We start from the raw sequence: 115,343 nt of genomic DNA on the forward strand, positions 1-115,343 counted from the left end.
GGGGCGCAGGGCGCCTGGGTGGCGGTGTCGCTCACGGCGCTCGCCGTGCTCGTGTGGCGGATGACCGAGCCACCCGACAACTACCTCAGGGACGTCACGGCGGGCGTCTTCGCCGCCTTCTACGTGCCGTTCCTCGCCACCTTCGTGGCGCTCATACTGGCCGCGCCCGACGGCGCGCAGCGGGTGCTGACCTTCCTGCTGCTGACCGTGGTGAGCGACACCGGCGCGTACGCGGTCGGCTGGCGCTTCGGCAAGCATCCGCTCGCGCCCCGCATCAGCCCCGGCAAGACCCGCGAGGGACTGATGGGCGCGGTGGCGTTCGCGATGGTCGCGGGGGCGCTGTGCATGCAGTACCTCATCGAGGGCGGCGTGTGGTGGCAGGGGCTGCTGCTCGGCCTCGCCGTCGCGGTCAGCGCGACCCTGGGGGACCTCGGCGAGTCCATGATCAAGCGTGACCTCGGCATCAAGGACATGGGCAAGCTGCTGCCCGGCCACGGCGGGATCATGGACCGGCTCGACTCGCTGCTGCCCACCGCGCCCGTGGTGTGGCTGCTGCTGGTGATCTTCGTGGGCGGCGGCTGAGCCGTACGTAGCGAACAAGGCTGTTCAGGGCCCCGTGCCGCCCGTGGCGCGGGGCCTTCCGCATGTCTGCGACACTGGTACGGCCATGCCTAAGCCCGGAGAACTCACTTTCGCCGTGCCGCGTGGGGCCAAGAAGCCCCCGCGGCATCTCGCCGACCTCAGCCCCGCCGAGCGCCGCGAGGCCGTCGCCGCGCTCGGGGAGAAGCCCTTCCGGGCCGGGCAGGTGTCGCGTCACTACTTCGCCCGCTACACCGACGACCCCGCACAGTGGACCGACATCCCGGCCGCCGCGCGCGAGAAGCTGGCGACCGGGCTGCTGCCGGACCTGATGAGCGTGGTGCGGCACATCAGCTGCGACGACGACACCACCCGCAAGACCCTGTGGCGGCTCTTCGACGGCACGCTCGTCGAGTCCGTGCTGATGCGCTACCCGGACCGGGTCACCATGTGCATCAGCTCCCAGGCGGGCTGCGGCATGAACTGCCCGTTCTGCGCCACCGGCCAGGCGGGTCTGGACCGCAACCTGTCGACCGCCGAGATCGTGCACCAGATCGTCGACGGCATGCGGGCGCTGCGGGACGGGGAGATCCCCGGCGGCCCGGCGCGGCTGTCCAACATCGTCTTCATGGGCATGGGCGAGCCGCTGGCCAACTACAACCGGGTCATCGGTGCCATCCGCAGGCTCACCGACCCCGAGCCGGACGGCCTCGGTCTGTCCCAGCGCGGCATCACCGTCTCGACCGTGGGACTGGTCCCGGCGATGCTGCGGTTCGCCGACGAGGGCTTCAAGTGCCGCCTCGCGGTCTCCCTCCACGCGCCCGACGACGAGCTGCGCGACACCCTCGTCCCGGTCAACACCCGCTGGAAGGTGCGCGAGGTCCTGGACGCGGCGTGGGAGTACGCGGAGAAGTCCGGCCGCCGGATCTCCATCGAGTACGCCCTGATCAAGGACATCAACGACCAGGCCTGGCGCGCCGATCTGCTCGGTCGGCTCCTCAAGGGCCACCGGGTGCACGTCAACCTCATCCCGCTCAACCCGACGCCTGGCTCCAAGTGGACGGCGTCCCGGCCGGAGGACGAGAGGGCGTTCGTGGCGGCCCTGGAGCGGCACGGGGTGCCGGTGACCGTCCGGGACACCCGGGGGCAGGAGATCGACGGGGCGTGCGGCCAGTTGGCGGCCACGGAGCGCTGACCACCGGCTGATACGGTGCCTTCGCACAACCGTCGTACAACCATCCCGTAGCGACGGACAACCGAACATTCCGACAGGGGAGCGCGAAACGCGCTGAGAGTGCGGCACGGCCGCAGACCCTCCAACCTGATCCGGGTCATACCGGCGTAGGGAGTCAGCCTCACGATGAACAGCCATCTTCGGCGTGCGATCACCGCCGCCCTCGTCGGTTCCCTCGGCACCGGCGTCCTCAGCGGCTGCGGCGGGGGCGGGGCGGAGGGCAAGGACTCCAAGACCGTCACCCTGGTCTCGCACGATTCGTTCGCGGCGTCCAAGGCGGTCCTCAAGGAGTTCACCCGCACCACCGGCTACAAGGTGCGGGTACAGGCCGGGGGCGACGCGGGGGCGGCCGTCAACCAGGCGATCCTGTCCAAGGGCCATCCGCAGGGCGATGTGTTCTTCGGCGTCGACAACACCCTCCTCTCCCGCGCGCTGGACAATGACCTGTTCACGCCGTACGAGGCGAAGGGCCTGGACAAGGTCCCGGCCGCGCATCAGCTCGACCAGGCGAAGCACCGTGTCACCCCGGTCGACTACGGCGACATCTGCGTCAACTACGACCGCGCGTACTTCGAGCGCGAGAAGCTCGCGCCGCCGAAGACGTTCGCCGATCTGACCAAGCCCGCGTACAAGAACCTCCTGGTCACCGAGAACGCCGCCACCTCGTCCCCCGGCCTCGCCTTCCTGCTCGGCACCGCCGCCCGCTACGGCGACCACGGCTGGCGGGACTACTGGAAGAAGCTGCGGGCCAACGGCGTCGAGGTGGTCGACGGCTGGGAGCAGGCCTACAACGACCGCTTCTCCGGCTCGGCGGGCGGCGCCAAGGGCGACAAGCCGCTCGTCGTCTCGTACGCCTCCAGCCCGCCCGCCGAGGTGGCCGACGCGAAGTCGAAGCCCGCGAAGGCCCCCACCGGGGTGGCGGAGGGCACCTGCTTCCGGCAGACGGAGTTCGCCGGGCTGCTGAAGGGCGCGGGCAACACCAAGGGGGGCAAGGCGCTGCTGGACTTCCTGCTGACCAAGCGCTTCCAGGAGGACGTACCGCTGAACATGTACGTCAATCCGGTGCGCGAGGACGCGAAGCTGCCGGAGATCTTCACCCGGTACGGGGCCAAGGTCGCCGACCCGGCCACGCTGCCCCCGCGGAAGATCGCCAAGAACCGTGAGCCCTGGGTCAAGGCATGGTCCTCGCTCGTTCTGTAGCGCCCCGCGAGAAGCCCGAGAAGCCCGAGAAGCGCGAGAACCGTGAGAAGGGCGGGGGGCGGAACGGTCGCGGCGCCGCCCTGCGGTTCGCCCTGATGGCCGTCCCGCTGGCCTTCTTCGGTGTCTTCTTCGCGTATCCGGTGGCCGCGATCGTCACCCGCGGGCTGCGCGCCGACGGCCGGTGGCGGCTCGGGCGGATACCCGAGGTGCTGGGCGATCCGTCCGTCCTGCACACGCTGTGGTTCACCGGCTGGCAGGCGGCCGCCTCGACCGGGCTGACCCTGGCGGTCGCGCTGCCCGGCGCGTATGTCTTCGCCCGCTTCGCCTTCCCCGGCAAGGGGCTGCTGCGCGCCGTGGTGACCGTGCCGTTCGTGCTGCCGACCGTGGTCGCCGGATCGGCGTTCCTGGGGCTGCTCGGCCGGGGCGGGCTGCTGGACGAGCTGTGGGGGATACGGCTGGACACCAGCGTCTGGGCGATTCTGCTGGCCCACGTCTTCTTCAACTACGCGGTGGTCGTCCGCACCGTCGGCGGGCTGTGGGCGCAGCTCGACCCGCGCCAGGAGGAGGCCGCCCGGGTGCTCGGCGCGAGCCGCCTCGCCGCCTGGCGCCGGGTCACCCTGCCCGCGCTGGGCCCCGCCGTGGCCGCCGCCGCGCTGATGGTCTTCCTGTTCACGTTCACCTCCTTCGGGGTGATCCAGATCCTCGGCGGCCCGCGCTACGCCACCCTGGAGGTGGCCATCTACCGGCAGACCGCGCAGCTGCTCGACCTGCCGACGGCCGCGGTGCTCACCCTCGTCCAGTTCGCGGCGGTCGCGGCCGTCCTCGCCCTGCACGCCTGGACCGTACGGCGCCGGGAGGGCGCCCTGCGGCTCGTCGACGCCGCCCGGACCGCGCGCCGCCCCCAGGGCCCGGCGCAGTGGGGGCTGCTCGCGGGGGTGCTGGCCGTCGTCGCGCTGCTGATCGTGCTGCCGCTCGCTGTGCTGGTGGAGCGCTCGCTGCACGGGCCGGACGGCTACGGATTCACGTACTACCGGGCGCTCCAGTCCGCCGCCGACAGCGGCGGCACCTTCTTCGTGGCTCCCGTGGACGCCATCGGGAACTCCCTCCAGTACGCGGCCGTCGCCACCCTCTTCGCCCTCGTCGTCGGCGGTCTCGCCGCCGCCGCGCTCACCCGGAGGGCGGGGCGTTTCGTCCGCGGTTTCGACGCGCTGCTGATGCTGCCGCTGGGCACCTCGGCGGTCACCGTAGGCTTCGGCTTCCTCATCGCGCTCGACGAACCCCCGCTGGACCTGCGCGCGTCCTGGGTCATCGTCCCGCTCGCCCAGTCCCTGGTCGGCGTGCCCTTCGTGGTCCGCACGATGCTGCCCGTCCTGCGGGCCGTGGACCACCGGCTGCGGGAGGCCGCCGCCGTGCTCGGCGCCTCCCCGCTGCGGGCCTGGCGCGAGGTGGACCTGCCGCTGGTGGGGCGGGCGCTGGCGGTCGCGGCGGGGTTCGCGTTCGCCGTATCGCTCGGCGAGTTCGGGGCCACGGTGTTCATCGCCCGCCCCGACCTGCCCACCCTCCCGGTGGCCGTGGCGCGTTTCCTGGGCCGCGCCGGACAGCTCAACTACGGGCAGGCGATGGCCCTGAGCACGATCCTGATGCTGGTGTGCGCCTGCTCCCTGCTGGCGCTGGAACGCGTCCGCACCGACCGCTCGGGGGAGTTCTGAGATGGGGGGACCCTGATGACGCCGCCGCTGCTGCGACTGGACGAGGTGACGGTCAGGTACGGCCGCCACGACGCGCTCGACGCCGTCGACCTGGCCGTCGCCGAGCAGGAGACGGTCTGTGTGCTGGGCCCCAGCGGCAGCGGCAAGTCCACCCTGCTGCGCGTGGTCGCCGGACTCCAGCGCGCCGCTTCCGGCCGGGTGTGGCTCGGGGGCCGCGACCAGAGCGGTGTGCCCACCCACCGGCGCGGTGTGGGGCTGATGTTCCAGGACCATCAGCTCTTCCCGCAGCGCGACGTGGGCGGCAACGTCGCCTTCGGGCTGCGGATGCGGGGCACCGGGCGCGCGGAGGCGGACCGCCGGGTGGCCGAACTGCTGGAGCTGGTCGGACTGCCCGGCGCGCAGCGGCGGCCGGTCGACTCGCTGTCCGGCGGTGAGCAGCAGCGCGTCGCGCTCGCCCGCGCACTGGCGCCGCGGCCGCGGCTGCTGATGCTGGACGAGCCGCTGGGCCAGCTCGACCGCGGGCTGCGGGAGCGACTGGTCGTGGAACTGCGCGAGCTGTTCGCCCGGCTGGGCACCACGGTCCTCGCCGTCACCCACGACCAGGGGGAGGCCTTCGCGCTCGCCGACCGGGTCGTGGTCATGGAGGACGGGCGGATCGCGCAGTCCGGCACCCCGCTGGAGGTGTGGCAGCACCCCGCGAACGAGTTCGTCGCCCGCTTCCTCGGCTTCGACAACGTGGTGGAGGCGACCGTGCACGGCGACGTGGCCGACACGGTGTGGGGCAAGCTGCCGGTGCCGCCCGGCACCCGGCCGGGCCCGGTGCGGCTGCTGGTCCGCCCGGCCGGGGTGCGGCTCATCGCCCCCGCGGACGGGCTGCCCTGCGTGGTCGCCGCCCGCACCTTCCGCGGCGACCATGTGGCGCTCATCCTCCAGCCGTCCGGGGGCCCCCGCCTGGAGGCCTCCTGCGCGCTGCGGGACGCCCCGGAGGCGGGGGACCGGGTCGGGGTGGCGTTCGACGCGGCGGACGTGGTGGTGCTCGATTCGCCGTAGAAACGTTCAGCCTGTCAGGGCGGCCAGCGCGTCCGGGGCCTCGTCCACCGAGTCCACCAGCGCGATACGGGCCTTCATCGACCGCCCCTCCGCGAGCGCTTCGAGCAGCGGCCAGGCCGGGAGGCGGCGCGTCCAGTGGTCGCGGTCCACGAGCACCATCGGGGTCGGCTCACCGCGCGACTCGTAGTAGTTCGGCGTGGCGTTGTCGAAGATCTCCTGAAGGGTTCCGGCGGCGCCGGGCAGGAAGACGACGCCCGCGTTCGAGCGGGCCAGCAGCCCGTCCTCGCGGATCGCGTTGGCGAAGTACTTGGCGATGTGCGAGGCGAAGGCGTTCGGTGGCTCGTGCCCGTAGAACCAGGTCGGTATCCCGACCGACGCGCCGCCGTCCGGCCACCGCTCCCGCACCGCGAACGCGGCCTTGGCCCATGCGCCGACCGACGGGCGGAACGAGGGCGTCCGGGCGAGGAGTTCGAGCGCCTCCTTGAGCGCCGCGTCCGGCAGCGGTGCCGTGTACGCGCCCAGGTTGGCGGCCTCCATCGCGCCCGGACCGCCGCCGGTCGCGACGGTCAGCCCGGACCGCGCCAGCGCCTGTCCGAGCCGGGCGGCGCCCGCGTACCCCTCGGAGCCGCGCTCCAGCGCGTGCCCGCCCATCACGCCCACCACCCGGGTGCCGGTGAGCAGTTCGTCCAGCGCGTCGGAGACCGCGTCGTCGTGGATCGAGCGGAGCATCGAGGAGAAGATGTCGCCGTCCGCCTTGGTCCGCTCGAACCACGCGTACGAGAGCGCGTCCGGCGTGCCCGCGTATCCGTCGGCCCCGTCGTCCAGGCCCTCGAACAGCTCGGCCGCGGTGTAGAGGGTGCCGCGGTACGGATTGAACGGCAGGTCCGGCACGGGCGGGAAGACCAGCGCCCCCGCCGCCCGGATCCGCGCGGCGGCCTCCGGTTCCATCGGACAGCCGAGGAAGACCGCCCGGTCGGTGTCGGTGGACAGCAGCGCGGACGTACGGGCCGTCAGATCGACGGACTGGACCCGGTATCCGGCCAGGGTGCCGCGGGCGACAACCTGGTCGAACTCCTCCAGGGACTCTATTTCGACGTCGGGTGCGGTGGGCGCGGAAGCGTCATTGGTCTGCACGGCGTCATGCTAATCACACCGGACGGCGGTGGGGTCAGGGCCGGGTCAGAAGGGTCAGGAGTGGGTGAACGGCAGCACCGTCAGCTGGGCCACGCCCCAGGCCACCGGGGCCAGCAGGAGCAGCAGCGCCCCACCGCGCAGCGCGGCCGCGCCCCGCAGCAGCCGGGCTGACGCGCCGAGGCGCAGCAGCGCGGCCGTGGTGCGCCGCCGCGCGCTCCGCGCCTCCAGAGCCGCCGTGAGCGCCGTCGCGAACGCGCACATCAGGACCAGCCCCACGCCCACGTCCATGAGCGGACCGAACACGTGGGCGCCGGGGCGGCCGTGGGCCGCTCCGTGCGGTCGCAGCGTTCCGTACAGCCCGGCGGCGACCGCGCACAGCACCCCGACCGGCCGCCCGATCAGCCCCGCCTCCTGCTGCAGCGTGCGTCCCGCCAGCAGCCGCAGCGGGCGCGGCCGCCCCAGGGCCAGCAGCCGCCCGCAGCCGTGGACGAGCCCGGGCCCGGCCAGGACCAGCCCGGCGACCGTCAGCGCCCAGCCGCCCACCAACTCGGGTGCGTTGCCGCCGAACCGCCCGGACAGGGGCATGGGGGACGGATGCGCGCCGCGCCCCGCGTACGCCCCCAGCGCGAGCCCCGCCGCGATCAGCGCGACGCCCCATGGCAGGGCGGACGCCGCGCGGTGCGGCGACGGGGCGAGCGGGCTGGTCGTCACGGTCGGCACGGACGGCCGCGGTGCCCCGGCCCCCGGCCTCCTGGGCCACCGGCCCGCCGCGCTCGCCGCGCCCGCCACCACCGGCACGACGGCCACCAGCGTGACCGCCCCGACCAGCGGCAACGGCCGGTCCCCGCCGAGCGCCCGGCCCGCCGCGCCGCTGCCCGCCCACAGCAGCCACGAGCCGCCCACATCGCCGCGCAGATGGAGGAAGAGCAGCAGCGCCAGCGCGCTCCCGGCCGCGCAAGCGGTCGCCGTCGCGGTGCCCGCCAGCAGGGCCAGCCGGGCCGGGCCGAGCCCCGCCGCGGCGAACCCCGCCCCCGGGCGGGTGCTGGGATCCGCGCGGGCGACCGCCATGGCCAGCTGCACGGTCGCGGCCAGGGGGACGACGCACCACAGCAGCCGCGCGAGCGCCCCGTCGGGGTCGGCCGGGTGGCTCGCCGCGAACCCCAGGGCGGACAGCAGCAGAAAGCTCGCGCCCGCCGCCGCGACGGCCACCAGCGACCGGCGCAGCAGGATCAGCGGATGGGAGCCGCGGGTCAGGCGGAGGCTGAGCACGCCGCGATGCCCTCCGCGTCGGGGAACGCCGCCGAGTCCACCAGGCGGCCGTCCAGCAGGGTCACGGTGCGGTCGGCGAGCGTGGCCACCTCCGGGTCCTGGGTGGCGAGGACGACGGTGATGCCGTGGGTACGCGCCGCCGAGGTGAGCGTACGCAGCACCTGGGCGCGGTCGGCGCGGTGCAGCGGAGCGGTGGGCTCGTCGGCGAACAGCACACTGGGCGTGGGGGCCAGCGCCCGCGCGATCGCGATCCGCTGACGCTGCGACTGCAACAGCGCGCCGGGGCGCACCCCCGCGCACTCCGCGACGTCGAGCCGCTCCAGCCACTCGCACGCCGCGCTCTTCGCGGCGCGCTGCCCGGTGCCGCGCAGCATCAGCGGCAGCGCGGCGTTCTCCCATCCGGTCAGCTCGGGCACCAGCTGCGGTTCGGTGTCGATCCAGCCGAAGTGGTCGCGCCACAGCCGCTCGCGGCTGAGGGGGGTGAGGGAGTGTACGGCGGTGTCGTTGAACCACACCTCGCCGTCAGCCGGGAGGAACTGGCCCGACAGACACTTGAGGAGCGTGGTCTTCCCGCAGCCCCGGGGGCCGGTCACCGCCAGGATCTCGCCCTCGCGGGCGCCGACGGTGACACTGGCGAGAGCGGGCGAGCCGTCATGGGCGTATGACAGGGCGCGTGCCCGGAGCACGTCGTTGTCCGGCGGAGCCACCATCCAGAGCACCTCGCCTTACCTGCGATCGTCCCGTTCCCCCGACGGGGTGAACGAGGCCAAAGCCAATGGGTCACTAGGGGGTGTCTTGCCGATCATGCCGGGCTCCCGACGCCTGGCACGGCATCTCGCGGCGCCGCGCTCGTCGCACGCAGCGCCGCCGCGCTCTCCTCACGCGACTTGCGAGCTACCGCACCAGACGCCGCTCGCTGATCCGGCCTGATCGGCAAGACACCCCCTAGCACGGTAAGGACTCCCGCCGGGGCCCGGCCTGAGGCTCGGCCGGGCGCGGGCCGGGTTCCTCCGATCAGCCCTGGTGCGGTTCTCCGAGGTGGGTGGGCGCGAACATGCGCAGCCGGGCGGGGAGGACGACGACTGAGGGGCCCGGGGCGGCCAGCGCCGCCGCCAGGTCGGCGCGCAGCCGGTCGGGTGCCGTCCGTACGGCCGGCACGCCGAAGGACTCGGCGAGCGCGGTGAAGTCCGGGCGGGCCAGTTCGGTGGCGGTCGCCTCGCCGAACGCGTCCGTCATGTACTCGCGCAGGATCCCGTAGCCGCCGTCGTCCACGATGAGCCAGGTCACCGGCAGGCCGTACTGGCGGGCGGTGGCGAGTTCGGCGATCGAGTACATCGCCCCGCCGTCGCCCGACACCGCCAGCACCGGCCGCGTGCGGTCCGCGGCGGCGGCCCCGAGGGCGGCGGGCAGCCCGTAGCCGAGGCCGCCCGCGCCCTGTGCGGAGTGCGTTGCGCCCGCGCGCGGGTCGAAGGCGGACCAGGCCCAGTACGCGAGGATCGTCATGTCCCAGAAGCTGGGCGCGTCATCGGGCAGGGCGTCCCGTACGGCACCCAGGACCCGCTGCTCCAGGTCCAGGCCCTGCGCCGCGATCCGTTCCCGTACGCGGGTCAGCAGGGCGGCCGCCGTCCTGGCGCCGGTGGACTCCGGGCGCGGCGGTACGGCGGTGGCCAGGGCCGTCAGGGCGGGTTTCGCGTCGGCGTGGATGCCGAGGGCCGGGTGGTTGGACTCCAGCTTGCCGAGGTCGGCCTCGATCTGGATGAGCTGACCGCGGGGGCGGAACGTGTGGTAGTTGGACGAGAGTTCGCCGAGCCCCGAGCCGACCACGAGCAGGACGTCCGCGTCCTCCAGAAGGTCCGTCGTGTGCCGGTCCTCCAGCCAGGACTGGAGGGAGAGGGGATGGTCCCAGGGGAACGCGCCCTTGCCGCCGAACGTGGTGGCCACTGGGGCGTCCAGGCGCTCGGCCAGCGCGCGCAGTTCCTCGCACGCCCCCGCGCGGACGACCCCGCCTCCGGCGAGGATCACGGGGCGTTCCGCCGCGCTCAGCAGCCGCGCGGCCTGTTCGGTCAGTTCCGGCCGGGGTGGCAGCGGGCGCGGGGTGGCGGTCAGCGCGGTGACGGGCGGTACGGAGGTGGGGGCGAGCAGGACGTCCTGCGGTATCTCCAGCCACACCGGGCCCGCCGGTGCCTCCAGGGCGGATGTCCAGGCGGCGGCGACGGCGGACGGGATCTGCGAGGCCGTGCGGACCGTGTGGACGGATTTGACGATGTCGCGGAACGACGCCTTCTGGTCGACCAGTTCATGCAGGTATCCCTTACGGCCGCCGCCGAGCCCCGGGGTGGGCACCTGGCTGCCGATCCCCAGCACCGGCGCGGACGCGGCGGCCGACTCCTGGAGCGCCGCCAGCGTCATGAGCGCGCCGGGGCCGGTGGACACCAGCAGCGGGGCGACGGAGCCGGTGACGCGGGCGAAGGCGTCGGCCGCGAACCCCGCGTTGTTCTCCACGCGCAGGCCTATGTAGTCGAGGCCGGAGCGGCGCAGGGCGTCGAAGGCGCCGAGCGCGTGCTGTCCGGGGAGCCCGAACACGGTGGTCGCGCCGAGCGCGGTGAGGGATTCGACGACGAGATCGCCGCCGTGGCGCTCGCCCTGTGCGGTGCCCATGGGGTGGCCCTTCCTGGTGGTCGTGTCGGGACTACGCGTTCGCCGGGGCCGGTTCCGGGTCCGGGCCCGGGGGCGGGTCGCCGGCCAGGCGGCGCTGCCAGGCGTCCAGGACCGCCGCGTCCGTCGGCTTGGTCGACAGGCTCACCGTCACGTACACCACGAGCGAGGCCAGCAGGCCGAGGTAGATGGGCTCGCTGGCGAGGATGCCCTTCCAGACCATGAGCCCGATCACCGTCAGACCGCCCACGGCCACCGAGGCCAGCGCTCCCGCGCCCGTGCCGCGCTTCCACAGCAGGCCGCCCAGGATCGGTACCAGCAGCCCGCCGACCAGCACGTTGTAGGCGACGGTCAGCGCCTCGACGACGTCGTTCAGCACGATGGAGATCCCGACGACCGTGACGCCCATGACGAGGATGAAGAGGCGGTTGCCCGCGACCTCGTCGTGCGAGGCGGCGGCGGGGCGGCCCCGGAGGCGGGCCCAGATGTCGTTGTTCGCGACAGTGGCGCAGGCGATGAGCGCGCCGGAGGACGTCGACATCACCGCCGAGAGGGCGGCGGCCAGGACCAGCCCCTTGACCCCGACCGGCAGGGCGTCCTTGACGATGGTCGCGAACGCGTCGTCGGGGGAGCCGAGGTGGGGGTAGAGGACCTTGGCCGCCGTTCCGATGACCGCTCCGGCGACCGCGTAGGCCAGACAGTACGTACCGGCCGCGGTGCCGCCGATGCGGGCGACCTTGTCGTCGCGGGCGGTGAAGACGCGCTGCCAGATGTCCTGGCCGATGAGCATGCCGAAGGAGTAGATGAGCACATAGGTGAAGACCGTCTGCGCGCCGATGCCCATGGGGGAGAAGTAGCTGTCCGGCAGTTCGGCCTTCATCGCGGCGAAGCCGCCCGCCTTGATGACGGCGATCGGCAGCAGCAGGAGCAGCACGCCTATGGTCTTCACGACGAACTGCACCATGTCGGTGAGCGTGATCGACCACATGCCGCCGAGCGTGGAGTAACAGACCACGATGGCCCCGCCGAGCACGATCGCCACGACGCGCTCAAGACCGAAGATCACGTCGAAGATGGTGGCGTACGCGATGGTCGAGGTGACCGCGAGCATGAGGGTGTACGCCCACATCACGATGCCCGAGATCAGCCCGGAGGAGCCGCCGTAGCGCAGGTCCAGCATCTGGCTGACCGTGTAGACCTTGAGGCGGGCGATGCGCGCGGAGAAGAAGACGGACAGCGCGAGCAGGCCGAGGCCGATGGTGAGGACCATCCAGGCGCCCGAGAGCCCGTACTGGTAGCCGAGGCCGACGCCGCCGATGGTGGAGGCGCCGCCGAGGACGATCGCGGCCATCGTCCCGGAGTACATGGCGGGGCCGAGGCGGCGGCCCGCGACCAGGAAGTCGCTGGTGGACGTGGTGCGGCGCATTCCCCACCAGCCGAGCGCGAGCATGCCCGCGAGATAGACGACGATCACCGTGTAGTCGGCAGCGCTCATGGTGGGCTCCTCAGCGGGGGGACGGTGACCGAGACCTTAGGGTGTCGCCGAGGAGGCCGGGAAGTGTACGTTTCCTCCACTCGTGGTTCCCGGGATGGAGGAAACGGCCATGCCGCCGACAGTGCCCGTGCCCCTCGCCGTCCTGCTGGACCACCCCGGCCTGGGGCTGCGACAGGTCGCCGGGCCGCGCGGGGAAGCGCCGGTGTACCTGGTGCACACGAGCGAGATGGAGGACCCCGTTCCGTATCTGCTGGGCGGTGAACTGCTGCTCAGCGCCGGGGTGCACGGTCCGCGGGCGACGGACGCGTACTGGGACCGCTATGTGGCCCGTACGGTCGAGGCGGGCGCCACCGCGCTCGGGTTCGGCATCGCGCCGGTGCACGAGGAGGTGCCGCGGGCCCTGGCCGAGGCGTGCGACCGGCATGGGCTGCCGCTGGTGGAAGTGCCACGGGAGACGACCTTCACGGCCGTCGCGAGCGCCGTATGGGACGCCATGGCCGAGCGCCGCCACCAGGAGCTGCGGCGGATCACCGAGGTGCAGCAGTCGCTCGCGGCCGCCGCCGCGCGGCCCCACCCGGTCCCGGCCGTACTGCGCCAACTGGCGCGGCACCTGGGCGGGTGGGCCGTGTTGTACGGGCCGGACGGAGCGGAGCTGGCGGCGGCGGGGGCCCGGCCGTCCGCGGAGGTGCGTACGGCGCTCGCCTCGCTGGCCGCCCGGCTGCGCGCGGGCCCGGCCTCGGCCGCGGGCACGGCGGACGGGGTGTCCTTGAGCGCGTACGGCCTGGGCGGGCCCGAACGGCCGCTCGCCCTGGGGGTGTGCGCGCCCCGGCGCGACGCGACGGAGGGCACGGTGGGGGTGGCCATGGTGCTGCTCGCGCTGCTGACGGGGCGGGCGACGGCCGACGCCGGGGCCGAACGCACGGCGCTGGTACGGCTGATGCTGGGCGCCGAACCCGCCGATGTCGCCGGGCTGTTGACCGGCGCGGACGTGTGGACCGTGGTCCGCGGGCGGCGCCGCGGGCGAGGCGGGGACGACGGGCTGCTGGCCGCGGCGGCCCTCGCCGCCGGGCTGGGTACGTCCCTGATCGACCTCGACGGGGACGACCTGTGCGCCCTGGTGCCCGGCGCCGCGGAGGTCCGGGCCCAGCCCGGCTGGACCCTGGGCGCCGGGGCGCCGGTGCCCGCCGGCGGCCTGGCCCACGGCGGCACCGACGCGGCCCGCGCCCTGCGCCGCGCGGTCGCGGAGCGGCTGCCGGTGGTACGGCACGCCCCGGAGCCGGACGGCGTCGCCTCGCTGGTCGACCCGGCCGAGGCCCGGGCCCTGGGCCGCACCCGGCTCGCCCCGCTGGCCGACGCCCCGGCCGTGCGCGAGACGCTGCGGATGTGGCTGTCGCTGCACGGCAGCTGGGACCGCACGGCGGTGGCACTGGACATCCACCGCAACACGGTCCGCCAGCGCATAGCCCGCGCCGCGGCCCTCCTGGAGGCGGACCTGAGCGACGCGGACGTGCGGATGGAACTGTGGTTCGCCCTCAAGTGGCAGTGATCCCGCGCCTGCACCCGCACCCGCGCCCGCGGTCTCGGAATGGGGGGAGGGCCGCCCCGGCGCGGGTCAGAGCTTGGTCCAGGCCTCCGTGAGGACGGCCCTGAGTACCTGCTCGATCTCGTCGAACAGCGCCTGGTCCGCGATCAGCGGCGGGGCCAGCTGGATGACCGGGTCACCGCGGTCGTCGGCGCGGCAGTAGAGGCCGTTGTCGTACAGCGCCTTGGAGAGGAAGTCGTAGAGGACGCGTTCCGTCTCGTCCGCGCTGAAGGACTCCTTCGTGGCCTTGTCCTTCACCAGCTCGATGCCGTAGAAGAAGCCGTTCCCCCGGACGTCGCCGACGATCGGCAGGTCGTGCAGCCGCTCCAGGGTGGACCGGAACGCGCCCTCGGTGTCCAGCACGTGCTGGTTCAGGCCCTCGCGCTCGAAGATGTCGAGGTTGGTGAGGGCCACGGCGGCCGAGACCGGGTGGCCGCCGAAGGTGTAGCCGTGCAGGAAGGTGTTGCCGTCCCGGTAGAAGGGCTCGGCGAGCCGGTCGGAGACGAGGCACGCGCCGATCGGGGAGTAGCCGGAGGTCATGCCCTTCGCGCAGGTGATCATGTCCGGGACGTAGCCGAACTTGTCGCACGCGAACATCGTGCCCAGCCGCCCGAACGCGCAGATGACCTCGTCCGAGACGAGCAGGACGTCGTACTCGTCGCAGATCTCGCGCACCCGCTGGAAGTACCCGGGCGGCGGCGGGAAGCAGCCACCCGCGTTCTGTACCGGCTCCAGGAAGACCGCGGCGACGGTGTCCGGGCCCTCGAAGAGGATCTGCTGCTCGATCTGGTCGGCGCACCAGCGGCCGAACGCCTCCGGGTCGTCGCCGTGGATCGGCGCCCGGTAGATGTTGGTGTTGGGCACCTTGTGGGCGCTGGGGACCAGCGGCTCGAAGGGGGCCTTGAGCCCGGGCACACCGGTGATCGACAGGGCGCCCTGGGTGGTGCCGTGATAGGCGACGGCCCGGGATATGACCTTGTGTTTGGTGGGCTTGCCGGTGAGCTTGAAGTACTGCTTGGCCAGCTTCCAGGCGGTCTCGACCGCCTCGCCGCCGCCGGTGGTGAAGAAGACCTTGTTGAGGTCGCCGGGCGCGTGCTGGGCCAGCCGCTCGGCCAGTTCGACGGCCTTGGGGTGGGCGTAGCTCCACACCGGGAAGAAGGCCAGCTCCTGCGCCTGCTTGTAGGCGGTCTCCGCGAGTTCGGCGCGCCCGTGTCCGGCCTGCACCACGAACAGCCCGGCGAGGCCGTCGATGTAGCGCTTGCCCTTGTCGTCGTAGATGTACGTGCCCTCGCCGCGCACGATCGTCGGCACGGGGGCGTTCTCGTACGACGACATGCGGGTGAAGTGCATCCACAGGTGGTCGTACGCCGTCTTGGAGAGGTCCGCGCTCATGGCTATCTCGTTCCCCAGGTGTAGGTCTGCTTACGGAGCTTGAGGTAGACGAAGCTCTCGGTGGAGCGCACGCCGGACAGCGTCCGGATCCGCTTGTTGATCGTTTCAAGGAGGTGGTCGTCGTCCTCGCAGACGATCTCGACGAGGAGGTCGAAGGAGCCCGCGGTGACGACCACGTACTCGACCTCTTCCATGGCGGTCAGCGCGTCCGCGACCGGGTCGAGATCGCCGTCGACGTGGATCCCGACCATCGCCTGGCGCCGGAACCCCACGGTGAGGGGGTCGGTGACGGCGACGATCTGCATCACGCCCTGGTCGAGCAGCTTCTGCACGCGCTGCCGCACCGCCGCCTCGGACAGGCCAACGGCCTTGCCGATGGCGGCGTAGGGGCGGCGGCCGTCCTCCTGGAGCTGCTCGATGATCGCCAGGGATACGGAGTCGATCGACGGCGTGCCGTTCTTATCAGGTGTGGCCACGACCCTCACTGTGCACGAGCCTCGACTGTCTGGCAACCCTCGATCAATGAAATTCGTTGTCATGATGGCTTTAATTCACTGATTCCGTTGTTCTGGTGTGGCGGGTATGTTGAAAGCGTCGTCCTCGCGACTAGGGTGGGTGTCTCACCCATCGGACAGCAGACAGGAGGGGTGGCACGTGACCACCGAGCTGCGTCGTTTGCGCAACTACATCGACGGGGAGTTCCGGGACGCCGCGGACGGGCGCACCACGGAGGTGGTCAACCCGGCCACGGGCGAGGTGTATGCCACGGCGCCGCTGTCGGGAGCGGCCGACGTGGACGCGGCGATGGCCGCGGCCGCGGCCGCCTTCCCGGCCTGGCGGGACCTGGTGCCCGGCGAGCGGCAGAAGGCCTTGCTGAAGATCGCCGACGCCTTCGAGGCGCGGGCGGAAGAGCTGATCGCGGTCGAGTCGGAGAACACCGGCAAGCCGATCGGGCTCACGCGGGACGAGGAGATCCCGCCGATGATCGACCAGATCCGTTTCTTCGCGGGCGCGGCACGGATGCTGGAGGGCCGCTCGGCCGGTGAGTACATGGAGGGGCTGACCTCGATCATCCGCCGCGAGCCGGTCGGGGTGTGCGCGCAGGTCGCGCCGTGGAACTACCCGATGATGATGGCCGTGTGGAAGTTCGCGCCGGCGCTGGCGGCGGGCAACACGGTCGTCATCAAGCCCTCCGACACCACCCCGGCCTCCACCGTGCTCTTCGCCGAGATCATCGGCGGGGTGCTGGCGGAACTGGGCCATCCGCAGGGCGTCTTCAACGTCATCTGCGGCGACCGGGACACCGGGCGGCTGATGGTCGAGCACGACGTGCCCGCCATGGCGTCCATCACCGGCTCGGTGCGGGCCGGTATGCAGGTCGCGGAGAGCGCGTCGAAGGACCTCAAGCGGGTCCACCTGGAGCTGGGCGGCAAGGCGCCGGTCGTGGTCTTCGAGGACAGCGACATCGCCAAGGCCGTCGAGGACATCTCGGTCGCGGGCTTCTTCAACGCGGGCCAGGACTGTACGGCGGCCACCCGCGTGCTCGTCCACGAGTCGATCCACGACGAGTTCGTGACCGCCCTGGCCAAGGCCGCCGCGGACACCAAGACCGGTGCCCCGGACGACGAGGACGTGCTGTTCGGCCCGCTCAACAACGCCAACCAGCTGGCCCAGGTCAGCGGCTTCATCGAGCGGCTGCCCGCGCACGCCAAGGTCGAGGCGGGCGGCCACCGGGTCGGCGAGAAGGGCTTCTTCTACGCGCCCACCGTGGTCTCCGGGCTCCAGCAGGACGACGAGATCGTCCAGCACGAGGTCTTCGGCCCGGTCATCACCGTCCAGTCGTTCTCCGACGAGGCCCAGGCGGTCCGGTACGCCAACGGCGTGGAGTACGCGCTCGCCTCATCGGTGTGGACCAAGGACCACGGCCGCGCGATGCGGATGTCCAAGGCGCTGGACTTCGGCTGCGTCTGGATCAACACCCATATCCCGCTCGTCGCCGAGATGCCGCACGGCGGATTCAAGAAGTCCGGTTACGGCAAGGACCTGTCGGCGTACGGCTTCGAGGACTACACCCGCATCAAGCACGTGATGACGTCGCTGGGTTAGTCCCCCTCCGGGATCAGCGGCGGCTGAGCAGGGCGCAGAGGGTGCCGATGCGGTTGGTGGTGATCGCGTCGGCACCCGCGCGCAGCAGCCGCGCCATCGAGCGGCGGGTGTCGGCGGTCCACGCGGAGACCAGCAGGCCGTCGGCGTGGGCGCGTTCGACCAGGCCGGGGGAGACCAGGCCGAAGCGGTAGTTGAGCCAGCGGGGGCGCAGATCGGCCAGCAGGGTGGGCCGGGGCGGCGCGAGGGTGGTCCAGGTCAGGGAGATCTCGGCGCCGGGCTCCGCGCGGCGCACCCGGCGCAGCGCGGACAGCTCGCCGCAGTAGTACACCCGGTCCGCGGCCCCGGCCTCGCGCACCTCGGTGACGGCCGCGAGGGCGGCCGACGCGTCGGGCAGGTCGATCAGCAGCCGGGCCGGGCCGGTCGCGGTGAGCGCGTCGCGCAGCGTGGGTATGCCCCCGCCGGACAGCTGCCGCACCTCCTCGGCGGTCAGCGCGGACAGCGGCCGGTCGTGCCCCCAGAGCCTTTTGAGGGTGGCGTCGTGCAGCAGGACCGGGACGCCGTCGCGGGTCAGCCGGACGTCGATCTCCACCGCGCCCGCCCCGGCGCGCACCGCCGAGCCGAGCGACGCCAGGGTGTTCTCGCGGTGGGTGTACGGGTCGCCGCGGTGGCCGACCGGGATGAAGGCCGTGCCCGCCACCGTCATCGGGTCATGACCGCCGTGTAGGCGTCGATCTCCGCGGCCAGCCGCGCCTTGCCCGGCGCGTCCAGGAAGGACGCCTCGACGGCGTTCTTCGCGAGCGCCGCGACCCCCGCCGCGTCCAGGCCGAGCAGCCGGGCGGCGACCGCGTACTCGGTGTTGAGGTCGGTGCCGAACATCGGCGGGTCGTCGCTGTTGATGGTGACGAACACCCCGGCCTCGACCATCTGCCGGAGGGGGTGCTCGTCGAGGGCGGCGACCGCGCGGGTGGCGATGTTGGAGGTCGGGCAGACCTCCAGCGGAATGCGGTGCTCCGCGAGATGGGCGAGCAGCTTCGGGTCCTGGACGGCGGTGGTGCCATGGCCGATCCGCTCGGCGCGCAGCTCGGTGAGGGCGTCCCAGACGGTCTGCGGTCCGGTGGTCTCGCCCGCGTGCGGAACGCTGTGCAGCCCGACGGCGATGGCGCGGTCGAAGTACGGCTTGAACTGCGGGCGCGGCACGCCGATCTCGGGCCCGCCGAGGCCGAACGAGACCAGCCCCTCGGGGCGCAGGTCGCAGGCGATGCGGGCGGTCTCCTCGGCGGCCTGCAGCCCGGCCTCGCCGGGGATGTCGAAGCACCAGCGCAGCACGGTGCCGAACTCGGCCTCGGCCGCCTTGCGGGCGTCCTCGATCGCCTCGGTGAACGCGGCGTCCGGAATGCCGCGCCGGGTCGAGCTGTAGGGGGTGACGGTCAGCTCGGCGTAGCGGATGTTCTGCCGGGCCATGTCGCGGGCGATCTCGTAGGTGAGCAGCCGCACGTCCTCGGCGTCGCGGATCAGGTCCACCACGGAGAGGTAGACGTCGATGAAGTGCGCGAAGTCACGGAAGACGAAGTAGTCGGCCAGCGCCTCCGGATCGGTGGGCACCTTGGAGTCCGGGTGGCGTGCCGCCAGCTCGGCCACGATGCGCGGGGACGCCGAGCCGACGTGGTGGACATGCAGCTCCGCCTTGGGCAGTCCGGCGATGAAGGCGGTGAGATCGGTCAACGAGAACCTCCGGGTGACGGCCGCCTGCGGCGGGCTCCGGTCATCGTAGATGCGGCCGTACGGGGCGTTGCCGCCAGGCCGTAGCATGGGCGGACATCGCTGTGGGGGAGATACATGGCTGACCAGCCCGACCAGCACGACCAGCCGCGGCAGCCGGAGCCGCGCGACCACGACCCCTGGGCCCCGCCGGCCCCGCGAACGTCCCTGGACAAGCCGCCGTCCCGGCCCTCGGTGGCCGAGCAGCAGACGCTCACCTCGCTGCCCACGGGCCCGGCCGTCCCGCCCCCGCCGCCCGTGCCGGGCCCGCCGCCTCCCGCTCCCGGGCCGCCGCCCGCCGCACCGAGTCCGCCGCCGGGCGGCGCGACCCTGCCGAGCGGCGCCCCGCCGCCGGGCGCGGTGCCCCCGCCGCCGCCCGCTCCGACCGGCCCGGGCACCCCGAGCGCGTACCAGGGTTCGCCGTACGGCACCGGCGGCTACGGTCACCCGGGCTACGGCGGCCAGGCCCCGTACGGCGGGGCGGGCTACGGTTACCCCGGCGCGGCGTATCCCGGCTACCCCGGCACCGCCCAGCCCGGCTACCCCGGCACGGCCTACCCGGCTGCGGGCTATCCGGGCGCGGGCTACAACCAGGGCTGGCAGGCGGGGGGCGGCTATCTGCCGAACAACGGCACCGGCACGGCCGCCCTGGTGCTCGGCATCATCGGCCTGGCCTTCTTCGCCAGCGTCGTCCTGGGCATCATCCTCGGCGTCCTCGCGATCATCTTCGGGGCGCTCGGCCGCGCCAAGGCGGGCCGGGGCGAGGCGACCAACGGCGGCGTGGCCCTCGCCGGGCTCATCCTCGGGGCGGCCGCCGTGGTGGCGGGCGTGGTGATGATCTTCGTCTATGTCGGGGCGGCGAACAGCGACAGCTCCGATGACAGCGGCGACTCCGGCTACGCGGAGATGTCGGTCGTGCGGCTGGTGCCGTCCGCCGGTATGAGCCGCTGACGCGCCTCCATCAGCGCGAAGCCCAGCAGATTCAGCCCGCGCCAGCGGGCCGGGTCCGCCGCCCGCTCGTCGTCCGCCGCCAGCCCGATGCCCCATATGCGGTCCACCGGGCTGGCCTCCACCAGCACCCGGGAGTTGGTCCCGAGCAGATAGTCGCGCAGCGGCGGGTGCTGCCCGAACTTGTGCACACTGCCCTCGACGACCAGCGCGAAGCGGTGCTCCCGCCACCGCGCCTCGTCGAAGCCGCGCACCGAACGGCCCGCGTCCTTGGCCTGCTTGGGGTGCGAGGCGGTCAGCGCCCGCCGCTCGGCGTCCTCATCGCCGAACAGCCGTGCCTTCCCGGCCATCATCCAGTGCTCGGCGGTCGGGTAGGTGACGCCGTCCACCTCGAACGGCGCGGGCCACCACTGGCTGAAGCACTCCGCGCCCACGGCGCCGTCGCGCCGCGGCCGATGGCCCCAGAAGTACACGTACTTGACGGTCTCGCCGCGCGCCGCCCGGTCCATTAGCTCCTCGACCGAGCGCGGGCCGTCGCCCGTCGTGGCCGATGCCGTCTCCGCGTTCATCTCCATGCTCCGGATTTTCGCACCGGCCACTGACAGTGCCCCGGACGGCGAGGCCGGTTACGGCGGGGGGTCGTCACCGAATTCGTTGCGCAACCAAAAAGCAACAACGAAATCCCTTGTTGAGGCAAGGGGCCTCTGTCAGGATCGGCCTTCGATCGTGGTCGGAGGCAGGCCGCTCTTCCTCGAAAGGCACCGCGTATGGAATCACGGCACGAGCCCGAGAGCCTGTCCGCGCCCCAACTCGCCGCGATCCGGCGCAGCATGACCGGCGGCCGCATGGCGCTGTCCCGCCGCGCCCTGCTGCGCGCGGGCGGCGCCGGAGCGTTCGCCGTGGGCGGGTTCGGGGCGCTCAGCGGCTGCGGCATCCCGCCCGCCGGGCGGACCGGCGCCGACAGCGCCGCGGACGATCACTCCGCCGAGGAGAAGAGGGTCACCTTCTCCAACTGGACGGAGTACATGGACGAGACCAAGGGCGGCCACCGCCCGACCCTGGAGGAGTTCCGGCGCCGCACCGGCATCACGGTGAAGTACACCGAGGACATCAACGACAACGTCGAGTTCTTCGGCAAGATCAAGCCACAGCTCGCCGCGGGCCAGGACACCGGCCGCGACCTCATCTGCGTCACCGACTGGCTGGCCGCCCGGATGATCCGGCTCGGCTGGGTGCAGACCCTGGACGCGGCCAACCTGCCCCACGCCTATACCCACCTGGCGGCGGAATTCCGTAATCCGGACTGGGATCCGGGCCGCGCCCACTCCTACCCCTGGACCGGCATCCCCGCCGTCATCGCGTACAACAAGAAGGCCACCGGCGGCCGCGCCGTCACCTCCGTCTCCCAGCTCCTGGACGACCCGCGGCTGAAGGGCCGGGTCGGCCTGCTCACCGAGATGCGCGACACCGTCGGGCTGACCCTTCTCGACATGGGCAAACGGCCCGAGGACGTCACCGCCGACGAGTACGCCGCGGCGATCGCCCGCCTCCAGAAGGCTTCCGACCGCGGCCAGATCCGCCGCTTCACCGGCAACGACTACACCGGCGACCTCACCCGGGGCGACCTCGCCGCCTGCCTCGCCTGGGCCGGTGACCTCATCCAGCTCCAGGCCGACAACCCGGAGATCGAGTTCGCCATCCCCGACGCCGGTTACATGACCGCCACCGACAACCTCCTGATCCCGGCCAAGGCCCGCCACAAGAAGAACGCCGAGCGGCTCATCGACTACTACTACGAGCCCAAGGTCGCCGCGAAGATCGCCGCTTACATCAACTACGTCTGCCCGGTCGACGGCGTGCGCGCCGAACTCGCGAAGATCGACAAGGAGCTGGCGGACAACCCGCTGATCCTCCCCGACGCGGAGATGGCCGCCAAGTCCCATGCCTTCCGCTCCCTGTCGAGCAAGGAAGAGACGGCGTTCGAGGACGCGTTCGCCAAGCTCACCGGCGCCTGACGGCCTGACACGCGAGGAAGCCCCCATGACCCAGCCCACCACCAGCGGCGGTGACGTCCGGCTCGACGGCATCAGCAAGACCTACGGGTCCTTCACCGCCGTCCACCCGCTCGACCTGCACATACCCGCCGGTTCCTTCTTCGCCCTGCTCGGCGCCTCCGGCTGCGGCAAGACCACCACCCTGCGCATGATCGCCGGGCTGGAGGAGCCCACCACCGGCACCATCCGGCTCGCCGGGGACGACGTCACCGCCCTGCCGCCGCACCGGCGGCCGGTCAACACCGTCTTCCAGAGCTACGCCCTCTTCCCGCACCTCGACATCTACGAGAACGTCGCCTTCGGGCTGCGCCGACGCGGCATCAAGTCGGTGAAGAAGCAGGTCGGGGAGATGCTGGACCTCGTCCAGCTCGGTGACTTCGCCCGCCGCAGACCCCAGCAGCTCTCCGGCGGCCAGCAGCAGCGCGTCGCGCTCGCCCGCGCGCTGATCAACCACCCCCGGGTGCTGCTCCTCGACGAGCCGCTGGGCGCGCTCGACCTCAAGCTGCGCCGTCAGATGCAGCTCGAACTCAAGCGCATCCAGACCGAGGTCGGCATCACCTTCGTCCATGTCACCCACGACCAGGAGGAGGCCATGACCATGGCCGACACGGTCGCGGTGATGAACGGCGGCCGCGTCGAGCAGCTGGGCGCCCCGGCCGGGCTGTACGAGAGCCCGGGCACCACCTTCGTCGCCAACTTCCTCGGCACCTCCAACCTCATCGAGGCCGAGATCACCGACAAGAGCGGCGGCGACCTCCTGCTCACGGCCCCCGGAGGCCGCCTCGTCCTGCCCGCCGGCCGCTGCCGCGGGCCCGCCCGCACCGGCGCCACGGTGCTGGTCGGGGTGCGCCCCGAGAAGATCTCCCTCACCCCCGCCGAGGACACGGACGCCGTCCCCGCGGCAGGCAACCGGATGACCGGCCGCATCGCGGACGCCAGCTTCCTCGGCGTCTCCACGCAGTACGTCGTGGCCACCCCGGACGGCGCCGAGCTGGCCGTCTACGAGCAGAACATCGAGCGCGACCCCCGGCTCGTTCCCGGCGCGGAGGTCGTCCTGCACTGGAACCCCGCCCACACCTTCGGCCTCGACCCGGCCCAGGACATCGGCGCGGGCACCGATACGGGCACCGACGCGGGCACCGGCGGGGAGGCGGCGTGAGCGCCACGGCCACCGAGACGCGCGACGCGGCCCCCGCCAGCGCCGCGCACCGTCACGTACGCAAGCGACTGGTGCCCTACTGGCTGCTGCTCCCCGGCATCCTGTGGCTGCTGGTCTTCTTCGTGGCCCCGCTCGTCTACCAGGCGTCGACGTCCGTCCAGACCGGCTCCCTCGAAGAGGGATTCCGGGTCACCTGGCACGTACAGACCTACTGGGACGCGCTCACCGAGTACGCCCCGCATTTCCTGCGCTCGGTGCTGTACGCGGCCACCGCCACCGTGCTGTGCCTGCTGCTCGGCTATCCGCTCGCGTACCTCATCGCCTTCCGGGCGGGCCGCTGGCGCAATCTGCTCATGGTCCTGGTCATCGCGCCGTTCTTCACCAGCTTCCTGATCCGCACGCTCGCCTGGAAGACGATCCTGGCCGACGGCGGCCTCGTGGTGGGGGCGCTGAACTCCCTGCACCTCCTGGACGTGACCAGCGCGCTGGGGATCACCGAGGGGCAGCGGGTGCTCGCCACGCCGCTCGCCGTGGTGTGCGGGCTGACGTACAACTTCCTGCCCTTCATGATCCTGCCGCTCTACACCTCCCTGGAGCGCATCGACGGCCATCTGCACGAGGCCGCCCGCGACCTCTACGCCCGCCCCGTCACGGTCTTCCGCAGGGTCACCTTCCCGCTGTCCATGCCGGGCGTCGTCGCGGGCACCCTGCTCACCTTCATCCCGGCCGCGGGCGACTACATCAACGCCGAGCTGCTGGGCTCCACCGACCAGAAAATGATCGGCAACGTCATCCAGTCGCAGTTCCTGCGGGTACTCGACTATCCGACGGCCGCCGCGCTGTCCTTCCTCCTCATGGCGGCGATCCTCGCGATGGTCACCGTCTACATCCGCAAGGCAGGGACGGAGGATCTCGTCTGATGGCCCTCATTCGCTGGATCGGGCGCTGGATACGGCGCAACCTGGTGGTCCTCGCGGGGCTCGCCACCCTCGCGTATCTGATCCTGCCGAACGTCATCGTCCTGGTGTTCTCGTTCAACAAGCCGAACGGCCGCTTCAACTACGCCTGGCAGCGGTTCTCCACCGACGCCTGGACCGATCCGTGCGGCGTCGCCGACCTGTGCGGCTCGCTCGCGCTGAGCCTGCGGCTCGCGGTGTGGGCCACGCTCGGCGCGACCGTCCTCGGCACGATGATCGCCTTCGCGCTGGCCCGCTACCGCTTCCGGGCCCGCCCCGCGGTCAACAGCCTGATCTTCCTCCCGATGGCGATGCCCGAGGTCGTCATGGCCGCCTCCCTCGCCACGCTCTTCCTCAACATGGGCGTCGGCTTCGGCTTCTGGACGATCCTCATCGCCCACATCATGTTCTGCCTGAGCTTCGTCGTCACCGCCGTCAAGGCGCGCGTGATGAGCATGGACCCCCGGCTGGAACAGGCCGCCCAGGACCTCTACGCCTCCCCGGCCCAGACGTTCCTGCGCGTCACCCTCCCGATCGCGGCCCCCGGCATCGCCGCCGGGGCGCTGCTGTCCTTCGCGCTCTCCTTCGACGACTTCATCATCACCAACTTCAACGCCGGATCGACCGTGACCTTCCCCATGTTCGTGTGGGGATCCGCGCAGCGCGGCACCCCAGTCCAGATCAATGTGATCGGCACGGCGATGTTCGCCGTCGCGGTGCTGTGCGTCCTCGCCGGTCAGCTGGCCGGCGCCCGCCGCAAGAGGAGCTGACCCCCATGGAAGCTCTCGCCGACGTCGCCTACACCCCGTACTGGCTGGACGACCCCGCACGGCCCCGCCCCCACCCCGCCCTGATCGGCGACGAGCACTGCGATCTGCTCGTCGTCGGCGGCGGCTACAGCGGACTGTGGACCGCCCTGACCGCCAAGGAGCGCGACCCCGGCCGGGACGTGGTCCTGATCGAGGCGCGGGAGGCCGGATGGGCCGCCTCCGGCCGCAACGGCGGCTTCTGCGCCGCCTCCCTCACCCACGGCCTCGGCAACGGCGCCGCCCGCTGGCCCCGTGAACTGCCCGAACTGGAACGGCTCGGCCACCGCAACCTGGACGCCATCGAGGCCGCCGTCGCCCGCTACGCCATCGACTGCGACTTCGAGCGCACCGGCGAGATCGACGTCGCCACCCGGCCGCACCAGATCGCCGGACTGCGCGAGACCGCCGCCCAGGCCGCCGCGCTCGGCGTCGCCGAGCCCCAGTACCTGGACCGCGACGCGGTGCGCGCCGAGGTCGACTCGCCCACCTTCCTCGCCGGGCTGTGGGACCGCCGGGGCGTGGCCATGCTGCACCCCGCCAAGCTCGCCTGGGGGCTGAAGCGGGCCTGCGCCGAGCTGGGCGTACGGATCTACGAGCACACCCCCGCCGAGCAGCTGAGCCGCGCCGGAGGAGGACCAGCCGGGGCGGGAACAGCCGGAACCGGCACATCTGGTTCCGGAACGGCCGGGATGCTGGCCCGCACCCCGTACGGCCGGGTGCGGGCCCGGCAGGCCGCCCTGGCCACCAACGCCTTCCCGGCCCTGGTCCGCCGCGTCCGCCCGTACATCGTCCCCGTCTACGACCACGCCCTGATGACCGAACCGCTGACCGCCACGCAGCTCGCCGCGATCGGCTGGCAGCGGCGGCAGGGCCTCAGCGACACCGCCAACCACTTCCACTACTTCCGCATCACCGCCGACCACCGCGTCCTGTGGGGCGGCTACGACATCGTCTACCGCTACGGCGGCGGGGTGCGCGCCGAATACGATCACCACCCTGCCACCTACCGCACCCTCGCCCGGCACTTCTTCCGCTGCTTCCCGCAGCTGGAGGGCGTGCGGTTCAGCCACGCCTGGGGCGGCGCGATCGACACCTGCTCCCGCTTCTCCGCGTTCTTCGGCAGCGCGCACGGCGGACGCGTCGCCTACGCCCTCGGCTACACCGGCCTCGGCGTCGGCGCGAGCCGCTTCGGCGCGGAGGTGATGCTCGACCTGCTGGCCGGTGAGCCCACCGAGCGGACCCGGCTGGAGATGGTGCGCAGCAAACCGCTGCCGTTCCCGCCGGAACCGGTCCGCTGGGCGGGGATCGGCCTCACCCAGTGGTCGATGAGCCGGGCCGACGCCAACGGCGGACGGCGCAACCTGTGGCTGAAGGCGATGGACCGGGTGGGGCTGGGGTTCGACAGCTGAGCCCCGGCGCAGGGTGTCAGCCGGATGGCTGGTCGCTCCGTTCGCGTACGCGGAGCACCGCCCACAGCAGAGCGCCGCACAGACACCAGCTCCCGGCCACGTCCAGCGGCCAGTGGTACGCCCGGCGGACCAGCCCCGCCCCCACCGCGAGGTTGAGCAGGACGACCGCGGCGATCAGCCACCCCCGGGCCCGCCCGCGCAGGAGGGGGAGCAGCAGTACGGCCGCCGCGCCATAGGCGACGGCGGCCGTCGCGGCGTGGCCGGAGGGGAAGAATCCGGTCTCGCCCGCCAGCGGGCCGGGCGGGCCCGGGCGGTCGAGCAGCGCCTTGAGCGGTGCGATCAGGGCCGGGACCGCCGCCATCCCCAGCGCGGCGGCCAGCGGCCCCGGCCACCACCGGAGTGCCGCCGCCCGGGCACGCCACGCCGCACAGGCGAGCGCGACGACGAGGACCGGGAGCGCCACCGCCGTATTGCCGAGGTCGGCGAAGAACTCCGCGGCGGGGGAGGGGAGGGGCGATCCGGCGATCGCGCGGCCGAGCCGCTCGTCGAACGTACGCAGCGGACCGTGGACGGCGACCTGCCAGGCGCACAGCGCGAACACCGCCAGCAGCGCGGCGGGGAGCACCAGTGAGCGAAGGAAGACAGACGGCGACCCCGGAACAGGGGGGGTGGTTCCGGGGCCGCCGTGGCGACCGGTGTGCCGCACGCCCCGGGGGGTTTGGGGCGGGCGGCCGTCCGATCGGTGAGGAGATCCGGAGCCGGAGGCTCCAGTGGTGTGCGCGAGGGCACAGCCGGGTCGGGGCTGGGGAAGCACCGGCTCGGCATCGCCCGCAGTCCCCTGCGAGCGGGGTGTTTCTCTCATCTGGAATGACCGTACGGCAGCGAGTGGCTGTCGGACAGGCCGATCACCCACCTGTCATCGGCCCCGCACATCTTCTTCACGCGGCTCGACGATCCACCCACAGTCACAGCTCGTGTCCCAGCTGGAGTCACAGCTCGGCGAAGGCGCCTTCGAGGACGTCCAGACCCTCGTTCAGCAGGTCCTCCCCGATCACCAGCGGCGGCAGGAAGCGCAGCACGTTCCCGTACGTACCGCAGGTCAGCACCAGTAGACCGGCGGCGTGGCAGGCCTTGGCGACGGCCGCCGTCGCCTCCGGGTTCGGGTCCTTGGTGCCCGGCTTCACCAGTTCGACCGCGATCATCGCGCCGCGGCCCCGGAGGTCACCGATGATGTCGTGCTTCTCCTGCAGCGCGGACAGCCGCCCCTTCATGACCTCCTCGATGCGCCGGGCCTTCGCGTTGAGGTCCAGCTCGCGCATCGTCTCGATCGCGCCCAGCGCCGCCGCGCACGCCACCGGGTTGCCGCCGTAGGTGCCGCCGAGGCCGCCGGAGTGCGCCGCGTCCATGATCTCGGCGCGGCCGGTGACGGCGGCCAGCGGAAGACCGCCCGCGATGCCCTTGGCGGTGGTGATCAGGTCCGGGACGATGCCCTCGTCCTCGCACGCGAACCACTGGCCGGTGCGGCAGAAGCCGGACTGGATCTCGTCGGCGACGAAGACGATGCCGTTGTCCTTCGCGAACTCGGCGATCCGCGGCAGGAAGCCCTTGGCCGGTTCGATGAAGCCGCCCTCACCGAGGACCGGCTCGATGACGATCGCGGCCACGTTCTCCGCCCCGACCTGCTTGCTGATCATGTCGATGGCCTGGGCCGCGGCCTCCTCGGCGCAGTTCTCCGCGCCCGTCAGCCAGCGGTAGGGGTAGGCGACGGGGACGCGGTAGACCTCGGGCGCGAAGGGGCCGAAGCCGTGCTTGTACGGCATGTTCTTGGCGGTGAGCGCCATGGTGAGGTTCGTCCGGCCGTGGTAGCCGTGGTCGAACACGACGACCGCCTGGCGCTTGGTGTGCGCGCGGGCGATCTTCACCGCGTTCTCGACGGCCTCCGCGCCCGAGTTGAACAGTGCCGACTTCTTGGCGTGATCGCCCGGCGTGAGCCGCGCCAGCTCCTCGCAGACCTCCACGTACCCCTCGTACGGCGTCACCATGAAACAGGTGTGCGTGAAGTCCGCCAGCTGCGCCGACGCCCGGCGCACCACGGCCTCGGCGCTGGAGCCGACCGAGGTCACGGCGATGCCGGAGCCGAAGTCGATCAGCGAATTGCCGTCCACGTCCTCGATCACCCCGCCGCCCGCGCGCACGGTGAAGACCGGCAGCACACTGCCCACGCCACCGGCGACCGCCGCGTTCTTACGGGCGAGCAGCTCCTGCGACTTCGGGCCGGGAATCGCGGTGACGACGCGACGCTCCTGGGGGAGGGACGGGCCTCCGGACAGTTCGGTCATGAGGTACTCCACGGGATGAAAGGGGCGTGACAGGGGCTTTACTCGCAGGCTAGGCGCGCGGCGCGTGAAGCGGCATGTTCCGTTCGGGAGCAGTGCGGGTGGTGCGTTGTCCGCGGCGGCCATAGCCGCGGCCCGGCCGTCACCTCGGCACGTCATGAGGTGCCACCCCGGTGGGGTCGCTGAACTCCCCGGGCGGGAACACTAGATTGAGCGGTGGCGCGGTGGCGCGAAACGCAGAGGCACAGCCGGTCAGGGGGCAAGGGGTAGCAGATGGACGCCGAGGGCACGTACGACTCCCGCAACACCCAACCCACCCCACCCCCCCACCCACCCGCCCCGCCCCGGGTGCCCCCTGCGGCCCCTGCGGCCCCGGCGGCCCCTGCGGTGCCGCCGCCGATGCCGCCGGGCGCGCCTGTGGCATCCGGCGCGCGGCCGTCGTTCGTCGCATGGCTGCGGGCTCCGCGAGCCGAGGGGGCGGGGCCGGGGGTGTGGGCGTATGGGCACAGGCCCAAGCCGCCGGAGGATCCGGACCGGATTCCTGGGCGCCGGTTGTTGAGCGGGGCAGTCATCGCCGGGCTCTGCGGATGGCTGGCCTGGTCACTGTTGTACAACGGCTATCTCGGCAATTGGTACATGTGGTTCTTCTATGTGTTCACTCCGGATTCCTGGGTCGGGATGAGGGATGGGCAGGTCGTTGATCCAGAGGTATTCGCTGAGGCCACACGCGTTTACGAATACGTGCTCGGGGTCTTGATCTTTGGTGTCTTCGGCCGCGTCGGGCATTGGGGTGAGGTCTGGCGCCGCTTTGTATCGCCCGCTTGGCGGCGCGTGAGAGGCGACAGTGCATCTCAGGTGACACCCACGCGGCCCGAGGCCGATCCCGTCGAGTGGCCGCATCTGCGGGCCGCCGGCGCGCACGGGGCGGCTGACCGGCTGGCGGCCGAGGCGCGGGCCGGGGCGATGAACGACGTCGACCACGCCCGCATCGAGCACGCCTGGCAGTCGGTCCGGGCCGGGCGGAATTCCCTCGCCGCGTTCACCGACACCGTGCTGCGCCACGGCGCCGCCTCGCACGGCCATCCGTCCGGGGCCCGGGACCTGCCCGCGCGCACGGCCGAGCACGATTTGCTCGCCCGCCAGGTCCGGCTCGGGACCGCCGTGGACGATCTGCGCAATCCGTACCAGCACCGCGGTGCCGGGCTGGCCCTCGACCCCGAGGTGCTGGGGACCTCGCTGCTCGCCGTCGGGCCGCCCGGGTCGGGGAAGACGGGGCGGCTGGTGCGGCCCGTCGTGGAGTCGCTGTGTCTGCAGGCGCTCGCCGGGCGGGTCGCGGTGGTGGCCGTGGGGGCGGCGGGGGCCGGCCTGGGGCCCGACGAGGCGTTCGACGTGGTCGTGAAGATCGGCCGCCCCGATTCCGTCTACGACTTCGATCTCTACGGCGGCACCACGGACCCCGACGAAGCCGCGGGCATCCTCGCCGAGGCGCTGATCGGCGACATGGCCGCCTCGCTGCCCGGGGGCGACAGCCGCCGGGCCGCCACGGCGCTGGCCCAGTTGCTCGGCCCCTATCGTGCCGCTCACGGCCGCTTCCCGTCCGTGCCGGAGCTGCGGGAGCTGCTGGACGGCGCGAAGACGGCGGTCGGCGCGCTGCGCGAGGCGCTCGACGCGGCGGGGGAGCAGGCGCAGGCGCGCGAGCTGGAGGCGCGGGTGCGGCAGTCCGGTGCGCCCGGGGACGCGGGCGCGCTGCTGGCGGACCGGATCGCGCTGCTGGACCGGCCCGCGTTCGCCAACTTCTTCGACACCACCGGTGACCGCCGTCCGTTCTCCCTCCGCGCCCTCGAACACCCGCTGCGGGTCCGGATCGATCTGCCGGAGCGCGGGCACGCCGAGGCGTCCCGCATGCTGGCCCGTCTCGTGCTCGCGCAGTTCTCCGAGTGCGCGGTGGGCCGCGCCGACCGGTCGCTCTTCGCGTGTCTCGTCCTCGACGACGCGTCGCACACCATCACCCCCGAGGCGCTGCGCGGTATCCAGCGCCTCCGCGCCGCCCACGCGGGCGCGGTGCTGACCCTCCGTACCCTCGACGACGTTCCCGAGGCGCTGCGCAGCGCGCTGCTGGGCGCGGTCGGCTGCCGGATGGCCTGCGCCGGGGTGACGACGTGGGACGGGGCCCGGTTCGCGGAGGTGTGGGGGACGGAATGGGTCGAGACCCGGGACATCACGGACCGGCAGATCATCTCGGACGAGCCGTTCACCAAGGTCCTGCACTTCATCCGCAAGGTGGTGACGGGGAAGGCGGTCACGACCCAGTCCGTGACGGTGCGGAAGGTGGAGCGCGAGCGCTGGTCCGCCTCGGAGCTGGCGCATTCGGTCCCCGCCGGACACGCGGTGCTGTCGGTGACATCGGTACGGGGCGAGGGCGGCCCCCCGGTGCTGCTGGACCTGCGCGGCTGAGCGAGGGCTCCGACGGGGCGGGGCGGGGCCGGGGGCTCTTCCCCACCCCGCCCCTTCCCGAACCAGGGGCCGGCCCCTGGACCCCGCACGGCCGGGCAAGGGGGAGACGCGCCCGCACTCCGGGACCGTCCGCACCGAGCCCCGGCCGGGGCTCGGCCCGGCGTGCCGGACATGGCACCTCTCGGCGCGGATACCACGGATTCGTCCATTGAGGCAGAATCGGCAGTAGCCGTTCATACGGGGCGGTGAAGTCGCATTCGTCGTCGCATCCGCATCGAAGGTGCCATGCCTCCCACGCTCGCCTCACTCGTCCACCACACCGCGCTCAAGCTGTCCGTCCTCGCGGGGGAGGACCGGCTGGAGACGCCGGTGCGCTGGGCCCATGTCAGCGAGCTGGCCGACCCCGTGCCCTATATGGAGGGCGGTGAGCTGCTGCTCATCACCGCGATGAAGCTGGACGCCGAGGACCCGGACGCGATGGCCCGCTACGTCCGGCGGCTGGTCGGCGCGGGGGTGGTGGGGCTGGGGTTCGCGCTCGGGGTCGCCTATGACGAGGTGCCGGGGGCGCTCGTGGCCGCGGCGAAGGAGGAGGGGCTGCCGCTGCTCGTGGTGCCGCGGCGGACGCCCTTCATCGCCATCAGCAAGGCCGTCTCGGCGGCGATAGCCGCCGACCAGTACCGCGCGGTGACCGCCGGGTTCGAGGCGCAGCGGGAGCTGACCCGGGCCGCGATCGGCGCCGAGGGGCCCGCCGCGCTGCTCGCCCGCCTCGCCGCGCACGTCGACGGCTGGGCGGCGCTCTACGACGCCTCCGGCTCCGTGGTCGCCGCCGCCCCCGACTGGGCGGCCCGGCGCGCCGCCCGTTACACGGCCGACGCCGAGCGGCTGCGCGCCCGGCCCGCCCCGGCGAGCGTGGTGGTCGGCGGGGGCGGCGCGGAGGCGGGTGACGAGGCGACGGACCGGGTGGAGCTGCAGTCGCTGGGTACGGGGCGCCGTACCCGTGGCGTCCTCGCGGTCGGTACGGGCGCGCCGCTGGGCACCGCCGAGCGCTACGCCGTCCACTCGGCAGTGGCGTTGCTGACCCTGACCACCGAGCGGTCCCGGGCCCTGCGGGAGGCCGAGCAGCGGCTGGGCACCGCCGTGCTGCGGATGCTGCTCGCGGGGGAGCCGGACCACGCCCGGGCGGTGGCCGGGCGGCTGTACGGGGGGCTGCTGGACGCCCCGTTCCGGATGCTCGTCGCGGAGGCGGTGCCGGGCGCCGGCACGCAGGCCTCGCACCAGCAACGCGGCGCGTACGCGGCGGACGAGACACCGGCGGAGACCTCCGCGGACGCCGATCCGGGCGTCGGCGCCACGCGGGGCGACCCGGACCGCGCCGATCCGCTCGGGGGGCTCGTGGACGCCATGGAGGCCGCCGCGGCCCGCACCGGCGAGGCGGTGCTCGTCGTGCCCGACGGCGAGCGGCTGATCGTGCTGGCCCCGGACGGCGGCGCCGCGGTCGCCGTCTGTACGGAGCACGCCGAGGGGATCGAGAGTCGCCGCGGCGCGGCGACCCGCCCCCGCGAGCGCGGTGCCGCGGTCCCGGGCGGCGACCTCGTCGTCGGCCTGTCCGCCCCGGCGGGACCCATCGCGGCCGCGGCCGCCTACCGGCAGGCGGAGCAGGCCCTGTCGGTGGCCCGGCGGCGCGGCCGGGTGCTGGTCGAGCACGAGCACGTCGCGGCGGGTTCGCTGCTGCCGCTGCTCGCCGACGACGCCGTACGCGCCTTCGCCGACGGCATGCTGCGCGCCCTGCACGACCATGACGCGACGGGCCGCGGTGACCTGGTCGCCTCCCTGCGCGCCTGGCTGTCCCGGCACGGGCAGTGGGACGCGGCCGCCGCCGACCTGGGCGTCCACCGGCACACCCTGCGGTACCGGATGCGCCGCGTGGAGGAGATCCTGGGCCGCTCCCTCGACGATCCGGACGTCCGCATGGAACTCTGGCTGGCCCTGAAGGCCACGGCCCCGGCGACACCCACGCTGAAGTCGAGCTGACGCCCACGCTGAAGTCGGGCTGAGGCGGGCCACCGGCAACCCACACCAATGCGGCGCGCCACGGGCACCGACTGCGCCGCCCCGGACAAACGCGCCGCGCGGCCCGCGCGCCTACGGTGGGAGCAGAGAGACATCCGCACCATCACCCCACCACTTCAGAAGGGTCGGGATCCGCTGTGCCAGACATGAACGAAGCTGTCACCCATGCGTTCTGGCTCGCCGGCCGCGAGGCGACGGGCGAGAGCACGCTCGAGGTCACGTCGCCGTGGGACGGCCGGCGCGTCGGCGCGGTGAGCGTCCCCACCGAGGCGCAGATCGAGGAGGCCGTGGCGGCCGCCGAGGCCGTACGCGGGGAGTTCGCCGCGACGCCCGCGCACGTACGGGCCGCCGCCCTCGACCACGTGTCGCGACGGCTCGCCGAGCGCACCGAAGAGATCGCCCGGCTCATCTCGGGCGAGAACGGCAAGCCCATGAAGTGGGCGCGCGGCGAGGTCGGCCGCGCCGTCTCCGTCTTCCGGATCGCGGCGGAGGAGGCCCGCCGGTTCAACGGCGGGGAGGCCCAGCGGCTGGACACCGACGCCGGTGGCGAGGGGCGGCTCGCGCTGACCCGCCGCTTCCCGCGCGGCACCGTGCTCGGCATCGCGCCGTTCAACTTCCCGCTGAACCTGTGCGCGCACAAGGTCGCCCCGGCCCTGGCCGTCGGTACGCCGATCATCCTCAAGCCCGCGCCCGCGACCCCGCTGTCCGCGCTGATCCTCGGCGAACTGCTCGCCGAGACGGAGCTTCCGGCGGGCTCCTGGAGCGTGCTGCCGGTGCCGAACGACCAGATGCCCGCGCTGGTCCAGGACGAGCGGCTGCCGGTCATCTCCTTCACCGGTTCGGACAAGGTCGGCTACGCGATCCAGGCGTCCGTGCCGCACAAGCACTGCACGCTGGAGCTGGGCGGAAACGGCGCGGCGGTGGTCCTGTCCGACTACGCCACCGACCCCGACCTCGACTGGGCGGCCAAGCGCATCGGCACGTTCTCCAACTACCAGGGCGGCCAGTCCTGCATCTCCGTGCAGCGGGTGATCGCGGACGCGTCCGTGTACGAGCGGCTGCTGCCGAAGATCGTCGCGGCCGTCGAGGCGCAGGTCACCGGCGACCCGTCCGATGACGCGACCGATGTCGGCCCGCTGGTCGACGAGGCCGCGGCCAAGCGCGTCGAGTCCTGGGTGGACGAGGCGGTCCAGGCCGGTGCGAAGCTGCTGACGGGCGGCAAGCGCGAGGGCGCGAGCTACGCCCCGACCGTGCTCGCGGACGTCCCGGCAAACGTCACGGTCTCCTGCGAGGAGGTCTTCGGCCCGGTGCTCACCGTCCAGTCGGCGGAGGGCGAGGAGGCGGCGTACGCGGCCGTCAACGACTCCAAGTACGGCCTGCAGACGGGCGTGTTCACCCGCGATGTGCAGACCGCGTTCCGCGCGCACCGCGCGCTGGAGGTGGGCGGCGTGATCGTCGGCGATGTGCCGTCGTACCGGGCCGACCAGATGCCCTACGGGGGCGCCAAGAAGTCCGGCGTGGGGCGTGAGGGCGTGCGGTTCGCGATGGAGGACTACACGTACGAGCGGGTCATGGTCCTCACCGGGATCGACCTGTAACGAACGCACCTCGGCCCGTCTCGGCTTCCGCGGACCCTCAGCCTTCAGAAGCCGAGGCGGGCCAGTCTGATGGCTCCGCGCAGCGTGACGTGGAGGTCGTGCACACCGGTCGGCGGCGGGGACAGGGCGGCGCGGACGGTGGTGTACGCGTAGCGGCCGCCGGTGGGCGGGACGGCGACGGTGGCCACAGGGGTGCCGTCGGCGAGGTGGAGTTCGACCACGGCGTCGGCCACTGCCTGGACGGCCGCCTCGACCGTGACCGCCGCCGCGCCCGCGCCGAAGTCGCAGGCGCGGAAGAGCAGCCGTCCGACCGCCTCGTCGCCGCAGGCCACCGCGTCACCGCTCACCTTGGTGCGGTCGACGAGCACGGTGCCCTCCGCCGTGTCGTAGTCCGCGGCCTCCAGCCCGTGCCGCAGCACCGGGCGCGGGGCGGGCGGCGGGCCGCCGAGGGTGAGGGCGGCGGTGCGGCGGATGTCCGCGCTGGAGGCGCCCGCGTGGATCTCGTACGTGCCCGGGTCGACCGTCCAGTGGCCGTGCGCCACGTCCCAGAACCCCAGCGCCTCGTCCACCGGCACGGTGAAGAACAGCCGCACCATCTCGCCCCGGCGCAGCGCCACCCGGCGGTGGGCGATCAGCCGCCGGTGCGGGCGGGGGACGCGCGCCCCCGGGGCGCTCGCGTATATCTGCACCACCTCGTCCCCGTCGCGCGGGCCGGAGTTGGTGACCGTGCACTCGACGGCCAGCGCCCCGTCCCCCGACGGCCGCACCGACAGGCCGTCGTAGCGGAACCGGGTGTACGACAGGCCATGCCCGAACGGGAAGAGCGGGGCGCCGTCGAAGTAGAGGTAGGTGGCGCGGGAGCCGATGATGTCGTAGTCCAGCAGGTCCGGCAGTTCGTCCTCGGACGCGTACCAGGTCTGCGGCAGCCGCCCGGCCGGTGAGACGTCGCCGCACAGCACCCGGGCCAGCCCGGTGCCCGCCGCTTGGCCGCCGTGAGCGGTCCACAGCAGGGCGGGCAGCGCGTCGGCCGCGTCCGTGACGGCGTACGGATAGCTGCTGGTCAGCACCAGCGCGGTGCGCGGGTTGGCGGCGTGGGCCGCGCGCCACAGCCGGTCCTGCGCGGCGGGCAGGGCGAGGGTGGTGCGGTCCTCGGTCTCGCGGCCGTTGATGTGCGGATCGTTGCCCAGGACGACGACGACCGCGTCGGCCCCGGCGGCGGCGCGCGCCACGGCGGCCTCGCCGCGTTCGACGACCTCCGGGTGGAAGATCCCGGCCCGGGACCGGTCGGCAACCTTCAGGCCCTCGGCGGCGACACAGACATATCCGCCCGTCCCGCCGTGTCTGAGGAGATGCCCGTCCCCGTGCCGCTCCAGCGCGAACGTCTCCTGGACCACCCAGCCCCCGGGCTGCTCGGCGGCGGCCCGTACGAAGCCGTCCCTGGCGACCGTCAGATAGCGGCCGGAGGGGGCGCGCAGCGTGAGCACGCCCCCGCCCCAGTCAGCGAGCGCCAGGTCGGTGGGGGTGTCGCCGATGGTCAGCGGCGGCAGATCGGTGCGTCCCGCCGTATGCGCCGGATTGAGCGCCGCCTCCCGCGCCTCCGGCCCGGCCGGTGGCTCGTCGGACGGCACCCGCACCCAGCCCCCCGCGATGCGCAGCCGGACGGTGTCCGTCCCCTCCACGAACACCACCCGGTCCGCGCCGAGCCGCGCCGCCAGGGCCTCGCGCGGCGAGCTGCGGCGCAGCAGGCTGCCGCTGTACCAGTCGAGCTTGCACTCGTCGGCGAGCGGGCCGACCACGGCCACGGTTCCGGTGGCGGACGGCGACAGCGGCAGCAGGCCGTCGTTCTTGAGCAGGACGACGGCCGCTTCGGCGGCCTCCAGGGCGAGCGCCCGGTGCGCGGGCGTGTCGAAACCGGCGCCCCGCGGATCGGCGTACGGATCGTCCTCGCCGTCGAACTCGCCCAGCGCGCACCGCATCGCCAGCAGCCGCCGCACCGCCGTGTCGACGGCGGACGCGTCGATGAGCCCGCGCTCCAGGGCGCCCCGCACCCGGGCGATGGTCTTCGAGGCGTCCTGGTCGTGGTCGGTGAAGCTGTCCACACCGGCCAGCAGGGCGGCCGCCACCCCCTCCTCGTGGGTGTCGAAGTAGTGCTCGGACCCGGCCAGGTTGGAGGGCGCGCCCGCGTCCGAGCAGACCACCAGGTCGTGGGCGGTCCAGGTGCGCAAGTGCTCCCGCAGATACGGGGAGAGGTGGTTGGGCCGCCCGTTGACCAGGTTGTACGCGGGCATCACCCCGGCCACCGTGCCCGCCCGCACCGCGCCGCGGAAGGCCGCGAGGTCGTACTCGTGCAGGACGCGCGGGCGCACGGAGGACGACGAGGTGTCGCGGGCGGTCTCGTTGTTGTGCGCCAGCCAGTGTTTGAGGACGGGCGCGGTGCGCCAGCGGTCCGGGTGGTCGCCGCGCAGCCCGCGGGTGTAGGCGGCGGCCAGGGCGGAGGTGAGGTACGGATCCTCGGCGTACCCCTCCTCGTTGCGGCCCCAGCGCGGATCGCGCAGCAGGTTGACCGTGGGCGCCCACACGTTGAGCCCGACCCGGGGGTCGCGGGCGCGCATGGCCCGTACCTCGGTGCCGACCGCCTCGCCGATCCGCCGCACCAGGTCCGGGTTCCAGGTCGCGCCGAGCCCGACCGCCTGCGGGAACACGGTCGCCGGTCCCATCCAGGCGACGCCGTGCAGCGCCTCCTGCCCGGTGCGGAACGCGGCGAGGCCGAGCCGTTCCACGGCGGGGGCGTACTGGTGGAGCATCGCGATCCGCTCGTCGGGCGTGAGCCGGGCGAGCAGGTCGTCCACGCGGGCGCCGACCGGCAGCCGCGGATCGCGGAAGGGCGGACGGGTCGCCGGTTCACCGGGCTCGCAACCGCTCACAGGTCTCCTCGCGGAGGTCGGAGGTGTGATTCGAAGCGCTTCGATGCTGCGGGCCCAGGTCCCGCCCTGTCAAGGCTCGGCGGATCAACGGCCCTTTCCCGCCACCCGGTTGCCGAAAGACAGAAATCAACGGAACGCCAACGACCTCTTCCCGTCCGGCCCTTGCGCGACCTGACCCCCCGACTTAATCTCAGCGCAATATCGAAGCGCTTCGACCATCGGTCGTACGGCGGGCTCGCCACGAAGGGTTGACGCAATGCCGAACTCCCAGGCTTCGGCCTCCACTTCCGCTCCCAGCCGGAGAACCTTCCTGGCCTCCACGGCGATCGCCGCGGCGGCCGTGACGGGAGGCGTTCCGCTGTTGTCCGCGTGCTCCACGGAGGGGAGCGGCAACAAGAACGGGACCACCTCCGGCAAGGATCTGAAGAAGCTGCTGCCGACCTATGTGGCCTCGAAGGTGGCGGACCCCGATATTCCGAGCGTCAACGGATCCAGCCCCGGCTACATCAAGGCGCCGTCCGCCGCCGCCCTGGTCGCCTCCGTGAAGGGCAAGCCCGGTCACGGCGGCAGCTACACCATGTTCGAGCCGCTGTGGGGCACCCCGCCGCCCAAGGACAACGCCTACTACAAGGCGGTCAACGACGCGCTCGGCGCGAAGATCAAGCTTCAGCCGCAGGACGGCAACACCTACGGCGAAAAGCTCAGCGCGGTCCTCGCCTCCGGTGACATCGCCGATGTCGTGATGATTCCGCTGTGGGAGATGGGCGGAAAGATCCATGGCGCGGTCAGCGCCAAATTCGCCGATCTCGGCCCGTATCTCTCCGGCGACAAGGTGAAGAAATATCCCAACCTGGCCGCCATTCCCACCGCCGCCTGGCAGATGTCCGTCTTCGGCGGCAAGCTCCGCGGTCTGCCCATGCCGTCCCGCCCGCTCTCCGGGGTCATCCCGTTCTACCGCGAAGACCTCTTCAAGAAGAATGGATACGAGGTCCCCAAGAGCCCGGACGCGTTCCTCGCCCTCGCCAAGGAGATCACCCGCCCCAAGAGCAAGGTGTGGGCGTGCGACGACATGTGGTGGGCGGCGCAGCGATTCTTCGGCTGCCCGGGCGAAAAGCCGTACTACTGGGTGGAGAAGGACGGAAAGCTCGTCCACAAGGTGGAGACCGAAAACTATCTGGAAGCCCTGGAGTGGTGCCGCAAGCTCTTCGCCCAGGGCTATGTCCACCCCGACGCCATCGCGGGCAAGGCCAATGACCTGCTGACCCGCTTCACTTCCGGCCAGACCCTGATCATCAACGACGGCGACGCCAAATGGTACGGCGCCACCTTCGAACAGGCCGAGTCCAACCCGGACTTCAAGATCCAGGGAATGGACTACTTCGGCCCCGACGGCGGCGACCCGGTCCTCTATCTCGACCCGCCCGCCCAGATCTGGTCCTTCCTCAACAAGAAGCTCTCCAAGGAGCAGATCGAGGAAATCCTCGCCGTCGCCAACTTCATCGCCGCGCCCTTCGGTACCAAGGAGCAGCGCCTCATCGACTACGGGGTCGAAGGCGTGCACCACACCATGAAGGACGGCGTCCCGGTCAAGAACGCCACCGGTGTGCGGGATGTCCAGGACACCTACCGCTTCATCGTGTCCCCGCAGGCCAGCGTCGCCTATCCGGACTTCCCGCAGATGGTCAAGGACTACTGCGGCTGGATGCAGCGCATGGGGAAGTTCGCCAGGAAGCCGCTCTTCTACGGCATGCAGATCCAGGAGCCCAACCGGTACGCCTCCCTCTACACCCCCTTCGAGGACCTGGCCAAGGACGTCACCCGCGGCCGCAAGTCGATCAAGGACGCCCAGCGGGCCATCAGCGACTGGCGCAGCGGCGGCGGCGACCGGCTCCGCGACTGGTACGCGGGGCTCCTGGAAGAGAACGGCAGCGGCGCCTGATGGCCGTGCACCTCCGCGACCGGACGGAGGGCCGCGACCGGACCGGCGGCGTCCGGTGGTGGCACCGGCTGCACCGCGACCGCGCCCTGCTGCTGATGACCGCCCCCGCCGTCGGTCTGCTCCTGCTGTTCACGTACGTCCCGCTGCTGTGGACCACGGTCGCGTTCAAGGACTACGACCCGTTCACCCAGGGGCTGTGGACCAGCCCCTGGGCCGGGTTCGACAACTTCACCCTGCTCTTCGAGGACAGCCGCTTCTGGGACGCGTTCGCCAACACCCTCAGCATCACCTTCATCCAGCTGGTGCTGTTCTTCCCGGTGCCGGTCGCGCTCGCGCTGCTGCTCAACAGCGTGCTCAGTGACCGGCTCCGGGGCCTGGTGCAGTCGATCCTCTACCTGCCGCACTTCTTCTCCTGGGTGCTGGTCATCACGATCTTCCAGCAGATGCTCGGCGGCGCCGGGCTCCTCGCCCAGCGGCTGCGCTCCCACGGGTACGAGGGCTTCGACCTGATGACCGACCCCGGCGTCTTCAAGTACCTGGTCACCGCCCAGCTGGTGTGGAAGGACGCGGGCTGGGGCGTGATCGTCTTCCTCGCCGCGCTGTCCGCCGTCAACCAGGACCTGTACGAGGCGGCCGCCGTGGACGGCGCGGGCCGCTGGCGCCGGATGTGGCACGTCACCCTGCCCGCGCTGCGCCCGGTGATCGCCCTGCTGCTGGTGCTGCGCGTTGGCGACGCGCTGACCGTCGGCTTCGAGCAGATCCTGCTGCAGCGCGACGCGGTGGGGCCGGGCGCCTCGGAAGTCTTCGACACCTATGTGTGGTGGGTCGGCATCGCCAACACGGACTACGGGATCGCCGCCGCGGGCGGCCTGATCAAGGGCGTCTTCAGCCTCGTCCTGGTGCTGATGGCCAACAAAGTCGCCCATATGCTCGGCGAGCAGGGGGTTTACCGGAAATGACCGTGACCGAGCGGCCCGCCGCCCCCGCCGCGACACCCTCCGCCCAGCCGCTGCGCCGCCGTGGCCGGGAGAAGCGCCCGGTGTGGGAGGAGGAGCCCGGCAGGGTCGGCCAGGGGCTCAAGGGCATCACCCTCACCGGGGTGTGCCTGGCGATCCTCGGCCCGCTGTGGGTGGTGATCGTCACCAGCCTCTCCGACCAGAAGACCATCACCGACGCGGGCGGTCTGGTGATCGTCCCCAAGACGATCACCTTCCGGGCCTACACCGAGCTGCTGAGCGGCGGCACCGTGACCCGCGCGACGTTCGTCAGCCTCGCGCTCACGGCCGTGGGCACCGCGATCAGCACCGTCGTCTCGGTGCTGTGCGCCTACGGACTCTCCCGCTCCGGGTCGTTCCTGCACCGTCCGATCCTGATGCTGCTGCTCGTCACCATGTTCTTCAACGCCGGTCTGATCCCCACGTACCTGCTGGTCACCGGGGTCGGCCTGGAGGGCAGCTACTGGTCGATGATCCTTCCGAGCGCCATCTCGGTCTTCAACGTGCTGGTGCTGCGGGCGTTCTTCCAGGACACCGCGCCCGAGCTGGTCGACAGCGCCCGCATCGACGGCGCGGGGGAGTGGCGGATCCTGTTCCAGATCGTGATGCCGCTGTCCAGGGCGGTGATCGCGGTGGTCTCGCTGTTCTACGCGGTCGGCTACTGGAGCCAGTGGTTCAACGCGATGCTCTACCTCAACGACCAGCAGATGTGGCCGCTGCAGATGATCCTGCGCCAGCTCGTCATCAAGCAGCAGGCGCCGCAGGGCATGTCCCAGCTGATCTCCACCCAGCAGGTCCCGGGCCTGGCCGTGCAGATGGCCGTCATGGTGCTCGCGCTGATCCCGGTCGCCGTCCTCTACCCGTTCGTCCAGAAGCACTTCACCAAGGGGATGCTCATCGGCGCCGTCAAGGGCTGACCCCGCTGACCCGCGTGAACCCCCGCCCCCGCTGACACCGAGCCGTCCGCCCCGTTCCACCAGCCCGCCCCGTCCCGAGAGAGCCGGTATGCCCGACCTGAACGACGCCACCCGCGGCCGCATCCTCTACGGCGCCGACTACAACCCCGAGCAGTGGCCCGAGAGCGTCTGGCACGACGACGTCCGGCTGATGCGCGAGGCGGGCGTCACCACCGTCACGGTCGGTGTCTTCTCGTGGGCGACGCTCGAACCCCGCCCCGGCGCCCGCGACTTCGGCTGGCTCGACCGGGTCATGGACCTGCTCCACCAGGGCGGCATCGAGGTGTGCCTGGCCACCCCGACCGCCTCCCCGCCGCCCTGGATGGGCGCCCGCCACCCCGAGACCCTGCCGCGCGACGAGACCGGCTCGGTCGTCTGGTACGGCTCGCGGAACCAGTTCTGCGCCTCGTCCCCCGTCTACCGCGACTACGCGCTGCGGATCACCGAGGACCTGGCCGACCGCTACGGCGATCACCCCGCCCTGCGGATGTGGCACGTGGGCAACGAATACGGCACCCACTGCTGGTGCGACACCACCGCCGCCCACTTCCGCCGCTGGTTACGCGCCAAGTACGGCCGCCTCGACGCGCTCAACGAGGCCTGGGGGACCGCCTTCTGGAGCCAGCGCTACGACTCCTGGGAGGAGATCATTCCGCCGCGCCGGGCCCAGTACCTGGGCAACCCCGGGCAGGCGCTGGACTTCCGCCGCTTCACCAGCGACGCGCTGCTGGAGTGCTTCACCGCCGAGCGCGACGCGCTGGCCGCGCGCACCCCGCACACCCCGGTGACCACCAACTTCATGTCGCTGTTCATCGGTCAGGACGGCTGGGCCTGGGCCGCCGAGGAGGACGTCGTCTCCGTCGACGTCTACCCCGACCCCAAGGACCCGCACGGCGGCGCGTACGGGGCGATGATCCACGACCTGACCCGCTCCCAGGCGGGCGGGCCGTGGGTGCTGATGGAACAGGCCGCGGGCCCGGTCAACTGGCGCGGCGTCAACCACCCCAAGCCGTCCGGTCTGATGCGGCTGTGGTCGCTGCAGGCCGTCGCGCGCGGCGCCGACGGCGTGTGCTTCTTCCAGTGGCGGCAGTCCCGGCAGGGCAGCGAGAAGTTCCACTCCGGCATGGTCACCCACGCCGGGGAGCACAGTCACACCTTCCGCCAGGTGCGCGAACTCGGCGCCCACTTGAGCGAGCTGGGCGGGGTCGCGGGCTCCGACGTCCCCGCCCGGGCCGCCCTCCTGCACGACTGGCACGCCTGGTGGGCGAGCGTCCAGGACGGCCGCCCCTCCTCCCGGCTCCACTACGAACAGGTGCTGCGCGCCTGGCACCAGGCCCTGTGGGAGCAGAACCTCACCACCGACTTCGCCCATCCGCACGCCGACCTCGCCGATTACGCCCTGGTCGCCGTCCCCCATCTGTATCTGCTGACCGATGAGGCGCTGGAGAACCTGGCCGGTTACGTCCGCGGCGGCGGCACCCTGGTCTGCGGCTTCTTCACCGGAGTCGCCGACGAGGACGACCGGGTCCGCCCCGGCGGGGTCGACCAGCGGCTGCGCGACATCCTGGGCCTGCGGACCGTCCACGAGTGGTGGCCGCTGGACGAGGGCGAGACCGTGACCGCCGAGAGCCCCTGGCTCGGCCCGTTCACCGGCACCCTCTGGTCCGAGGACCTGGAGCCCGGCACCGCCGAACCGGTCGCCCGGATCAAGGGCGGCGAACTGGACGGGCTGCCCGCCGTCACCCGCAACGCCTACGGCGACGGCACCGCCTGGTACGTCTCCACCCTCCCCGAACCCGCCGCCCTGCGCGCCCTGCTGGCCCGCGCCGCCGACGAGGCCGGGCTCGCGCCGCCGCTGCCCGGCATCCCCGAGGGCGTCGAGGCCGTGCCGCGCGGCCCGTATCTCTTCCTCCTCAATCACGGCCGCTCCCCAGCGGTCGTCCCCCTCCCGTCCGCGCGCACCGATCTGCTGACCGGCCGCGCGTACGACACCCAGGTCAGGCTGGACCGCTTCGCGGTCGTGGTCCTGGCCCCGCTCTGATCCCCCCACCCGAAGGGAGCAGCACCGTGCACCGAGCCGCTCGAAAGCTCTTCCTGACCCCGCTGTTCGCGCTCCTCGCGCTCATCGGCTTCGCCGCCGCCCCCGCCCAGGCCGCCACCTGGTCCTCCTCCGACCAGTGGGGCAACTGGTCCACCGGCGGCTACACGCTCTACAACAACATCTGGGGCTCCGGCGCGGGCGCCCAGACCATCTGGGCCAACTCCGCGAGCGACTGGGGCGTCTGGGCCAACCACCCGAACACCGGCGGCATCAAGTCCTACCCCAACGCCAAGAAGGTCGTCGGCAAGAAGGTCAGCGCGATCAACAGCCTCACCAGCAACTACAGCGTGACGGTCCCGTCCTCGGGCGCGTACAACACCTCGTACGACATCTGGGACAGCAACTACGACTACGAGATCATGCTGTGGGTCAACAAGACCGGCGCGGTCGGCCCCCTCGGCACCGCGCAGGGCACCGTCACCCTCGGCGGCCACACCTGGGCCGTCTACAAGGGCAGCAACGGCGCCAACGAGGTCTTCTCCTTCATCCGCAGCTCCAACTCCAGCTCCGGATCCGTGGACATCAAGTCCATCGTGAACTGGATCAAGAACACCAAGGGCTGGTTCGGCGATGTGACCATCGGCGACGTCCAGTTCGGCTACGAGATCACCTCGTCGGCCGGGGGCCTGGACTTCCGTACCAAGAGCTTCGGCGTGTCCGCCAGCTGATCCCGCCCGGCCGGCCGTGTGCCGCCGCTCCCCGAGGGCGGCGGCACACGGCGTTCAGGAGCGCCCTCCGCGCCGTCGGCGCAGGCCCTCCGCGCACGCCCCGCACAGCGCCCCCCCACAGGGCGTTGACGGCGAAGAGCGGGACGATCGCGATCGGCTGGGCGAGTGGTCCCCGCAGCCGCCCGGTCAGCACGGGCGAGAGGATGCCGCTCAGCACGAGGACGGCCAGCGCGTATCCGAGGCCGGCGGCGACAAGCGTCGGCACGGGCTCGGGCGCGCGGCCGAGGCCCACGACGAGGATCCAGGTCAGCCCTCGGATCGCAGGCGGTCGGCAGCGCCTACTGCAACGACTTCGCCCTGCCCGGCACCGACTCGCAGACCGCCACCGACCTGATGGCCGAACACGGAGCCCGGCAGGCGGGCGACAGCGTGCAGATCGTCTTCAAGGACGAGGGCGAGGACGGGCTGCGCGCCGAGCGCGGCCGCGTGGGGAAGACGCTCGCCCGGATCGGCGGCCTGCCCGGCGTCGCCGAGGTGCGCGGCCCGTACGCGGACGCCTCCGCGATCTCCCGGGACGGCACCATCGGCTATGCGACGGTCACCCTCGACGGCAAGGCGGAGCAGGTGCCGAAGGGGGACATCACCAGGATCATCGACATCGCGAAGGCCGCCGAGGGGCACGGCCTCACGGTCGCGCTCGGCGGCGAGGCGGTGCGCGGCGCCGAGGAGGAGGGCGGCGCGGCGGAGGGCGCGGGCATGCTCGCGGCGCTGGTCATCCTCGGCACCGCGCTGGACGCGGTCGGCCGTACGGTCTTCTTCGCCGGCTGCACCGTCATCATCGCGCTCCTCGGCCTGGTCGCCCTGGGCCTGGGCGCGCTGCGGGGCGTGGCGCTCGCGGTCGCGCTGACCGTGCTCGTCACCATGGCGGCTTCCCTGATCCTCCTGCCCGCGCTGCTCGCGGTCCTCGGCGGGCGCGTCAGGCGCCAGGTGCTGCGCCGCGCCGAACGCGCCCGGAGCAAGGGGAAGGAGGAGGGCCGGCGCTGGCGGGACCTGGCCCTCGCCGTGCAGCGGCGCCCGCTGCCCGCGCTGCTGGCCGCCGTCATGGCGCTGCTCGCGCTGTCCGCCCCCGCGCTGGGCCTGCGTCTGGGCTTCGCCGACGCGGGCAACGACCCGGCCACGTCCACCAGCCGCCGCGCCTACGACCTGCTCGCCGAGGGCTTCGGCCCCGGGATCAACGGCCCGCTGGTCGTGGTGAGCCAGGGCGACGCGGTGGCCGCCCGGGAGATGCGCGCCACGCTCGCGCGCACCGACGGTATCGCCGCCACCACCCCGCCGCTGCCCTCGAAGGACGGCGCCCTCTCCACGGTCCTCGCCTTCCCCACCACCTCCCCACAGGACGAGGGCACCGCCGACCTGGTGCACACGCTGCGCGACCGCGTCCTGCCGCGGCTCGGCGAGCGCACCGGCGCCGACTACCTGGTGGGCGGGTCCACGGCCGCCGCACAGGACTTCGCCGACTCCGTCGCGGACCGGATGCCGCTGTTCGTCGCCGGCGTGGTCGGCCTGTCCGCGCTGCTTCTCCTAGTGGTCTTCCGGTCCCTACTGATCCCGCTCAAGGCCGCGCTGCTCAACCTGCTGTCCATCGCGGCCGCCCTGGGGGTGATCACCCTGGTCTTCCAGGAAGGCTGGTTCGGGGCCCAGCCCGGCCCGATCGAGGCGTTCGTTCCCGTGATGATCTTCGCGATCGTCTTCGGCCTCTCCATGGACTACGAGGTGTTCCTGGTCTCCCGCATCCATGAGGAGTGGGAGCGGACCCGGGACCACTCCCACGCGGTCCGCGAAGGTCTCGCGGCCACCGGCAAGGTGATCACGGCGGCCGCCGCCATCATGATCGTGGTGTTCGCGGCCTTCGTCCTCAGCCCGAGCCGCATGCTGCAGCAGTTCGGCCTCGGCCTCGCGGTGGCCGTCCTGCTGGACGCGGTGGTGATCCGCTGTCTGATCGTTCCGGCCGTCATGCGGTTGCTCGGCAGGCACGCCTGGTGGCTGCCCGCCCCCTTCGCCCGGCGGCTGCCGAAGGTGGCGCTGGAGCGGCCGGTCGACGGCTGAGGCGGGCGCCGACCGCCCGTCAGGGCTCCCGCACCGGCAGCCGGGCGCCGTCCCGCAGGAACAGCGGGACGCGGTCCAGGGGAGCGTCGACGGTCACCGGGCGGCCGCCCTCGTACTCCTCGCCCGTCCAGGCGTCCGTCCAGCGCGCGCCCGCCGGGAGGTACGCCGTCCGCTCGGTCGCGCCCGGCTCCAGGACCGGGGCGACCAGCAGGTCCGGGCCCAGCAGGTAGGAGTCGGCGATGTCCCAGGCGGCCGGGTCATCGGGGAACTCCAGGAACAGCGGCCGCAGCGGCGGCAGGCCCTCCTCGTGGGCGGTGCGCATCTGGTCCAGCAGATACGGCTTCAGCCGTTCGCGCAGCCGCAGGTACGAGGCCAGGATCGCTTCGGCCTCCTCGCCGTACGACCACACCTCGTTCGGGCCGCCGGTCATGTTCGGGCCGAGCGGCAGTCCCGGGGCGCGGTAGCCGTGCAGCCGCATCACCGGGGACAGCGCGCCGAACTGGAACCAGCGGATCAGCACCTCGCGGTAGGCCGGGTCGTCCGGGTCGCCGCCGTGGAAGCCGCCGATGTCGGTGTTCCACCACGGGATGCCGGACAGCGCCACATTGAGCCCGGCGGCGATCTGGCGGCGCAGGGTCGCGAAGTCGGTGCCGATGTCGCCGGACCACAGGACGGCGCCATAAGCCTGGCTGCCCGCCCAGGCGGAGCGGATGAGGGTGACGACATCCTCCTCGCCCGCCGCCCGCATCCCGTCGTACAGCGCGCGGGCGTTCTCGCGCGGGTAGAGGTTGCCGACCTCCAGACCGGGCCCCGCGTGGTAGCGCAGGTTCGCGGAGAAGCCGGGCTTCAGCTCGGGCTCGCACGCGTCCAGCCAGAACGCGCGGATCCCGTACGGCTCCAGATAGTTCTGCCGCACCCGGGACCACACGAACTCCCGCGCCCCGGGGTGGGTGGCGTCGTAGAAGGCGACCTGGACCGGCTCGCCCTCCCGCCGGTCGGGCCAGTCGGCGTGCGCGATGGGGCCGTACTCGGTGCCGATCAGGAAGCCGCGCTGCTCCATCGTGGCGTGGTTCTCGCTCAGCGGTGAGACCGACGGCCACACCGACACCATCAGCCTGATGCCGAGTTCGTCCAGCTCCCGCACCATCGCGGCCGGATCGGGCCAGGCCACCGGGTCGAACGTCCAGTCGCCCAGATGCGTCCAGTGGAAGAAGTCGCACACGATGACGGACATCGGCAGCCCGCGCCGCCGGTGCTCGCGGGCGACGGTCAGCAGCTCCTCCTGGGTGCGGTAGCGCAGCTTGCACTGCCAGAACCCGGCCGCCCACTCGGGCAGCATGGGGGCGCGGCCGGTGACGGCGGTGTAGCGGCGCTGGGCGGTGGCCGGATCGCCCGCGGTGATCCAGTAGTCGATCTGGCGGGCGCTGTCGGCGACCCAGCGGGTGCCGGTCGCGCCCAGTTCGACCCGCCCGATCGCCGGGTTGTTCCACAGCAGCGCGTAGCCGCGGCTGGAGGTGAGGACCGGGATGGTGACCTCGGAGTTGCGCTGGACGAGGTCGACGACGGCGCCCTTCTGGTCGAGCAGCCCGTGCTGGTGCTGCCCCAGCCCGTACAGCTTCTCGCCCTCGTACGCGCAAAAGCGCTGCTCCAGGCGGTGGTAGCCATTGCCGGTCGCGGTGCGCAGCCGTGGGCCCGGCCACCAGAAGTGGGCGCGCTCCTCGGCCAGCAACTCCGTGCCGTCCGCAGTCCGCACGAAGCGGATCATGCCGTCAGAGGCGACTTCGGCGGTGAGCGCGCCGTTGGTCAGCGTGGCGTGCCCGTCCCCCGCTTTGATGGTCGCGGCGGAGGGCGGCGGATCGTCCTGGAGGGCGCCGGGCAGTCCGTCGAGCACCGGCCCGCCGAGCCGGGCGCGCACCCGGATCGCGTCGGGCCCCCACGGTTCGAGCCGTACGGTCTCCTGCCGCCCGCTCCACTCCAGGGCGCCGTCGCGCTCGGCGAAGGTGCCGACGGTGGGGGAGGTCTCGGCGAGTGAAGACGAGGCGGAAGAGGCAGAAGAAGCAGAAGCTGCGGGCGAAGGCGGCGACGGGTTCACTGATGCGCTCCTCGGGGGTGCGGCGGTGAGGGGTCGTACGGTCGGTGCGTACGGGGCGCGGCGCTAGGCGGGGGCCGGGCCGGAGCTGGCCCGTACGGTCAGCTCCGGCGCCAGCAGCGCCACCTGCTCGGAGGCGTCGCCCTGCAGCTTGGCCACCACCAGCTCGACGGCCCGCCGCCCCATCTCCTGCGCGGGGATGGCGACCGAGGTGAGCCGCACGGACGCGCTCGTGGCCACCTGGTCGGGGCAGATGGCGACCACCGAGACGTCCTCGGGAACGGCCCGCCCCTGCCGTCGCAGCAGGCTCAGCAGCGGATCGATGGCGGCCTCGTTCTGGACGATGAAGCCGGTGGTGCCGGGGCGCTCGTCGAAGATCCGGGACAGGGTGCCGTCCATGGACTCGTAGCTGCCCTCGCACGGCCGGTGCAGCAGCCGCAGCCCCAGCTCGCGGGCGGAAGCGCGCAGCCCGTCCAGGGTCCGCTCGGCGAACCCGGTGTGCCGCTCGTAGACGGCCGCCGCCTCGCCGATCACGGCGACCTCCCGGTGGCCGAGGGTCGCCAGATGCTCGGCGCACAGCGCGCCGGTGGCGGTGAAGTCGAGATCGACGCAGGTCAGGCCGATGGTGTCGGCGGGCAGCCCGATCAGCACGGTGGGCTGGCGGGCCGCGTGCAGCAGCGGCAGCCGCTCGTCCTCCAGCTCGATGTCCATGAGGATCATGGCGTCGGCGAGCCCGCTGCCGGTGACCCGGCGCACCGCCGCGGGGCCCTCCTCGCCGGTGAGCAGCAGCACGTCGTACCCGTGGGCGCGGGCGGTGGTGGCGACCGCGATGGCGACCTCCATCATCACCGGTACGTAGATATCGGTCCGCAGAGGCACCATCAGCGCGATGATGTTGGAACGGCTGCTGGCGAGGGCGCGGGCTCCGGCGTTCGGGTGGTAGCCCAGCTCCTTGATGGACCGCTCGACGCGCTCCCGGGTGGGCGCCGAGATCGAGCGCTTGCCGCTGAGGACGTAGCTCACCGTGCTGGCGGAGACCCCGGCGTGGCGGGCGACCTCGGCGAGAGTGACCATGCGGGGGACTCCGTCCGGCGGGGAGGGGGGCTGCGAAGCGCTTCGATGCAGACAGTAAGCCTCGGGGGGAGCACTGTCCAGAGTGTGTCGAAGCGCTTCAACACGGGGAATCCGCGCCGACCGCTTTGCCGACCCGGCCCGCCAGAGGCACACTGAACAGCGGTACGTGCCGGTAATGTCACGAGATCGTCATTTGCGGCAAGGGAGCACCGATGACCGCATCATCCGTCAGGCCGGTGTCCGAGCGTGAGGCGCGCCAGGTCGCCGAGGCCGCACGCGAACAGGTATGGCACAAGCCGAGCTTCGCCAAGGAGCTGTTCCTCGGCCGCTTCCGCCTCGATCTGATCCATCCGCACCCCGCCCCCGCACCGGACGACGTCCGCCGCGGCGAGGCGTTCCTCGCCAAGCTCCGCGAGTTCTGCGAGACCCGGATCGATCCCGCCCGCATCGAGCGCGAGTCGCAGATCCCCGACGAGACCATCAACGGCCTCAAGGAACTCGGCGCGCTCGGCATGAAGATCGACACCAAGTACGGCGGCATGGGCCTCACCCAGGTCTACTACAACAAGGCCCTCGCGCTGGCCGGATCCGTCAGCCCCGCCATCGGCGCGCTGCTCTCCGCCCACCAGTCCATCGGCGTGCCGCAGCCGGTCAAGCTGTTCGGCACCCAGGACCAGAAGGACCGCTTCCTGCCGCGCTGCGCCCGCACCGACATATCGGCCTTCCTGCTCACCGAGCCCGACGTGGGCTCCGACCCGGCCCGGCTCGCCACCACCGCGGTCCCCGACGGGGACGACTACCTCCTCGACGGCGTCAAGCTGTGGACCACCAACGGGGTGGTCGCCGACCTCCTCGTCGTGATGGCCCGGGTGCCGAAGTCCGACGGCCACAAGGGCGGGATCAGCGCCTTCATCGTCGAGACGGCCGCCGAGGGCGTCACCGTCGAGAACCGCAACGCGTTCATGGGGCTGCGCGGCATCGAGAACGGGGTGACCCGGCTCCACCGCGTCCGGGTCCCCGCGGCCAACCGCATCGGCCCCGAGGGCGCCGGTCTCAAGATCGCGCTGACCACGCTCAACACCGGGCGGCTCTCGCTGCCCGCGATGTGCGCGGGCGCCGGGAAGTGGAGTCTGAAGATCGCCCGCGAATGGTCCGCGGCCCGTGAGCAGTGGGGCAAGCCGATCGCCCGGCACGAGGCCGTCGGCGCCAAGGTCTCCTTCATCGCGGCGACCACCTTCGCCCTGGAGGCGGTCATCGACCTCGCCTCCCAGATGGCCGATGAGGACCGCAACGACATCCGCATCGAGGCGGCGCTCGCCAAGCTCTACGGCAGCGAGATGGCCTGGCTGATGGCCGACGAACTGGTCCAGATCCGCGGTGGCCGCGGCTTCGAGACCGCGGCCTCGCTCGCCGCCCGCGGCGAACGGGCCGTCCCCGCCGAGCAGATGCTCCGCGACATGCGCATCAACCGGATCTTCGAGGGCTCCACCGAGATCATGCACCTGCTGATCGCGCGGGAGGCCGTGGACGCGCATCTGTCGGTGGCGGGCGACCTCATCGACCCGGACAAGTCCTTCTCGGACAAGGGCAGGGCGGCCGCCAAGGCGGGCGGGTTCTACGCCCGCTGGCTGCCGGGTCTGGTCACCGGCCCCGGCCACCTCCCGCGCGCGTACGCCGAGTTCGCCCCGCCCGGGCACCGGGACCTGTCCCCGCATCTGCGCTACGTCGAGCGCTCGGCGCGCAAGCTCGCCCGGTCGACGTTCTACGCCATGTCCCGCTGGCAGGGCCGGATGGAGACCAAACAGGGCTTCCTCAGCCGGATCGTGGACATCGGCGCGGAGCTGTTCGCGATGAGCGCCGCCTGCGTACGGGCCGAGATGCTGCGCAGCCGCGGCGACCACGGCACCGAGGCGTACCAGCTGGCCGACGTCTTCTGCCGACAGGCCCGGATCCGCGCCGACGAACTCTTCGGACGGCTGTGGACCAACACCGACGACCTCGACCGAAAGGTGGTCTCCGGGGTGCTCTCCGGCTCGTACGAGTGGCTGGAGGCGGGCGTCCTCGACCCCAGCGGCGAAGGACCGTGGATCGCCGACGCCACCCCCGGCCCGTCGACCAGGGACAACGTCCACCGCCCCATCAGATGACCCGGCGAAGTGGCCCGCCGGGGACCGCCCTCGGCGGGCCAGGGGACGCCCCCGTCCTCCGGGACCCGGTCATCCGCGACCGGCGGCACGGGCAACAATGGGCAGATGACGGATTCCCTGGCTGACCCGCATCTGCGCCCCCCGGCAGCCCCCGCCGACCCCGGTGGCCCCCGCGACATCGTGATCCTGGGCTCCACCGGATCGATCGGCACCCAGGCCATCGATGTGATCCTGCGCAACCCGGACCGCTTCCGGGTGACCGCCCTGTCCGCCGCCGGAGGGCGGGCCGGGCTGCTCGCCGAGCAGGCCCACCAGCTGAAGGCGGCCACCGTCGCCGTCGCCCGCGAGGACGCGGTGTCCGAGGTGCGCGCGGCGCTGGCCGCGCGGTACGGCGCGGGCGAGCCGCTCCCGCAGGTCCTGGCCGGGCCCGACGCGGCCACCGAGGTGGCCCGCTCCGAGTGCCACACCGTGCTCAACGGCATCACCGGTTCCATCGGCCTCGCGCCCACCCTGGCCGCCCTGGAGGCGGGCCGGGTGCTGGCGCTGGCCAACAAGGAGTCCCTCATCGTGGGCGGGCCGCTGGTCAAGGCGGTCGCCAAGCCGGGCCAGATCGTGCCCGTCGACTCCGAGCACTCCGCCCTCTTCCAGGCCCTGCTGGGCGGCGGCCGCCAGGAGGTCCGCAAGCTGGTCGTCACCGCGTCCGGCGGCCCGTTCCGCGGGCGGACGAAGCGGGAGCTGGCCGAGGTCACCCCGGACCAGGCGCTGGCCCACCCCACCTGGGACATGGGCCCGGTCGTCACGATCAACTCCTCGACCCTCGTCAACAAGGGGCTGGAGGTCATCGAGGCCCACCTGCTGTTCGACATTCCCTTCGAGCGGATTGAGGTGGTCGTCCACCCTCAGTCGTATATCCACTCGATGGTTGAATTCACCGATGGGTCGACGCTCGCCCAGGCGAGCCCGCCCGATATGCGGATGGCGATCGCGCTCGGTCTCGGCTGGCCCGAGCGGGTGCCGGACGCCGCCCCCGGCTGCGACTGGACCAGGGCCCACACCTGGGAGTTCTTCCCCCTCGACACCGAGGCCTTCCCCTCGGTGTCCCTCGCCCGGCACGTCGGCGGCCTCGGCGGCACCGCCCCTGCCGTCTTCAACGCGGCGAACGAGGAGTGCGTGGACGCGTTCCTCGGCCGGAAGCTGCCCTTCAACGGAATTGTCGATACGGTCGCGGAAGTGGTCGCCGAGCACGGCGCCCCCGCCGCGGGAACCCAGCTCACCGTCGCGGACGTCCTCGAAGCCGAGACGTGGGCCCGTGCCCGCGCCCGTGAACTGGCCGCCCGCGCGGCGAACGCGACCCCGGAGGGTCACGCATGACGACACTGATGACGGTCCTCGGCATAGTCGTATTCGCCGTGGGCCTCGGGATCTCGATCGCCTGGCACGAGCTGGGCCATCTCTCCACCGCCAAGCTCTTCGGCATCCGGGTCCCGCAGTACATGGTCGGCTTCGGGCCGACCATCTTCTCCCGCAAGCGGGGGGAGACCGAGTACGGCATCAAGGCGATCCCGTTCGGCGGCTTCATCCGCATGATCGGGATGTTCCCGCCCGGCGACGACGGCAAGATCGCCCAGCGCTCCACCTCGCCGTGGCGCGGCATGATCGAGGACGCCCGGTCGGCCGCGTACGAGGAGCTGCAGCCCGGCGACGAGACCCGCATGTTCTACACGCGGGCGCCGTGGAAGCGCGTGATCGTGATGTTCGCCGGGCCGTTCATGAACCTGATCATGGCGGTCGTGATCTTCGTCGGCGTGATGATGAGCTTCGGCGTGAACACCCAGACCACCAGCGTCGGCACCGTCTCCGCCTGTGTGGTCCCGGCCTCGTCCGCGACCGACAAGTGCCCCAAGGGCGCCAAGGACTCCCCGGCCAAGGCCGCGGGGCTGCAGCCCCGGGACAAGATCGTCGCCTTCAACGGCCACCGCGTCGCGGACTGGAGCGACCTCCAGCAGGACATCCGCAAGACCACCGGACCCGCGACGATCACCGTCGAGCGGGACGGCGCGCGCAAGACCCTGAACGCCAACCTCATCACCAACAAGGTCGCCAAGTCCGACGGGAACGGCGGCTACGTCGAGGGCCAGTACGTGAGCGCCGGATTCCTCGGCTTCACCCCGGCCAACGGCGTGGTGAAGCAGTCCTTCGGCCAGTCCGTGGACCGCATGGGCACCATGGTCGAGGACGGCGTCCAGTCCCTGGTCGACCTGCCCTCCAAGGTGCCCGACCTGTGGAACGCGGCCTTCGGGGACGCCCCCCGCAAGGCGGACTCCCCGATGGGCGTCGTCGGCGCCGCCCGGGTCGGTGGCGAGGTCGCCAACCTCGACATCCCGCCCTCGCAGCGCATCGCGACGATGCTCTTCCTCGTCGCCGGGTTCAACCTCTCGCTGTTCCTGTTCAACATGCTGCCGCTGCTGCCGCTGGACGGCGGCCATGTCGCGGGCGCGGTGTGGGAGTCCCTGCGGCGGCGGTTCGCGCGGCTGATCCGGCGGCCCGACCCCGGGCCGTTCGACGTGGCCAAGATGATGCCGGTGGCCTATGTGATCGCCGGTATCTTCATCTGCTTCACCCTGCTGGTCCTGGTGGCGGATGTGGTGAACCCCGTGCGAATTTCCTGATGGCGCGAAGTGTCCCGAAGTCCGCCTTTGAGTGGACTTCGGGGCCGGGGTGTGCTGGCGCGCCGCCCGGTGCCGTAATCTCGGACCCGGAGCCCGCTGATCTCGGGCCACTCAAACACCTTCTTGGGGCTACGAACCAGATGACTGCGATCTCGCTAGGAATGCCGTCCGTACCGACCAAGCTCGCCGACCGCAGGGTCAGCCGGAAGATCCAGGTCGGGCCGGTCGCCGTGGGCGGCGACGCGCCGATCTCGGTGCAGTCGATGACGACGACGGTGACCGCGGACATCGGGGCGACGCTCCAGCAGATCGCTGAGCTGACGGCCTCGGGCTGCCAGATCGTGCGGGTGGCCTGCCCGTCGCAGGACGACGCCGAGGCGCTGCCGGTGATCGCCAAGAAGTCGCAGATCCCCGTCATCGCGGACATCCACTTCCAGCCGAAGTACGTGTTCGCCGCGATCGACGCCGGGTGCGCGGCCGTGCGGGTGAACCCGGGGAACATCCGGCAGTTCGACGACAAGGTCAAGGAGATCGCGAAGGCGGCCTCGGACGCGGGCACGCCGATCCGTATCGGCGTCAACGCGGGATCGCTGGACAAGCGGCTGCTGGAGAAGTACGGCAAGGCCACGCCCGAGGCGCTGGTGGAGTCGGCCCTGTGGGAGTGCTCGCTGTTCGAGGAGCACGGCTTCCGGGACATCAAGATCTCGGTCAAGCACAACGACCCGGTGGTCATGGTCAACGCGTACCGCCAGCTGGCCGCCCAGTGCGACTACCCGCTGCACCTGGGCGTCACCGAGGCCGGGCCCGCGTTCCAGGGCACCATCAAGTCGTCGGTGGCCTTCGGCGCGCTGCTGAGCGAGGGCATCGGGGACACGATCCGGGTCTCCCTGTCCGCGCCGCCCGCGGAGGAGGTCAAGGTCGGCATCCAGATCCTGGAGTCGCTGAACCTGCGCCAGCGGCGGCTGGAGATCGTCTCGTGTCCGTCCTGCGGGCGGGCCCAGGTGGACGTCTACAAGCTGGCCGACGAGGTCACGGCCGGGCTGGACGGCATGGAGGTCCCGCTGCGGGTCGCCGTGATGGGCTGCGTCGTCAACGGCCCGGGCGAGGCGCGCGACGCGGACCTCGGTGTGGCGTCCGGCAACGGCAAGGGGCAGATCTTCGTGAAGGGCGAGGTCATCAAGACCGTGCCGGAATCGAAGATCGTGGAGACCCTGATCGACGAGGCCATGAAGATCGCCGAGCAGATGGAGAAGGACGGCATCGCCTCCGGCGAGCCCGAGGTCTCGGTCAGCGGCTGAGGTTCCGGGGCTTGGTTCTTCCGGTGAACCGAGCCCCCGAAAAGGGGGAGGGTACAGTGCGGGGAATCGACGCCCGCTCCGGCCCGCAGGCCCGCAACCGGTGAGGCAATCCGACACGTGCTGACGACGTCCACCACCAGGGTCCTCGAGCCCCAGGAACTCGACTCGGCCCTCGCGGTGCTCAACCGCGATCCCGTCTCCAACGCCTTCGTCGCCGCCCGCGTCCAGGTCGCCGGCCTGGACCCGTGGCGGCTGGGCGGCGAGATGTGGGGCTGGTACAGCGGCGGACGGCTTGAGTCGCTCTGCTACGCGGGCGCCAACCTGGTCCCCATATGCGCCACCCCCGAGGCCGTGCGCGGCTTCGCGGAGCGCGCCCGCCGGTCCGGGCGCCGTTGCTCCTCGATCGTCGGCCCCGCCGACACCACGGCCGAGCTGTGGTCCCTGCTGGAGCCCAGCTGGGGCCCGGCCCGCGAGGTCCGGGCCCGTCAGCCGCTCATGGTCACCAGCTCGATGTCCGCCGACGTCCCGCCCGATCCGCGGGTGCGCCGGGTCCGCAGGGACGAGATGGACGTGATCATGCCCGCGTGTGTGGCGATGTTCACCGAGGAGGTCGGCGTCTCACCGCTCGCGGGCGACGGCGGACTCCTCTACCAGGCGCGGGTCGCCGAACTCGTCGCCGCCGGGCGTTCCTTCGCCCGCGTCGAGAACGGCCGCGTCGTCTTCAAGGCCGAGATCGGCGCCGCCACCCCGCACGCCTGCCAGATCCAGGGCGTCTGGGTCGCCCCCGAATACCGCGGCCGCGGGCTCTCCGAGACCGGCATGGCCGCCGTGCTGGGCTACGCGCTGAACGAGATCGCGCCCGTCGCGAGTCTCTACGTCAACGACTACAACACCGCGGCCCGCGCCGCGTACCGCCGGGTCGGCTTCCAGGAGGTCGGCGCGTTCATGAGCGTGCTGTTCTGATCGCCGGACCTGGCCAGTAGGGTGCCGCCCATGCTGCAGATGCCCGGGGGACACCCCCCGGACCCCCGAGGTGTCGTCGTCGGCCCGCTCGACCTCGCCGCACGCGTGGACGAGGCGCTCGCCGTGCAGGCCGTGGCCTTCGGGCTGTCGGACGAGGAGATCGGCGTACGGCGCCACATCGTGCTGCGCCACCTCACCAGCCCCGGCGCCCGCGCCCTCGGCGCGACCACCGCGCGGGGGCGTCTCGTGGGCTTCGTCTACGGCATGCCCAACGACCGCACCCACTGGTGGTCCACCATCGTCCAGCCCTATCTGCGCGCGGCCGGGCACGAGGACTGGCTGGACGACGCCTTCGTCATCACCGAGCTGCACGTCCACCCCGGCTACCAGAACCGCGGCATCGGCCGCCGCCTGATCACCGCCATCACCGACGGGGCCGTGCAGCCGCGCTCGATCCTCTCCGCCCTCGACACCGACAGCCCGGCCCGCTGCCTCTACCGTTCGCTGGGCTACCGCGACCTGGCCCGCCCGGTGCTCTTCCCGAGCGCGCCGAGCCCGTACGCCGTGATGGGCGCGCCCCTGCCGCTGCGGAGGTAGCGTGCGCCTACGGAGCGCATTTCCGGGTTGCGTCCCCGGGCGGCTAACCTCCTGACATCCATCTCGTACGCAGGAGAAGCCCCATGGCCAACGCCGCCCACGTCCAGCGCATGTCCACCTTGATGCTGAAGACGCTGCGCGAAGACCCGGCCGACGCCGAGACCGCCAGCCACAAGCTGCTCGTCCGGGCCGGCTACGTCCGCCGCGCGTCCGCGGGCATCTGGACCTGGCTGCCGGTCGGCAAGAAGGTCCTGGAGAACGTCTCCCGGATCGTCCGCGAGGAGATGGACGCGATCGGCGCCCAGGAGGTGCTGCTGCCCGCGCTGCTGCCCAAGGAGCCGTACGAGGCGAGCGGCCGCTGGGAGGAGTACGGCGACCTGCTGTTCCGGCTCAAGGACCGCAAGGGCGGCGACTACCTCCTCGGCCCCACCCACGAGGAGATCTTCACCCAGACGGTCAAGGACCAGTGCACGTCCTACAAGGACCTGCCGGTGATGCTCTACCAGATCCAGACCAAGTACCGGGACGAGGCCCGGCCGCGCTCGGGCGTGCTGCGCGGCCGCGAATTCCAGATGAAGGACTCGTACTCCTTCGACACCAGCGACGAGGGCCTGGCCGAGTCCTACCGGCTGCACCGCGAGGCGTACCAGCGGATCTTCGAGCGCCTGGGCCTCGACTACCGCATCGTCTCGGCCGTCTCCGGCGCGATGGGCGGCTCCGCCTCCGAGGAGTTCCTGGCCCCCGCGGCGGCCGGTGAGGACACCTTCGTGGACTGCCCGAACTGCGACTACGCGGCCAACACGGAGGCCGTCACGACCACCGTCCCGCCGGTCGAGGGCGCCGAGCACGGGCCGGTCGAGGAGCTGGACACCCCCGACACCCCCACCATCGAGACCCTCGCCGAGCACCTGGGCGTCCCGGCCTCCGCGACCCTGAAGAACCTCCTGGTCAAGGTCGACGGCGAGATCACCGCGGTGGGCGTCCCCGGCGACCGCGAGGTCGACCTCGGCAAGCTGGGCGAGCACCTGGCCCCGGCCGTGGTCGAGCTGGTCACCGCCGAGGACTTCGAGGACCGCCCCGACCTGGTCCGCGGCTACGTCGGCCCGCAGGGCCTGGCGGGCAAGTCCTTCCGCTACATCGCCGACCCCCGGGTCGCCCCCGGCACCGCCTGGGTGACCGGCGCCAACAAGCCGGACACCCACGCCCGCAACGTCGTCTGCGGCCGCGACTTCGAGGTCGACGACTACCTCGACGTGGTCGTCGTCGAGCCGGGCGACCCCTGCCCCCAGTGCGGCGCGGGCATCGCGCTGGACCGGGCCATCGAGATCGGCCACATCTTCCAGCTCGGCCGCAAGTACGCCGACACCTTCCAGCTCGACGTGCTCGGCCAGAACGGCAAGCCGGTGCGGGTCACGATGGGCTCGTACGGCATCGGCGTCTCCCGCGTGGTCGCCGCCCTCGCCGAGCAGACCCACGACGAGTCCGGCCTCTGCTGGCCCCGCGAGGTGGCCCCGGCCGACGTCCACATCGTCGCCGCGGGCAAGGCCCTCCAGACCGAGCTGGCCCTGGACATCGCCGAGAAGCTGGGCACGGCGGGCGTCCGCGTCATGGTGGACGACCGCACCAGCGTCTCCCCGGGCGTGAAGTTCACCGACGCGGAGCTGATCGGCGTCCCGACCATCCTGGTCGTCGGCCGCGGCGCGAAGGACGGCGTGGTGGAGCTGAAGGACCGCCGCACCGCCACCCGCGAGGAGCTCCCGATCGACGAAGCGATCTCCCGCCTCACCCCCTGACGCGGCGCTTCCCCACCCCACCCCGAACCGGGCAGCCCGAAGTCCCCGCCCCCACGGGCCGGGGACTTCGGCTCCGCGCCCGGCAGGGGCCCCGGCCCGAGACGGGGCCGCACCCGGGGGAGGGCTACAGCCAGCCCGCGAACTCCAGCAGGAGCTCCGCTCGTCGCCGGTCGCCTGCCGCTCCGTGGCGAAGGCCCGTCTCCACGGCGCGGAAGAGGGCCCAGCCACGCAGCCGGTCCCGGTCCACGTCCAGCGAGTCGGCCAGCTTGGCGATCCGGCGGCGGGCGGCCGCGGCGGGGCCGGGGCCCGCGGCCAGGTCTTCGCAGCGGTCCAGGACCAGCCGCGCCAGGTCGTACGCGCGCTCCCCGACCACCGGCGCCGGGCCCACCGCGAGCCAGGGCGCCCGCTCCCCGGCCAGCACCTTGCCCTGCCGGAAGTCGCCGTGCAGCAGGAGCCGTTCGGGCGGCTCGGCGGTCAGCCCGGACCGCAGGTCCAGGGCCTCGTCGGCCAGCGGGCGTACGTCGGCCGCCCAGGCACCCGAGGCGAGTATCGGCAGCACCTCGGCGGCCTCACCGGTGCGCCGCTCGACCGAGTCGACCGCGTCGAACCCCGCGTCCGGCGGCGGCACCCACAGCCGCCGTACCGTGCCCGCCGCCTCCAGCAGCGCCTTCGCCTCGGGCAGCGAGCGCAGCGACACGGCGGACTGCAGCCGCTCGATCAGCAGCGCGCCGTCCTCGTGGCCGGTGCGCAGGAGCCGGGCCGCGCCCCAGCCGTTCCAATGGGCGAGCGCGGCCGCCTCGGGGGCCGCGGCGGGGCCGGGTACGGGGAGCTTGAGCGCCGCCGGGGTGCCGTCCGCCTGCCGTACGAGCACGATCAGGCCGCCGCGGCCGCCGGGGGTGACCACCCGCTCGGGGGTCAGTTCCCACTCCCGCAGCCGCCGCGCGGCCAGCTGCGGCAGGGCGGCCAGCCAGCTCCGTACGGGTTCGGCCGGATCGTCGCCCACCACGTCCAGCAGCCGCTTCGGCACCTGGAGGGAGGCCATGTCACCGGATTCTTCTGCCGCTGCCATTCCCGAGCTGCCCCCTGTCACCGTCACCCAACGCACGTCACTGTCAGACCCCGTCGGCGGCTCCGCTCGCCGACGCGGACGGGGCGGCCGGCGCGGCGCGCTCGGTGAGCCCAGGGAAGGCTACGCCGCCGCCCCGCCAGCGCACCGACCGGACCGCCGCCTCGCGCAGCGCGCCCGCCGCCTGCCGCCGCAGCGGGCCGTCGGAGGTCCGTACGAGGTCGGCGTAGACGGCGGCCACCCGGTTCTCCAGCTCGGCGGCGAGCCGGACCGCGGCCGCCGAGTCGGGCACCGCGAACGGCAGCGCGTACGCGGCGGCCGCGCTCTGCGGTGTACCGCCCATGTCGCGCACGGTGCGCACGAGGTCGTCGCGGCGGGCACGGTGCGCGGCGTACCCCTCGCGTGCCTCGGCGAGACGGTCGTCGCCGACCCGGCCGCCGACGACGCCGTATCCGTACACGGCGGCGTGCTCGGCGGCGAGCGCGGCCTGCGTGGCCTTGAGCGTCGCGGCCCGGTTCATCCGGGTGCTCCTTCCGCGCGGAGAGGGCTGGACGGGAGGGGGCTGAGAGGGCTGACGGGGACCGTCATGAGGCCGGGTCGCCCTGGGTCAGGAGATACACATGGGCGGCGCCGCAGGCCGCGACGGAGGCCAGTAGCCGGGCCAGTTCGGGCGGCGCGCCGACCAGCGCGCTGGTGCGGGTGTCGGCGGTGTGCCGCTCGGCCTGGGCGAGGGCGCTGAGGGCCTTCTTCTCGTCCCCGGGCACCGCGGGCAGCCGCCGCCCGCCCGCGGCCGGAGAGCGGGACGCGGTCGCGGAGGGGCCCTTGGAGCCGAACGCGGCGACATGCGCCGCCGTCTCCGCCCGCAGCGGACGCAGCCGCTCCGCGAGTCCGGCATGGGCGTCGATGGTCGCGTCGTAGCGCGCGAGGAGCGCGGCCGAGTCCCGTACGCCCCGGGCGCGCAGCGCCGCGGCGTCCGCGGAACCGGAGGAGCGGGGTCCGTCGTCCGAGTCACCGGAGCAGCCGGTCAGCAGCGCGGTGGCCCCGGCCGAACCACCGGCCAGCAGCAGACTTCGCCGCCGCGGGGACGTGGCCCGCGGGGCGGCCTCGGGGAGGGACGGGGGCGTGGGGCGCGGTGGTGGATTCGTGATCGGCACGTTCCTCTTTCCGGGCTGCGGCAGCTCCCGGCCGCCGTTAGTGATCACAGCAGGCGAGCGTACCCGCGCGAGGCCGGAATGCCGGGCAGCGGCCACCGAATCGTCAGCCCGCCGCCGGAACAGATAGGCTTTGAGCTGACACGCGACCTTCCCACAACAGCACACGCGGCCGAGGAGTCACCCGGATGAGCACGACCCAGAGCGAAAGGCTGCGCGGACTGCTGGAACCGCTCGTCAGCGCACGGGACCTGGATCTGGAAGAGGTCGAGGTGACACCGGCCGGGAAGCGGCGCGTCCTTCGCATCGTGGTGGACTCCGACGACGGCGTGCAGCTGGATACGTGTGCGGAACTGAGTCGCGAGATCTCGCAGACGCTCGACGACGCGGAAGCGATGGGGCAGACCCCGTACGTCCTGGAGGTCACGTCCCCCGGCGCCGAGCGCCCCCTGACCGAGCAGCGCCACTACCAGCGGGCCACCGGCCGGCTGATGCGGGCGCAGCTGGTGGAGGGCGGCGAGCTGATCGCCCGGATCATCTCAGTGGATGACGAGGGGCTGGATCTGGAAGTCCCCGGCGTGAAGGGGCGCAAGCCCACCGCCAGGCGGCTGGCCTTCAAGGAGATCTCCAAGGCACGAGTGGAGATCGAGTTCAACCGCAAGCCCGAGGGCGACGAGAGCAAGGAGGAGGCGTAGCCGTGGACATCGACATGAGTGCCCTGCGGGGTCTGGTGCGGGAGAAGGAGATCTCGTTCGACCTGCTGGTCGAGGCGATCGAGTCGGCTCTCCTCATCGCTTACCACCGCACCGAGGGAAGCCGCCGCCGGGCCCGCGTGGAGCTGGACCGCACGAGCGGCCATGTGACGGTATGGGCCCAGGAGGACGCGGACGACCTCGCGGAGGGCGAGGAGCCCCGCGAGTTCGACGACACCCCCAGCGGCTTCGGCCGGATCGCCGCCATGACCGCCAAGCAGGTCATCCTGCAGCGGCTGCGGGACGCCGAGGAGGAAATCACCTTCGGCGAGTACGCGGGGCGCGAGGGCGATGTCGTCGCGGGCGTCGTCCAGCAGGGCAAGGACCCGAAGAACATCCTGGTGGACATCGGCCGCCTAGAGGCGATCCTGCCGGTGCAGGAGCAGGTGCCCGGCGAGGACTACGCGCACGGCACCCGGCTGCGTACATATGTCGTACGAGTGGTCAAGGGCGTGCGCGGTCCGTCCGTGACCCTTTCGCGTACGCATCCCAATTTGGTGAAGAAGCTCTTCGCGCTGGAGGTCCCGGAGATCGCGGACGGCTCGGTGGAGATCGCGGCGATCGCCCGTGAGGCGGGCCACCGGACCAAGATCGCTGTCCGGTCCACCCGTTCGGGTCTGAACGCCAAGGGCGCGTGCATCGGCCCGATGGGCGGCCGGGTACGCAGCGTGATGGCAGAGCTGCACGGCGAGAAGATCGACATCGTCGACTGGTCGGACGACCCGGCCGAGCTGGTGGCCAACGCCCTGTCGCCCGCCCGGGTGAGCAAGGTCGAGGTCGTGGACCTGGCCGCCCGGTCCGCGCGGGTCACCGTGCCCGATTACCAGCTGTCACTGGCGATCGGCAAGGAAGGGCAGAACGCCCGGCTCGCGGCCCGGCTCACGGGCTGGCGGATCGACATCCGGCCGGACACCGATCAGTCCGCAGAGCAGCCCGCCGAGCAGGCCTGAGCGGGGTCGATCAAGGCTGATTCAAGCCGCGGGTATCCGGGATCCGGCCGAAATCGTGTGACGGTTCGATCACTCCCCCCAAGGGGTGAGGTCGCCACAGGGAGGTAGACTTAAGCAGTGTCTGGCCGCACGCGAGCCCGTGCCTGCCCTGAGAGAACCTGTGTGGGATGCCGGGAGCGGGCGGCCAAGGACGATCTGCTGCGCATCGTGGCGGTCGAGGGCGTTTGCGTCCCCGATCCGCGCGGTACGCTGCCCGGTCGGGGAGCTTATATGCACCCGACACGGGTCTGTTTCGACCTGGCGGTCCGCCGCCGGGCCTTTCCCCGGGCCTTCAGGGGACCGGGGGCGTTCGACACCACGGCACTGCGCCGTTATGCCGAGCACCAGGGTGACCAGTCACCCTCGTAAGAAGCTGGAAGAACGGCACGGGACAACCGTGCGGTCAGGTACCTCGCGAGTCGGAAGTAGGTCGAGATTGCGATGAGCACTCGATGAGTACGCGATGAGTACGCCCATGAAGTAGCGACGGTCCGGCGGTAACCCGGACCTAAAAGGAGCGATGTGGCTAAGGTCCGGGTATACGAACTCGCCAAGGAGTTCGGCGTTGAGAGCAAGGTCGTCATGGCCAAGCTCCAAGAGCTCGGTGAGTTCGTACGTTCGGCGTCCTCGACGATCGAGGCGCCGGTGGTCCGCAAGTTGACTGACGCTTTCCAGGGCGGCAACGGCTCCGGCCGTGGCCCTGGCAAGCCCTCGGCGCCGCGCAAGGCGACGCCCAAGCCCCCGACGCCCGGTCCGGCGTCGGCGGCCCGTCCCGCTGCCCCCAAGCCCCCGACGCCCGGCCCCAAGCCGGCCGCCGCCGAGGGGCCGGGCAGCACGCCGTCCGTGGCACCCACTCCGGGCCCGCGCCCGACGCCCGGTCCCAAGCCGGCGGCCGGCCCCAAGCCGGGTCCGGCGCAGCCCGCGGCTCCGGCGCAGCCCGAGTTCACCGCCCCGCCGGCCACGCCCGGCCCCAAGCCCTCCCCGGCCAAGCCGGGCCCGGGCGGCCCCGCCAAGCCGGGCGCCACGCCCGGTCCGCGCCCCGGCGCCCGTCCCGGCCCCGGTGGCCAGGGCGGTCAGGGTCAGGGTCAGGGCGGCCAGGGTCAGGGCGGTCAGGGCCAGGGCGGCCAGGGCGGCCGTTCCGGCGCCCCGCGTCCGGGTCAGGAGCGCGGTGGACCGCGTCCGGGCGGCGGCCGTCCGTCCGGTCCGCGTCCGGGTAACAACCCCTTCACCTCCGGTGGCTCCACCGGCATGGCGCGCCCGCAGGCGCCTCGTCCCGGCGGCGGCGCCCGTCCGGGCCCCGGCGGCCAGGGCGGCGCCGGTCCGCGTCCGCAGGGCGGCGGCCAGGGCGGTCCCGGTGCCGGTCGCGGCCAGGGTGCCGGCGGTCCCCGTCCCACTCCGGGCTCCATGCCCCGTCCGCAGGGCGGTCAGGGTGCGGGCGGTCCCCGTCCCGGCGGCGGCGCCGGCGGTCCGCGTCCGAACCCGGGCATGATGCCCCAGCGTCCGGCCGCGGGTCCGCGTCCGGGCCCCGGTGGCGGCGGCGGTCGCGGTCCCGGCGGTGCCGGTCGTCCCGGCGGTGGCGGCGGTCGTCCGGGTGGCGGCGGCGGTTTCGCCGGTCGTCCCGGTGGTGGCGGCGGTGCCGGTCGTCCGGGTGGCGGCGGCGGTTTCGCCGGTCGTCCCGGTGGCGGCGGTGGCCGTCCGGGCTTCGGTGGCCGTCCGGGTGGTCCCGGTGGCCGTGGTGGCACGCAGGGTGCGTTCGGCCGTCCCGGCGGTCCGGCGCGTCGTGGCCGTAAGTCGAAGCGGCAGAGGCGCCAGGAGTACGAGGCCATGCAGGCCCCGTCGGTCGGCGGCGTGATGCTGCCGCGCGGCAACGGCCAGACGGTCCGGCTGTCGCGTGGTGCCTCGCTCACCGACTTCGCGGAGAAGATCAACGCCAACCCGGCGTCGCTCGTCGCCGTGATGCTCAACCTCGGCGAGATGGTCACCGCGACCCAGTCCGTCCCCGACGAGACGCTGCAGCTCCTCGCCGACGAGATGAACTACAACGTCGAGATCGTCAGCCCGGAGGAGGAGGACCGCGAGCTTCTCGAGTCCTTCGACATCGAGTTCGGCGAGAACGAGGGCGGCGAGGAAATGCTCGTCGCGCGTCCGCCGGTGGTGACCGTCATGGGTCACGTCGACCACGGTAAGACGCGACTGCTGGACGCGATCCGCAAGACCAACGTGGTCGCGGGCGAGGCCGGCGGCATCACCCAGCACATCGGTGCCTACCAGGTCTCGACCGACGTCAACGACGAAGAGCGCAGGATCACCTTCATCGACACCCCGGGTCACGAGGCGTTCACCGCCATGCGTGCCCGTGGTGCCAAGTCGACCGACATCGCGATCCTCGTGGTGGCGGCCAACGACGGTGTGATGCCCCAGACGATCGAGGCGCTGAACCACGCCAAGGCGGCCGACGTGCCGATCGTGGTCGCGGTCAACAAGATCGACGTCGAGGGCGCGGACCCGACCAAGGTGCGCGGTCAGCTGACCGAGTACGGCCTGGTGGCCGAGGAGTACGGCGGCGACACCATGTTCGTCGACATCTCCGCCCGCCAGGGTCTGAACATCGACCAGCTGCTCGAGGCCGTGGTCCTCACCGCGGACGCCTCGCTCGACCTGCGCGCCAACGCGGAGCAGGACGCGCAGGGCATCGCGATCGAGGCCCACCTCGACCGCGGCCGCGGCGCCGTGGCCACCGTGCTGGTCCAGCGCGGCACCCTGAAGGTCGGCGAGACGATGGTCGTCGGCGACGCGTACGGCCGCGTCCGGGCGATGCTCGACGACAACGGCAACCAGCTTCAGGAGGCGGGTCCCTCGACCCCGGTCCTGGTGCTCGGTCTGACCAACGTGCCGGGCGCGGGCGACAACTTCCTCGTCGTCGACGAGGACCGCACCGCCCGTCAGATCGCCGAGAAGCGGGCCGCGCGCGAGCGCAACGCCGCCTTCGCCAAGCGCACCCGCCGGGTCTCCCTGGAGGACCTGGACAAGGTGCTCAAGGCCGGTCAGGTCCAGCAGCTCAACCTCATCATCAAGGGCGACGCGTCCGGTTCGGTGGAGGCCCTCGAGTCCTCCCTGCTCCAGCTCGACGTCGGCGAAGAGGTCGACCTGCGCGTCCTGCACCGCGGTGTGGGTGCGGTCACCGAGACCGACATCGACCTGGCGACCGGCTCCGACGCCATCGTCATCGGCTTCAACGTGCGCGCCGATGGGCGTGCCACGCAGATGGCCGAGCGCGAGGGCGTGGACGTCCGCTACTACTCGGTCATCTACCAGGTGATCGAGGAGATCGAGGCGGCCCTCAAGGGCATGCTCAAGCCGGAGTACGAAGAGGTCGAGCTGGGCACGGCGGAGATCCGCGAGGTCTTCCGCTCGTCCAAGCTGGGCAACATCGCGGGTGTTCTCATCCGCTCCGGCGAGGTCAAGCGGAACACCAAGGCCCGCCTCGTCCGCGACGGCAAGGTCATCGCGGAGAACCTCAACATCGAGGGCCTGCGCCGCTTCAAGGACGACGTCACCGAGATTCGCGAAGGCTTCGAGGGCGGTATCAACCTCGGCAGCTACAACGACATCAAGATCGACGACGTCATCGCGACGTACGAGATGCGCGAGAAGCCGCGCGGCTGACGCGCTGCCTCTCATCCGGGGCCGGTCGGCGGAGAATTTCCGTCGATCGGCCCCGGCCCTTGCGTGTACGGTTCGAGAAGCCCGAACCTCGAAGGCCCCACGGGTGGCTTGACCCGGACCGCATGTATGTAGGGACGTTGTCCTTTGATCTGCTCCTCGGCGACGTACGGTCGTTGAAGGAGAAGCGCTCCGTCGTCCGCCCGATCGTCGCCGAGCTGCACCGCAAGTACGCGGTGAGCGTGGCGGAGGTCGGCGACCAGGACCTCTACCGCAGGGCCGAGATCGGCCTCGCGGTGGTCTCCGGGGACACGGGCCACCTGGCGGAAGTCCTCGACCGCTGCGAGCGGCTGGTCGCGGCGCGGCCGGAGGTGGAGCTGCTGTCGGTACGACGGCGGCTCCACGGTGGTGACGACGAGTGAGGGCCGGGGACCGGTGGCCGGTCGATGCCCGTCCCCGGCCATCGATGGCTGAAGCGAAGAACTGAAGCGAAGTACTGAAGCGAAGAAGAGAGAAGAAGACGCATGACCGACACCGCGCGGGCACGCAAGCTGGCGGACCGCATCCGGGTCGTGGTCGCGGAGACGCTGCAGCGGCGGATCAAGGACCCGCGGCTCGGCTATGTGACCATCACCGACACCCGGATCACCGGTGATCTGCGGGAGGCGACCGTCTTCTACACGGTCTACGGCGACGACGAGGAGCGCGCGGCCTCGGCCGCCGCCCTGGAGAGCGCCAAGGGCGTGCTGCGGTCGGAGGTCGGACGGCAGACCGGGGTGCGGTTCACCCCGACCCTGACGTTCGTCCCGGACGCGCTGCCGGACAACGCCCGTACGATCGACGACCTGCTCGCCAAGGCCAAGGCGGCCGACGCGGAGGTCCGGGAGGCGTCCTCGGGCGCCACGTACGCCGGTGAAGCCGATCCGTACCGCAAGCCGGAAGAGGCGGACGACGCGGACGAGGCAGACCAGGCGGACGACGACGCGCCGGGCTCGGACGGCAAGGGCAAGGGCGCCGCGGACGCATGACACGCAAGGGCAGGGCCGGTTCCGGTGCGCCGGACGGCCTGGTGATCGTCGACAAACCGGCCGGGTTCACCTCGCACGACGTCGTCGCGAAGATGCGCCGATTCGCCGGTACGCGCCGGGTCGGGCACGCCGGGACGCTGGACCCGATGGCCACGGGCGTGCTCGTGATCGGCGTCGAGAAGGCGACCCGGCTGCTCGGCCATCTGGCGCTGACCGAGAAGGAGTACACGGCCACGATCCGGCTCGGCCAGACCACGGTCACCGACGACGCCGAGGGGGAGATCACCTCCTCGGACGGGGCCGCCGGGACCGCGCTGGACGCCGTGCGGACCGGGATCGGCGAGCTGACCGGGGACATCCAGCAGGTGCCGTCCAAGGTCAGCGCCATCAAGATCGACGGCAAGCGGTCCTACACCCGGGCCCGGGAGGGCGAGGAGTTCGAGATCCCGGCCCGGCCGGTCACCGTCTCGTCCTTCCTTCTCCACGAGGGCCGCGAGGCGAAGGCCGAGGACGGCACCCCGGTGCTCGACCTCGACGTCACGGTCGTGTGCTCCTCGGGTACGTACATCCGCGCCCTGGCCCGCGACCTCGGTGCCGGGCTCGGCACCGGCGGCCATCTGACGGCGCTGCGCCGCACCCGGGTCGGCCCGTACGGGCTGGAGGCCGCGCGGACGCTGGAGCAGCTGGAGGAGTCCCTCCAGATCATGCCCATCGCCGAGGCCGCGGCCGCCGCCTTCCCCCGCTGGGACGTCGACGAGCACCAGGCCCGGCTGCTGGGCAACGGCGTACGGATCGACATGCCGCTCCGCGAGGGCGGCGCGGCGGGCCCGGTGGCGGTCTTCGGGCCGGACGGTCGGTTCCTGGCGCTGGTGGAGGAGTCGAAGGGCCGGGCCAAGAGCCTCGCCGTCTTCGTATGAGGGTTCCGCGGGTCCCCCGCCGACCGGCCTCCGGTGCACGGTGGGGACCGGCGGCATGGCAGTCTTAGATCTGCGAAAGCGATAAGTCGGCAGTCAAAGGTTCGGGCGAGGAGCGGGCATAGTGCAGCGCTGGCGTGGCTTGGAGGACATCCCCGAGGACTGGGGGCGCAGCGTCGTCACGATCGGTTCCTACGACGGAGTGCACCGCGGGCATCAGCTGATCATCGGCCGCGCGGTGGCCCGCGCGCGGGAGCTGGGCGTACCGGCGGTCGTGGTCACCTTCGACCCGCACCCCAGTGAGGTCGTGCGGCCCGGCAGCCATCCGCCGCTGCTGGCCCCGCACCAGCGGCGTGCGGAGCTGATGGCGAAGCTGGGCGTGGACGCGGTGCTGATCCTTCCGTTCACCCAGGAGTTCTCGCGGCTCACCCCCGCGGACTTCGTGGTGAAGGTGCTGGTCGACAAGCTCCACGCGCGCGTCGTGGTGGAGGGCCCCAACTTCCGGTTCGGCCACCGCGCCGCCGGGAACGTGGACTCGCTGCGCGAGCTGGGCACCACCTATGACTACGAGGTCGAGGTGATCGACCTGTACGAGCGCGGCGCGGCGGGCGGCGGCGAGCCGTTCTCGTCCACCCTGGTGCGCAGGCTGGTCGCCGAGGGGGACGTCACGGGCGCCATGGAGGTCCTGGGGCGGCCGCACCGCGTCGAGGGCGTCGTCGTCCGTGGCGCCCAGCGCGGTCGTGAACTGGGCTTCCCGACGGCCAACCTGGAGACGCTGCCGCACACCGCGATCCCGGCCGACGGGGTCTACGCGGGCTGGCTGACGGCCGAGGGCGAGGCGATGCCCGCGGCCATCTCGGTCGGCACCAACCCGCAGTTCGACGGGACCGAGCGCACCGTGGAGGCGTACGCCATCGACCGGGTCGGTCTGGATCTGTACGGGCTCCATGTCGAGGTGGACTTCCTCGCCTTCCTGCGCGGTCAGGAGAAGTTCGACTCGATCGAGGCGCTGCTGGAGCGGATGGCGGCCGATGTGAAGCGGGCGAGCGAGCTGGTGGAGGAGTACGACAGCCACCGCTGACGCGCCGCCCCCTCGCACACAGACGTACACAGGCGATCGCCCCGCCGGACCGGATGAACCATCGGTCCGACGGGGCGATCGCCTTTCGCGCGGCTACTGCTGGGGCGGCGGGGGCGGCGGCTGGTGCTGCCACGGCTGCCCCTGCTGCGGGGGCGGAGGCGGCTGCTGCTGGCCCTGCTGCGGACCGGGCGGGGGCCCCTGCTGCCAGGGCTGGCCGGGCTGGGGCTGCTGCTGGGCCTGCTGCGGCGGGTGCCAGCCCTGCTGCGGTCCGGGCTGACCGGGCTGACCGGGCTGGCCCGGCTGGGGGTAGCCCGGCTGCTGCGGCGGCTGTCCGTGCTGCGGATAGCCGTACCCGTACGGCGGCGGCTGCTGGCCCTGCTGCGGCTGCTGAGGCGCGTACGCGCCCGGGTAGGGCTGCTGGCCCTGCCCGGGCAGCGGCGGGGCCGTCTGCGGCGGCTGGACGCCTTCCCCGGCCGTCCACAGCCCCTGCGCCTGCTGCGCGCGCGAGAAGTCCTCGGCGACCATGGCGGAGAGGTTGAAGTACGCCTCCCGGGTCTTCGGGCGCATCATCTCGAGGTCCACCTCGGCGCCCGCCGACAGGTGCTCGTCGAACGGCACGACGACCACCCCGCGGCAGCGGGTCTCGAAGTGCGACACGATGTCCTCGACCTTGATCATCTTGCCGGTCTCGCGGACTCCCGAGATGACCGTGATGGAACGCTGGACGAGGTCGGCGTAGCCGTGCGCGGACAGCCAGTCGAGCGTGGTGCTGGCGCTGCTCGCACCGTCCACGGAGGGCGTGGAGATGATGATCAGCTGGTCGGCGAGGTCGAGCACCCCGCGCATCGCGCTGTAGAGCAGACCGGTGCCCGAGTCGGTGAGGATGATCGGGTACTGCTGGCCCAGGATGTCGATGACGCGGCGGTAGTCGTCGTCGTTGAAGGTCGTCGAGACCGCCGGGTCCACGTCGTTGGCGAGGATCTCCAGCCCGGAGGACGCCTGCGAGGTGAACCGCCGGATGTCCATGTAGCTGTTGAGGTACGGGATCGCGGTGACCAGGTCGCGGATGGTCGCGCCGGTCTCGCGCCGCACCCGGCGGCCGAGCGTGCCCGCGTCGGGGTTGGCGTCGATCGCGATGACCTTGTCCTGGCGCTCGGTGGCCAGGGTCGAGCCGAGCGCGGTGGTCGTCGTGGTCTTGCCGACGCCGCCCTTGAGGCTGATCACCGCGATGCGGTAGCACGAGAGCACCGGCGTACGGATCAGCTCCAGCTTGCGCTGCCGCTCGGCCTCTTCCTTCTTGCCGCCGAGCTTGAACCGCGAACCGGCGGTGTTGTTCTTCTTGGGCTTCTGCTTCCCGCGGATGAGCCGGTCCGAGGACAGCTCGACCGCCGCGGTGTACCCGAGCGGGGCGCCCGCGTTGCCTTGTCCGGCGCTCGGGCGCTGCTGCCGCTGGTCGGGTCCGGCGACGGGCCAGCCGCTGGCACGGGGGTCGGCCGGGGCGGCGGCGTCGGGACGCGGGTAGCCGTAGCCGTCCTGCGGCTGCTGGGGCTGCTGGGGCTGGTGCTGCTGGGGATACGGCTGCTGCTGGGGCGGCTGGTGCTGCTGTGGCTGCGGGGCGGGCGGCGGGTACGGCCCCTGGCCCTGCTGGGGGCCGGGGTACGGCTGCCCCGCGTCGGGACGCGGATAGCCGTATCCGTCCGGCGTGGGCGCCGGGGGCTGCCCGGCCTGCGGCTGCGCGGGGTGGGGCGCGGGCGCGTCGGGGCGCGGGTAGCCGTACCCGTCCGGGCCGGGGGCCGGGGCCTGCCCGGCCTGCGGATAGCCGTACTGCGGAGCCTGGGGGGCCTGCGGAGCCGGGGGAGGAGCCTGGGGCCCCTGCGGAGCCTGCGGGTTCTGCGGCGTGCTCTGCGGCCCTTGCGGGCCCGGCGCGGCGGGACCGGGAACGCCGGGACCCTGCGCGGCGGGACCGCCCTGGGGATAACCACCCTGCGGGGTGGCCGGGTTCGGCGCCGCGGGGTGCGGCTGCGGCCCCGGCGCACCGGCGGCCGGACCGGGGGCGGGCTGACCCTGCGGACCCGTCGCCTGCGGCGGCGGTGCCCAGGGCCCGGCCTGCGGCGGCAGCGGACCACCGGCCGCGCCGGGCCCGCTCGTACGCTGCTCGGGGACCGGCGCCGGACCGCCGCCCGTACCGCCCGACTCCGGCGCGGCGGGCTGGAAGTCCGGCGGCAGCGGCGGCAGCCCGGACCGCGGAGCGGCGGGCGGCGCCCAGCTGTTGCCGGTCTCCGGCGGCGCCGGGGAGTCGGCGGCCGCGTCCTGCGACTCGGCCTCGGCGCTCGCCGCCTGGGCGCGCTCCTCGGCCTCCCGGCGCAGCGACGCGGCGGAGAAGCGCATGGTGCCCTCGCTGCGCACGTCGCCGCCGCTTGCTTCGGCATTGTCGTCCGGCCCGGCGGCGGCGCCGGATTCCGTCTCGGCGGACTGCTTCCGGTCGGCGATCTCGCGCCGCATCGAGGCGGTGGAGAACCGCACCGTGGAGCTGCTCACCACGGCACCGTCGCCCTCGTCGGCGGCACTGCGGGCATCGGCGGCGGCATCGGGGGCGGTATTGGCGGTGGCGGCGACCGGCGGCGGCGCGGCGGGCGCCAGCGCGTAGTCGTCGTCCTCGTCCTCGCCCGCGTCGGGAAGGTCGGCCGCGTGTTGCTCGACCCGCTCGGCATCCGGCTCACCGTCAGCCGGGGCCGGAGCGGCCGGAGGTACGGCGAAGCCGGACGAAGAAGGTGTTCCGTCAGGCTCGCCATCCCGTGGCCTGGCCTCCGCCTCCGCGTCGCCCGCGTCCTCGGCGGTCCTGTCCGGCGCGGCCTGGTGCACGGAGGCATCAGCAGGCGCGGGCTCGGCGGAAGGCGCCGCGGGCGGAGGCGTCCACGCCCCCTGGAAGCCGTTCGGCTCCGGCGGCCCGGGCACGGCCACCGGGTTGCCGACCGGCGGTGGCGGCGGCGGAGGCGTCGCCGTCCCGGCCCCCGTGTCCGCCCCGGTCCCCGCGGCGGGCGCCGACGGCGAAGCGTTCTGCGTGTACCAGGCAGGTGGCGTGTAGTCGATGGTGAACTCGCCCGTGTGCTCGGTCTCGGCGTCGGACCGATCATCGCCGGGTGTGGTTCCGCCCGTGCGGATCTCGTCCCGATCGCTGCTCACAATGCCTCCTGGTGTGGTCGAACACCCTTGAAATTCATGGCGAGGCCGATCTGTTGCCGATCGCTACTGTCGTCCGACCGTTCGGCTTTCCCCTTTTGTGGCGCCGGGGACACCTGATCAGGTTCATCACCGTGCGCACACCAAGCCTAATCACGAGAAGCACCCGGGCGGCAGGCCCGTCCCGGCGCTGGCACGCGTCCGATAGGTCACGCGTCTTCGCCGTACCGAGAGATGATCAGTACGGAAACACCTCGAATCGCCCCAAGCGGGGACTAGTCCACCCGGCGCGGAGATCCGAGCAGTCCCGTCTCGGCGTCAGTCGCCTGCAGCGTCACGGCCTGCCGGGCCTCACGGGTGCACCACAGGGTGACCCAGTCGGGGAGGGTTGACAGCGCCGCGACATCGGGGCGGGGGAGCGTCATGATCCTGCCGATCTCCTCCGCCTCGTCGGGCGAGACCCGCTGGATCCCGACCAGCCCCGCGTGTTCCAGGAGCCGGGGCGCGACCGGGCTCAGATACGGCAGCAGGGTCAGCACCGACTGCCACGGCAGGGCGGAGACCCGGCCGCGCGGCGGGCGCATGCCGCAGTCCCGGATGACCAGCACCGGGCTGCCCACCGAGGGCCCCTGGGGCGGCACCCGGCCCACGTCGAACACGGTCATGCACTGCTGCCCGCCGCCCGCGACCTGCACCAGGTTGGCCCACAGATGCGGCCGTCCGGTCTCGATGGCGACCCGGGCGCCGGTGGCCGCCGCCCGGAAGGCCAGCACCTGCGCGGTCCACAGCCCACCGACGAGCACCACGTCGAACGGCTCGGGCCGGTTGAAGCCGAGCACGGCGGGCTGGTTCTGGCCGTCCACGCCGATGATGACGCCGTCGTCACCGACCGGCAGGGCGAGCGCGTCGAGCTGGTCCGCGGTGAGCGACTGGCGTCCGCGGCGGGGCCCGATGAGCCCGAAGCCGGGGCGCGTCCTGCGCGGTGCGCCCGGCGCGGCGGGCGCGTCGGGGGAAGGGGTGGTCGGGGTGGAAGTGGCCATGGCCATCAGCGAGTACCTCCCAGCGGAAGCGTGGCGAGCACGCCGGGCAACTGCTCGCGATCGAGACGTACGAGCCCGACCCGCACCCCACGCGCGGCGCGCTCCAGCGCCTTGCGGGCGGTGACCAGATCGGTGTCATTGCGGCCGGTGACGCGGATGTGTCCATTGACCGTCGAGGTGTTCCGGCCGCCCTCGCCCTGGGTGAGCGTCAGGCTGAAGGTGCTCGCGAGGGCGGGCATGGAGGTCAGCAGCGCCACCAGCTGGGGCAGCGGGGTGGCTCCCGTGCCCACCTGCGGCCACCGGCCCACCCAGTACGTGGTGTGCCAGCGGTCGTCACAGCGCCAGGCGCGCGAGGTCTCCGCGGTCCGGCGCGCGGGTGTGTTCGCGCGCCCCGCCTGGGTCGTGGCGTTCGGGTTGACGCACGCCGAGGTGGCGATGGCCGTCGCCAATTCGCCCTCGGCCAGCGCCCTGGCGGTGAAACCGGCCCCGGTGAGGCGGCTGGCCAGCTGGTCGACCGAGCGCAGCAGACAGCGCTGGGCGCCCTCCAGGCCGCCGCCGCGCGCCTCGATGGCCTCCGGGCACAGCTCCGGATGGAGCTTGAGCGCCACCCAGGTCAGCCGGACGGCGGGCGCCCCGGCCTGCTCCTGGAGCGGGGCGTAACTGCGCGCCGCGGCCGCCTGCTCCGGCAGATGCGGCGCGGGCGCGGGCTGTGCGTGCTGGACGACCTGGACGGACTCCAGCCGGATGCCGTCCACCTCCAGCGCGTCGTGCAGCAGCGCCAGCGGAAGCGGCCGCTTGTCCCGCATCGGCCGCAACGGGGTGTCGTGCGACTGGACCTGGAGGATCGCCGTGAGGAACGTGCCGTCGCCGATCATGCCGATCTCGCGCCGGTCCCGGGAGAGGTACGCGTACGTCCGCAGCGCGGGATCGCATTCGACGGCGGGGGCGAGCGACGGGTCGACACCGGCCGGGACCGGCTCCTTGGCGAGCCGCTGGCGGGCCCGCAGCGCGCTGATGGAGACGAGCCAGTCGGTGAACGGCTGCTGCCTGCGGCGCAGTACCGCGATCAGCACGAGCACCAGGGCGATCACCCCGGCGGGTACGAGCAGCAGCGAGTCGACGGTCCAGGCGACGACGAGGACCGCGGCGGCCACCTCCACCAGCACGAGTTGGTGCAGCCGTACGGGGCCGAAGCTCCCAGTGGGTGAGGGCTGGCGCGGTGCGGCGGTGCGCGCGTGGGTGGCAGAGCTCATCAGGGAGGCCGCCCCTTGTCCTGGTCTCGTCCTGGTCGATTGTGTGATTACGGTATCGGAAAGGCCCCGCGAGGGTGGCGCGGGTATCAGTTGGGCCGAGCGGGTGAGTAATCTCCCCTGTGGCTAGCAAGCGCAAGCACGTGCGCAAGAACAACACGGGGAGAAGCGGGCTAAGACATGGCATCGCGGCGGGACGAGCTCAGCGCCTACACCTTTGCGAAGAAACGAATGGTTGCCTCGTTTGTGCAGCCATCGCCCACCGTCATGGACGACGGCGCCCCGCGTCCGGTGCGCGCCATTCTGCCCGGAGTCATCGTGGGGGCGCTGGTCCTGGCGGGGTTCGGGGCCTGGGGGATGATCAAGCCGACGGCGCCCCAGGGCTGGGACGACACCGCGGCCCACATCATCGTCGGCAACGAATCCACGTCGCGTTACGTGATTCTGTCGACGGGCGGAAAGAAGCAGCTGCACCCCGTCCTCAACCTGGCGTCCGCGAAACTCCTGCTCGAATCCGGCAAGTCGGGGATCGTCCGGGTGAAGGACTCGCAGCTCGACAACGGGGACATACCGCGGGGCCCGACGATCGGAATTCCGTACGCCCCGGACCGCATGCCGACAAAGGACGAGGCCGCCAAGCAGAAGCGCTGGGTGGTCTGCGAGCAGCCCGGCGGCGGCCAGGACAAGTCCACCCAGAAGGCGCTCTTCCTCTTCGCCGACCGCGAGGCGTCGAAGGTCCAGGGCGCGCAGCGGCTGCGCGGCAGCCAGGCGATGTACGTCGAGGGGAGCAAGGGCCGCTACCTGGTGGACCCGTCCGGCAGGAAGTACCTCCTGGGCGGTCCGAAGGGCGAGCAGAGCATGTCCGCGCCCCAGTACGACCTGCTGCTGCGGACCCTGTTCAAGCAGGGCGCCAAGCCGCAGAAGGTGACGGACGACTGGCTGGACACGCTGAAGGACGGCGCGCCCGTGGAGTTCCCCACCGTGCCGGGACAGCCGGGCGCCTCGGCCGGGGTCGACTCCCTGCCGGACGACGCCAACCGCGTGGGGACCGTGCTGCAGGCCCAGACGGGCGGCGGCATCCAGCACTACGTCGTGCTGCAGGGCAAGGTGCAGCCGGTCTCCGGCTTCGTCGCCAACCTGCTGCTCAACAGCGAGCAGCTGTCCAGCCTCAACCAGCTCGGCAAGCCGATGAAGGTCAACGCGCAGGACTTCGTGTCCGACTCCGAGAACTTCGCCGATGACACCGTCTGGCCCTCCGTGGCCCCGCGCCAGGTCAACTCCGCGGAAGGGGCCGCCGGTTCCGCGGCCAGGGACACCGTCTGCAACGTCCTCACCAAGGTCGGCGGCAACGGCACGCCCACGCTGGAGACCTGGGCGGGCACGGACTACCCCGCGCCCGTCGTGGACGGTGGCTCCAGCGCGTACGTCACCCCCGGCACCGGCCTGCTCTACCGGCAGTACCAGGGGCGGGCGACGAACACCGGTCAGACCTTCCTCGTCACCGACACCGGTCTGCGCTACCAGGTGCAGTCCAACAGCGACAGCAGCGCGGGCAAGTCCAAGATCGGCGGCGGCTCCGCCGACGGGCAGAAGGCCGTGCCCGGCGGGCAGGGCGCGGCCAACGAGGCGCAGACCCGGCTGGGTTACCCCGACGCGAAGCCGGTGCCGGTGCCGCAGAACTGGTCGCAGTTCCTTCCGATCGGGCCCCGGCTCGACCTCAACAGCGCCCGACAGCCGCAGGGTTCGTGACCATGGGAAACCGACACATGAGGCGAGCGGCCGCGCTGTCGTCCGCGACCGTACTGGCGTGCCTCACCGGGGCGACGGGCGCGGTGGAGCCCGTCGCCGCCGCGGCCACGTCCATCGACGGCAACGGCCAGTGCACGTTCCCGATGAAGAAGCAGATCAAGGGAACGCCCTGGTCGCTGCAGCGGTTGGTGCTGGACCGGCTGTGGGAGGACACCAAGGGCAAGGAGAAAAACGGTGACCCGGTCAAGGTCGCCGTCATCGACACCGGCGTGGACAACACCAACGTCCAGCTGAAGACGGCGGTCGACGCGTCGAGCGGCGCGAACTACCTGGCCGTGCCGAAGGACGTCACCGGCGCCGACCGCAAGCGGGCGCAGAGCCCCACATTCGACGAGGTCGGGCACGGCACCAAGGTCGCGGGCATCATCGCGGCGCGGCCCCGCCTGGGCACCGGTTTCGTCGGCCTGGCCCCGGACGCGAAGATCATCCCGCTCAAGCAGAACAACGCCGAGGGCAAGGGCACGCCGGAGATGATGGCGCGGGCCATCCGCAAGGCGGTGGACGAGGGCGCGGGCGTCATCAACATCTCCCAGGACACCAAGGGCGCCCGTACGCACCAGGACTTGGAGCTGGCCATCGCCGAGGCGATCAAGAGGAACGTGGTCGTGGTCGCCTCCGCCGGGAACGACGGCGCGGACGGCAAGTCGAAGCGCACCTACCCGGCCTCCTACCCGGGAGTCCTCGCCGTCGCCGCCTCCGACCGCAACAACGAACGCGCGTACTTCTCGCAGAGCGGCGACTTCGTCGGGGTCGCGGCGCCGGGCGTGGAAATGGTCTCCACCGTGCCCAAGGGCGGCCAGTGCGTCGACAACGGCACGAGCTTCGCCGCCCCGTACGTGGCCGGTGTCGCGGCCCTCGTCCGGGCCAAGCACCCGGACTGGACGCAGCAGGAGGTCGTCGCCCAGATCGAGCAGACCGCCGAGCGCGGCGTCAACGGACGTGACCGCTACGTCGGCTGGGGCGTGATCGACCCGGTCAAGGCCCTCACGGACGACGACCAGAAGATCCAGCGGCCCACCGTCGACAACAGCTCCGCCAAGAACATCCCGAAACCCGAGCCGGGCAAGCTCATCCTGGGCGAGACCCCGCACGAGCGCAGCGTGCGCCTGGCCACCTACGCGCTGGGCGCGGGCGTGGTCGTGGTGGCCATCACGGCGGGCGGCGCGATCGTCCTCCGCGATTGGCGGCGCCGACGCGGAACGTGAGCCCCACGTTCCCCATCCGTTCCACTCGTTCCATCCCTGTAACAACCCGGCGGCCGATGGTCATGTGCACGGGGACGGTGGCTAGAGTGGTGCCTTGACAACTTCGATCCGATGTACACGGGGGAGTGATCGATGAGACGCCCCGGTGCATCCGATTCATGGGGGAAGGTGTGCCATGTCGGAAAAGCTCCGCGTAGAAGGCCATGATTTCAAGACCCTCGAGAGCGCCATCGATTGGATGGAGGGTCAGCTGACTCAGCGAGTCGGCAAGCTCAACGGTGTGATCGACGAGATCGAGGGGCACTGGAAGGGCATCGCGGCCGGCGCTTACAACAACCTCCAGACGGAGGTCAACAACGACGTCCGCCGCGTCAACCAGCTGCTGAGCTTCACCAAGGAGCTGGTGAAGGCGAGCCGGGACGGCTTTGACGCCGAGGAGCAGGAGCAGCTCAGGAAGATCAACAGCGTCGGGGGCGGCGAAAGCGGCATCCTGGGCTCCTTCAACGCTTCTTGATCCTTCTTGACCTTTCCGCTTCGTATCAGGAGTTAGTGACTCATGGAAATCACCTACGAGGGCGTCGTCAACGCCTCGACCACGGTCAAGAGCGAGGCCGACCAGCTCAAGACCGACCTCGACACGATCATGAAGAAGTGCAAGACCGTCTCCGAGTCGTGGTCCGGTGAAGCGCAGCGGGCGTTCAACGAGCGTCAGCACGAGTGGAACCAGCGCGTCAACCACCTGCACACGACCCTCGTCGAAATCTCGAAGAGGCTGCTGGAGGCGACGGAGGGCTACAAGGCCAATGACCACCGTCAGGGCCAGCGCTTCGCGCAGGGGTAAGAGACCCGGCACACACACCGCGGTCGCGTCGTGGGTGCGGGACATTGTGGCCACGGCCACGTGTCCCGCACCTGCGACTGCCGCATTTCGGTACCCGGAGGAGGTGTTTCATGGCTGAGTCGGCACCGGACGGGGGGAGCTCTGCTAAGTCTCCTTCTTCGCCGAAACTCGACGCTCCCAGTGAGTCCTTGCAGGAGTTCAAGAAGCGCATCGACAGACTTCTGACAGAACTGGACAAGTCGACCGCCGCGCACGGCAAGTTGGGCGAACAAACGGTGAAGCCTACTGCCTACGGCACGTTCGACCAGGCGACGGCGATTGCCAATGCCTACGACAAGGTGCACGGGCGCCTGGCACTGCTCTCCCGCACCCTGGGCGAGCAGTTGGAGGCGCTGGGCATCACGGTCAACGCGGCCGACGGCGACTACCAGGAGATGGATCACGAGCAGGCGCAGCGTCTGAAGGCGATTCAGGCGCGCACCAGTAAGTACTACGAGCAGTATCAGGAGAAGCACGGCCACAAGGGCCACGAGAAGCCCGACAGCGGTGTCGAGACCGGCAGTGGCAAGAGCGCCGGCCCCGGCAGCATGTGATCGGGAGCGGGGGAGTAGGGCATGGGCGAGTCCACAAAGAAGACGGATGAACAGTGCCATGTCATCGACACCTTCGACGGTGCGTCCTGTGAGGAGATGCTCCTCATGATCGCCAACACGGATGAGCAAGAGATCATCCGTAAGGGCAACGCCCTGACGGGTGCGAAGGACGAGCTCGAGGCGATCGGCGACGAGCTCAAGAGGCGTGTGGGTCGAGTTACCTGGGACGGTGAGGGCGGCGATGCCTTCCGTGAGTGGGGCGACGACTTCGCCAAGCAGGCGCTGAAGCTCGCGAAATATGTCGGCGAAGTTGGCAGCGCGATGGAATCCTCGGGCCAGGCGCTGAGCGAGGTCAAGAAGGCGGTGCCGAAGCGTCCGGAGGGCATTGATGTGTGCTATGCGGACCAGGAGAAGGAAAAGGAGCGCCTCGAGAAGGTTGACGAGCTGAAGGAGCACCAGCCCGCCGTGCTCAAGCAAATGCTGAAGCTGGCGTCCTACTACCAGACGTCCGCAGGTGCGATGGACACCTTGCGGGAGAATGACGAGCCGGTCTTCAAGCCGCTGCCGGGTTCGGTGATGCCTCACGGCGTGGGCGATTGGGAGCAGGGATACGGTTCCTCCGGCGGCTCTGCGGGCACTGTCGCCTCGGGAGCGGGCGGGGCACCGAGTGCCCAGCATGCCGTCCAGGACTCGACGTTCTCCCCGGGGCATGCCAATGCTCCGGGAGGTGGAGGCCACGTCACCGTTCCGGACGCGACCCACACCAACATCGACGGTGTGAAGGAACTGCCCCGCACGGATCCCTCACCGGCGCCCACCGCACACGCACCCACGCCGACCGGGACGCAGGGGCCCGGCCGCGAGATCACGGGCCTGCCGGTCACTCCGCCCGTCTCCCCTTCTCCGGGGCCGGGCAGGTCCGGTCCGCCCGTGAGTCCGGTCGGGCGGACGGGCGGCCCCAGACTCGGAGGCGGTAAGGGGCTTGAGTCCATCAACGCCCGGCCTGCCGACCCCGCGCGCACCGGCAGGGACGTCGTCGGCGGTATGCCTCCCCGTCAGACACCGGCGAGCGGCGATGCCCGGACCGCCCGCGGCCCGGTCATCGGCGGCGAGCAGGCCCGCACCACCGGCGCCGGTCGCACAGGACTGCCGACGACCACCGGGCAGGGCGTCGTTGGCGGACGGCCCGTCACGGGCGTCCCGTCCCGCGGGTCGGGGTCCTCGTCCCGTCCGGGCAGGGTGGGGCGTTCCGCGAGCGAACTCAGGGTCAACGGGGAGTTCACCCAGGGAGGGAGCGGTCTCGTCCGAGGCGCCACCGGAGTGTCCGGTGTGCCGTCGACGAACGATCCGCGTCAGTCGAAGAAGCGAGACGGCGGAGAGACGCCCGACTTCCTGACCGAGGACGAGGAGACATGGACCGGCGGAGAGCGCCGGAATGTGCCTCCAGTGATCGAGTAAGACCCGCCAGCCACACAAGCCTCTGATGACGAGCACAGGACATACAGCACTATGGAAGAAACGCTCACTCAGGTTCGGAGCCGGGCATCGGCAGTCCTCGCGCTGCTTGCGTCCTTGCTCGTCATCATGGGGCTCGTGGCGCCCTCCGCGCTGGCGGAGAACATGCGGGAACGCCAGTGGTACCTGGACGCCATGCAGGCGGACAACATGTGGAAGGTCAGCTCCGGCAAAGGTGTGACCGTCGCTGTGCTCGACAGCGGGGTCAACGCCTCCACACCGGAACTTCGGGGGAGGGTTCTGCCGGGGAAAAACTTCGTCGAGCCCGGTAAGGACGCCCGTACCGACCTGGACGGACACGGCACGGCCATGGCGGCGCTCATCGCCGGAAACGGAGTCGGAGGTCAGGGCGTTAAGGGACTCGCCCCCGATTCACGCATTCTGCCGCTCACCGTGTTCGGCACCAGCAAGGAGGTTGCACGCAGCAGCGTTCCGGCCCTTATCAAGGCCATTCGTTACGCGGCCGACAGCGATGCACAGATCATCAACATGTCTCTCGCCTTCCAGGACTACTCGCTCGACAAGAACGAGCCACAGGAGCTCCAGAAGGCGGTCGATTACGCGATCGGGCGCGGCAAGCTGCTGCTGGCGGGGTCAGGGAACGACGGAGACACTTCGAACGACCTCACCTATCCAGCGGGCAGCGACGGCGTGGCCGGTGTCGGCGCTGTCGACAAGAGCTCGACGCATGTGAAATTCTCGAATTTTGGCTCTCAAGTAGCGCTGGCTGCCCCGGGCCAGGACATCCCGATCAATTGCATCGAGAAGTCCGGGTACTGCCGTAGCGGGGGCACCAGTCAAGCGACCGGCATCGCCTCCGGCGCCGCCGCCCTCATCTGGGCCAAGCACCCCAAGTGGACTGGAAACCAGGTGCTCCGGGTCATGATGGAAACCGCGGGCAAGCCCGAGGGCAAGCTTCCCAGCCGCTACCTCGGCTACGGCACGGTCCGCCCGCGCTACAACGTCCTGGAGAACAAGGGCGATCCGGGTCCGGCCGACGTCAATCCCCTCGTGGCCGCCAAGAAGCCCGATTCCCCCGCCCCGTCCAAGAGCGAGGACGCCCCGTCCACCGCCCCGAAGGGCGGCGCCGAGGCCGATAACGCCGCCGAGGGCACCGAAGGCGGCGGCAGCAGCGCGATGCCCTGGATCCTGGGTGCGGCCGGTGCCGTGGTCGTCGTCGGCGCTGGGGTTTTCGTCATCCTCCGCCGCCGTGGCGCTCAGCGATTCTGACTGTTCCTCAAAAAAGTCAGCATCGTGCTGAATTCGTCACGGGAGAGTTCCCTGAACCGTAGGCGTGCTAGCGTGCACGACACGTTTGAGCCACGCGCGCTACAAACGCCTCGTAAACGGTCAGATAGGGGGAAGCGTGACTGACGAGATATTTCGAGGAATGCAGGAGTTCCAGCAATATGCGGCGAAACTCCAGCAGCTCATGACGGATATGCAGGATCAGGTTCCGCAGCACGCCACGGGCGAGGATGCCCAAGGCGCCGTCAGCGTGACGCTGGGGCCTGATCGGCTGCCCGAGTCCATAAGGGTCGCGTCCGACTGGCAGCGTCGGCAGCCTGCCGAGAACCTCGGCCCGGCCATCGTCGACGCGTACGGCTCCGCCATGAGCGAGCAGATGGACGGCTGGTCGCGCACTCTCGAGCAGTCGGGCTGGGAGGAGCGCGCCGCGGAACTCGACGGCATGCTCCAAGTCCCCGGCTCGGGAGCCGGGTCCGGGTCCGTCGCGCCTCCGGAGGCCCCCCGGCAGGACCGGGACCCGGTCCGTCCGAGGCCCATGGAGGACGTGGTCGAGGACACCCTCTCCGGGCTCGATGCCCTGGACCGGCTGGACGCGGACTCCTTCCGGGCCCCGGAGGTCACGGGAGAGGCGGCCGCCCGCCGGGTCGTCATCGGCCTCACCGCACACTCCCTGGTCTCCTGTGACGTGGATCCGCGGTGGGCCGCCCAGCAGTCGTCCATCCGGCTGAGCCAGGCGCTCAACGAGGCGCTGAGCCAGGCCCGGGCCAAGCTGGAGGACGTCCAGAGCCCCGGTGCGGCCCAGATCGCGGACCTGAACCCGCAGGGCCTCATGAACGAGTTCCTGGCCATGCTCAACGACCCGCAGCGGCTGCTCTGACGTGCTGCTCACTGGTTCGGAAAGGAACTGAGGCCCTATGGCAAAGGACCATCTCAAGGTCATCACGGATGCCATTCGCTCCGAGGCCGGCATGTGGGACAAGCAGGCCACGGCGATCGGCGAAGTCGGCACCACGATCAAGGGCATGCGGCCCAGCCGGCTCGAGTACGGCATGTACCAGATATTCGTCGGCGCCTATCAGGACGTCATCGACCACTTCTCGGCTCGTTGCGCCGAGGGGGAGAAGCGGATGACGGAAATCGCCGACGCTTTGGTCAAGAACGCGAAGGCGTACGACAACCACGAAGCCGACACCAAGAAGTCTGTGGAAGAAGCCTACTAGTACCAAACGGTGCTCGGGGAACGGGGAGAGCAATGGCATTCAGTCAATCGGCATTCGATGACCTCATCGAAAAGATCAACGAGAAGTTGAAGAAGGTCGGTGAGCTGCTGGACAAGATGGTCGACGGGGTCAACGGCTTCGCGGGGCACTGGTACGTTCCCGATGCTGTGGCGAAGCCGATCATCGCGGCCGCGAACAAGCTCGTCGAATTCGTCAACTGGATCCTCGAGAAGATCGGCGAATTCTTCAAGGGCGTCGTCGCCCCGGTGATGCTTTTCCTGGATTCCCTCGACTGGCAGGACAAGAAGATCCGCGGCAAGGCGAGCACCGCCTCCTCCACCACGGCGAAGGGCAACCTCCAGGCCCCGAAGGAGTGGAAGGGCGAAGGAGCCGACGCCTATACCGGGGCCATCTGGACCCAGTCCACCGCCGCCGGTCAGGTCAGCAGCGGCGCCGACTCGGTCGCCACCAGCCTCCTCGTCGCCGCCGGAGCGGGACTTGTCTTCTACGGGGCCATCGCCGCCTTCCTGGTGCAGTTCGTCCCCGCCATGATCGCCTGCTCGGCCGCCGGAGTGACCGGTGTCGGTCTGATCCCCGCCGCGATCGCCGCTATCGGGGAAGGCACCGCCGGATGGGTGCTTGTCACCACCGCCTCGGTCGCTCTGGTGACCGTGCTCGGCGACCAGGCGAAGACCCTCGCCGAGATGAAGGGCCAGGCCGGCGACAACAGCGCGTTCCCGAACGGCCACTGGCCGACCGGCACCGCCTGACCGGACCACTTTTGGAGTGAACCTGTGTACGGACCTCGTATCGCCGGAGTGAGCATCGCCGTACTGGCGTTGCTGTGGCTGCTGATGCCGGTCCTCACCGACTGGGCGGTCGTGCCTTCCAGGCCGGTGGGGGTGATCCTCTGCGTGCTGGTCGTGGTGTGCCCGGCGATCGGCGAGGTGTTCACGAAACGGCGGCAGCAGCGCAACCGCCGCTGACCACAACCGCACAGCGGTAGGGGCTCGTCGAATCATCGACGAGCCCCTACCGCTGTGTTGGCTTCCGCCAGCCTCCGTCAGCCTCCCGCTTCCGTCAGCCTTCCACCTCCGGCAGCCACGCCGTCTGGATCAGCGATGCCCCACCGCGCCGGGAGACGAACACGCCCCGTCCCGGCGGCAGCGGCCGCGCCTTGACCTGCCCCAGCAGCTCGCCCTCGCCGGGCGCGCCCGACAGCACGACGCCCTGCGCGCCCAGCTCCTTGAACCGCTGCATGAACGGCTCGTACGAGGAGCGCCCGGCGCCCGCCGTCGTCCGCGCGACGATGATGTTGACGCCCGCGTCCCGCGCGTAGGGAAGGTTGTCCACCAGCTCGGACATCGGGTTCCCGGACGACGTGGCGACCAGGTCGTAGTCGTCCACCACGATGAAGGCCCGCGGCCCCGACCACCAGCTGCGGTTGCGCAGCTGCTGCGGCGTGACGTCCGTCCCCGGGATGCGCTGGCTGATGAGGGTGTTCATGTCGGCGATGTACTTCTCGAACGCGTCCTGCGTCGTGCCGTAGCCGACCAGATGGGACTGCGGCGCGACCTCCAGCAGGCTGCGACGGTAGTCACCGACGACGATGAGTGCCTCTTCCGGGGTGTACCGCTCGGTGATCTGCTTGATGAGCAGGCGCAGCAGCGCCGTCTTCCCGGACTCCGTCTCGCCGTAGATGGCGAAGAAGGGGTCGCTGTCGAAGTCGACGAAGACCGGCGCGAGGTTGATCTCGTCGATGCCGAGCGCGACGCCCCGCTGCGGCTGCTCGTGCCCGCCCGGGATCTCCCGCACCGACAGCATCCGGGGCAGCATGCGCACCTGCGGCGCGTGCGGGCCCGGCCAGTTGTCGACCGACGCCTTGACGAACTCGGACGTCGCCTCCGACAGGTCGTCGGCATTGCCGGTGACGCCGTCGATGCGCGGCAGGCTGCTGAGGAAGTGCAGCTTGTCGGGGGTGAGACCGCGGCCGGGGTTGCCCACCGGCACGTTGGCGGCGACCTTGCGGTTCAGCTCGGAGTCCATCGGGTCGCCGAGCCGCAGCTCCAGCCGGGCGAGCAGCTGGTCCTTGAGCGCCGCTCGCATCTCCATGTAGCGGGTGACGGTGACGACCAGGTGCACACCGAGTCCGAGGCCGCGGGTGGCGATGTCGGCGACGACCGGTTCGAGCATCTCGTAGTCCGTCTTGAAGGACTGCCAGCCGTCGATGACCAGGAAGATGTCGCCCCAGGCCTCGCCCGGCAGCTGCCCGGCCGCGCGCATCTGCCGATAGGTGCCGATCGAGTCGATGCTGTTGTCCCGGAAGAACTCCTCGCGCCGGTTGAGTACGCCGGTCACCTCGGCGATCGTGCGGCGGATCTTCTCCGGGTCCAGTCGCGAGGCGACCCCGCCCACGTGCGGCAGCCCCTGCACCGCGACCATGCCGCCACCGCCGAAGTCCAGGCCGTAGATCTGCACCTCGTGCGGGGTGTGGGTGAGGGCGAAGGCACCGACCAGGGTGCGCAGCAGGTTTGACTTGCCGGAGCGTGGACCGCCGATGATCAGCATGTGGCCCTGGGCGCCCGAGAAGTCGTGGTAGAGGATCTCCCGGCGCTGCTCGAACGGCTTGTCGACCATGCCGAGCGGTACGCACAGACCGCCGCTGCGGGCGTAGCCGCTCGCGTGCAGCCCGCGTTCGGGGGAAACGGCCAGCTGCGGCACCAGCTGGTCCAGCGGAGACGCCTCGGTGAGCGGCGGCAGCCACACCTGGTGCGCCGCCGGGCCGCGTCCCTCCAGACCGCGCACGATGACGTCCAGCACCGTGTCCGCGAGCGCGTCGTCGGTGCGGTCGCCCTCCGGGACGTACGCGTAGTCCGGATCCGGCTCGGCGAACCGGACCGGCACCGGGGAGGCGGTGAACAGCACCGGCCGGCGGTCGGTCGGCAGCGGTCCGCTGCCCGCGATGGTCGTCGTCGTGGACCGGTAGACCCCGGACACGTACGCCGCCTTGAAGCGGACCATCTCCTCGGTGCCGAACTTGAGGTAGCCGGAACCGGGCACGGACGGCAGGTGGTACGCGTCCGGCACACCCAGGGCCGTACGGGACTCCGCCGCGGAGAACGTCCGCAGACCGATGCGGTACGAGAGATACGTGTCCAGACCGCGCAGCCGGCCCTCCTCCAGCCGCTGCGAGGCCAGCAGCAGGTGCACACCCAGGGACCGGCCGATGCGGCCGATCTGGATGAACATGTCGATGAAGTCGGGCTTGGCCGTCAGCAGCTCGCTGAACTCGTCGATGACCAGCACGAGGGAGGCCAGCGGCTCCAGCGGACTGCCGGCCGCGCGCGCCTTCTCGTAGTCGTGCATGTTGGCGTAGTTGCCCGCGGAGCGCAGCAGCTCCTGGCGGCGCTGCAGCTCACCGGTGATCGAGTCGCGCATGCGGTCGACCAGCGTCAGGTCGTCGGCGAGGTTGGTGATGACCGCCGCGACGTGCGGCAGCTCGGCCATGCCGGAGAAGGTCGCGCCGCCCTTGAAGTCGGCGAGCACGAAGTTGAGCGTCTCGGACGAATGCGTGACCGCCAGGCCCAGCACCAGCGTCCGCAGCAGCTCCGACTTACCGGAACCGGTGGCTCCGACGCACAGCCCGTGCGGGCCCATGCCCTCCTGAGCCGCCTCCTTCAGGTCGAGCATGACCGGGGCGCCGCTCTCGCCGACCCCGATCGGCACCCGGAGCCGCTCGGCCGTCGAGCGGGTCCGCCAGGTGACCGCGGTGTCGACGGCCGCCGCGTCGCCGAGCCCGAGCAGATCAGTGAACTCCAGGTTGGTCAGCAGCGGCTCGTCGTCCCCTCCGCCGCTGGACACCCGCATCGGGGAGAGCTGACGGCTCAGCGCCTCGGCCGCGGGCAGCGGCAGCGCGTCCGGCACGCCCTCGTACACCGCCGACGCCGACTCCACCTGCAGCAGACCCGGCCGCACGATCAGCGACAGCCCGCCGCGCAGCTCGTCCAGTTCGCCGCGGATGACCTCCAGCACCGTGACGCCCTGCAGCCCCTCCGGGGCGGCCAGCAGCGAGTCGGGCGGTACGAAGCCGCCGTCCAGGATGACCACCACATGCGGCTGGTCCAGCAGCGGCTGCCCTTCCCGGTTGAACCGCGAGCGGCCCTCCAGATGGCTTTTCAGCAGCTCCTCGACCTCGGCCAGGCTGTCGCCGAACAGCCGCTTGGTACCGGCTCCGTCCACCGTTCCCGGCGCCTGCGTATGCGGCAGCCACTTGACCCAGTCCCACTCCTCCGTGGTGTCCGGCGCGGCCACCACCGCGATCACCAGGTCCTCCGGTGAGTGCAGCGCGGCCAGGCTCGCCACCAGCGACCGCGCGGTGCCCAGCGTCGTCCCGGGCTCCCCGGAGACCGTCATGTGGTAGAAGGCGCGCAGGCTGACCGCCATCGGCATGCCCTCGAGCGTCCGGTGGGCCGCCAGGAACTGCTGCATGGCGCCCGCCGACAGCGGCTCCAGCTCCTCCACGGGAGCCGTTTCCGGCGCCACCAGCGGCGTCCACAGCTCCTGCGGGCCGAGCCCGATCCGCACCTGTACGAAGTCGTCGTCGGTGATGCGCCGCTCCCACAGCCGGCTGCCCTCGGCCACCAGTGACCACAGCTGCTCGGGGGAGGGGTGCAGATAGAACTGCGCGTCCCGCTGCTTGCGCGCGGTGCGCTGCACCTGGCGCCGTGTCTTGGTGAGGTACTTGAGGTAGTCGCGGCGGCCCTCGACGGCCTCGCCCTGCGCCCCCTTCCGGTACCGGATCAGCTGGGCGACGGCCATCGCGACCGTCGACAGCAGCATCATCACGCCCATGATCTTCATGAACGGTGCGGAATTCGGCATGAAGAAGAAGACCACCGACGAGCCCATGCCCAGCATCGGCAGCAATTGCATCGCCATGCCCTCCTGCTCGCCGCGAGGCAATTCAGGAGGGGATTCGAGCCGAAGCTCATCCGCGGACATCTCGGGCGGAGTCACCCGAGGTGGGCGTTTCACGATGATGTGGCTCATCGGCCTATCTATCCCCCGGTGCGGGCTGAACGATTGACGACCGGTCGAGGCCGGCACCCACGCTTCAGGGCGCGTCATGGCGGCGCCTGCCCGGCAATGTGCTGATCCTACGTGTACGGACGACAAACAGCGCCGGGTAGGGTGACGTTCCGCACGCGCAGCCACAATCGCGTCCGCGAACGCGTCCGCGAAAGAAGCGGAGACACGGGGAATGAGAGGGTTCCGCAGGTGAGTTCGACCACAGCGACCGGTTTCTGCCGAGTGACGGTCGTCGCACCCGACAGTCGCATAGATGTCGCTTTGCCTGACGACATTGCCCTTGCCGACCTGTATCCGGAAATACTCCGACTGACCGGCCAGACACAGCCCTCCGGAGCCCCGGTCGGCTATCACTTCGTCCGCCGCGACGGCACCGTCCTGGACGGCGCCCGCTCCCTCGCGGCCCAGCGCGTACTCGACGGCGACGTGCTGTCCATGCGCCCCTTCTCCCAGTCCCTGCCGCCGGTCGTGCGCGACGACGTCTCCGACGCCATCGCCTCCGCGGTCTCCGGCGACCGGACCCTGTGGAACGCCGACTACCTGCGCGTCAGCGGGCTCTTCGGCGGGGCGCTGCTGCTGGTCTTCATGGGCTTCGTGCTCTGGTTCGCCGACCCGGTCCGGCACGACATGCACAGCCTGCCCGGCATCATCGCCGGTGCCGTCGGCCTGCTGCTCGCCGTCTTCGCGGGGGTACGGGCCCGGGTGTACGACGACCGGGGCTCCGCCATCGCGCTCGGCCTCGCCGCACTCCCACACGTCATGATCGGCGGATCCGGGGTGCTCGGCCTCGACCGCGGCGAGGGCATCGGGCGGCTGCAATTCCTGCTCGGCTGCGTCGCCGTACTGGTCATCTCGGTCGCGCTGGTCGCCGCCATGCCGTCCGGTGACGCGCCCTTCGTCGCCGCCGTCGTGCTCTCGGGCTTCGGCACGGTGGCCACCTTCTGCCAGATCCTCGCCGAGACCGACGCCTCGGGCACGGCGGCCGTCTGCGCGGCCGTCGCCATCGCCGCCATCGCCTTCCTGCCCGGTCTGTCCGCGCGCGCCGCCCGTCTGCCCATCGGCTACGTCGCCCCCCGCGACTCCGCGCGCAACGACTTCGGCGGCGCCGACCCGGACAACTCCACGGCCGCCTCCGCCCCGATCGACAGCGAGCGCATCGCGACCCAGGTCAGGCGTGGCCACGAACTGCTGCTCGGCCTCGTCGGCGGCTGCGCCGCGGTCGTCGTCGGCTCCGCCGCGGTGCTCGGCTTCTCCGACAACGCCTGGGCCCAGGTCCTCGCGCTGGCCGCCGGTGTCGCCATGCTGCTGCGCGCCCGCCTCTTCCGGTACACCTGGCAGGTCGCGTGCGTCCTGGTATCCGGCATCGTCTCGCTCGCCCTGCTCGTCCTGGGCCTCGCGCTCAACCCCCCGGCGAGCGCCGTGACGGAGCTGCTCACCGGCGACAGCGGCCCGCTCGACATCCGCACGGTCTGGCTGACCGCCTCCGTCGCCTTCGGCTCCCTGCTGCTCATCGCCATCGCGCTGATCGTGCCGAAGAAGAGCGTGACGCCCTTCTGGGGGCGCTTCGGCGACCTGGTGGAAGGCGCCATGCTGCTGGCGATCACGCCGCTCGCACTGGCCGTCCTGGACGTCTACGCCACGGCGCGCGGTCTGGTCAGCAAGTAGCGTTCCCAGCCAGGAGCACCACCCGTGAAGCAGTACCTGTGGCTTCGGGATCCGGACTCGCCTGGCATGGGGGAGCGGCCGCGGGACGGCAGCGTCGTCCCGCACATACGGAGCCGTCCCGACGACAGCACCTGGCCGGTCCGGACCTGGCCCATCCCGAACGCGTCCCCCTGCCCGGCGAGTCCCCCGAGCCGCGCTCGCCGGGCGGAACGCCGGGCCGCTCGTCGAGCCGCACGTCGAGCCGCACGTCGAGCCGTGCGCCGGGCTGGAAGCCCGTCGCGCCGCTCACCCTGTGGGCGGACGCGCACCGGCAGCACGTCTACGCCCATGTCGTACCCGAGCACGTGGACAAGCGCGGCAGAGCCACCTTCACGGTGTACGGCTCCGCCGGTGAGTCCCTGGCCTCCATCACCGCCGAACCGCCCCTGTGCGGCCGGGGCTTGAGGGGATGCCTCACCGTACGGCCGACCGGCGGCCCGGACGTCGTGGGGTTCGAGGGGCGGATCCTCTCGTGGTGGGTGTGGTGGCTGCTCGCCCCGGTCCACATCCCCCTCAGGATCGCCCTCACCATCCTCCTCGAGGAACACCTCCCGATGCCCCGCCCGAGCCGGACCAGATGGCGGGTCGGCGGCAAGGGCAGGACCGTGCTGGAGTGGCGCCGAGTCGGCCGCAAGAACGAGACCGTGGAGCACTCGAGCCGCTTCGACCGATGGCTTCACGTGGCAGCGGAATGGTTCGATCCGCGCGTGGCCGCCGCCCTGCTGGCCCTGTACCGGGGGTGCCACCGGCGCGTCTGGTCAGGGACATAACGCCCTATGCCCGGAAATCGCCGAACGCGTGCTCACCACACCGTAGTTGGGAGCTGCACGCTCCGCGACTAGGGTGGTGCCGATCGCCGTATACGCCGTAGGGGGATGACGATGAGCGAGGGGCGACAGGTCTCGGCGACCGATGCGAGTGCGAGCCGGGTCCGCACGGGAGGCGGCGACAGCGGCCGAAGCGGCCGGAGCGGCAAACGTGCGGACCTCAAGGTCGAGGCCGAGACCCTGGCCAGCTTCAAGAGCAGGATCGACAAGATCCTGCTGGACCTCGAAGACTCGCCCGCGGCCCGCGGCAAAATCAGCGACCAGACGGTCGCGCACGCCGCCTTCGGCGCGGAATTCACCGCGGCCGCCGACCTCGCCGGCGCCTACGAGAAGCTGCACGCCCGCCTGGAGAAGTTCTCCAGGACCCTGGGCGACCAGCTCGAAGCGCTGGGCATCGCCGTCCAGATCTCGGACCGCGGTTACGACAGCGTCGACGCCGAACAGGCCGCCCGCCTCCGCGCCATCCAGAAGCGCACCGCCGACTACTACGGCCCGAACGCGGACGACCGGCCGAGCGCCGACCACCACAAGGACACACCGAAGACCGGCACGGGCAAGTCCGGCACCGCCGACTCGGACTTCAGCTAGGGGGAAGCATGGCGAACGGAGAGTTCGACGGCCGGTCGGTGGACAACCTGCGGGCGATGCTGGCCGCCGCTGACGCCGACAAACTGACCGCCGCCGGCACGGCCCTGGGCGACGCGGGCCCCAAGATCCTCGACATCGGCTCCGACCTGCGCCACCACGTCTCCCGCGTCGAATGGACCGGCGAGGGCGGCGACGCCTTCCGCGAATGGGCCCACGACTTCGCCCTCGAAGTCATGCGCTTCGGCCAGTTCACCACCACGGTAGGCAAACACGTAGCCCAAGCCGGCCAGACCCTCTCCGAAACCAAGTCCGCCCTCCCCGCCCCCAGGGACCCCCGAGCCACCCACGAGGACCCGGCCGCCCAGAAGGCCGCCACCCAGGAGGCCGAAGAGGCCCGCCACCAACTGGAACGCCTCTCCTCGGCCTACCGGGCGGCCCAGCAGACGATGGAGGCGGAGCGGGAGCCGCAGTTCAAGAAGCTGCCTCTTGAGGACGGTGCTATTGAGTATGGGCGGAGGTATGACTCCGCTACTGCGCGAACGCCATCCGATTCGGAGGTCGGCACGAATCGCTTGTCTCAAGGGCAATCAGACGAACCAGTGGCGGCTGAGCCGGGACAGACGGAGTCAAGCCACCGCGAGGCGCCGAGCACCCACATTGACTCGACTGAAACGCTCCCCAAGCCCGAGGCGAAGTCCTCGCCTGGTGGGCCGACCCCATTTGCGGACCAGCCTCGGCAGACCAGCCCTAGCCCGATGCCGTCGCCACCGGTCGGGCCGGGGCCAGGGCTTCCTCGTACCGCAGCGCCTGAGGGCGGGAGGAGCACGCCGCGTCTCCCTTTTCATGAACGTGGAACAAGAGCTGGAGACGAGACTTCACGACGCCCACTCACCCCGCGCGGACCCGCGGAGCGTGATGTCGTGGGGGACCAGCAGCGTCGTCTCGGCTCTTCGCCTCGTCTCCCCCGTGGGCTGGTTGCGGGGGAGGAGAGCACGCCCATGTCCCGTGGCCCTATGGGAGGGAGCGGGAACCCTATGGCGAGGCCAACCGGTGCCCCAAGGCCAGAAGGCATTCCTGCTGGGCGGAGGCTTGGCTCAGAACCTGGAGGGCAGGTCAGTGGCCCACGTACCTGGAGTCCCGGTACGACGGACGCACGTCAGCGCGCTGTGGCTATTGGTGACGAAAGCGGGACCACCGCGCGAGGGCCGGTGCCTCGCGTTGCAACTCCTGGTACGTCAGGCACGGTAAACACGCCTTCTGGCGAGTCAGGCAGCGGACGGAGGATCACGTCCGAGTCAGGTGGCTCCATCGCGGAACCGCGGTCGTCATCCAGAAGAGGAGCCGCATTCACCCGTGGGGGTACTGGACTTGTCCGCTCCGATCAGGCCGACGAGCAAGCTTCCCCTGGAACGGTGACCTCCGGCGCCAGGCGCCGTCCCGATAATGGATCAGATCAGGGGCTAGAAGCCCAGGAACCCTGGGAGCTGGGGCGCCGGGATACGTTGCCTCCTGTCATTGAATAGTCCGCACGTGAAGTCTCAGGAGAACCAGCAGGAATGTCAGCCTTGTCCGGTGGAAGCGTGCGGCGTTCGATACGTGGTCTGACGCTACTTGCCACCTTTGTTACATGCACGGGGAGTTTTGCGCCCCCCGCGACCGCCCAGGACGTGCGTTCGCGGGCGTGGTACCTCGATGCAATGAAGGCTGACCAGATCTGGCAGACCAGCAAAGGCGAAGGTGTCACCGTCGCCGTACTTGACGCCGGAGTTGACGACACGCTCCCTGAGTTGCGTGGACAGGTCCTGCATGGGAAGGACTTTTCCTACAAGCCGAAGGGGGTGAATGTTGATACAGATGGCCACGGCACGGAAATGGCTTCCCTTATCGCTGGAACGGGACGTTCCGGAGGAGTTCAGGGATTGGCCCCAGGCGCGAAAGTGCTTCCCGTGAAAGTTGCGTCAGGAAAGCTGGAGATTGGTGACGGGACGCCGACCTACCTTAAGGCCATTCGGTACGCGATTAAACGCGGGGCCCGCATTATTAATCTCTCGAGGACTATAACCAGCACCCTGGACGAGAAGGCTGTGAAGCGACTCCAGGATGGCCTGGCTGAAATCAATAAAAATGACGCACTCATATTTGCCGGAGTGGGGAATGATGGCAAGTCCGGGAACGCTGCCGGCTACCCGTCAAGTCTTCCTGGGGCTGTTGGAGTGGCTTCCGTCAATCAGAGTGGCAGCGTTTCCAATTTTTCCACACATGGCCCCCAAGTGGCTCTGGCCGCCCCGGGTGAAGGAATTCCAGGGCGTTGCTCAGGTGGCGGAGGCTGGTGCGTGGAAACAGGCACCAGCCACGCCACGGCCCTCACCTCTGCCTCGGCCGCCCTCATCTGGTCCGCCCACCCCAAGTGGACCGCAAACCAGGTCCTGCGCGTAATGATGGAAACGGCGAGCAAGCCCAAGGGCAAGGTCCCCAGCGAGTACATCGGTTACGGCATCATCCGCCCCGCCCAGGTCCTGCTCGACGGAAAGGGCAACCCCGGGGCGGCGGACGTCAATCCCCTGTTCCCCAAGTACCAGCCGGGAAAGGCATCCTCCGCGTCGCCGTCTTCGCCCGCGAAGGGTGGCGCGCCGTCGGGCGCGCCGAACAACCAGGACAAGGACCCCGCCGCGTCCGCAACCGGGGCTGGTGAGGGCAACGACAACACGCTTGTCTACGCCGGAGTCGGCCTCGCCGCAACCCTGATCATCGGGGGAGGGGCGTACACCCTCATTCGCCAGCGGAGGCGGGCCTGAGACGGTGAAGAGTTATGAACGTTGTGGGCCTGGATAACGTGGTGTCATGAGCAAGTACGACCCCTCTGTGTACGAGACGTACCTCACCCGTACTCCCCTCCAACTCCTACTTGGCGTCGGCTGGAAGCGCATTGTGATGCTCCGGGTCGACCAGGACGGCGTGACTCTTGGCGGCACTCCGAAGCAGACGGCTTGCGTGCCGTGGCAGGACATCGAATCGGTGGTGCTGTGGAGAAGGTATCTGCGGGACGTCACTACACTCGGTAAGACCCACTCGCGCATTCCTGCAGACGACTGGACGGACTTCGTTGGCCTCCGGCGTCGCCCTGGTGCACCGCCTCTGCCTGGTCCGAACAGCAAGCTGAGCGCTGAACGGACGGCAAAACTCGCGCGGCACATCGATCACGATCTCTTTCTTGCCAGCCGTGCGATCCGTCTCTGGCGTCTTGATCCGGAGCGTCTTCAGGCTGCCGTACGAGCCTTTTCTCCTAGCGTTCCGGTGCACGACGAACGGCATGCGCGGTAGTAGTTTGGGGCGCGATCATTCGGTATCCAAGTTTGGCATTCGCCGGAAAATAATGAAAGCAAGAGGTGCTGTTCAGCCGCCATCGCGGCGAGCGCCTTGGATATGAGCTCGGGAAATGCCGTAGGTAGCGGCACGGGGGAAAGGAGACACAGGTGGTGGGCAACCATGGTGAATTGAAGATCACCAAGGAGGCCGAGGAGCGAATCACCAGAAGTCTTCGGTCAGCGTTGCACGGTCTGGAGGGAGCCGGAAAGGGCCGGGGCTCCGCGCAGCGCGGCAGCCTCAGCGGCATGAGCCTGTCGGCAACGGAGGCCAGCGGGGAGGGACTTGCCGGTGCGTTCTCGACATTCTGCGAGTTCTGGCAACTGGGCATCAACATGCTGGAGCACAGGGCCGAATCGCTGGGAACGCAGCTGAGTCAGGCGGCGGGGGTCCTGTGGGAGGAAGACCGGAGCCGGGCGGGCGCGCTCAGAGCGGGCCTCGGCACTGCCGCCGTGGGCACTGCGCCGGGCCCAGGCGGGCCGGGCGTCAGCGGAATTCTCGGGAACTTCGGCAGCCCCGTGGGCTCCGGTGCGCCGGGTTACGGCACGCAGCCCTATCCGCAGAGCGGAGCCGGACTCAAGTCCAGCGACGACATCAAGCCCGCGCAATCGTCGATCTGGGACTACGTCGGCGCCGATGGCAACGGAGCCCGCCGCCCCACGGGTCATGGAAACACTGAAGGGGGCGGAAGCTGATGTCGGTCAACGGTCATACCCCGACCGCGAAGCAGTTGGGACGGGACTGGGCCGAACTGGAGCTGGGTCATACCGAGGAGCCCAAAGAGCTGATCCACGGCGATGCGTCCAAGCTCCGATCGAACGCCGCACAGCTGAGAGGGCTGGCGAAGGGCCTTGAGTCGGTTGGCGAGGGGATACGGAAGCTGAACTCCCACGAGATCAAGGGGGAGACAGCAGACGCCTTCCGCAAGCGCGCGTCCGCTGAACCGAAGAAGTGGTTCCAGATCGCTGACGCGTGCCATCGAGCGAGCGGGGCGTTGACGGATGTCGCTCACACCGTGGAATGGGCTCAACGCCAGGCCCGGGAAGCGATCGACACCTATAGCCGGGGCAAGCGCGCCTCGGACAGGGCCCGCGAGGCGCACGACGACAAGGTCAAAGCCCACAGTCGGGCTGTTGACGCCTACAACAGCAAGCCTGCCGTCGACGACACGGAGTGCGCGGCTCCTCCCAAAGCTCCGGGAGCGTTCCACGACCCGGGCGCCGCGGACATGCAGACGGCCCGAGAGATCCTGGCCGAGGCCCGCCGCCAGCGCGATACGGCACACGACAGAGCCCAGACGAAAATTGCAGCTACGTACGGCCAAGAGCACAGTGAGAAGGGCGACCCGTCGACACTCCTTGATGCCTTGGCTGGAATCACTGACAGCGACGAGTATGCCAGGTATCAAGAGATCAAAAATGATATCTTGAAGCCGCTCAAACTCCTCCAGATGGCGAAGGGTGTCGAGTCTGCTCACGCCTTGTGGACAGGGACCTCAGCTGAACTGCTAGCTCGCCCCTGGAGGACAATGGTGGGGATGAAGGGGTTGGCTGAAAAGCTGCGTCTTCCGTTTTCAGGGAGAATCCCTCTCAATAACCCGGGTACAGGGGCGCTGGATAGGGTCTTTCTGCCACTAGGTGTGGCCACCGGACTCAAGCAGATGGTCAAACCTGACCACGGGGGCGCTCAAGGCTGGGTAGACCGAGCCATGGGTGGAGGGCAGGCCGCTGGCGCGGCAAGCATCCTCATGGCGACCGAGGCTACCGCCGCCGCTGTGCCGGTTGTCGGCTGGACAGTACTGGGTGTCACCGGTGCATATTTCCTGGGCAGTTGGGTGGCCGACAAATGGGGTGACGATATCGCTGCTGGAGCGAAGTCTGCCTGGAATACCACCTCGCACGCTGTGACGAGCACAGTGAACAGTGCGGTGGATACGACAGTAAATGCTGCCCTCCACCCATCTGGCACGATCAAGACAGCGGAGCATGTTGTGGACGGCACTGTGAACTCTGTGAAGAAAATGAAGTTCTGGTGAGAAAAGAAAGCGGTAGATCATGCAGCAGCAGGATCAATCCTACGTAACACTTGAGGACGTGCGCCGGAGTCTCGGCCAGGCGCTGGCCGATAATGGCTCGCGCCCATTGCTGCGCTTGACGGACGAAGAGCTCGTCGCACTGAAGCCGGCTGCCGGTGGTGATGGCTCCATCGCCGCCACCCCTCATCTGGAGGGTATGGCTGAGCAGGAACGAGAATGGGTACTTGCGACCGCGCTGCGGTCGCTGGTGTCGCGCGACCTCGTTGAGGTCGTCAACACCGCCGAGCTTGATGCAGCTCTACGGAAGGAAGATAAGACGTCCGAGGTAGAACTGGAGACGCGTCTTTCTCCAGATCTGGACTTGGCGCTTACCTTGCGTAGGGCAGCGGATCGGGCACTGGTCGTAGAGCAGACCAGCTCTGAGGGCACAGCCTATATTTATGTCTACGTCCACGGTACTCACTTGCTGCTGGTTGAGGAGGTCACCGGTGGCGGTATGCATGAGTTCACGCTCGTAGCATCGGTGCTAGAAGCCGCTGAGGTGGTCCGTCGCTTGGTTGATCCGTACGAGGTCGCCCATGCCGATGGCTCCACCATGGAACTCGATCCCCGCGTACTTGAGTTGGGAGCCGTGGAGGGGAAACTGAAAGATGTCATCGAGAATGCCTTGGTGGTCAGTCAGTTGATAATGCTCGCGGAGGAGTCCGGGCCGCTACTCACGGCATATGCCACCGCTGACGACCTATGGACGGTGGGTGTCGACGCACCACATGCCTCTTCAGGCGTTATCGCGCGAAGGGTTGACGGGGGTGCACTTGTTGATAAGATCGCCACAATGCTGACTTCCTCGGCATGAATATTTGCCTTTCGTGTCGACTCCACGTCAACGGAATTTCGTGGCGTCCATGCTGATTGATGGTGACCACGATTGCATCACTCAGCTCATACCCTGCTCTGTGATAGCGCAGCCGTCCTGCAGCCGACTGCGCGAAGTCTTCTTTCATCGCAGCTAGCCCCCGTCAGCCCCTAGGCAGTGCGTGGCACGCGTTGAAGAAGCGTGCGGTCTGCTCCCCCCGTTCGGCTTTCAGGCTGATCCACGAGCCGTCAGGGAAGCGCAGCCGGAAGCGGCGGTTGTCATCATCCGCGAACTCTGGGATCTCGCAGCGGGCCGCGCCAGCCGGGAACTGAGCCACAATACGCAGACGCTTGGGCCGCCCCGTGTACCACCAGAGAGAGGGGGCGGCCAGCAGCGCGAGGTTTTCGTCCATAGGCACGATGAGCCGCTCAGCGTCGGGCGCCTGGTTGTACCAAGTAAGAAGGAGCTGACCAGCTGTAGCGTCCCAGTTGCCGTCGAAGGCGCGGTCTAGGCCTAGCCGGGGTAGTTCCTGCGCCTTGCGTGCACGGATGACCGCCTTCTTGCGTCGCCTTTCCTTGATCTGGCCCGGCGTCATTCCATCGAGAACCCCGAGCAAGAGCAATGGAGAGAACAGAACTGTCGCGCAGCCTGAAAATATGTAGGGCAAGGGCCTGCGGCGTTTCCTCAGACGTCCTTTACCAGCCGCTTGATGGACCTCGACGGGCGGGGTTCGGATGGGTGCTACAAGTTGACACCACGTAGCCGAGGCTGCGTTGCCGCCAGTCAGCTGGCTGGCTCGCTCCAAAAACTGCTGCATAGCCATCTGCCCATGTTAAACAGGGAGCCCTCCTAGCTCGGCTGTTGGGACCTCCAATCTGCCTTCTGACGTCTCAGATCAATGGGGCAGCCAGCCGAGTTGGATGAGTGGGGTATCGCCCTTGCGGGTGATCAGGGTGGCGCGGCCCGGGGGGAGGCGGCGGGGGCGGGCGTTGCCCAGGAGGTCGCCTTCGCCGGGGTCGCCCGAGAGGATGACGCCCTGGGCGCCCAGTTCCTTGACGCGCTGCATGAAGGGCTCGTACGAGGTGCGCGAGGCGCCGGCCGTGCTGCGGGCGATGATGAGGTGGACGCCGACGTCGCGGGCGAAGGGGAGAGCGCTCAGCAGGTGGTCCAGGGGGTTTCCGGCGCTCGTGGCGACCAGTTCGTAGTCGTCGACGATGACGAAGAACCGCGGGCCGCTCCACCAGTCGCGGGCCCGGAGCTGCCGCGGGGTGACGTCCGGCCCGGGGGTCCGGTGTTGCATCAGGGCACTCAGCGCGTCCATGTGCATCTCGAGGGCGGGGGCTGCCGGGGCGTACTCCAGGAGGTGGGATTCCGGGACGGCCTCCAGGAGGGCCCGGCGGTAGTCGCCGACGATGATCCTTGCCTCGTCGGGGGTATAGCGCTCGCTGATCTGCCGGGCCAGGAGCCGCAGCAGGGACGTCTTGCCCGACTCGCTCTCGCCGAAGATCAGGAAGAACGGGGCGGTGTCGAAGTCGATGAAGACCGGGGCGAGGCTGTCCTCGTCGATGCCGATCGGCACACCGAGGTGCGGGTGGTCGAGGGGCTTCGGGAGCTGGTCGGCGGGGAGTTCGCGGGGGAGGACGCGGACCTCGGGGGCGTGGGGGCCGGGCCAGTGGGCGGTGACCGCGTGGACCAGGGCGGAGGTCGCGGCGGCTCCTTCTCCGGCGGATGTCGCTCCTCCGGCGGATGTCGCTCCTCCGGTAGCGGCCACTGCTCCGGCGGCGGCCGGTTCCGCGGTGGCGGTCGGGTCGGTTCCGGCGGCGGCCGGGTCGGCGTCCGGTTCGGTTCCCGCGGCGGCCGGGTCGGCGTCCGGTTCGGTTCCCGCGGCGGCCGGTTCGGGGGCCGCGAGGCGCGGCCGCGCTGCCAGGAAGTGGAGGCCTTCGGCGGTCTGGCCACGGCCCGGGGCGCCGACCGGGACATTGGCGGCCGTCCTGCGGTTGAAGTCGGAGTCCAGGGGGTCACCCAGGCGCAGTTCCAGGCGGTTCATGAACTGGTCCTTGAGCGCCGCTCGCACCTCCATGGAGCGGGTGGCGGTCAGGATGACGTGGACGCCGTAGCCGAGCCCGCGGGTCGCGAGGTCCATGATCAGGCCCTCGAGCGCCTCGTGCTCCTGCTTGAAGGTTCCCCAGCCGTCGATGACCAGGAAGACGTCGCCCCATCGCTCCTCGGGAAGCTCGCCCACCGCCCGCTGCTTGCGGTACGTGGCGATGGAGTCGATGCCGCGCGTGCGGAACAGCTCCTCGCGGTCGGTCAGTACACCGGTGACCTCGGCGACCGTACGGCGTACCCGCTCCGGGTCCAGCCGTGAGGCGACCGTGCCCACGTGCGGCAGGCCCGCGACCGCGGACAGTCCGCCACCGCCGAAGTCCAGGCCGTAGAACTGGGCCTCGCGCGGGGTGTGGGTGAGGGCGAAGGACGCGATGAGCGTACGTAGCAGGGTGGACTTGCCGGACTGGGGCCCGCCCACCACCAGCAGGTTGCCCGCCGCGTCCGAGAAGTCGCGGTAGAGGACCTCGCGCCGCTGCTCGAAGGGCTTGTCGACCAGCCCGACCGGGGCGATCAGCTCGCCCGGGAGCGCGTAGTCCGGCGCGTGCAGACCGCGGGCCGGGGAGGTGGCCAGCGGGGGGAGCAGTTCGTCGAGCGCGGGGGACACGTCGAGCGGCGGCTGCCACACCTCGTGCGCGGCCGGGCCCTGCCCCTCCAGCCGCCGGACGATGACGTCCAGCACCGTGTCCGACAGGGCCTCCGGCGGGGCCGCGCCCCGGGAGGGCGCGGGGGAGGCGTACGCGGCCGGAACGGACTTCGCGGTGAACAGCGCGGGCCGCCGGTCGAGAGGGGCGCGCCGTCGCGGCCGTCCGCCGCCGGGTCGTACGTGCGGTACGCACCCGAGACGTACGCCGCCTTGAAGCGCACCATCTCGTCCGTACCGAACTTCAGGTAGCCGGAGCCGGGCAGCGTCGGCAGGTGGTACGCGTCCGCCACCCCCAGCGCGGCCCGGGACTCCGTGGCGGAGAAGGTGCGCAGGCCGATGCGGTACGACAGATAGGTGTCCAGGCCGCGCAGCCGCCCCTCCTCCAGGCGCTGGGAGGCCAGCAGCAGGTGGACCCCGAGCGAGCGGCCGATGCGCCCGATCTGGATGAACATCTCGATGAAGTCCGGTTTGGCGCTGAGCAGTTCGCTGAACTCGTCGATGATCAGAAGGAGGGTGGGCAGCGGCTCCAGCGGGGCGCCCGCGGCCCGCGCGCGCTCGTAGTCGTGGACGTTGGCGTAGTTGCCCGCGCCGCGGAGCAGCTCCTGGCGGCGCCGCAGCTCGCCCCGGATGGAGTCCTCCATGCGGTCCACGAGCGTCAGGTCGTCCGAGAGGTTGGTGATGACCGCCGAGACGTGCGGCAGTTCCGCCATGCCCGTGAAGGTCGCGCCGCCCTTGAAGTCCGCCAGGACGAGGTTGAGGTATTCGGAGGAGTGGGTGACCGTGAGCGCCAGGACCAGTGTGCGCAGCAGCTCCGACTTGCCCGAACCGGTGGCCCCCACGCACAGCCCGTGCGGGCCCATGCCGCCCTGCGCGGCCTCCTTGAGGTCGAGCATCACCGGCTCGCCGTCCTCCCCGGCCCCGATGGGGACCCGCAGCCGCTCGGCCGTCGTACGGGGCCGCCAGGTCCGGGTGACGTCCACCGAGTCCGCGTCGCCGAGGTCCAGGAGGTCGGTGAAGTCCAGCTCGGACAGCAGCGGTTCGTCCTGGTCGCCCGCGCCGACACGCAACGGGGCGAGCTGGCGGGCCAGCGCCTCCGCCGCCTCCAGCGGCAGCGTGTCCGGCTCGCCCTCGTAGACGAGCCCGGCGGCGGAGTGGAGCAGGAGCCGTCCGGGGCGTACGTCGATCGACAGACTGCCGCGCGGCTCGTCCAGCTCGCCCGGCACCACCTCGATGACCGTGACGCCCTGGATGCCCTCCGCGTGCGCCAGCAGCGCGTCGGACGAGACCGTGCCGCCGTCCAGGACGACGACCACATGGCGCGCGCCGAGGACCGGCGGGCCGTCGGGGTTGAACCGGGGCCGCCCGGCGAGCGAGCCGTCCGAGCCCCCGGCGCCGACCGAGCCCCCGGCGCCGCCCGGACCGATCGCGGACAGCAGCGCCTCCAGCTCGTCCGCGTCCCGGCAGAACAGCCGCCGTGTGCCCGCCCCGTCCAGGGCGCCGGGGGCCTGGGTGTGCGGCAGCCACTTCGTCCAGTCCCAGCGCGCGACGCCGTCCGGGCCGCCCGCCAGGACGGCCACGGCCAGATCCTCCGGTGAGTGGAACGTGACGAGCTGGCCGACCAGAGCGCGCGCCGTGCCCTGCGCGGTGTCCGCGTCCCCGGCCACCGTCAGGTGGTAGAAGCGCCGCAGCGACACCGCCACCGGCAGCCCGTCCACCGCCCCGTGCAGCATCAGGAACCTCTGCATCGCGCCCGCCGCCAGCGGCTCCAGCTCGTCGACCGGGGCCGTGGTCGGGGCCACCAGCGGGGTCGACAGTTGCTGCGGGCCGACGCCGACCCGGACCTGGCCGAAGTCCTCGTCGCCCAGCCTGCGTTCCCACACCCTGCTGCCGTCGGCGACCATCGCCCAGAGCTGCTCCGGTGCCGGGTGCAGATACAGCAGCACGTCGAGCTGGGTCCGGGCGGTACGGCGTACCCCGCGCCGGGTGTGCGCGAGGTACGTCAGGTAGTCCCGGCGCGCCCCTGCCGTCCGGCCCTCGGTGCCGCGCCGGAAGCGCACGATCTGAGCGGCGACGGTGGCGAGGGTCGACGCCAGCATCATCCAGCCCATGACGCGCATGAAGGGGCCCGCGCCCGAGTTGAAGAAGTAGACCACCGACCCGCCCATGCCGAGCAGGGGCAGAAACTGCGTCAGCAGCCCGCCTTGCTCCTCGCGCGCCAGCTCCGGGGGCGCGGTGAGCTGGAGTTCGTCCGTGGGCACGTCGGGCGGCAGCGCCCGGGGCGGACGCTTGACGACAATCTGGCTCACCGGGCGGTCAGTCCCCCTATTTCAGCTTCCCTGCACAGAGCGAGATCCGGTACGCGTCACGCCGGCGCCGTGGTGACGTCGTCCCCCGAACTCTGTGAGCCTATCGCTACGCCCCGTCACCGCGGGGACGGCCCCCTGGGGCCTTCGCGGGGATGGCCGCTGTACACGCTGAGGGGGCGTACACCGGTCGGTGTACGCCCCCTCAGCGCATCGCGCTCAGCTCAGGTGCTCAGCTCAGCTCAGCTCAGTGCACGTGCTCAGCGCACGTCGAATTCCCCGTCCCGCGCACCGAGCACAAACGCGCGCCACTCGGCTTCCGTGTAGCGCAATACCGTCTCGGGGTCGGCCGAGTTGCGCATGGCCACGGCCCCGTTCGGCAGATAGGCGATCTCCACGCGTTCTTCGGTGGTGCTGCCCGGCGCACTGAGCCACTCGACACCGGAGATGTCGAGGGCGTACAGCTCTGCCTTCTCTTTGGCGTCAGCCATCTGTGGAGAACCCCTTCGCATTACCGCGGGAACCAACCCGCAACCACAGCCCTTGACGGACAGTCTCTTCCACCGGTGTGCACGGCGGCAATCGAACACCGTCAGTACGGACCGGAAGGACCGGAAGGAGGCGGCGAGGAGGCGCCGGGTAGGGTGAATGCCGCGCGCATGACACGAGCAGGAAGCGGTTCAACGAGGGGGCCTTGCACGTGAGTACGTTCGCCACGACCGGTTTCGGCGCGGGCGCAGACGCGGCCGCAGACGCGGCCGCCGGTCGCTGACGTGGCGCTCCTCCCCGTCGTCGGCGGGAGACACTCGTGGAGCCGCTGAGCCGGGACGACCCGCCGCGGATCGGTCCGTATCAGCTCATCGCCCGCCTGGATGCGGCGGCGGAGGACATCGCGGCGGTGACGCGGTGCTTCATCGCGCGCAGCGGCGGTGGCGATCGTACGGTCCTCCTCAGCGCGCCGCCGGTGGAGTCGGTGGACGACCCCGGGTACCGGGAGCGGTTCCGGGCGGAGGCGGAGAGCGCGCTGCTGCTGGCCCGTGCCTCGCGATGCCGGTGGATCGTGCCCATGGCCGAGGTCTCGGGCGACGACAGGCATTCCGGCGGCGCTATGGAGCCGCCGTGGAGCGCGTCCCCGTACCTCCCGATGCTCCCGCTGCCCGCCGCGCTGGAGGCGTACGGAGGGCCGCTGCCGGTGCGTACCGTACGGGCGGTCGGCGCGGCGCTGGCCGAGGCGCTGGACCAGGTGCACGCGGCGGGGTTCACGCACGCCGGGATCGCGCCGGGCACGGTGTTCCTGGCGGGCGACGGCCCCCGGCTGGCCGGGTTCGGCGCGGTACGCGCCGCCGGGCCGGACGGTGCGGCGCGGACCGGGCTGCCGGGGCTGGACGCCGACGCCCTGCCCCCCGAGCAGCTCGCGGGCGGACGGCCTCGCCCCCTGGGGGACGTCTTCGCGCTGGGCACGGTGCTGGCGTACGCCGCGACGGGGCAACCGCGTCCCGAAACGGAGGCGCTGCCACAGGACTTGAGGGACACGCTGCGCGCGTGCCTCGCCCCGGACCCGGCGGACCGGCCGACGGCGCGGGCGCTGCTGGACGAGCTGATGCGCGGCGTACGCGTCCCGCTGCCCGCCGCGAGCGCGGCGCGGGCGCCCGCGGGCGCGATGCCCACGGCCGTCGACGGCGCCCCCGGCGGCCCGCCCGTGCAGGGCGGCGGCCCCGGGGCGACCGCCCTGGACGCCGGGGTCAGCCGGGCCGTGAACCTGCTGGGCCCGGGCTGGCTGCCGGGACGGCTGGTCGTCGCGCTGGCGGAGCAGTCCTCGGCGCTGCTGGCGGCCGAGATCGAAGCGGAGCCCGAGGCGGCGACAGAGACCGAGGCGGCGACAGAGACCGGGACGGAGCCGGAGACCGGGACCGGATCGGAGACCAAGGCAGCGGCCCCGACCTCCGGCGGGACGCCGAAGGTCCTCAGCCCCTCCCGGCGTGCCCTCCTCGTGGGCGCCGCCGGGGGCGCGGCGGGTCTGGCGGTGGGCGGCGGTCTCACCTGGGTGGCGACGGAGCCGGCCCCGCCCGCCCCGCCGACCCCGGCCCAGCGCCTCGCCGCCGCCCGCCGCTCTCGGCGGCGTGTGGAGGGCGCGCCGCCCGCGCCCGCGTGGCGCTACGGCATCGAGGGCGCGGCTCCGGTGTACGCCCCGCTCATCTGGCGTGACGCGGTCGCGGTCCTCACGGGGGAGCGGTTCGTCGCGGGGATCGACCTGCGGACCGGCAAACGGCTCTGGACGCAGGAGGGACTGCGCCCCAAGGGGCGGCCCTGGGCGGGCGACGGGGACGCGCTGTTCGTGCCAGGGGATGGGATCGCGGCGCTGGAGCCGCGGACCGGGCGTATCCGGTGGCGGTCGAAGAACTTCCGGTCGGGCGCGCCGACGTCCTTCGCGGGGCTGCTCGCGGTCGATGGGACCACGGTGTGGTTCACGGCCGAGACGCGGGAGGGGAGCGGCCGTGTCGTGGTCGCCTACGACGTCGGCCGACGCGATGAGGTGTGGCGCGGTGCGCTGCCGGCCGGATTCACCGAGGGGCATCTCCTCAGGGACGCGCTCGTGGTGGTGAACCGTGACGGCCAGGGGGCGAAGACCAAGCAGACCATGGCCTTCAGCCGGGATGCCGGAAAGAAACTCTGGCAGCGGGTTTATCCGGGCGTGAGCGCAGAAGGGATGGTCACAACCGACGCCGACCGCACCCTGATCGCCGCCGTCGGCAGCACCCTGCGGGGGTTCGACGCGGCCCGGGGCGTCAAGGGACTGTGGTCCGTCGCGGCCCTCGGAAAGGACGGCGAAGGCCATCGCCCCGACTTCGGCCTGCCCCTCGTCCACGGGAAGACCGCGTACGCCGCGGACGGTGGCTACGCCCTCCACGCGATCGAGGCGGCGACCGGCCGGATCCGCTGGCAGCGCACGTACGGATTCGCGATGAAGGCGCTGTCCGCGCCGCGCACCCCCGACACGGTGGTCAGCCCGGCGGGACACCGGGTGCTGACGGCCGGGGACGCGGAAGTGGACGCGTTCGACGCCGAGGACGGCGCGTTGTTGTGGCGCTTCGCCGATGTCGACGGCGCCGCGGGCAAGGGGGCGGCACGCCGCAAGGTGGCGGCCACGGACGACCGGGTCGTCGTGATCGGTCACAAGAGCGTGTACGCGCTGCCGCTGGACTAGCTGGACTGGGGAAGGACCTATGGAACCGCCGTACGTGCCGGACGTGCACGGCTGGGCCGGTGCGACCGACGACGACAGTACGGCGCGGATCGGCCCGTACCGCGTCCTCGCCCCATGGGACGAGGGCGCTGCGGGCGGGACCGCGCGCCCCGCCGGCCACGGCGCGGCCGAGGACGCGCGGCGCTGCCTCGCGCGCGACGACCGTACGGGCCGCACCGTCGTCCTGACGCTGCCGCACCCGGCGCTGGCCGACGACCCGGCCTATCGGGTGCGGTTCCGGGCGGAGGCCGAGAACTCGCGCCGTCTGACCGGGCGTTGGGCAGCGCCCGTCGCCGATATCGCTCCGGCGGACGCTCCGCTCCCCTGGGTCGCCCACGACTGCTTCCCCGCCCTCACCCTCCCCGCCGCGCTGGCCGCGCACGGCGGCCCGCTGCCGGAGCCGGTCGTCCGCGCGCTGGGCGCGGCCCTCGCCGAGACGCTGGCGGGCGCGCACGCCAACGGCCTGGTGCACGCCGGGATATCACCGGGCGCGGTGCTGCTCACCGCCGACGGCCCCCGGCTGACCGGCTACGGGCTGGTCCGGGCCGCGGCGCTGGACCGGATCGAGCGCGCGGGACTGCGCGGCGTGGACCCCGCGGCCCTGCCGCCGGAACAGCGGGCGGGCGAACGGCCGCGGCCGTACGGCGACGTCTACGCGCTCGGCGCGGTGCTGGCCTACGCCGCGACGGGCCGGACGCCGGGCGTTCCCGATGCATTGCCGCACGGGCTTCGTGCGGTGGTCACCGCCTGCCTCTCCGCGGACCCCGCGCACCGGCCCCGGCCCGCCGAGCTGATCCAGGCGCTCCGTACGCCCCCCGCGGGCACGGGCAGCGGCCTGCCCGAACCCATCGCGACGGCCCTCGCCGCACAGGCCGACCACTACCCGGCGGAAGTGGTGCCGGACGCGACGGAGCCCGACGGCCGTGACCACGAAGACGGACCGTCCCGGCGTTCGCTGACCCTCGGCGGCCTGGCCGGGGTGGCCGGGCTCGTCGTGGGGTCGGGAGGGGTGGCCGCGTGGCGCGCGACGGCGGACGACGGGCCCGCCCGACCGGCACCGCTGTCCGTACGCGGGACCGCCCCCGCCCCGCTGTGGCGGTGCGACATCGACTTCGAACTCACAGGCCCGCCCGTGATCTGGGGCGGGAAAATCGCCCTGATGGCGGGCGAGAGCGCGGTGACAGCGGTGCGGCTGCGCGACGGTAAGAAGCTCTGGACCCACGAGGACATGTGGCCCACGCTGGCGCTCCTGCCGCTCGCCGGAGGTCTCTTCCTCACCCCTGCCCTGACCATGTTCGCGGCTGTCTCGGTGCACACCGGAAAGGTCACGTGGACCGAGCGGAAATACGACGGGATCAAACACCCTGCGTTCCTCGGCTCCTTGGCGACTCACGGAAACATGTTCTGGTTCCTGGCCGGAGACCGAGAGAAACCCACCGACCGGCGGAAGCCTGTGGTGATCGCCTATGACCTCAAGAAGCGTGCGGAACTGTGGCGCACGCCGGTCCCTACCGCGGGCTCGACCGGCGACGAGCAACGCCCCGGAGCGCTACGCGGCGGCGCCCTCATCGTCGAGAACAACGGCCCACCGGACGGTGGCTCGATCAGGATCGAGGAGAAGACGTGGTCGTACGTGGCGCTCCGGCAGCAGGACGGCAAGAAACTATGGAGTCGCACTTATGAGGGTGTGAGCACCAGTGACCTGGGGACCTTCCGGACCGTTGCCCCCGGGGACCTGCTGATCTCCTGTGAAGACAAGGCCGTCCGCGCCCACGACCTCACCAGCGGCAAGCCGCGCTGGCGGTTCACGTCCGAGGGCTACCTGTACACCAAGCCCGCCGTCCGGGGCCGCACCCTCTGCATCACCGACGAGGACAGCCTCACCCACGCCGTCGACACGCGTACCGGTCGGGCGCGGTGGCGGCGCGGACCCGCCTTCGATCCGGTGGGCGACATGCGCTACAGCGAGACCGTGATCAGCCACGCGGGCCGGACCGTGCTCCAGGCCAACGCCTCCGAGATCGAGGGGCTGAACGCGGCCGACGGATCGCTGCGCTGGCGTTTCGCCCCTGTCGGCAGCGGCCAGGGCGCGGGCGGCTTCAGCGGCTACGTGGACACCGCGCCCGGCCTGGCCCTCGTCGTGAACGGACGTTCCCTCTACGCACTGCCGGTGGACTGATTCGGAAATGGCCCAACCCCTCACCCACGACGACCCGCGGCGGCTCGGCGCGTACACCCTCGTCGCCCGCCTCGGCAGCGGCGGCATGGGCACCGTGTACCTCGGCCGGTCGTCCGGCGGGCGCACGGTCGCGCTGAAGACCATGCACCGGCAATTCGCGGCGCAGACGGTGTTCCGCACCCGCTTCCGGCTGGAGATCGACGCCGCCCGCGTCATCGGCGGACAGTACGGCGCCCAAGTCGTCGACGCCGATCCGCTCGCCCCGACGCCCTGGCTCGCCACCGAATACGTCCTCGGCCCGCCGCTCGACGACGCGGTCGCCCTCTGCGGCGCGCTGCCCGAACCGGCCGTACGGGCGCTGGGCGCCGCCCTGTGCGACGCGCTCGCCCAGCTGCACCGGTCCGACGTCGTGCACCGTGACCTGAAGCCGTCCAACATTTTGCTGACCGCCCGCGGCCCCAAGGTCATCGACTTCGGCATCGCCCGCGCGGCGGGCGACGACCGGCTGACCCGTACGGGCGCGGCGGCCGGAACGCCTGCCTATATGTCGCCCGAGCAGGCGGTCGGCGGCGAACACACACCGGCGGGCGACGTCTTCGCCCTCGCCGGGGTGCTGGTCTTCGCGGCGACCGGCCGCCCGCCCTTCGGCAGCGGACAGCCCGCGGATCTGCTCTACCGGGTGCGGTACGCGGAGCCGGACCTGACCGGCGTGCCGGACGGGCTGCGCCCGGCGCTGGAGCGATGCCTCGCCAAGGACGCGGCGCAGCGGCCCGGTACGGCGGAACTCGGCGGGCTCCTCCACGACGGAGCCCCCGACGGCATCAGCGACATCGTGGACCACCTTCCGGACGCGGTGCTCGCCGACATCGCGCAGCGCAGCGCGGCCGTATGGGAGATCCAGCCCGCCCGACTGCCCGTACCGGACGAGGACTCCACCACCCTGACGTCCCCGTCACGACGGCCCCGCGTCACCCGCCGCAGGCTGCTCGCCCTCGGCGGCGGCGTGCTCGCCGCGGGCGGCGCGGCGGGCGCCTGGGGCCTGCTCGCCCCCGATGACGACACGGCGGGCCCCGCGCGGAAGAAGCCGTCCCGGACCACTCCGGGAGGAGCGCCGCGCCTGGTGTGGAAGGCCATCGTCGAGGGCGAGGGCACCGGAGAGACCGTCCCGTTCCCGGTCGGAGACGACTTGGTGCTGGTTACCGAGGGCCTCCTGCTCTGCGTCGATGCGAGAACCGGTGAGCGGCGCGCGGAGAGCGAGCTGGTGGGTTACCCGGAGACCGTCCTGTCGGACGGTGAGCGGCTGTTCGCGCTGGACGGCAGCGACCCGCAGCACCTCGTTCCCGTCGACCTCACCACGGGCAGCTTCCGGGCGCCGCTGGCCCGGCTCGACGGCCTCGACGCGCTGGAGACGCGCCTGGTGATCGCGATCGGCCGCTCCCTGATCCTGGAAGGGAAAACCCGCAAGGGCTGGGTGCGGTTCGCCGTCGACTCCCGGACCGGCAAGGAAGTGTGGCGCCGCCGGATGCCCACGCCGGCCGACACCTTCGACGACCTGACCGCGACCCCCTTGGGCTCGTCGTACCTCCGCACACAGGGGGAGTCGGTCTCCCGGATCGACGCCCGCACCGGGGCGACCCGCTGGTCGGTGCGGGTCCCCAAGAAGAACACGGGCGGTCTGTGGGCGGGGAGGCGGCATGCCGTCTCCTCGGACCACCTGTTCCTCGGCGCCGAGGAACTGCTCGCGCTGCGGCTCTCCGACGGCAGGACCACGTGGAGATTCGGCAAGGGCCGGAAGATCGGCAAGGACTACGACGCGTCGGCCGACCACTACGGCCCGCCGGTCTTCAAAGACGATGTCGTATACACGACGGAGCGCGACAACGGCCTCATCGCCCTGGACGCCCGCGGCGGCCGTCTGCTGTGGGAAGAGGACAAGTCCACCGTGCCGTCGCTCTCCTTCGCCGCCAGCTCCACCGTGAGCGGGAGGTACTTCTACGTCTCGCCCGACAACGACGCCCAGTGGATCGCCGCGGTCGACCTGCGGACCCACCGCGTGGCCTGGACCTTCCAGAGCCCCCTCGGCGACCGGGGCGGCGTCACCCCGACGATCATGACACTCCCCAAGGCCAAGCGGCTCATCGTCGTGCGCGGTACCGGCGTGTGCGCCCTTCCACTCGACGAGTAGTGGACGCGTAGACGAGCAGCGGTGGGCCATCCGCTCATCGACCATCCCCACCCCATTCCAGGAGCCCCATGAACCCCCTCGGCACCGGCGATCCCCTCCGCCTCGGCCCGTACCGCCTCACCGGCGTGCTCGGGGCAGGCGGGATGGGTCAGGTGTACCTCGGGCGGGACGCGGCGGGCCGGACCGCGGCCGTCAAGGTGCTGCGGCCCGAGCTGGCGCACGATCCGGATATGGCCCGCCGCTTCCTGCGCGAGGCGTACGCGGCGCAGGCCGTGCGCGGCGACGGGGTGGCGCGGGTGCTGGCGGCGCAGACCGAGGGCGGACGGCCCTGGATCGCCACGGAGTTCCTGGTGGGACCCACGCTCGACCAGGCCGTCGAGCGCTACGGGGCGCTGGGCGAACCCGCGGTCAGGGCGCTGGGCGCGGCGCTCGTGGCCGCGCTTCGGGAGATCCACGGGGCCGGGCTCGTGCACCGCGACCTCAAGCCGTCGAACATCGTGCTGACCTCGCGCGGCCCCAGGATCATCGACTTCGGTATCGCCCGCCCCGAACACGGACTCACCCTCACCACCACCGGACAGACGATCGCCACCCCCGGCTACGCCGCGCCCGAACAGGTCCTGGGGCGGCGGACCGGACCCGCGGGGGACGTGTTCTCCCTCGGCGTGGTCCTGGCGTACGCGGCGGGCGGGCGGCCGGTCTACGAGGGCGGGCACGTGGCCGCCGTGCAGTACCAGGTGGTGCACGGCGAACCGGAACTCGGCGCGGTGCCGGAGGACATACGGGCCCTGGTCGCACCCTGCCTCGCCAAGGAGGCCGCGGACCGGCCCGCCCTCGACGCGATCGCCGGGGTACTCGCGCCGCCGCGCGGCGCCGACCGCGCCTGGCGCACCGGGCCGCTCGCGGAGGACATCGCTCGGCGCGAGAAGGACGCCCGCCGGATGGCCACCATGCCCGGCGACGAGCCGTCCCGCCCCACTCGCCGCAGGCTGCTCACCACCCTCGCGGCGGGCGGCACGGTGCTCGCGGCGGGCGGCGGCGCCGGGGCGTGGTGGCTGTTGCGCGACGAGGGGGACGCGGTGGACGGTACGCGGCCCTGGGACGCCAAGCCGCTGGCGAAGTACGACGAGGGCGTCGCGCCCTCACCCCTGTGGGGCCCCGTCGACATCGGCCAACCGGGCCGCGCCGATCAGGACATGCCCGCACCGCTCCCCGTCGATGACCTCGTAGTCGTCCCAGCCAAGGGCGGCCGACTGCGCGCCTATGGCGTCAGGGACGGAAAGGCGCGCTGGACCTCGAAGGTCACCGGTCTGACCGGACGCGCCCTCGCGGTCTCCGGCGACACCGACACGGACGGCACCGGCGGCACCCTTCTCGCCGCCGACACCGAAGGCGCGGTACGGGCGTTGCGCGCCGCGGACGGCAAGGAGCGGTGGAAGGCCGCCCGGGCGAACGCGCGGGCCCTGCTCGCCGCCGACGACCGGGCCGTCTACCTCACCACCCGCGACGGCCGGATCCGCGCCGTATCGCTCGCCTCCCGCACGACCCTGTGGACGGCGCCGGGGCCCGAAGGCCGGACCGCCCCCGCCGCGACGGCGGCCGACGGCCGCCTCGTGCTCCACGCCGCCGACGGCAGCGTGACCGGGTACGACACCTCCAGCGGCAAGGCCGTCTGGCACCGCGAGGGGCAGGGCTCCTCCCCCCTCGCCCCGGCCGTCGCCGACGGCACGGTCTATCTGGGCGGGCGTACCCTGGCCGCGCTCTCGCTCGCGGACGGTGAGGAGAAGTGGGCGCGCGCCGCCACCGGCGACCTCGGCTGGAGCGCACCGGCCGTGCGTGACGGTGTCGTGTACGCCGTGGACGCCACCGATCTGATCGCCCGCCGGGCGTCGGACGGCTCGGACACCTGGTCGCTGCCGGTCGTGTCCGAGCAGCATGCGCTCGCGCCGCCGGTGGTGCAGGGCAACAGCGTCTGGGCGCTGGTCGACGACTACGGTCAGCGAGGCCTCACGACCGTGGACACGCGCAGCGGAAGCGTCGCCTGGCTGTACGCGCAGGGAGGCGAGGGCAGCTGGCGGCTGACCGGAGCCGGAAACCGGGTCTTCCTCCTGCACAACGAGAAGCTGACGGCCATGCCGGTGTTCTAGGACGGCCGTTCCAGGACAACAGATTGATTCACCGCCCCACCGACGCGATCATCCGGAGACACCCTTGGACAGCGACGCGCTGGACGCGTACATACGAGCCCGACTGACACTGGCCGGGGTCGACATCGACCAGCTCCCCGACGTGGCCGACCCCGAGACCGGCACGCCCACCCGGGCCGTGATCATGGTGGCGCTGCGCGAGTTCGTCGCCACGACGCCCGGCGCGCTGGCCGACTGGACACCGCCGACGGGCGGTGTGGGCGGCGCGCTGGGGGCGGCGTACGCGCAGCAGGAGGCCGCCCCGCTCGCGTACCCGTCGATCACCACCGCCTGGACCGGGGAGGCGGACCGCTGATGGGCCGGGACCTCAACCGCCGGACGTTCCTCGCCGCTTCGGCCGCCGCCGGGGCCGGTGGCGCCCTGGCCGCGTCCGCCGCGGCGGCCGCCGCCGCGCCGGCCGCCGCCGCACCGGCTACCGCCGCCCCAGCCCGTAAGCCCGCCGCCCCCACCGTCGCCGTGCCCGATCTGCCGGTGCGCGAGGCGGCGCGGCACGATCCGACGGAGGCCACGCTCGCCGAGGCCGTCGTCCTCATCCGCACCGGGCGGCTCACCTCCGCGGACCTCGTCCAGGCGTATCTGGACCGCATTGATAAGTACGACAAGACGTACCAGGCGTACGCCGAAGTGACCGGGAAGCAGGCGCTGCTCTCTGCCTATGCGGCAGACCAGGCGCACAAGAACGGAACGCGCGGGCCGCTGGCCGGGGTTCCGCTGTGCGTCAAGGACAACTACTTCACCAAGGGCGTGCCCACCCGCGCCAACTCCTTCATCTTCGAAGACTTCGTGCCGGTCACCGACGCCACCGCCGTCGCCCGGCTCAAGGCGGCGGGCGGCATCCTGCTCGGCAAGGGGCAGATGGGACCGCTGGCCACCACCCGCGCCACCACGCCCAGCGGCCTGATCACCACCGTCAACGCCTGGACCCCCGACAATCCGCTCATCGACCCCGGCGGTTCGTCCACCGGACCGGCCTGCGCGGTCGCCGGACGGATGGCGTCGTCCTCCATCGGCACCCAGACCGGCGGTTCCATCGTCAACCCGGCCAACCGGCAGAACCTCACCGGACTGAAGCCCACGATGGGCCGCGTCTCCCTGAACGGCGTCATCCCGCTCTCGTACACCCGCGACCACTGCGGTCCGATCGCCCGCGACGCGATGGACGCGGCGATCATGCTGACCGTCATGGCCGGACCGGACGCCGAGGACCCGCGGACCCAGGGGCTGCCGCGCCTGCCCAACCTGGTGCGCGCGGCCACCCCCGTGGTCTCGCCCAAGGGGAAGGTGCGGCTCCGTCGGCCCACCCGGATCGGTGTGCCGCCGGGCTTCACCGACGGCATCGCCCGGCGCTCGGCGCTCCTGGACACCCTGGCGGATCTGCCCGGCGTCACCCTCGTGGAGATCCGTTACCCCTCCGACTGGTCGCTGCTGACCGGAAGCGCGTTCAACGCCGCACGCCTGAGCGAGCGCACCGAGCCGTTCCGGCACTGGCTGCGCGAGGACCTGACGAAGTTCGGCGTCTCGGTGCTGGGCTGGCTCCAGGGGCTGATGATCTCCGGCGACGAGTGGATCACCGCGCAGCGCGCCAAGCACCATCTGCTGCGCGCGGTGCTCGACGGTCCGTTCGACCAGTGCGACGTGCTGCTGCAGACCAGCCCGGTACCGTTCGACATCCTGGGCCTTCCGGAGATCGGCTTCCCCATCGGTTTCACGGCCGGTATGCCGACCGGCGCGATCCTCGGCGGCGCTCCGTACGAGGAGGACCGTCTGCTGGAGGTGGTCGCCGCCTATCAGGCGGTCACATCCTGGCACCGGCGGCGCCCGGCGGACCCGGCCCTGGAGCCCGTCAAGCGGGTCGTCCGCCCGCTGCTGAACGCCGTGGAGGCCGCCGCGGTGAGTGCGTAGCGGTTGCCTCCGGAGCCGGGGCCGGACACTGGTACTCTGTGTGCTGGCCGTTTGCGTACGCGCCCCCGGGGCCTTCCCCGAAGGTCCTGGAGACAGCGCCCAGCGGACCCCGCCTTCCGAGTCACGGAAGATCCCCTGAGACAAAGACCAGGGGCACTCGGCGGCTGAAACTGAGAAACCAAGGAGTACGCGTGTCGCTCGACGCCGCTACGAAGAAGCAGATCATGACCGAGTTCGCCACGAAGGAAGGCGACACCGGCTCCCCGGAGGTCCAGGTCGCGCTGCTGTCG

The 115,343-nt window shown here is 71.5% G+C and carries 87 protein-coding genes, 2 pseudogenes and 1 riboswitch (2 of these 90 cut by a window edge); of the genes and pseudogenes, 63 read left to right on the plus strand and 26 right to left on the minus strand.

Annotated elements, in window-relative coordinates; genetic code table 11:
* The 5 genes from ACZ6CL_RS04545 to ACZ6CL_RS04565 all read left to right on the plus strand — a co-directional run.
* On the plus strand, positions 1-582 hold the 3' end of the coding sequence (locus tag ACZ6CL_RS04545; protein ID WP_468930963.1) for a phosphatidate cytidylyltransferase. The gene continues 597 nt to the left of window position 1, outside the view; only the last 582 of its 1,179 coding nucleotides appear in the window; its start codon lies beyond the left edge, outside the window; it ends in the stop codon at positions 580-582.
* Between the two features lie 85 nt (positions 583-667).
* Complete coding sequence (gene rlmN, locus ACZ6CL_RS04550; protein WP_468930965.1) at positions 668-1,774, plus strand: dual-specificity RNA methyltransferase RlmN; 1,107 nt, start codon at positions 668-670, stop codon at positions 1,772-1,774.
* Positions 1,775-1,839: 65 nt separating this feature from the next.
* Positions 1,840-1,944, plus strand: a riboswitch (TPP riboswitch).
* On the plus strand, positions 1,940-3,013 hold the full coding sequence (locus tag ACZ6CL_RS04555) for a thiamine ABC transporter substrate-binding protein (RefSeq protein WP_468930968.1): 1,074 nt from the start codon (positions 1,940-1,942) through the stop codon (positions 3,011-3,013). (Overlaps the previous riboswitch by 5 nt.)
* Before the next feature lie 95 nt (positions 3,014-3,108).
* Positions 3,109-4,722 (plus strand): ABC transporter permease, encoded by a 1,614-nt coding sequence (locus ACZ6CL_RS04560; RefSeq protein ID WP_468931290.1) that lies wholly within the window; start codon positions 3,109-3,111, stop codon positions 4,720-4,722.
* Positions 4,723-4,737: 15 nt separating this feature from the next.
* Positions 4,738-5,772 (plus strand): ABC transporter ATP-binding protein, encoded by a 1,035-nt coding sequence (locus ACZ6CL_RS04565; protein ID WP_468930971.1) that lies wholly within the window; start codon positions 4,738-4,740, stop codon positions 5,770-5,772.
* 6 nt (positions 5,773-5,778) lie between these two features.
* Here the strand turns inward: ACZ6CL_RS04565 and ACZ6CL_RS04570 are convergent, their stop codons facing one another.
* The 5 genes from ACZ6CL_RS04570 to ACZ6CL_RS04590 all read right to left on the minus strand — a co-directional run bounded on the left by ACZ6CL_RS04570 (position 5,779) and on the right by ACZ6CL_RS04590 (position 12,325).
* Positions 5,779-6,906, minus strand: coding sequence for an LOG family protein (locus tag ACZ6CL_RS04570; protein ID WP_468930973.1), 1,128 nt, complete (start codon positions 6,904-6,906; stop codon positions 5,779-5,781).
* Between the two features lie 54 nt (positions 6,907-6,960).
* Entirely contained in the window at positions 6,961-8,175 is a 1,215-nt protein-coding gene (locus tag ACZ6CL_RS04575) for a hypothetical protein (RefSeq protein WP_468930976.1), read from the minus strand.
* Positions 8,157-8,885 carry an ABC transporter ATP-binding protein gene (locus ACZ6CL_RS04580; protein ID WP_468930978.1) on the minus strand — a complete coding sequence of 243 codons (729 nt, stop codon included), beginning with the start codon at positions 8,883-8,885 and terminating at the stop codon, positions 8,157-8,159. The genes ACZ6CL_RS04575 and ACZ6CL_RS04580 overlap by 19 nt, the downstream gene beginning before the upstream one ends.
* Positions 8,886-9,189: 304 nt before the next feature.
* A complete protein-coding gene (locus ACZ6CL_RS04585) occupies positions 9,190-10,833 on the minus strand; it encodes a thiamine pyrophosphate-binding protein (RefSeq protein ID WP_468930980.1) in 1,644 nt (547 codons plus the stop codon).
* Between the two features lie 31 nt (positions 10,834-10,864).
* On the minus strand, positions 10,865-12,325 hold the full coding sequence (locus ACZ6CL_RS04590; protein WP_468930983.1) for a sodium:solute symporter family protein: 1,461 nt from the start codon (positions 12,323-12,325) through the stop codon (positions 10,865-10,867).
* A 109-nt stretch (positions 12,326-12,434) separates the two neighbouring features.
* On the opposite strand from ACZ6CL_RS04590, the gene ACZ6CL_RS04595 reads away from it, so the two are divergent.
* On the plus strand, positions 12,435-13,871 hold the full coding sequence (locus ACZ6CL_RS04595) for a PucR family transcriptional regulator ligand-binding domain-containing protein (RefSeq protein WP_468930985.1): 1,437 nt from the start codon (positions 12,435-12,437) through the stop codon (positions 13,869-13,871).
* Between the two features lie 66 nt (positions 13,872-13,937).
* Here the strand turns inward: ACZ6CL_RS04595 and ACZ6CL_RS04600 are convergent, their stop codons facing one another.
* Together ACZ6CL_RS04600 and ACZ6CL_RS04605 are read right to left on the minus strand one after the other, a co-directional pair.
* On the minus strand, positions 13,938-15,299 hold the full coding sequence (locus ACZ6CL_RS04600; RefSeq protein WP_468930987.1) for an aspartate aminotransferase family protein: 1,362 nt from the start codon (positions 15,297-15,299) through the stop codon (positions 13,938-13,940).
* Between the two features lie 2 nt (positions 15,300-15,301).
* A complete protein-coding gene (locus ACZ6CL_RS04605; RefSeq protein ID WP_468930989.1) occupies positions 15,302-15,775 on the minus strand; it encodes an Lrp/AsnC family transcriptional regulator in 474 nt (157 codons plus the stop codon).
* A 178-nt stretch (positions 15,776-15,953) separates the two neighbouring features.
* On the opposite strand from ACZ6CL_RS04605, the gene ACZ6CL_RS04610 reads away from it, so the two are divergent.
* Positions 15,954-17,405 carry a gamma-aminobutyraldehyde dehydrogenase gene (locus tag ACZ6CL_RS04610; protein ID WP_468930991.1) on the plus strand — a complete coding sequence of 484 codons (1,452 nt, stop codon included), beginning with the start codon at positions 15,954-15,956 and terminating at the stop codon, positions 17,403-17,405.
* Between the two features lie 13 nt (positions 17,406-17,418).
* Here the strand turns inward: ACZ6CL_RS04610 and ACZ6CL_RS04615 are convergent, their stop codons facing one another.
* Entirely contained in the window at positions 17,419-18,108 is a 690-nt protein-coding gene (locus ACZ6CL_RS04615; RefSeq protein ID WP_468930994.1) for a glycerophosphodiester phosphodiesterase, read from the minus strand.
* On the minus strand, positions 18,105-19,127 hold the full coding sequence (locus ACZ6CL_RS04620) for an adenosine deaminase (RefSeq protein ID WP_468930997.1): 1,023 nt from the start codon (positions 19,125-19,127) through the stop codon (positions 18,105-18,107). Before ACZ6CL_RS04620 ends, ACZ6CL_RS04615 begins: the two co-directional genes overlap by 4 nt.
* 114 nt (positions 19,128-19,241) lie before the next feature.
* Between ACZ6CL_RS04620 and ACZ6CL_RS04625 the strand changes: the two genes are divergently transcribed.
* Positions 19,242-20,114 (plus strand): DUF4190 domain-containing protein, encoded by an 873-nt coding sequence (locus ACZ6CL_RS04625; RefSeq protein ID WP_468931000.1) that lies wholly within the window; start codon positions 19,242-19,244, stop codon positions 20,112-20,114.
* Here ACZ6CL_RS04625 and ACZ6CL_RS04630 read toward each other — a convergent pair.
* Positions 20,060-20,686, minus strand: a complete 627-nt coding sequence (locus tag ACZ6CL_RS04630; protein WP_468931002.1) for an NADAR family protein — start codon at positions 20,684-20,686, stop codon at positions 20,060-20,062. The two genes, ACZ6CL_RS04625 and ACZ6CL_RS04630, sit on opposite strands and share 55 nt — an antisense overlap.
* Before the next feature lie 192 nt (positions 20,687-20,878).
* Here ACZ6CL_RS04630 and ACZ6CL_RS04635 point away from each other — a divergent pair, with 192 nt between their 5' ends.
* The 5 genes from ACZ6CL_RS04635 to ACZ6CL_RS04655 are packed head-to-tail and all read left to right on the plus strand — an operon-like array spanning position 20,879 to position 26,498.
* Positions 20,879-22,126 (plus strand): polyamine ABC transporter substrate-binding protein, encoded by a 1,248-nt coding sequence (locus tag ACZ6CL_RS04635; protein ID WP_468931005.1) that lies wholly within the window; start codon positions 20,879-20,881, stop codon positions 22,124-22,126.
* A gap of 25 nt (positions 22,127-22,151) precedes the next feature.
* On the plus strand, positions 22,152-23,324 hold the full coding sequence (locus tag ACZ6CL_RS04640) for an ABC transporter ATP-binding protein (protein ID WP_468931008.1): 1,173 nt from the start codon (positions 22,152-22,154) through the stop codon (positions 23,322-23,324).
* On the plus strand, positions 23,321-24,244 hold the full coding sequence (locus tag ACZ6CL_RS04645) for an ABC transporter permease (protein ID WP_468931011.1): 924 nt from the start codon (positions 23,321-23,323) through the stop codon (positions 24,242-24,244). Before ACZ6CL_RS04640 ends, ACZ6CL_RS04645 begins: the two co-directional genes overlap by 4 nt.
* Positions 24,244-25,050 carry an ABC transporter permease gene (locus ACZ6CL_RS04650; protein ID WP_468931014.1) on the plus strand — a complete coding sequence of 269 codons (807 nt, stop codon included), beginning with the start codon at positions 24,244-24,246 and terminating at the stop codon, positions 25,048-25,050. The genes ACZ6CL_RS04645 and ACZ6CL_RS04650 overlap by 1 nt, the downstream gene beginning before the upstream one ends.
* A gap of 5 nt (positions 25,051-25,055) precedes the next feature.
* Positions 25,056-26,498 carry an NAD(P)/FAD-dependent oxidoreductase gene (locus ACZ6CL_RS04655; protein ID WP_468931015.1) on the plus strand — a complete coding sequence of 481 codons (1,443 nt, stop codon included), beginning with the start codon at positions 25,056-25,058 and terminating at the stop codon, positions 26,496-26,498.
* 16 nt (positions 26,499-26,514) lie between these two features.
* Here the strand turns inward: ACZ6CL_RS04655 and ACZ6CL_RS04660 are convergent, their stop codons facing one another.
* Positions 26,515-27,123 (minus strand): phosphatase PAP2 family protein, encoded by a 609-nt coding sequence (locus tag ACZ6CL_RS04660; protein ID WP_468931018.1) that lies wholly within the window; start codon positions 27,121-27,123, stop codon positions 26,515-26,517.
* Positions 27,124-27,487: 364 nt separating this feature from the next.
* Entirely contained in the window at positions 27,488-28,837 is a 1,350-nt protein-coding gene (gene gabT, locus ACZ6CL_RS04665; RefSeq protein WP_468931020.1) for a 4-aminobutyrate--2-oxoglutarate transaminase, read from the minus strand.
* A gap of 270 nt (positions 28,838-29,107) precedes the next feature.
* Between gabT and ACZ6CL_RS04670 the strand changes: the two genes are divergently transcribed.
* From ACZ6CL_RS04670 to ACZ6CL_RS04680, 3 genes are all read left to right on the plus strand, one after another.
* Entirely contained in the window at positions 29,108-31,288 is a 2,181-nt protein-coding gene (locus tag ACZ6CL_RS04670; protein WP_468931021.1) for a type IV secretory system conjugative DNA transfer family protein, read from the plus strand.
* A 285-nt stretch (positions 31,289-31,573) separates the two neighbouring features.
* Positions 31,574-33,319, plus strand: coding sequence for a PucR family transcriptional regulator (locus ACZ6CL_RS04675; protein ID WP_468931024.1), 1,746 nt, complete (start codon positions 31,574-31,576; stop codon positions 33,317-33,319).
* 185 nt (positions 33,320-33,504) lie between these two features.
* On the plus strand, positions 33,505-34,956 hold the full coding sequence (locus ACZ6CL_RS04680; RefSeq protein WP_468931026.1) for an aldehyde dehydrogenase family protein: 1,452 nt from the start codon (positions 33,505-33,507) through the stop codon (positions 34,954-34,956).
* Between the two features lie 44 nt (positions 34,957-35,000).
* Here the strand turns inward: ACZ6CL_RS04680 and ACZ6CL_RS04685 are convergent, their stop codons facing one another.
* A complete protein-coding gene (locus ACZ6CL_RS04685; RefSeq protein WP_468931028.1) occupies positions 35,001-37,880 on the minus strand; it encodes a glycoside hydrolase family 3 C-terminal domain-containing protein in 2,880 nt (959 codons plus the stop codon).
* 256 nt (positions 37,881-38,136) lie between these two features.
* Here ACZ6CL_RS04685 and ACZ6CL_RS04690 point away from each other — a divergent pair, with 256 nt between their 5' ends.
* From ACZ6CL_RS04690 to ACZ6CL_RS04715, 6 genes and pseudogenes are all read left to right on the plus strand, one after another.
* The gene (locus tag ACZ6CL_RS04690) at positions 38,137-39,819 is read left to right on the plus strand and encodes an extracellular solute-binding protein (protein ID WP_468931030.1); all 1,683 of its coding nucleotides are present in this window, start codon (positions 38,137-38,139) and stop codon (positions 39,817-39,819) included.
* Positions 39,819-40,778, plus strand: a complete 960-nt coding sequence (locus ACZ6CL_RS04695) for an ABC transporter permease (protein WP_468931032.1) — start codon at positions 39,819-39,821, stop codon at positions 40,776-40,778. The genes ACZ6CL_RS04690 and ACZ6CL_RS04695 overlap by 1 nt, the downstream gene beginning before the upstream one ends.
* Positions 40,775-41,731 (plus strand): carbohydrate ABC transporter permease, encoded by a 957-nt coding sequence (locus ACZ6CL_RS04700; protein ID WP_468931034.1) that lies wholly within the window; start codon positions 40,775-40,777, stop codon positions 41,729-41,731. The genes ACZ6CL_RS04695 and ACZ6CL_RS04700 overlap by 4 nt, the downstream gene beginning before the upstream one ends.
* Before the next feature lie 88 nt (positions 41,732-41,819).
* Positions 41,820-43,811 (plus strand): beta-galactosidase, encoded by a 1,992-nt coding sequence (locus tag ACZ6CL_RS04705; protein WP_468931037.1) that lies wholly within the window; start codon positions 41,820-41,822, stop codon positions 43,809-43,811.
* A 26-nt stretch (positions 43,812-43,837) separates the two neighbouring features.
* Positions 43,838-44,539, plus strand: a complete 702-nt coding sequence (locus ACZ6CL_RS04710) for a glycoside hydrolase family 12 protein (RefSeq protein WP_468931039.1) — start codon at positions 43,838-43,840, stop codon at positions 44,537-44,539.
* Positions 44,540-44,857: 318 nt separating this feature from the next.
* Positions 44,858-46,645: pseudogene (locus tag ACZ6CL_RS04715) on the plus strand (MMPL family transporter); the annotation flags it as partial.
* 19 nt (positions 46,646-46,664) lie between these two features.
* Here ACZ6CL_RS04715 and ACZ6CL_RS04720 read toward each other — a convergent pair.
* Together ACZ6CL_RS04720 and ACZ6CL_RS04725 are read right to left on the minus strand one after the other, a co-directional pair.
* Complete coding sequence (locus tag ACZ6CL_RS04720; protein WP_468931041.1) at positions 46,665-48,737, minus strand: glycoside hydrolase family 31 protein; 2,073 nt, start codon at positions 48,735-48,737, stop codon at positions 46,665-46,667.
* A gap of 63 nt (positions 48,738-48,800) precedes the next feature.
* Positions 48,801-49,808, minus strand: a complete 1,008-nt coding sequence (locus ACZ6CL_RS04725; protein ID WP_468931044.1) for a LacI family DNA-binding transcriptional regulator — start codon at positions 49,806-49,808, stop codon at positions 48,801-48,803.
* A 212-nt stretch (positions 49,809-50,020) separates the two neighbouring features.
* Between ACZ6CL_RS04725 and ACZ6CL_RS04730 the strand changes: the two genes are divergently transcribed.
* The 7 genes from ACZ6CL_RS04730 (at position 50,021) to ACZ6CL_RS04760 (ending at position 59,275) form a co-directional block, all read left to right on the plus strand.
* Positions 50,021-51,955: an acyl-CoA dehydrogenase family protein gene (locus tag ACZ6CL_RS04730; protein WP_468931047.1), complete on the plus strand. Its 1,935-nt coding sequence runs from the start codon at positions 50,021-50,023 to the stop codon at positions 51,953-51,955.
* A 105-nt stretch (positions 51,956-52,060) separates the two neighbouring features.
* Complete coding sequence (gene dxr / locus ACZ6CL_RS04735; protein WP_468931049.1) at positions 52,061-53,326, plus strand: 1-deoxy-D-xylulose-5-phosphate reductoisomerase; 1,266 nt, start codon at positions 52,061-52,063, stop codon at positions 53,324-53,326.
* Entirely contained in the window at positions 53,323-54,624 is a 1,302-nt protein-coding gene (locus ACZ6CL_RS04740) for a M50 family metallopeptidase (protein ID WP_468931052.1), read from the plus strand. The genes dxr and ACZ6CL_RS04740 overlap by 4 nt, the downstream gene beginning before the upstream one ends.
* Before the next feature lie 140 nt (positions 54,625-54,764).
* Positions 54,765-55,922 carry a flavodoxin-dependent (E)-4-hydroxy-3-methylbut-2-enyl-diphosphate synthase gene (gene ispG / locus ACZ6CL_RS04745; RefSeq protein ID WP_468931053.1) on the plus strand — a complete coding sequence of 386 codons (1,158 nt, stop codon included), beginning with the start codon at positions 54,765-54,767 and terminating at the stop codon, positions 55,920-55,922.
* A gap of 117 nt (positions 55,923-56,039) precedes the next feature.
* On the plus strand, positions 56,040-56,885 hold the full coding sequence (locus tag ACZ6CL_RS04750) for a GNAT family N-acetyltransferase (RefSeq protein WP_468931055.1): 846 nt from the start codon (positions 56,040-56,042) through the stop codon (positions 56,883-56,885).
* A gap of 30 nt (positions 56,886-56,915) precedes the next feature.
* Positions 56,916-57,482: a GNAT family N-acetyltransferase gene (locus tag ACZ6CL_RS04755; RefSeq protein ID WP_468931058.1), complete on the plus strand. Its 567-nt coding sequence runs from the start codon at positions 56,916-56,918 to the stop codon at positions 57,480-57,482.
* An 83-nt stretch (positions 57,483-57,565) separates the two neighbouring features.
* Complete coding sequence (locus tag ACZ6CL_RS04760; protein ID WP_468931059.1) at positions 57,566-59,275, plus strand: proline--tRNA ligase; 1,710 nt, start codon at positions 57,566-57,568, stop codon at positions 59,273-59,275.
* A gap of 124 nt (positions 59,276-59,399) precedes the next feature.
* Here the strand turns inward: ACZ6CL_RS04760 and ACZ6CL_RS04765 are convergent, their stop codons facing one another.
* The 3 genes from ACZ6CL_RS04765 to ACZ6CL_RS04775 all read right to left on the minus strand — a co-directional run bounded on the left by ACZ6CL_RS04765 (position 59,400) and on the right by ACZ6CL_RS04775 (position 61,495).
* Positions 59,400-60,344, minus strand: a complete 945-nt coding sequence (locus ACZ6CL_RS04765; protein ID WP_468931062.1) for an aminoglycoside phosphotransferase family protein — start codon at positions 60,342-60,344, stop codon at positions 59,400-59,402.
* 43 nt (positions 60,345-60,387) lie between these two features.
* Positions 60,388-60,861 (minus strand): ferritin-like domain-containing protein, encoded by a 474-nt coding sequence (locus ACZ6CL_RS04770; RefSeq protein ID WP_468931065.1) that lies wholly within the window; start codon positions 60,859-60,861, stop codon positions 60,388-60,390.
* 64 nt (positions 60,862-60,925) lie between these two features.
* Positions 60,926-61,495, minus strand: a complete 570-nt coding sequence (locus tag ACZ6CL_RS04775) for a hypothetical protein (protein WP_468931068.1) — start codon at positions 61,493-61,495, stop codon at positions 60,926-60,928.
* Between the two features lie 185 nt (positions 61,496-61,680).
* On the opposite strand from ACZ6CL_RS04775, the gene rimP reads away from it, so the two are divergent.
* From rimP to ACZ6CL_RS04815, 8 genes are all read left to right on the plus strand, one after another.
* Positions 61,681-62,187: a ribosome maturation factor RimP gene (rimP, locus tag ACZ6CL_RS04780; protein WP_385439523.1), complete on the plus strand. Its 507-nt coding sequence runs from the start codon at positions 61,681-61,683 to the stop codon at positions 62,185-62,187.
* 2 nt (positions 62,188-62,189) lie between these two features.
* On the plus strand, positions 62,190-63,194 hold the full coding sequence (gene nusA, locus ACZ6CL_RS04785; RefSeq protein WP_468931070.1) for a transcription termination factor NusA: 1,005 nt from the start codon (positions 62,190-62,192) through the stop codon (positions 63,192-63,194).
* A gap of 117 nt (positions 63,195-63,311) precedes the next feature.
* Complete coding sequence (locus tag ACZ6CL_RS04790) at positions 63,312-63,602, plus strand: YlxR family protein (protein ID WP_468931072.1); 291 nt, start codon at positions 63,312-63,314, stop codon at positions 63,600-63,602.
* Between the two features lie 153 nt (positions 63,603-63,755).
* Complete coding sequence (infB, locus tag ACZ6CL_RS04795; RefSeq protein WP_468931075.1) at positions 63,756-66,899, plus strand: translation initiation factor IF-2; 3,144 nt, start codon at positions 63,756-63,758, stop codon at positions 66,897-66,899.
* 122 nt (positions 66,900-67,021) lie between these two features.
* Complete coding sequence (locus ACZ6CL_RS04800) at positions 67,022-67,318, plus strand: DUF503 domain-containing protein (RefSeq protein WP_385439529.1); 297 nt, start codon at positions 67,022-67,024, stop codon at positions 67,316-67,318.
* Between the two features lie 102 nt (positions 67,319-67,420).
* Positions 67,421-67,924: a 30S ribosome-binding factor RbfA gene (gene rbfA, locus ACZ6CL_RS04805; protein WP_468931077.1), complete on the plus strand. Its 504-nt coding sequence runs from the start codon at positions 67,421-67,423 to the stop codon at positions 67,922-67,924.
* Positions 67,921-68,841 (plus strand): tRNA pseudouridine(55) synthase TruB, encoded by a 921-nt coding sequence (truB, locus tag ACZ6CL_RS04810; protein ID WP_468931080.1) that lies wholly within the window; start codon positions 67,921-67,923, stop codon positions 68,839-68,841. Before rbfA ends, truB begins: the two co-directional genes overlap by 4 nt.
* A gap of 121 nt (positions 68,842-68,962) precedes the next feature.
* Positions 68,963-69,919: a bifunctional riboflavin kinase/FAD synthetase gene (locus ACZ6CL_RS04815; protein ID WP_468931083.1), complete on the plus strand. Its 957-nt coding sequence runs from the start codon at positions 68,963-68,965 to the stop codon at positions 69,917-69,919.
* A gap of 93 nt (positions 69,920-70,012) precedes the next feature.
* Here ACZ6CL_RS04815 and ACZ6CL_RS04820 read toward each other — a convergent pair whose 3' ends face one another.
* The 3 genes from ACZ6CL_RS04820 to eccE all read right to left on the minus strand — a co-directional run bounded on the left by ACZ6CL_RS04820 (position 70,013) and on the right by eccE (position 75,392).
* Positions 70,013-73,102, minus strand: coding sequence for an SCO5717 family growth-regulating ATPase (locus ACZ6CL_RS04820; RefSeq protein WP_468931086.1), 3,090 nt, complete (start codon positions 73,100-73,102; stop codon positions 70,013-70,015).
* Positions 73,103-73,374: 272 nt separating this feature from the next.
* Positions 73,375-74,145, minus strand: a complete 771-nt coding sequence (locus tag ACZ6CL_RS04825; RefSeq protein ID WP_468931088.1) for a hypothetical protein — start codon at positions 74,143-74,145, stop codon at positions 73,375-73,377.
* Positions 74,145-75,392 (minus strand): type VII secretion protein EccE, encoded by a 1,248-nt coding sequence (eccE, locus tag ACZ6CL_RS04830; protein ID WP_468931091.1) that lies wholly within the window; start codon positions 75,390-75,392, stop codon positions 74,145-74,147. The genes ACZ6CL_RS04825 and eccE overlap by 1 nt, the downstream gene beginning before the upstream one ends.
* A 177-nt stretch (positions 75,393-75,569) precedes the next feature.
* Between eccE and eccB the strand changes: the two genes are divergently transcribed.
* The 11 genes from eccB to ACZ6CL_RS04885 all read left to right on the plus strand — a co-directional run bounded on the left by eccB (position 75,570) and on the right by ACZ6CL_RS04885 (position 84,806).
* Positions 75,570-77,138: a type VII secretion protein EccB gene (gene eccB / locus ACZ6CL_RS04835; RefSeq protein WP_468931094.1), complete on the plus strand. Its 1,569-nt coding sequence runs from the start codon at positions 75,570-75,572 to the stop codon at positions 77,136-77,138.
* A gap of 17 nt (positions 77,139-77,155) precedes the next feature.
* Positions 77,156-78,403: a type VII secretion-associated serine protease mycosin gene (mycP, locus tag ACZ6CL_RS04840; protein ID WP_468931096.1), complete on the plus strand. Its 1,248-nt coding sequence runs from the start codon at positions 77,156-77,158 to the stop codon at positions 78,401-78,403.
* Positions 78,404-78,578: 175 nt separating this feature from the next.
* Entirely contained in the window at positions 78,579-78,917 is a 339-nt protein-coding gene (locus ACZ6CL_RS04845) for a WXG100 family type VII secretion target (RefSeq protein ID WP_468931098.1), read from the plus strand.
* Between the two features lie 42 nt (positions 78,918-78,959).
* Entirely contained in the window at positions 78,960-79,244 is a 285-nt protein-coding gene (locus ACZ6CL_RS04850) for a WXG100 family type VII secretion target (protein ID WP_468931101.1), read from the plus strand.
* Between the two features lie 110 nt (positions 79,245-79,354).
* Positions 79,355-79,837, plus strand: coding sequence for a hypothetical protein (locus tag ACZ6CL_RS04855; protein WP_468931104.1), 483 nt, complete (start codon positions 79,355-79,357; stop codon positions 79,835-79,837).
* Positions 79,838-79,942: 105 nt separating this feature from the next.
* A complete protein-coding gene (locus ACZ6CL_RS04860) occupies positions 79,943-81,295 on the plus strand; it encodes a WXG100 family type VII secretion target (RefSeq protein WP_468931107.1) in 1,353 nt (450 codons plus the stop codon).
* A 51-nt stretch (positions 81,296-81,346) separates the two neighbouring features.
* Positions 81,347-82,582: a type VII secretion-associated serine protease mycosin gene (mycP, locus tag ACZ6CL_RS04865; protein ID WP_468931110.1), complete on the plus strand. Its 1,236-nt coding sequence runs from the start codon at positions 81,347-81,349 to the stop codon at positions 82,580-82,582.
* Positions 82,583-82,718: 136 nt separating this feature from the next.
* Positions 82,719-83,477 carry a hypothetical protein gene (locus ACZ6CL_RS04870; protein ID WP_468931113.1) on the plus strand — a complete coding sequence of 253 codons (759 nt, stop codon included), beginning with the start codon at positions 82,719-82,721 and terminating at the stop codon, positions 83,475-83,477.
* A gap of 37 nt (positions 83,478-83,514) precedes the next feature.
* The gene (locus tag ACZ6CL_RS04875; protein WP_468931115.1) at positions 83,515-83,820 is read left to right on the plus strand and encodes a hypothetical protein; all 306 of its coding nucleotides are present in this window, start codon (positions 83,515-83,517) and stop codon (positions 83,818-83,820) included.
* 32 nt (positions 83,821-83,852) lie between these two features.
* Positions 83,853-84,590, plus strand: coding sequence for a hypothetical protein (locus ACZ6CL_RS04880; RefSeq protein WP_468931117.1), 738 nt, complete (start codon positions 83,853-83,855; stop codon positions 84,588-84,590).
* A gap of 48 nt (positions 84,591-84,638) precedes the next feature.
* A complete protein-coding gene (locus tag ACZ6CL_RS04885) occupies positions 84,639-84,806 on the plus strand; it encodes a hypothetical protein (RefSeq protein WP_468931120.1) in 168 nt (55 codons plus the stop codon).
* A gap of 94 nt (positions 84,807-84,900) precedes the next feature.
* On the opposite strand, the gene eccCa (ACZ6CL_RS04890) is transcribed toward ACZ6CL_RS04885, so the two are convergent.
* Positions 84,901-88,869: a type VII secretion protein EccCa gene (eccCa, locus tag ACZ6CL_RS04890; protein ID WP_468931121.1), complete on the minus strand. Its 3,969-nt coding sequence runs from the start codon at positions 88,867-88,869 to the stop codon at positions 84,901-84,903.
* 228 nt (positions 88,870-89,097) lie between these two features.
* On the opposite strand from eccCa (ACZ6CL_RS04890), the gene eccD reads away from it, so the two are divergent.
* The 3 genes from eccD to ACZ6CL_RS04905 all read left to right on the plus strand — a co-directional run bounded on the left by eccD (position 89,098) and on the right by ACZ6CL_RS04905 (position 92,027).
* Positions 89,098-90,573, plus strand: coding sequence for a type VII secretion integral membrane protein EccD (gene eccD / locus ACZ6CL_RS04895; RefSeq protein WP_468931123.1), 1,476 nt, complete (start codon positions 89,098-89,100; stop codon positions 90,571-90,573).
* A gap of 38 nt (positions 90,574-90,611) precedes the next feature.
* Positions 90,612-91,382 carry a hypothetical protein gene (locus ACZ6CL_RS04900; protein WP_468931125.1) on the plus strand — a complete coding sequence of 257 codons (771 nt, stop codon included), beginning with the start codon at positions 90,612-90,614 and terminating at the stop codon, positions 91,380-91,382.
* Between the two features lie 111 nt (positions 91,383-91,493).
* Positions 91,494-92,027: a hypothetical protein gene (locus tag ACZ6CL_RS04905; protein WP_468931127.1), complete on the plus strand. Its 534-nt coding sequence runs from the start codon at positions 91,494-91,496 to the stop codon at positions 92,025-92,027.
* Here ACZ6CL_RS04905 and ACZ6CL_RS04910 read toward each other — a convergent pair.
* Positions 92,024-92,308: a hypothetical protein gene (locus tag ACZ6CL_RS04910; RefSeq protein ID WP_468931129.1), complete on the minus strand. Its 285-nt coding sequence runs from the start codon at positions 92,306-92,308 to the stop codon at positions 92,024-92,026. The genes ACZ6CL_RS04905 and ACZ6CL_RS04910 overlap by 4 nt on opposite strands.
* A 1,416-nt stretch (positions 92,309-93,724) precedes the next feature.
* Here ACZ6CL_RS04910 and ACZ6CL_RS04915 point away from each other — a divergent pair.
* The 5 genes from ACZ6CL_RS04915 (at position 93,725) to ACZ6CL_RS04935 (ending at position 98,281) form a co-directional block, all read left to right on the plus strand.
* Positions 93,725-94,822, plus strand: a complete 1,098-nt coding sequence (locus ACZ6CL_RS04915; RefSeq protein ID WP_468931131.1) for a S8 family serine peptidase — start codon at positions 93,725-93,727, stop codon at positions 94,820-94,822.
* Positions 94,823-94,868: 46 nt separating this feature from the next.
* Positions 94,869-95,348 carry a hypothetical protein gene (locus ACZ6CL_RS04920; protein ID WP_468931134.1) on the plus strand — a complete coding sequence of 160 codons (480 nt, stop codon included), beginning with the start codon at positions 94,869-94,871 and terminating at the stop codon, positions 95,346-95,348.
* A 152-nt stretch (positions 95,349-95,500) separates the two neighbouring features.
* On the plus strand, positions 95,501-96,085 hold the full coding sequence (locus tag ACZ6CL_RS04925; protein WP_468931136.1) for a hypothetical protein: 585 nt from the start codon (positions 95,501-95,503) through the stop codon (positions 96,083-96,085).
* Positions 96,085-97,425 (plus strand): putative T7SS-secreted protein, encoded by a 1,341-nt coding sequence (locus ACZ6CL_RS04930; RefSeq protein WP_468931138.1) that lies wholly within the window; start codon positions 96,085-96,087, stop codon positions 97,423-97,425. Before ACZ6CL_RS04925 ends, ACZ6CL_RS04930 begins: the two co-directional genes overlap by 1 nt.
* 19 nt (positions 97,426-97,444) lie before the next feature.
* Entirely contained in the window at positions 97,445-98,281 is an 837-nt protein-coding gene (locus ACZ6CL_RS04935; protein ID WP_468931139.1) for a hypothetical protein, read from the plus strand.
* A 163-nt stretch (positions 98,282-98,444) separates the two neighbouring features.
* Here the strand turns inward: ACZ6CL_RS04935 and ACZ6CL_RS04940 are convergent, their stop codons facing one another.
* The 3 genes and pseudogenes from ACZ6CL_RS04940 to ACZ6CL_RS04950 form a co-directional block, all read right to left on the minus strand.
* Positions 98,445-99,104: a hypothetical protein gene (locus tag ACZ6CL_RS04940; protein ID WP_468931142.1), complete on the minus strand. Its 660-nt coding sequence runs from the start codon at positions 99,102-99,104 to the stop codon at positions 98,445-98,447.
* Between the two features lie 72 nt (positions 99,105-99,176).
* Positions 99,177-103,339 (minus strand): annotated as a pseudogene (gene eccCa, locus ACZ6CL_RS04945) (type VII secretion protein EccCa).
* 257 nt (positions 103,340-103,596) lie between these two features.
* Complete coding sequence (locus tag ACZ6CL_RS04950) at positions 103,597-103,827, minus strand: DUF397 domain-containing protein (protein ID WP_055556888.1); 231 nt, start codon at positions 103,825-103,827, stop codon at positions 103,597-103,599.
* Between the two features lie 317 nt (positions 103,828-104,144).
* Between ACZ6CL_RS04950 and ACZ6CL_RS04955 the strand changes: the two genes are divergently transcribed.
* The 7 genes from ACZ6CL_RS04955 to rpsO form a co-directional block, all read left to right on the plus strand.
* Positions 104,145-106,541 carry an outer membrane protein assembly factor BamB family protein gene (locus ACZ6CL_RS04955; protein WP_468931146.1) on the plus strand — a complete coding sequence of 799 codons (2,397 nt, stop codon included), beginning with the start codon at positions 104,145-104,147 and terminating at the stop codon, positions 106,539-106,541.
* Between the two features lie 19 nt (positions 106,542-106,560).
* Positions 106,561-108,759, plus strand: coding sequence for an outer membrane protein assembly factor BamB family protein (locus ACZ6CL_RS04960; RefSeq protein WP_468931148.1), 2,199 nt, complete (start codon positions 106,561-106,563; stop codon positions 108,757-108,759).
* Between the two features lie 7 nt (positions 108,760-108,766).
* On the plus strand, positions 108,767-110,944 hold the full coding sequence (locus tag ACZ6CL_RS04965) for a protein kinase domain-containing protein (protein WP_468931151.1): 2,178 nt from the start codon (positions 108,767-108,769) through the stop codon (positions 110,942-110,944).
* A gap of 68 nt (positions 110,945-111,012) precedes the next feature.
* Positions 111,013-113,091, plus strand: a complete 2,079-nt coding sequence (locus tag ACZ6CL_RS04970) for an outer membrane protein assembly factor BamB family protein (protein ID WP_468931154.1) — start codon at positions 111,013-111,015, stop codon at positions 113,089-113,091.
* Positions 113,092-113,155: 64 nt separating this feature from the next.
* Positions 113,156-113,446, plus strand: coding sequence for a hypothetical protein (locus ACZ6CL_RS04975; RefSeq protein WP_468931157.1), 291 nt, complete (start codon positions 113,156-113,158; stop codon positions 113,444-113,446).
* A complete protein-coding gene (locus tag ACZ6CL_RS04980) occupies positions 113,446-115,053 on the plus strand; it encodes an amidase (protein WP_468931159.1) in 1,608 nt (535 codons plus the stop codon). Before ACZ6CL_RS04975 ends, ACZ6CL_RS04980 begins: the two co-directional genes overlap by 1 nt.
* Positions 115,054-115,244: 191 nt before the next feature.
* Positions 115,245-115,343, plus strand: the 5' end (the start) of a protein-coding gene (gene rpsO, locus ACZ6CL_RS04985) for a 30S ribosomal protein S15 (protein ID WP_009714645.1). 189 nt of this gene lie beyond the right edge of the window; the window shows 99 of its 288 coding nt (coding positions 1-99); it begins with the start codon at positions 115,245-115,247; the stop codon falls past the right edge of the window.

This window comes from Streptomyces sp. NPDC041200 (genome assembly GCF_055591805.1).

Coding starts and splice junctions, on each gene's coding strand:
- rlmN (WP_468930965.1), top strand. CDS start 668: ATGCCTAAGCCCGGAGAACTCACTTTCGCCGTGCCGCGTGGGGCCAAG.
- ACZ6CL_RS04555 (WP_468930968.1), top strand. CDS start 1,940: ATGAACAGCCATCTTCGGCGTGCGATCACCGCCGCCCTCGTCGGTTCC.
- ACZ6CL_RS04560 (WP_468931290.1), top strand. CDS start 3,109: ATGGCCGTCCCGCTGGCCTTCTTCGGTGTCTTCTTCGCGTATCCGGTG.
- ACZ6CL_RS04565 (WP_468930971.1), top strand. CDS start 4,738: ATGACGCCGCCGCTGCTGCGACTGGACGAGGTGACGGTCAGGTACGGC.
- ACZ6CL_RS04580 (WP_468930978.1), bottom strand. CDS start 8,885: ATGGTGGCTCCGCCGGACAACGACGTGCTCCGGGCACGCGCCCTGTCA.
- ACZ6CL_RS04585 (WP_468930980.1), bottom strand. CDS start 10,833: ATGGGCACCGCACAGGGCGAGCGCCACGGCGGCGATCTCGTCGTCGAA.
- ACZ6CL_RS04590 (WP_468930983.1), bottom strand. CDS start 12,325: ATGAGCGCTGCCGACTACACGGTGATCGTCGTCTATCTCGCGGGCATG.
- ACZ6CL_RS04595 (WP_468930985.1), top strand. CDS start 12,435: ATGCCGCCGACAGTGCCCGTGCCCCTCGCCGTCCTGCTGGACCACCCC.
- ACZ6CL_RS04600 (WP_468930987.1), bottom strand. CDS start 15,299: ATGAGCGCGGACCTCTCCAAGACGGCGTACGACCACCTGTGGATGCAC.
- ACZ6CL_RS04615 (WP_468930994.1), bottom strand. CDS start 18,108: ATGACGGTGGCGGGCACGGCCTTCATCCCGGTCGGCCACCGCGGCGAC.
- ACZ6CL_RS04625 (WP_468931000.1), top strand. CDS start 19,242: ATGGCTGACCAGCCCGACCAGCACGACCAGCCGCGGCAGCCGGAGCCG.
- ACZ6CL_RS04630 (WP_468931002.1), bottom strand. CDS start 20,686: ATGGAGATGAACGCGGAGACGGCATCGGCCACGACGGGCGACGGCCCG.
- ACZ6CL_RS04635 (WP_468931005.1), top strand. CDS start 20,879: ATGGAATCACGGCACGAGCCCGAGAGCCTGTCCGCGCCCCAACTCGCC.
- ACZ6CL_RS04640 (WP_468931008.1), top strand. CDS start 22,152: ATGACCCAGCCCACCACCAGCGGCGGTGACGTCCGGCTCGACGGCATC.
- ACZ6CL_RS04650 (WP_468931014.1), top strand. CDS start 24,244: ATGGCCCTCATTCGCTGGATCGGGCGCTGGATACGGCGCAACCTGGTG.
- ACZ6CL_RS04655 (WP_468931015.1), top strand. CDS start 25,056: ATGGAAGCTCTCGCCGACGTCGCCTACACCCCGTACTGGCTGGACGAC.
- gabT (WP_468931020.1), bottom strand. CDS start 28,837: ATGACCGAACTGTCCGGAGGCCCGTCCCTCCCCCAGGAGCGTCGCGTC.
- ACZ6CL_RS04670 (WP_468931021.1), top strand. CDS start 29,108: ATGGACGCCGAGGGCACGTACGACTCCCGCAACACCCAACCCACCCCA.
- ACZ6CL_RS04675 (WP_468931024.1), top strand. CDS start 31,574: ATGCCTCCCACGCTCGCCTCACTCGTCCACCACACCGCGCTCAAGCTG.
- ACZ6CL_RS04680 (WP_468931026.1), top strand. CDS start 33,505: ATGAACGAAGCTGTCACCCATGCGTTCTGGCTCGCCGGCCGCGAGGCG.
- ACZ6CL_RS04690 (WP_468931030.1), top strand. CDS start 38,137: ATGCCGAACTCCCAGGCTTCGGCCTCCACTTCCGCTCCCAGCCGGAGA.
- ACZ6CL_RS04695 (WP_468931032.1), top strand. CDS start 39,819: ATGGCCGTGCACCTCCGCGACCGGACGGAGGGCCGCGACCGGACCGGC.
- ACZ6CL_RS04700 (WP_468931034.1), top strand. CDS start 40,775: ATGACCGTGACCGAGCGGCCCGCCGCCCCCGCCGCGACACCCTCCGCC.
- ACZ6CL_RS04705 (WP_468931037.1), top strand. CDS start 41,820: ATGCCCGACCTGAACGACGCCACCCGCGGCCGCATCCTCTACGGCGCC.
- ACZ6CL_RS04725 (WP_468931044.1), bottom strand. CDS start 49,808: ATGGTCACTCTCGCCGAGGTCGCCCGCCACGCCGGGGTCTCCGCCAGC.
- ACZ6CL_RS04730 (WP_468931047.1), top strand. CDS start 50,021: ATGACCGCATCATCCGTCAGGCCGGTGTCCGAGCGTGAGGCGCGCCAG.
- dxr (WP_468931049.1), top strand. CDS start 52,061: ATGACGGATTCCCTGGCTGACCCGCATCTGCGCCCCCCGGCAGCCCCC.
- ACZ6CL_RS04740 (WP_468931052.1), top strand. CDS start 53,323: ATGACGACACTGATGACGGTCCTCGGCATAGTCGTATTCGCCGTGGGC.
- ispG (WP_468931053.1), top strand. CDS start 54,765: ATGACTGCGATCTCGCTAGGAATGCCGTCCGTACCGACCAAGCTCGCC.
- ACZ6CL_RS04755 (WP_468931058.1), top strand. CDS start 56,916: ATGCTGCAGATGCCCGGGGGACACCCCCCGGACCCCCGAGGTGTCGTC.
- ACZ6CL_RS04760 (WP_468931059.1), top strand. CDS start 57,566: ATGGCCAACGCCGCCCACGTCCAGCGCATGTCCACCTTGATGCTGAAG.
- ACZ6CL_RS04765 (WP_468931062.1), bottom strand. CDS start 60,344: ATGGCAGCGGCAGAAGAATCCGGTGACATGGCCTCCCTCCAGGTGCCG.
- ACZ6CL_RS04770 (WP_468931065.1), bottom strand. CDS start 60,861: ATGAACCGGGCCGCGACGCTCAAGGCCACGCAGGCCGCGCTCGCCGCC.
- rimP (WP_385439523.1), top strand. CDS start 61,681: ATGAGCACGACCCAGAGCGAAAGGCTGCGCGGACTGCTGGAACCGCTC.
- ACZ6CL_RS04800 (WP_385439529.1), top strand. CDS start 67,022: ATGTATGTAGGGACGTTGTCCTTTGATCTGCTCCTCGGCGACGTACGG.
- rbfA (WP_468931077.1), top strand. CDS start 67,421: ATGACCGACACCGCGCGGGCACGCAAGCTGGCGGACCGCATCCGGGTC.
- truB (WP_468931080.1), top strand. CDS start 67,921: ATGACACGCAAGGGCAGGGCCGGTTCCGGTGCGCCGGACGGCCTGGTG.
- ACZ6CL_RS04825 (WP_468931088.1), bottom strand. CDS start 74,145: ATGGCCATGGCCACTTCCACCCCGACCACCCCTTCCCCCGACGCGCCC.
- eccE (WP_468931091.1), bottom strand. CDS start 75,392: ATGAGCTCTGCCACCCACGCGCGCACCGCCGCACCGCGCCAGCCCTCA.
- eccB (WP_468931094.1), top strand. CDS start 75,570: ATGGCATCGCGGCGGGACGAGCTCAGCGCCTACACCTTTGCGAAGAAA.
- mycP (WP_468931096.1), top strand. CDS start 77,156: ATGAGGCGAGCGGCCGCGCTGTCGTCCGCGACCGTACTGGCGTGCCTC.
- ACZ6CL_RS04845 (WP_468931098.1), top strand. CDS start 78,579: ATGTCGGAAAAGCTCCGCGTAGAAGGCCATGATTTCAAGACCCTCGAG.
- ACZ6CL_RS04850 (WP_468931101.1), top strand. CDS start 78,960: ATGGAAATCACCTACGAGGGCGTCGTCAACGCCTCGACCACGGTCAAG.
- ACZ6CL_RS04855 (WP_468931104.1), top strand. CDS start 79,355: ATGGCTGAGTCGGCACCGGACGGGGGGAGCTCTGCTAAGTCTCCTTCT.
- ACZ6CL_RS04860 (WP_468931107.1), top strand. CDS start 79,943: ATGATCGCCAACACGGATGAGCAAGAGATCATCCGTAAGGGCAACGCC.
- mycP (WP_468931110.1), top strand. CDS start 81,347: ATGGAAGAAACGCTCACTCAGGTTCGGAGCCGGGCATCGGCAGTCCTC.
- ACZ6CL_RS04875 (WP_468931115.1), top strand. CDS start 83,515: ATGGCAAAGGACCATCTCAAGGTCATCACGGATGCCATTCGCTCCGAG.
- ACZ6CL_RS04880 (WP_468931117.1), top strand. CDS start 83,853: ATGGCATTCAGTCAATCGGCATTCGATGACCTCATCGAAAAGATCAAC.
- eccCa (WP_468931121.1), bottom strand. CDS start 88,869: ATGAGCCACATCATCGTGAAACGCCCACCTCGGGTGACTCCGCCCGAG.
- ACZ6CL_RS04905 (WP_468931127.1), top strand. CDS start 91,494: ATGAGCGAGGGGCGACAGGTCTCGGCGACCGATGCGAGTGCGAGCCGG.
- ACZ6CL_RS04915 (WP_468931131.1), top strand. CDS start 93,725: ATGAAGGCTGACCAGATCTGGCAGACCAGCAAAGGCGAAGGTGTCACC.
- ACZ6CL_RS04920 (WP_468931134.1), top strand. CDS start 94,869: ATGAGCAAGTACGACCCCTCTGTGTACGAGACGTACCTCACCCGTACT.
- ACZ6CL_RS04930 (WP_468931138.1), top strand. CDS start 96,085: ATGTCGGTCAACGGTCATACCCCGACCGCGAAGCAGTTGGGACGGGAC.
- ACZ6CL_RS04935 (WP_468931139.1), top strand. CDS start 97,445: ATGCAGCAGCAGGATCAATCCTACGTAACACTTGAGGACGTGCGCCGG.
- ACZ6CL_RS04940 (WP_468931142.1), bottom strand. CDS start 99,104: ATGGCTATGCAGCAGTTTTTGGAGCGAGCCAGCCAGCTGACTGGCGGC.
- ACZ6CL_RS04950 (WP_055556888.1), bottom strand. CDS start 103,827: ATGGCTGACGCCAAAGAGAAGGCAGAGCTGTACGCCCTCGACATCTCC.
- ACZ6CL_RS04960 (WP_468931148.1), top strand. CDS start 106,561: ATGGAACCGCCGTACGTGCCGGACGTGCACGGCTGGGCCGGTGCGACC.
- ACZ6CL_RS04965 (WP_468931151.1), top strand. CDS start 108,767: ATGGCCCAACCCCTCACCCACGACGACCCGCGGCGGCTCGGCGCGTAC.
- ACZ6CL_RS04970 (WP_468931154.1), top strand. CDS start 111,013: ATGAACCCCCTCGGCACCGGCGATCCCCTCCGCCTCGGCCCGTACCGC.
- ACZ6CL_RS04980 (WP_468931159.1), top strand. CDS start 113,446: ATGGGCCGGGACCTCAACCGCCGGACGTTCCTCGCCGCTTCGGCCGCC.